Here is a 115343-nt window from a genome sequence, read left to right as displayed (position 1 = left end):
CAAGAGGAATTCGAAGCCGCGCAGACTCGCTGCCATCTTCTGCCGGCTGCCGGAAACGAGCGCACCGGCGACGTGTCCCGCGAGCGACTCCTGCACGTAGAGCGCGGCGTCGCGAAACCAGGAGTCGGTCCGTTCGATCAAGGTCGGCGCGAGACGATTGGGTAACAGCGTGCTGCCGACAATACTCGCGCAGACGATGCCCAGCGTGATTTCCTCGGTGCGTGCCACGGCCACGTCGAAGATGCTGAGCGGATTCGACAACGCGGGCAAGGCGATGACGGACAGCGAATAGCTCGCGAGCAGAAACACATAACTGCGCGCGGCCCGCGTCGAGATGGAAATGTAGACGAACACGGCGGTCCACAGCGCGATCAACGCGCTCAACAGATACGGCGTCTCCGCGAACGGCGGCACGAGCGCAATGGATGCGAGCGCGCCGAGCACCGTGCCGAACACGCGATACAGCGCTTTCGAGCGCGTCGCGCCGACGAACGGGTTCGAGACGATATAGACCGATGCCAGCGCCCAGTACGGTCTGGGCAACGAGAAGTAAAAGGCGATGTAAAGCGCGAGCATGCCCGCGAAGAAGGTCTTCAGCGAAAAAATCCAGTCACGCAGTGAGGGGAAATTCATCGCGGGAAGGCGCCTGGGGTATCGGTCTCGCGCCGTGCAGCGCGGGTGGGTTTGTCGGGGCCTGCAAACTCACCGGTATCGTACCCTGTGGCGTTGCGAACGCCCAGACAGAATCAAACTGCCTGAGCGTTCGATCGGAGCGGCGCGCGCTTTTGACTAATTTCGGCGAGCCTTTAGCGGATCCTTGGCCGGTCCTCTTTGGCTCACTGTCTTTAGCCAACCGTCTTTAGGCAACCGTCTTTACCCAACCGTTATCGCGCCTCGGCGGCCCACGCCACGGCGTCGGCGCCAGCCGGAATGCGCAAGGGCGACGCCGGGTCGGTGGCGGCGCGCCATACGGCCTCGGCCACGTCTTCAGACTGCGTGGTGGGCGACGAGGTATCCTGCACGCCCGCCATCACTTTGGCGGCGAGTTCCGCGTAAGCCTCGTGATCGAATCCAAGCATGTGGGCCCGTGCGTTCTCGCCAAAGCGGGTGTCGGGTGCGCGGCCCGGCAACACGATGCGCACGCGCACGCCGAACGGCTCCATTTCCTGCGCCAGCGATTCGCTAAACGCGTTGACGGCGGCCTTGCTCGCGCGATACGCGGCGAGCAACGGCAGCGGCTTGAAGGTCACGCTCGACGTCACGTTCACGACCACCCCCGCCCTGCGCTGGCGGAACTGCGGCAGCACCGCCTGGGTCAACGCGATCGTGCCGAAGGTGTTAGTCTCGAACAGACCGCGCACCGTCGCGAGCGGCGCGGCTTCCACCGGCGCTGCCGCGCCAAAGCCCGCGTTGTTGACGAGCACGTCGATCGGCCCGGCGGCTTCCACTGCGTTGCGGATGCTGGCCTCGTCCGTGACGTCGAGCGCCAGTACACGCAGACGCTCGGACTGCGGCAACACGTCGGCGCGCGGCGTGCGCATCGTGGCAATGACCTGCCAGTCACGCGCGAGGAAGTAACGGGCGATCTCGAGGCCAAAGCCGGACGAGCAGCCGGTGATCAGTACGGTTTTCATGGGGACTCCTTGGTGAAGGTTGAGGTATGCCCCTACGATAGACCGCTACAGCCGCACTCGCTACAATCAATGATCCGAATTTCATTTGCAGGAGTCCGGCGATGACCGATCCCCTGGCCGAAGTCGTCATGCTGCTGCAGCCGGCCGCGCGGTTCTCCAAGCTGATTCTCGGCGCCGGCCCGTGGCGCATCCGCAGCCCGGATGTGTGCGAGCCGTTCTACTGCGCCGTTCTCGAAGGCGGCTGTCACCTTGCCATTGACGGAGACGAGCCAATGGAACTCGTCTCCGGCGATTTCGTGCTGATGCCCGCGTTTCACGGCGTGACCATGTCCAGCCTCGTGCCGCCACCGTCGGGCGAGCAGTCCGCGGCGCCCATTGCGCTCGGCAACAACGAATTCTGCCTGGGCCACCCGGGCAACCCGGTCGACGTGCGCATGCTGGCCGGTCATTGCAGCTTCGCTTCACCCGACGCCTCCCTGCTGGTCTCGTTGTTGCCGCGGCTCGTGCGGGTGCGCGGCGAGCAGCGGCTGGCCACGCTCGTGCAACTGGTGCGGGACGAGTCGCGCGAGCAACGGCCCGCGCGCGAGGTGGTGCTGTCACGTCTGCTGGAAGTGCTGCTGATCGAGGCGCTGCGTTCGAACGTGGAGACGGATGCGTCGCCGGGGCTGGTGCGTGGGCTAACCGACGCGCGCCTCGCAGCGGCGATTCGCGGCATGCACGCACATCCGACGCGTGCGTGGACCGTTGCCGATCTGGCGAAGGAAGCCGCCTTGTCACGCTCGACGTTTTTCGAGCGCTTCAACCGCGCGGTGGGTGTGGCGCCCATGGAATATCTGCTGACCTGGCGCATGGCCCTCGCCAAGAACCTGTTGCGCCGGAACGAAGGCCGCGTCGCCGAGGTGGCGCAGCGCGTGGGCTACAGCTCCGCCAGCACCTTCAGCGTCGCCTTTACACGGCACGTCGGGCAGCCGCCTTCACAATATGCGCGCGAGGCGCAAATGGTGGCTGAAGACGTCTGAGGAATGCGGGGTTCAGCGCGGCGCGCGGGCGTTCGCGCAATCTCGCACACGTATGCAATAAATCGGCGCCTCACGTGGTATACGCCCATGAGGACCGGCTAATTTTTCTGGAGACCCTGCCACGACGAGGTGACCCGAAGACTTGCTAGATCGGTTCAAGCAGCGCGATTACGCCGCCCGAGCAACCGAACTGGCATGAGACAGACACCGATGAAACGCCTGATCCACCGAGCGATTTACCACCCGCTCATCGCGCTCACCCTTTTCTGTGTGGTCGACGTGATGCACAACGTCGACTACAGTCCGGCCGCTGCGTTGCTCGTTCTCACAGTGCGATCCGTATCACGCGTGCTGAGTCTGCTGGACAGAGCGTAGTGCAATGCCTCGGCAACGCATCACGATGCAGCACCTTACGGGGGTCATTCAACTGTCATCTCGAGCGCGTTGCTTTGGTCAGCAAACATGCTGGCTCATTGCTTTTGTGGCACCGGAAATTTCCATGCGCCATCGAACACCGACGGGCCAGGACCATATATCCGCGCAATCACGTTATACGGCCCCTCCGGTGCGGGCAGCCAGTTCGACTCCTTGTCTGCGGCCGGCGGTTGATGCTGGACATAGATGTCGAGCGAGCCATCGGCGTTGTATTGGAGTCCTTTGGTTCGGTCACCAATGGAGTAGCGATTGATGGGATTCGCCACCAACTGCCGTGCGGGCAGGTTGTACATGGTCATGGACCAGAAAAACTTCGCGGGCGGCAGGTCCTGCTTGTCGAAGTGAATGACATAAGGTTGAGAACCCAACAACTGTGCGTGGTCCGCGTTGAGACGCGTGCCGACGTACACCGCTTCTTCTTTCGTATTGCCGTAGATGCCCATCGCAGCCGCGACCGCGCGTTTCATGTAGTCGTCATGCAGATTTTCGCGGGTTCCAAACAGATCATAGGAACTCGTCGTGTGCTTCTGTGTATCGGCAAGCGCGGCTTTGCCGTCCGCGACGCCTGCCTCGATGGCCTGCCGCATCTCGGGCGGCAGCGCTGACGGGTCGAACGGTTTGCCGGGCGCAATGCCGATCTTCGCGAAGCGCTGCATCAAGTCGGCTTCGGAGGGCGCCGTTGGCTGCGCGAACTGCAGCAGGAAATTCAGGTAGACGATGAAGTCGATCGACGTCGCCTTCGTTGCATCCCACTTCGGGAAGTCGATCTTCGGCACCGGCGGCGGCGCCTGCGTGTGCTCGAACGCTGACAGTGGCGCAAGGTGGTACTGCTTCTGGATGGCCTGCACGTCCTTGACGTCACTGGGCCCGTTCAACGCGGTACGTCCCAGGGTCAGGATGAGTTCGGTCTCCGAGCGGAACACCTTGTCGATACCCTTTGGCGTTTCGCCGTGCCAGTGGGGGCCCACGAACAGATAGTGTCCGCCTTCGTTGCCGGTGGTCCGCGAGCCGACGTAGGCGAAGTTGTACGTGAAGAGGTCGACGCACTGGAACACGAAATAACGCTGCCTGGGGACCACGGGAACAGAGAGCACCCAGGGTTCGCGCCTCAGGTCGAGCCAGCCCCATGAATAAGGCGTGTCGTTGTTGGGCGTGACGATGTCCTTGTTCTCGGGCCCAAACGGCTGCGAGTAATTACGCAGCTTGCCGAAGCCACCCACGTAACGCACGCTGTTGGGATCGACGGCCTGCTCATACATGGTCTTGTAGTTGAACAGCATGGGATACGCGTAGATGAACGCATCCTTCGCGATAGCGCGTGCTTCTTCGGGTGATGCCGCCGCTGTCTGCGCATGCGAGTACGGCATGACAGCAAGCGCGAAACAGAGCGCGCCAACCCCTGGCAATCTGCGAAGCGTCATCATGAGCCATCCCTTAGGCAGTGCATCTCGTGAAAAGTACGAGCGTGCCAATTCTAATGTGCAGCCCCACGCAACGAAATTGCATAGTTCGCATTGACGGATTGCGTGAGACGCATGCATGGTAGAAGATCTTCATGGTAGAAGATCACGTGTCGTCACCCAAGTTCTAAATCACTTAAAGGACCACGATGAAACTGACCGCGATGCCCGCAGCGATGTTGTTCGCCGCCGGAGTTGCCACCGCTCAAACGCAACCGTCGAACGCGTCACCCGTACCGGTGACGGTCGACAATTTCGTCCGGGCGGAGTCGGATACCTACATCGCTTCGCTGGCAAAGCAAGGCGGCCTCGGCAAACTGCTGCACCGCAGAGTGCCTGCCTCCATCGATCATCAAACCGTGATCCGCCTGAATCGCGACACGCTCTACACCTCCGGCGTGTTTGATCTCGACGCCGGGCCGGTGACCATTACCATGCCCGACGCCGGCAAGCGTTTCATGTCGATGCAGGTCATCAACGAGGATCATTACGTGCCGAACGTGTTCTACGGTGCAGGCACACACGTCCTCACGCGGGAAAACGTCGGCACCCGCTATGTGGTGGTCGGGATTCGAACGCTCGTCGATCCTGGCAGTCCCGAGGATATCGAACAGGTCCACAAACTACAGGACGCCATTACCGTGAGTCAGAACGGGCCGGGGACGCTCGAGCTGCCGCATTGGGATCCCGCGAGCCTGAAGAAGGTGCGCGACGCGCTGCTGGTGCTTGCATCCACGATTCCCGATTTCAAGCGTTCCTTCGGCACGAAGGAAGAAGTCGACCCGGTACGGCACCTGCTCGGCGCCGCTGCCGCGTGGGGCGGCAACCCTGACAAGGACGCCACGTACCTGAATTTCACGCCGGCCCACAACGATGGCAAGACGGTTTATAAACTCGTGGTCAAGGACGTGCCGGTGGATGCCTTCTGGTCGGTGAGTGTCTACAACGCCAAGGGCTACTACGAGAAGAACGCTTCGAACGCCTACTCCATCAATGATCTCACCGCGAAGAAAAGCGCTGACGGTTCGGTCGTGATCCAGTTCGGCGGCTGCGATAACCACGTCGACAACTGCCTGCCCATCGTCGAAGGCTGGAACTACACCGTGCGGCTTTATCGGCCGCGTGCCGAGATTCTGAGCGGTGCGTGGACATTCCCGGAAGCCGTGCCGTCGCATTGAACAACAAGGTCATGCGGGCGTAGATGCCACGCGGGAGGTCCGTTGCACGATGTCCGATCACAGCGGCAGTGAATCCGTCACGATGCCTGCCCGAACGGGGGAGTCGTCCGCCTTGCGTCAGGTCGTTGCATCGAGGTTCTTTCTCGGCGCGACGCTGGCGATGTTTCTGTCGGGTCTGGGTACGTCGGCGGCGGCGCCGCAGATCGTCCTCTTTCTCGTGAAGGAACTGGGTGCGTCGCTGCCGCTCGCCGGGTTCTATTACCTGACGAGCCTCGCAGCGCCCGTGGCCGGCTATTTCGTTGGCCGCTATTCGGATCGCACCGGCAATCGCCTCGGCCTGTTCCGCCTGTGCGCGCTGGCGGGATTTTTCGGCTGGGCAGCTCTCGCGCTTTCCACCGCAGTCTGGATGCCCTTCGTCATCGCCATCGTGTTGCTGGCCGTCTCCGGTGCGACGGCCTCGCAGATCTTCGCGGCCGTCCACGATGAACTCGTCAAGCATCCTGGCAGCGCCAATGAAAGCGTGGTTGCCATCATCCGCATGGCGCTGACCGCCGGGTGGATCGTCGGGCCGGTGCTCGGCGCGTGGGTCGCGGCTGCTTATGGTCTGCGCCCCCTGCTCTGGATGACCGCCATCTGCATCCTGCTACAGATCGCTCCGCTCGGCACGCTGAACCCTGGCGTCAGCGTCAAAGCGAAGACCGCGAATGCGCCCGACCGTCACGCCAGCCTGCGCGCCATGTTGCCGCTCCTCAGCCTCACCGGCCTCTTCGTACTGGTCTACGCCGGCGAGCCGATTAAATTCGGATTCCTGCTCATTTATATGCAGGAACAACTCAAGCTGAGTCCGGCGGTGCGGGGTGCAGTGATCGGCATACAGCCCTTCATCGAACTGCTCATCATGCCGTTCAGCATCGGACTCGGCCGCAGGTTCGGCAACCTGTGGCTGATGTGCTTCGCGGCCGCGCTCGAGGTGTGCGCCAATCTCTGCTTCGCGCTGTGGCCGTCCGCTGCGGGCATGTTCGCCGGGCAGATCCTCATGGGTGGCGTGTGGGGCATCTTCATGGTGCTGGGCATCATCGTCGCGCAACGTCTGCTGCCCAGCGCGGTCGCCACGGCGTCCGCCATTTTCATGAGTTCGACGGCGGCGGCCTCGGCGCTTGGCGGCGTGACCGGCGGCCTGGGCGTTGCGTGGCTGGGGCTGCCCGATGTCTTTCTGTTGCCGGCGGTGTTTGGAGGCATCGCGGGGATCGGATTGGTGTGGATGGCGCGCGCTAAAACCGCGGCCTGATTCATCGCGGTCCCGATCGTTCAGGCGTGCGTGAAAACGCTTTCACCCACGCGACCAGGCAAAATTTTCCGGACCTGCATGCTCGCTCATCGCCAAGATCCGCCGGCATATAGTTTTCGCCTGGGTTATACCCGGAAAGATTATGTTGCGCCCTTCAGGACGTGCTAAAAAGAGTCGATATCCCGGAAGCGCGACTGGAAGTCCGGTCCGGAGATTGGAGAATCCCACGCGGCCTGTCGCACGGAATGCCGAGGTGAAAACATGGAAAAAAAAGTGCTCGTCGCGGCCGTTGCCGCGTTGGTGTCTTCGGTAGGCGCGCTGCATTCGGGACCCGCCCGTGCCGCTGATGCTGGCTCGGTCTACGAAGACTCGACCGTCGACGCCTCGCTCGATCCCGGCGAAGAACGCGTCTCCTCGGACGCCGACAACAAGGTCCAGCTGAAAGATCTGCGCTACGCCTATTTCATCGGCTACAACGCTCGCGCCAGGGAAGACTCGAAATCCTATTCGACCTTGACCGACGAGGTAAAACATCCGCAGAAGCAATTCACCGCGCCGGCCATGCCTGCAGCGCCGAAGCCGGTTGCCGAGCGTGCGCCGGAGCGGGTCGCAGTCACGCGGCAAGTGGTCCAGCAAACGGCGACGTCAAGGCATGTCGCCGCGCCGGTCACCTTGGCGAAGCAGATGCCCGCGCCCGTCGCCGCGCCGAAGCGCGAGGCTGTCACGCGAGCCGCATCGTCCCGCCAGATCGTCGCGCGAGCCGAGCCGGCTCCGGTGAAGCACGTCGCCGCTCCAGCCGCGCCTCTGCCAGCGAAGCGCGTCTACGCGCAGGCCGAACCTCAGCCGGTCAGACGGGCTGCTGCGCCGGTTGCACCCACGACGTCCCTGAAGCAGGTGTCGGTGCAGGTGGCTTCGCCCAAACGGGTCGACGTGCCGCCGCTGCCGCCCAGGCAACTGGCTGCTACTCACGCGACGCCACTCAAGCTGGCGGGCGTGGAATCCGAGCCGCCCATCCTGATTCCGACGCAGGCCGTCACCGCCCTGCCGGAAGACAAACCGGCGCGCGACGACGCCGCGCAAGTGGCGCAGAACCGCGAGACGCAGCACGCGCAGCGAGCCACGGCACGGTATCGGCAGACCGACGACGACGCGCAATACGCTTCGGACGACGAAGACACAGGCTCGGCCCAAGCGACGCAAGCGGCACCGAGCCGTCCATCCCGGCAGTATCAGAACCCGCCGGCCCAGGCGTACGCGCCAGCGCCGGTCTATAACCAGGCGTCCACGGAATCCGATGAACCGAGGGGCTACGCTGGCCGGCAATACGCGCCACCCCCGCCTCCTCCGCCTGGCACCGTGCAGGGCAACCCGTACGCGCCCGCTCAATATCAGGCGGCTTACGGACAAGCGGGCTACGTCCCAAGACCGCCAGCTCAGGCGGCGGCACAGCAGGTCGTGATCGTGGCCCGCCCACCCGCTTATCCGGCTTACAACGAGATGTACACGCCGCCTGAATTGCGGCGCTCGTATCGCTCGGGTTACACCAACCCGCCGCAGCCAGCCACGTATCAAGGTTGGGAGTAGCGGTTCGCAGATGCATGCGCCGCCGGGCGCGCGGGATGCGCGTCCGGCGGCAAACAAGCCTGGCAACCAGACCCGGCAACACGGCCTGGCAACTAAGCCTGCCACCCTCCGCCCAGCGCCTTATACAGTGTGATCAGATTCGTCAGCTCCGCGAAGCGGTCGTTGACCAGTTGCTGTCGCGCGGTGTAAAGCGTGCGCTCGGCGTCGAGCAGCACGAGGAAGCTATCCGTGCCGTTGCGATAACGCGCCTGCGCCAGTTCATCGTAGTGCTCTGAAGCCGACACATACTCGCGATCCGCCTGCACCTGATCCACGTAGGTGGCGCGGCCGGCCAGCGCATTCGCCACTTCCTTGAAGGCGGTCTGGATGGCCTTTTCGTAATTGGCGACGTCGATCTGCGCCTGGATCTTCGCGACATCGAGCGCGGCCTGGTTGTTGCCGTAGTCGAAGATAGGCAAGGTTACGGTCGGCGCAAACGTCCAGGCGCCCGTTCCCGCCTTGAACAGACTGCTCAGCGAAGTGCTCGACGTTCCCACCGCGGTCGTCAACTGAATGGACGGGAAAAACGCCGCACGCGCCGCGCCGATCTTCGCGTTGTCGCCCTTCAACGTGTGTTCCGCCTCGACGATGTCCGGGCGCCGCGTCAACAGGTCGGACGGCAGGCCCTCACTGAGCGGGGGCAATTGCGCGGCGTCCAGCGAGCCGCTGTTGAGCAGCCCATCGGGCACCGGACAGCCGATCACCGCCTCCAGGTTGTTGAGGTCCTGCGCGACGGCGCGCTGATCTGCATTCAGGCTGGAACGCACGCTCGCATAAACCGACTCGGCCTGGCGCACGTCCTGCATCGACGCGTTGCCGATCCGCTCGCTTTGCACATTCATTTCGTACGTCTGACGATCGGCCTCCGCGGTCTGTGTCGCGACCTCCAGCAGCGATTGATCGGCGAGCCACTGGAAGTAGTCGGTTGCAACGGTCGCAATCAGACTGATGCGTGTGCTGGTGCGCGAGGCATCCGTGGCGAGATATTGCTCGAGCGCCTGATGCTTGAGGCTGCGCAGCCGTCCAAAGAAGTCGATTTCCCACGACGTTTCGCCCAGCGTCACGCTGCTGATCTTGTCGGTGACGCCGGCCTCGCGATAATTGTCCACGGAACCGACGGCATCGACGGTTGGCAGCAGCGCGGAACGGGCGATGCGGTATTGCGCCTCGTACTGCGCGACATTCAACGCGGCAACGCGCATGTCGCGATTGTTCTCCAGCGCGAGACCGATCAGCTTTTGCAGTGCAGGGTCCTTGAAAAAGCTGTGCCAGTCCACCTCTGCCGCGCGAGGCGCGGCCGGAGTCGACGTATCCGCGCTCTCGCCTGGCGTGACGCCCGCGTGGGCACCGGCCGCGCCGGACCAGTTCGACGCCACCGGCAGCGCCGGGCGTTGATACGCCGGCTCCAGCGTACAGCCGCACAGGCCGAGCGCGCCCAGCGTGCTGAACGCGGTGACAGCGCTCAAAAGGAGGTGTCGTTTCATCACTCGGTCTCCGCCGGGTTCAGGTTGCTGGAGTGCGGCCCGCGGCGCTTGAACACCTTGTGCACGACGATGAAAAAGAGCGGCACGTAAAAGACCGCCAGCAGCGTGGCGCCGAGCATGCCGCCCGCCACGGCCGTGCCGATGGCGCGCCGGCTCTCGGCGCCGGCGCCGTCGCTGAACACCAGCGGCAGCACACCGAACACGAACGCGATGGACGTCATCAGGATCGGCTTGACGCGCAGGCGCGCCGCTTCGAGCGCGGCATCCATCAGGTCATGGCCCTGCTCGTGCACTTCCTTCGCAAACTCGATGATCAGGATGGCGTTTTTGGTGGCGAGCCCGATCGTGGTCAAGAGACCCACCTTGAAGTAGATGTCGTTCGGCATGCCGCGCAGTGTCACGGCCAGCGCCGCACCCAATGCGCCGAGCGGCACCACCAGCAGCACGGCGAACGGCATGCTCCAGCTTTCATAGAGACCGGCCAGGCAGAGGAACACGATCACAATGGAAATGCCATACAGGTAGAGCGATTGCGAATTGGACAACACTTCCTGATACGACTGGTTGGTCCATTCCACCGCGAAGCCCTTCGGCAGTTGCGTTGCGATGTGCTCGATCGCCTTCATCGCTTCGCCGGTGCTCACGCCTTGCCCGGTCTGCGCGGTCATCTCCATTGAGAGCATGTGGTTGTAGCGCTCGATCTGCGGCGAACCGAAGGTCCAGCGCGTGGTGGAGAAAGCGGAGAACGGCACCATCATCGCGTCGTAGTTGGTGGCGGGCGTGGCTCCGTTAGCCGGTGTGCTCGCCCGCACGTACCACTGACCGATGTCGGACGGCATCATCCGGTAGCTGGCGTCGGCCTGCACATAGACGCGCTGGATACGTCCCGTGTCGATATAGTTGTTGACGTAGGCCGAGCCGAACGCGGTCTGCATCGTGTCGTTGATATCCGCAATCGACAGGCCAAGCGCGCTCGCTTTCTCGCGATCAATGTCGATGTGAAATTGCGGCGTGTCTTCCATGCCCGCCGGATGCGTCATCGCCAGCGCGTGGTTTTTCGCGGCAAACGCCATCAGCATGTTGCGCGCCTGTAGCAGACGTTCATGTCCGAGGCCCGCGCGGTCCTCGATTTCGAAATCGAGGCCGCTCTGGTTGCCGAGACTCGGAATGGCCGGCATGTTCACCGCGAACACCTGCGCATCACGCATCGACGCAAAGTGCGCGTTCGCGCGGCTCAGTATGGCGCCGATCTGCTCGTCCGCCTGGGTGCGCTGAGTCCAGTCCTTCAGGTCGATGAACAGCATGGCGGTGTTTTGCCCCTGACCGTTGAAGCTGAAACCGTCGATGGCCAGCACCGAATTCGCCGCCGGCTCGTGATGCAGGAAGTAATCTTCGGCTTGCGCCACCGCCTGATCGGTGACGTGCAATGGCGTGCCCACCGGCGTGGACACCAGCACGACGAACGCGCCCTGGTCTTCGTCCGGCAGATATGCGGTGGGCAGAATCGTCATCAGCCACACCAGCGCCGCGACGATCACGGCGAAGAGCGCGAGAAACAGCCAGGGCCGCGCGAGAAACACGGCCAGCCAGCCGCGATAGCGCGCAATGGCATGTTCGATGAAACGCGCCACACGTCCCGTGTGCGCCGCGTCGTCGTTGCGTGCGGGATTCAGCACGGTCGCGCACAACGCGGGCGTGAGGGTCAATGCGAGCAGCAGCGAGAGCACCATCGCCGCGACGATGGTGACAGAGAACTGCCGGTAGATGCCGCCCGTTACGCCGGAGAAAAACGCCATTGGAATGAACACGGCGGTCAGCACCGTGGTGATGCCCACCAGCGCGCCGGTGATCTGCTTCATGGCCTTGCGCGTGGCGTCGCGCGGGCTCAGCCCTTCCTCGCGCATCACGCGGTCGACGTTTTCGACCACCACGATCGCGTCGTCCACCAGCAGACCGATCGCGAGCACCACGGCGAACATCGACAGCACGTTCAGCGACATACCCGCCACCGACAACACGACGCACGTGCCGAGCAGCGCGATCGGAATCACGACGGCCGGTATCAAGGTGGTGCGCACGCTGCGCAGAAACAGCAGCATCACCAGGAACACGAGTACCACGGATTCGATCAGCGTCTTCATGACGTCCGCGATCGAAATCTTCACGAACGGCGTGGTGTCGAACGGGTAGGTCACTTCGACGTCGGCGGGCAACTGCGCTTTCAGTTCTTCCACGCGCGCCCGCACGGCCGTCGCCACGGCCATTGCATTGGCACCCGTGGAGAGCGTCACGGCGAGTGCGGCGGCCGGCTTGCCACCCATGCGCGCGGAGATATCGTAGGTATCCCCGCCCACTTCGACGCGCGCCACGTCCTTCAGCAAGACCTTTGCGCCGTTGCTGTTGACGCGCAACAGAATGTCGCCGAACTGATCTGGCGTTCGCATCAGACTCGATGCGGTAATCGTTGCATTGATGGCCTGCGACGAGGTGGCCGGAGAGCCGCCCAGTTCGCCCACCGAGGTTTCGATGTTCTGGTTGCCGATGGCCGTCGTGACGTCACTGGCCGTCAAACCGAAGCTGTGCAGCTTGACCGGATTCAGCCAGATGCGCATGGCGTGCTGCGGCGAAAACAGGTTGATGCCGCCCACGCCGTTGATTTCGTTGATGGGGTCCTGAAGCTGGCTCGCCAGCAGATTGCCGAGTTCGATCGAATTCAGCTTGCCGCTACGCGATGAGAGCGACACCACCATCAGAAAGCTGCTGCTCGATTTCATCACGAGCACGCCCTGCTGCTCGACTGCGAGCGGCAGCAGGGCAGACACCTGGCTCACCTTGTTCTGCGCCTGCATCTGCGCGATGTCGGCATTTGCGCCGGGGTCGAGCACCAGCGTGATGGTCGCCTGTCCGGCATTGCTGCTGGTGGACGACATGTACAGCAGATGGTCGATGCCGCTCAGACTCTGCTCGATCACCTGCGTGACCGTGGACGCCACCGTGTCCGCCGAAGCGCCCGGATAGGTCGCGACGATCTGGATGGTAGGCGGCGCCACCGACGGATACTGCTCGATCGGCATGGAGCGCAGCGCCAGCAAGCCCGCAATCATGATGACGAACGCGATGACCCAGGCCAGCACCGGCCGGTCAATGAAGTAACGTGCCATGATGTCCCCGCTTATCCGTGCACGGCCGCACTGCTGGCCGCGGAAGCGCTGGACGTGTGCGTGTCGGTCACCTTCACCGCCGCGCCCTCCTGCAACTGGCTCGCGCCGCTGATCACGACGCGGTCGCCGGTCTTCAAACCCTGCGAGATGATCCAGCGGTCGCCGAACGCGGTTTCTGCTTTCACGGTGGCCGAGTGCGCCTTGTTGTCGGCACCCGCCAGCCACACGGTGGCCTGCCCATCCGGTGTGCGCGTCACGGCCAGTTGCGGCACCAGCATGGCTTCGTCATCCACGCCCTCGTCGAGTTCAGCGCGCACGAACATGCCCGGCAACAACTCATGCTCGGGATTGGGCACCACCACGCGTAACGTGACCGAGCCGGTGGTCTGATCGACGGTGATGTCCGAGAAGGCCAGCGTGCCGGGTTGCGCGTAATCGGAGCCATCTTCCATCACGAGATGCACCGAGGCGCCCTGATTGCCGACATGCTTCAGATGCCCCGCGTTGTATTCCCTTCGGAGTCTTAACCAGTCCACACTGGGCCGGGTGACGTCGAGATACATGCGATCAATGGTTTGCACGGTAGAGAGCGCCGTGGTCTGATCCGCGGTGACGAGCGCCCCCGCCGTGACACTGGATACACCAATGCGGCCCGCGATGGGGCTCGTGATACGCGTATAGCCCAGGTTGATGCGTGCGGTTTCGAGCAACGCGCGGTCGGTCAGCACGTCGGCCTCGTCTTCGTGCACGGCCGCGACGGCGTCGTCATAGTCCTGCTTGCTGACCGCCTTGATGTTGACCAGCTCTGCGTAACGGCCCGACTTGGCTTTGGCATCGGACAGCGTGGCCTCGGCCTTGGCGAGCACGCCGCGCGCCTGATCGTAAGCGGCCTGATACGGCGCCGCGTCGATCTGGTAAAGCGGCTGGCCCGCCGCCACGTCCGCACCTTCGACGAACAAACGCTTCTGCACGATGCCGGAAATCTGCGGCCGCACGTCGGCGACGTCGAACGCCGAGAGACGTCCCGAGAGTTCGGTGCGCTCGACGATTTTTTGCGGCGCCATCACCTGTACGCCAATTTCGGTCGGCGCGCTGCCGTCACCTGCATCACCGGCCTGGTGACGCGTGCATCCGGCAACGAGCATCAACAGCAAAAGCATGGTGCCGAGTCGGAAGTCTCCGCGCCCCGCAGCACGCCTGTTTGTATTCACCCACTGGGAAAGTGCCATGTTCTCTGCTTGTTATTCACTTCTGCCTGAATGAAGAACGGCCTGATGCAGCGCGATTGCGCCTCGATCCGTTCGCTGCTTTGTTGCTTCGCCTACCGCCTGTTCATAGGCGCAGTGGTCGCTGCGCCTCATCTGCTTTCAACTGCGCTTACGCGCACATTACGGGGCGTGTCTGCGCTTTCGCGTATGCCGTGCGCATGATCCATACATAGCACGGAACTGTGTTATGCACGGTAATGGCATCGGGCTATATCGCCCTTTTCATAGGGCTGAGACATTATCAGCCTCTACTATTTTATGCAAGGTAGCGAAAAAAATTGTGGGCCGTCTAACGGGTTTGTCCGGTCTCGGCCGTGACGACTGATGGGTTGGGCGTTGTGATGGGTGCGGGGTTGGGTGTCGTTGCAGGCGCAGTGAAAGCGTCGGGGTATTCGTGCCGAAACCAGTCTTTCACCTGTTCGTGATTCAACGAAAAGAATTCGCGCGAGCGCGGGATCAACACGAAGCCGAAAGCCAGTAGACAGGTGGCGAGACCGAAGCAGGCGTAGACCTTGTCAACCGCCCAGTGCGTGAGCGCCACGCCTGCCAGCATCGGCCCGAGAATGCTGGCGATCTGCGTGGTCATCATGCTGGCCGCGAGAATGCGCACGCGGAAATTCTGCGGGATCGCCAGTGAGCGATGCGTCGCCCCGACGAGGCCCATCGAAGCGTTGGCGAATCCCACGCACATCAGCGCCAAAACCAGCGCGACGGGTGCGTGAACCCAGCCCGACGCGGCCAGAGCGAGCCCCTCGCACATCGCCGCGCCGACCCGCACGTTGAAGCGGCCGAAGCGGCTGACCAGCGCGTCGGAACCGCGAAAGCTGCCGAGCAGCAACCCGATCGACAGGGCCGCTTCGCAACCGCCCAGCCAGACACCCGACAGCCCGAGCGACTGCACCTTGAGCGGAATCAGCATGCCGACGGCCGGCCCCTGAAATATCCACACGAGGAAATTCACCAGCGTCCAGCCGCGCTCCAGCGGCACGATCCACTTGGCGTGAAGCCCGGCGCGCAGATCGGCCCACCAGCGCGCCAATCCGTCATGCGATTCGCGACGCTGATCTTCATGCTGAAAGCCGTCTGGAAGCCGCGCGGTGACGAAGGCGGCTACGCCGAGCAGCACGCCATTCACCCAGAACGTGGCGGCGATGCCGCCTAGCGCCAGGGTTGCGCCGGCCAGTGCGGGGCCGAGTGCGCGGCCCGCTGCCTGGGTCGATTTACGAAGCCGGAGGGCTTGCGCCAGACGATTCGCAGGCACGAGTTCGGCCGAGATGGTGGCGCTGGCAGGGTTGATGAAAGCTTTCGCGACCACGGTGATCACGCCAATGCAGGTAATCAGCCCGAACCGGTAGTCGGACAGCGAAGCGAGCGTCGCGAGCGCAAAGGCAACGATCATCGAAGCGCACAAACCCCACACGATCTGTGGCCGCTTCGCGTAGCGATCCCCCAATGGCGAAAGCAGCGGCATGGCGACAATCGTCGTAACGGCCATGCCGATGCTGTACAGCGCGAGATCATGGGCGCCGCCGCGATGCACGATCCACCACGGTAGCGTGATGTAGCCGACCATCTCAGCCAGGATCCTCAGCAGATCGCTGACGAGCAGATGAGCAAGTGGGACGCCGAGCGCATTTGTGCGAGTTTTGATGCCCCGAAACACCGTCTTCCCCCATTTGAGTTCGCTGATGCTACCGCAACATTTTCCTTACCGTTTAGACGAACGGTTCGAGGTAATGTTGACGACACCGCGATCGGTGTGAAACCATCGCGGCATCATTCGGTTTCGGCTCGTTCCCTCACTCAAGGTGTCGCGATCATGCAGCTATCGAACTATCTGTTTTTCACCACGACCTGCGAGCAGGCGCTTGCGTTCTACACCCAGTGTGGCTTGGGAAAAGTGGTTGAAGTGCTGCGCTATGGCGAACTCGACGCGCCGCTCGGGAATGAAGCCATGCGCGGCAAGATCATGCACTCCCGATTCGAAGGGCCCGGCGTGCTGTTTTTCGCCTCGGATAACGACGACGCCGAACCCATGCGCGGGTCCGCACACATCGTGATGACCGACAGCCGCGAGCAGACCGAGCAGTTATTCACGCGGCTTAGTCAGGGCGCAACGGTTACTACGTCGCTGGCCATTCAGCCCTGGGGCAGTTATTTCGGTAAGCTAACCGATCAGTTTGGCGTGCAGTGGATGATCAACTGCGCGTTGTGAACCAACGCCACCGCAGCGTCACGGTTTAAGCTTACGCGCGCTCCGCCATATCCAGCAGGTCGTCGAGAACCGGCGTGAGCAGACGCACGCGCGCAGCATTGCCCTGTTCGATGGCCAGCGAGAGAAAGCCGGTGACCCACAGGCATGCGTAGAAACCGGTCGCGCGCCGGCGCTCCCCTTGCGGCGCCCAACACTGCAGAAGCGCTGTGGCATAGGCGCTGCCACGCGCGCCTACTTCCGTGCCGAGGTGCGCGAGTGTCGAACCGAGGACGAGCAGTGGATCGCCATAGCAGACGGTATCGAAGTCGATCAGGCCGCTCAGTTCTCCGCCGTCCACCAGCACGTTCTTGATGGTCAGGTCGTCGAGAAAGCAGACCGGCAGCAGCGTGTCGAAATAGTCTTCGAGCGACGCACGCACGAGGCCGAGTCGCGCGCGATATCGCTCCAGCGGCGTGGCATCCATGCGTGCAAGCGTCGCGATGTGAAAGGCGGCTGGCGCCGGGTCGCCAAAGATTTCGGTCCAGCGCGCGTGAGGTGCCGGCGCACCGATTGCCGCCCAACCGAAGCCGCCATTCACGACAGGCGGCAGGCGTCGCGCCACCCGACACTGGAACGTCACCATGATTTCCGCAAGCCGTTGCGCCTCTCTGGCCGAGAGCGAGCCAAGCACGTAGAAGAGATCGCGCCCTGGCAGCCAGTCGAGCACGACAACATCGCCATGCTCGCGCAGCGTGCCCTGCGCGAGCACGGTCTGCACCGGCAGGCCGAGACCACGCAATGCGGCGAGATTCGCACGCGTATGCAGGAACGTGTGGGCATCCAGGCTGACGCGCACCGCGAGCGAGCGACCGTCACCCATCTGCGCGCGGTACACCGCATTGCCGCTATGAGTGAACAGTTGACGTTCGAGCCGCAGCGGCCGTTCCCCAAGCAGGCTGAACATGCATTGCGCGACCGCTTCGGCGTCGTCGTTGCCGCGCTGCACCGCCATCGCTTCACCCCTTAGGCCTCTTTTAGCGGCGGATTACAGCATGGGGAGATTGGGCGCGACAATGGAACGATTGTTGGTCTATGTTTCGCTGTAACGGGAAAGGCGATGTGAGCAGCCTTTGTCCGGCACGGCCGTCATGGAACGTAACTGCGGGAAATATTATGGAAGTAATGAAGCGGTGCCGTCCCACCATCTGGATGTGTAGAAGGCTGTGACGCCCTCACTGCTAGCCGTGGTCACGCGTGGCGGCGTGTGGCAACATCGGGGCGTCGTTGGGTCAGGTTACGCCTCCACACTTCGGGAGAACGCATGTTTGATCACGTGAAATTCGGTGTCAGCGATTATGCGGCGAGTAAGGCTTTCTTCCTCAAGGCACTCGGCCCGCTTGGCGTAGTCGTTGTCTCGGAGGGCGTGCCTGCGTATGGCGTTGAACTGAGCGCCAACGATGAGGTGTCGCTATGCCTGTACCAGACCACCGAGAAGCCAGCGCATCTTCATCTGGCATTCAAGGCCGACCGTCGCGAGCAGGTCGACGCGTTCCATCAAGCGGCGCTCGAGGCGGGCGGCAAAGACAACGGTGCGCCGGGTTTGCGCCCGCACTATCACGCGAACTACTATGCCGCTTTTGTCATCGGTCCAGACGGACACAATATCGAAGTGGTTTGCCATCAGCCCGAGGTATGACGTTGGGCCCATTTCTCCAGCACGCGGACTAGTGGCTGTCCGTTGCCGCTCGCGTTGTGATACAGCAAAACGGGCCGCGACAGGCGTTCACGCATTCGGTTCGGCGTCCCACGGAATCGAAGCTCGACGTGGTCATGTCCGTAGACGCAACGCCGAATGAGCGGTTAAAGACATCGGCTACGCTTTCTTTTGGCGTGGATTTGCTGCCATAGACGAAGATGGCATCCGGATGTTCGCGCTCGAACGCGATGCGTTGCCGTAATGCCTGTTCGGCCGCATCCTGATCCGAATGAGCTTGTGCGCGTTGCGCCTGATCGCGCGCCGTGGCGGCATCGAGCAGTTCGTGTTCAGGCGCGATGGTGCGCGATGCCACATTGCAACTGAGCACGACCGACGAACACGACGGCTGCGCATTCACGTCCGAGACCAGAGGCACGGAAGCGGCTTCACTGCTGGCGGACGCAGCCGCATCTTCGGTCTGCCCGAAACACGCCCCGGCTGCCCCAAGCATGAGCGACGCGGCGAGCCACGCGACCACGGCATCGTATTTGATTTGCTTTAAGGAAAACGACATCCACACGTCCTCTTACGGGTCATTGATGATTCGGCGATTCTTCGCGCGTGCCGCCCTCCCAAACGCGCGGCATGCATGCCTCACATGATGTGATCGGCAAAGCGCTCAATCGTTCAATGACTCCTCCGAGGCTGCGTTACATCCTCCTTACGTGATGCACACGTAGCGCATGATTTACCGCCAATCACTGCAGCACGACAGTACGGTTGCCGTTGATAAACACGCGCCGCTCGATAAAAAACTTCACGGCCCGCGCGAGCGCGAGGCATTCCACATCGCGCCCCGTGGCCAGCAGCTTTTCGGGGCTGCTGGCGTGATTCACACGCTCCACTACCTGCTCGATGATCGGCCCTTCGTCCAGGTCGTCGGTGACGAAGTGCGCGGTGGCGCCAATCAGTTTGACGCCGCGCGCGTGCGCCTGGTGATAAGGCTTCGCGCCCTTGAAGCCCGGCAGGAACGAGTGGTGAATGTTGATGGCGCGACCGGCGAGGCGCTCGCTCAATCCGGCGGAGAGCACCTGCATGTAACGCGCGAGCACCACGAGTTCGGCGCCGGTCTGCTCGACCAGTGCGAGAATTCGGGCTTCCTGCTGCGGTTTGGTATCGGCGGTAAGCGGCAAGTGGTGGAACGGGATACTGTTGGCAGCAGCAAGCGGTTCGAGGTCGGGATGATTCGACGCCACCCCTACGATATCCATCTGCAGTTCGTTCATGCGCCAGCGAAACAGCAGATCGGCCAGACAGTGATCGAGTTTCGACACCATCAGCAAAACCTTCGGCTTCATCGCCGTATCGTGAATCGCCCACTCCATTTCGAAGCGCGCGGCAATTGCCGTGAACTCATCGCGTAGAAATGCGACATTCAGTTGCTGGGGCGCTTCCGCGTGAAAGATGCAGCGCACGAAAAAACGCGCCGTGGTGTCGTCGTCGAACACATCGAACTCGTCGATATAGCAACCGCGTTCGTCGAGAAAACGCACTAGCGCTGCCACCTGTCCGCGCGCGCTCGGACAACTGACGGTCAAGGCGAATCGCGTGGGCCGCCTCGCGTCTAATGCAACGGGCTCGGACATGTCGTTCCTCGATGAAGGGTGATGGCGAAGCATCATTTCATCGCGCCCAAAAGGTTTCAGCTAGAAGGATTGCGACATCGCACTGGAACGGGGCAGCCATTCCAGTGCGATGCGCTCAGCCTTTGGTTGATTCAGCGTCTTAGTAACGGTGGTAGTAGCCCCCGCCTTCCGGTACGACGATGCATCCGCTCAAGGCGGTACCCAGGCACACAGCCATCAGCGTCAGCGCGAGAATTCGTTTCATGATTGCCTCACTTGTCAGTAGTGAGTGCACTATATTTGGCGCGCACATTACCGGTGTGTTTGTGTGTAACCAGACGTGTGATTTGAAACAGGTGGCGGCGCGGTTTGCTGCAAAAGCGTGCTCGCGACGAATCCACTCCATGACGTGCGGGCACTGCTCGCCATTAGCACGTTCACGCCAAGCTGACGGCAACTCCCGACAACTCGCCGCTTGTGACGCACGTGCGCGCAAAGGCACTTTGCGTCAAAAATCCGCTGTGTTAGTTTTCTTTCAAAAGGCTTTTGCAGAGCTGTCACCAGGCGGCCGCCCCTGATTGCAACTCCGGAACAGGACAACGCGGATGAAACCCTATCTCGACTGGCTGCGCGGACTTCGCAGCTCACCCACGCGCGCGCTGGCGTGCGCGACGGCCTCCCTCATGACGGCGGGTGTTTGCGCGGAGCCCACGTGTCCGGGTTTCGTGGAAACCCATTCGGGCAGCACGTTCAACCTGGCGGCCCTGATCCATGACAAAGGCTCTCCCGCAGCGGCGCTCGACGACGCGCGCCGCGCGGTCTCGCGAGTGAACGCGGGCGGCGGCTGCGGCATTTTCAAGGACCCGGCCGCCTGTGAGGAAACCCTCGCGGTCGCGAAGCTCGCCATCGACGCACTGGAAGCGTGCACCGGCACCCGCTCGCTGAGCGGGTCGGCGCGCAAGGATCCCTTCTAGAAGTTGCTGAAGAAGCCGCGCGCCGCCACCATGCAGAACGGCGCGACGATGTCGCCGTGGTAGGCCTGCAGCACGGCGGAAAAGCCGTTATCCGTTGCGCCCGCCTGCACGGCCTGCGCGGCGACCGCCGCTTCGGCCTGCGCGAAGCCTGTCTTCACCGCGGCAAACGGATCGTTCACGCCCGGTGCCGAATCCACGTCGAGAATATTCGTCAGACCCGGCGCAACGTGGGCGTTTTGCCAGTACGCCTGCTCGATCGCCGCGTTGAAGAAGAACACCGTCGGATCGAGGTGGCCGCCGCATAGCAGCACCGGCGCACGCGGCACCCAGTTCCGCAGATCATTGCGCCTGAAGGCCTGGCGCAGCGGCTGCATGGGGCTGGCGGCGGGCGCCATCGCAGCGGTCGGCGACGGATACGCGCCATCTGGATGAACGAGCTGGTCTTCAAGCATGGCGAGACGATAAGTATTACGAACCAGATTCGCAGTGCCGAAGCCCAACGCGAACAGCGGCGTCAATTGTGGCGGCGCGAGCGGCGGCGCGATGGGCGGCGTCAGCGCAGCGAATTGCGGGGCGGGCGGCACGCTGCTGAAGAGCTGCGTCGCAGGCAGTTTGCCTTCTGCGAACAGCGTGTCCATGGGGACGACACTCGGCAGCAGACTCTCGATGCCAGGCGCGTAAGCCGGCTCGAAAAAATCGCCCGGCTGGTGATAGATGTTGCCATACGCGTGCTGATAGCTGGTGGTCACGAGTACCGTAAAGATCGTCGAACCGAGATCCACTTCGCCCTGCACGAGGGCGTCGGCCATCGCGCCTAACGCGTACGGCCCCGAGCCTGGCGCGGACGCCGTGACCGCAATGCCGGCTGCCTGCAGTGCGCGATGCGTAGCAAGCGCCACATAGCCGCCTTGCGAATACCCGGTGACGAACAGCTTGCCGTTCTCGCGCGTCTTGTTGCCGGGGTCGGGAAGGTCCATCACGAAGCGAGCCGCGCGCCATGAGTCGATCACGTCGGCGGATTGCTGGTCGCCATTCAGATAGGGGTGATACGGCAACGGCGAACCCGCGTAGCCCGCATAGTTGGTGGCCACCACGATGTAGCCTTGCGCGGCGTAGATCGCCGCCACGCCGATGCCTTCGCCCGCGCCGTCGGCGTTGGCTGGATCCGTCTGGGTGATATCCGCGATGTTGTAATTGCGGTAAGTGGTCGTGCCGTGGGCATACAGCATGAGCGGACGCGGACCCGTGCAGGACGCGCCACCGCCGGGAATCATCAGGGCCGCACTGGAGATGGTGGGTTCGCCCGCGCCCCCTATAGTCAGATAGCGGAACGTTTTGATCTCCAGGTTGCAGCGCGGCGTGCCGGCAATCTGCAGCAATTGCTGCCCTGTCGCACTGCTGTTCAGCAGTTTCGTGAAGTCACTTGCGCTCAGGCGCAGGCTCGTCTTTTGCTCGATCAACTGGCCGCGGAACAGACAGCTCAACCCGCTGCAGATCGAACCGGCCTGCACCAGCGCGCTGGAACCCGCCAGCAATAAAGTCAGGAGTACACAGCACGCGTTTCGTCTCGCTCCTCGCATCTCACCCTCCGTCTTCTCGATGTTTTTAAAAACCGGTGCCGCCTTACAGAAGAGTGAAAATGAGTATAGGTAAACGCTTTCGCCGACTGCTACCCGTTGTGAAAACTATTTTCGACGCAGCGCGCCCCATGTCCGCGCGGCGTTTTATGGGTGTGATTAATGCAACACCAGTGACTACATTTTGTAATTCAGCGCCGCAAACACATTCAGTTCGGTGCGCTGCTGCGTGATGGGGCTGGCCCCCGCATACCGTTCGAGCTTACCGACGGTGCACGCAACCGAGGCTGTCCAGTGCGGCGTGAAGTCATAGCTCGTATAGGCATTCAGGTGCACGTCACGGACTCCTGACGAAGTCTGGAAGGACGGCAGTCCCGACGCAGCGCTTTGTTGTGCCGACACGCCGAACAGCGTGCGTGTATAGACCGAGTTTGCCCAGGTCACACCGGGCCCGACCGACACCAGCCATTTGGACGTCACCGGCAGGTTGGCCGCCAGGTCCGCGCTGACCAGCAGCCCCTGGCCGGTGCCGGCAATGTCCTGAAGTGCCGCGACCGAGCCCATCAGGAATGAATAAGAGTAGTCACCGAACAGCTTCAGCTTCGGCCCCGCATGCACGTTACCCAGACCGCGCAGGCGCGGGTCGTCCGACTCGTTGCGCGACTGGAAATCGAACGAGATCGCCGTGCCCACATGGTAGGTATCGCTCTTCAACCAGTTCACGCCGAGCACATCCAGACCTTGCGAGAAGAAGCGGTCGTCGTCGTAAGAGATGTCGAGCGAGGGCAGCGGCAGCACGCTGAGGGTACGCGCGCCCGGATATTTGGGCGAGATCATCACGCCGGGTCCAATGGATATTTTCCAGGCCGAGTCGCCAGCGCCAGACGGCGCAGCGACGCCAGCGCTGCTGGACGTCGTGGTGGAAGGCGGATTGGCCGCTTCATCAGCCAGTGCATTGTCAAACCAGCCAGCGCACAGCGCCAGGGCCGCCACGCGGGGAGCAATAGAACGGATCATCAGGATTCTCAAGGAGGGCTACGACAGGCGAAAGGAAGGGTTGTGGCAGCGTTCAGTGACCGAGCGCTGCGATCTGGCGCAGTCTGCGGGCGAGCGCCTTCGAGACGACCGGCATCGCGCCCTCGCCTGCCTGATGGGCGGCGTCGCTTTCGCGCAGGAACATCACGATCTCGCGCGCGACGATTTCGCGCTCGTTGTCAGACGTGATCATGTGATACGAGTCGTCGAGGAAAATGGTCCGCAAAAAACGCGCACCGATATGCGCATCGACAAAACGCGCATTCAACGGACTCGCCGTTTCATCGTCGATTGCGTGGATGATCAAGGTGTCCGCGTTGATGGACGGCAACTGCTGGCGCACTCTGGCGGAGAGACGGCTGGCTTCATGCAGCGCAGGCAGCGAGATCGTCGACGGCCCGACTTCGCTGATGGCATCTTTCTGCATCGCGCGCGCGATCTTGGCGCGCAACGCCTCGTTCCTCAAACCATAAGGCTCGCCTTCACGGTAGCGCCAGCGATGACGCATCGGCGTGTAGTAGGCCCAGCCCAGCAGAAAGCGGTACCAGGGGATGGCCCAGCCGTCGTAATCGAGCGTCACCGAAAGCAGGATCAACGCGCGTGCGGCCGGACGTTCGGCGGCGAGCGCGATGGCGAGCACCGCGCCGATGGACAGCCCGCAGATCGACACCGTGGCGTATTTCGCTTGCAGCTCGTCGAATGCGCGCACGGCCGAGGCGAGCCACGCCTCCATGCGCTGCTCCTTGCTGCCGGCGCTGTAGCCGTCCAGCGTGGGCGCGACTGCCGTGTAGCCCTCCCGCTGCAACGCGCGCCCCAGAAAACGCATTTCGAGCGGGGAACTCGACAGTCCGTGCAGTAGCAGCACCGCATGCTGCCCGGCTTCATACGTGAATGCTTTCACCGGATTCATGCGGGATTTTCGACGCGGAATACGAGGAAATCACCCGCATGCGTGGTGAAGCGCTCAGCGATGCACGCAAAGGCTTTATACGAAGCGCCGTGGCCGATGCGCACGCGCTGGCTGCCCGCGTGCGTGGTGGTCGAGAGCCGCAGTGTGTCCTCTGGATGCACGCTGTCAAAGCGCACGCCTGGCGCAATGCCCGACGCCTGTTGCGCCGCGCTGGCCGTGTCGGCGCTGCCCGCTTGCCGCTCGAACGCCTTGATCAGGATGATGTCGTCGTGATAGTGCGGCAGGTGCCGCAGCAGACGATGCGTTTCATCGGCGGCACGGCTCGCGAGCGCACGCTCGTTGTCGAGCCGCAGCAGCATTTCATAGCGCGACTGCGCCACGCTGGCAATGAACTCCGCGCGAAACTGCGCGCGCCGCAACCGCTCCACCAGCACGATGATGATGAGCGTAATCAGCGGGTACGAAACGGCCAACGTGAGGTCGGACCGATCGAGCACGGCAATCTGCTGATACGGCGGCACGAACAGGTAGTCGGCAAGGCCGAGCCCCAGCATCATCGCGACGATGGCCCGTGTCATGCCAAAGAAGTACTCCACCAGCACGGCCGCGATCAGAAAAGCGGTGCCCGGCATGATGGGGCCGAGCAACGGATGAAGCGTCATCCGGACAGCACCTGCGACAGCCACCGCAAAGGCGGTATAAAGCCAGGGCGCGGCTCCTCGCGGCGCCCACCGGCCTGCGTTCCTTATTTTCATATCCCTTCGCAAACTGTTGCTACATCCGGCAGTTGCCAGAAACTCGCGGCGATTGTATCCCCTCTAGATTACGGTTTATTACAGGCACGGCCGCCGCATTTCAACGGACCTCCGTCACGCCAGACCAGCCTGGCAGGTAACGCGCCTCCGCCGTATGCGCCAGCGCGTTTGCCGCGTCGAGCGCTTTCGAGAAGTTCTTAGCGAGCTTGCTTTGCGATATGCGGGGACGCAGAAAATCTGCCCAGAGAAATTCGCTGAACGGCGTCGCGTCTTTTGCAAAGCCGCCGGTTCTGCGCAGTTCGCCAGCCAGACTTCTATAGGGGTCGTCCGCGAGACCCGTGACCACCTTGGGCAGATGCGCGTAGTCGTACCGCGAGCCGTCGGCGCCGAATGGATGGACCCACTGGTTGTGCTCCATCATGCGCCAGAAAATCGTGCTGTCCAGCCACGACAGGTCCTTGAGCATCATCACCTTGACCTCTTTGACACCTTCTTCGAAGAGCGCCAGACCCAGATGATGATGATCGACGATGTAGTAGCGCTGCTCCGGGCCGAGCACAGCAGGGAACGAATGCGCGTCGATCTCCGCGGCGCGCGCCTTCTTGCCGAGGGTCTTCCAGTGCTCGCGTTTCTGGATCACCTCGCGATAGCCCACGGTCATCTGCGTGGGACGCAAGTCGGCCAGTGCGGCCGGCACCAGATGGACGTCAGAATTTGGAACCATGATGTGTCTCGCGAGAATGATAGGCGGGCAACGACGCGTGGTGCCGCGATCTTACCTTCGGTTCCTTTCAATAGGATCGCTGTTTTGTTGAGGCAGATCAGAGGGCGAGCGAGCGTGTGCCCTAGCGCTGACCCACGCGGCTTTCAGCGGGCCGCGCCGTCGAGCTACGCAGGATCAGATCCGTCGGCAGCGTAATACGATCGGAGGGCAGTTCGATGCCGGCAATGCGGGCGAGCAGAATGTTGACCGCCGATCTGCCCATCTGCTGCAACGGCTGACGGATGGTCGTGAGCGGGGGATAAACCTGCGCGGCCATCGGCACATCGTCGAAGCCGATCACCGACACGTCGTCCGGCACACGCAAGCCCAGTTCGTGCGCGGCGGCGATGGCGCCGAAGGCGCTCAGATCGTTGGCGGCAAAAATCGCCGTGGGCGGCCGCTTCAACTTCAACAGATGCGATGCGGCCTTGAAGCCCATGGCCTGACTAAACCGTCCCGCCGCCGTCAAACTCGCTTCGAGCCGCAAGCCGTGCTGCCGCATGGCGTCGTTGAAACCACGCGCTCTGTCCTGGGCGGCCGTCAAGCGCTCGTCCCCGCTGATAAAAGCAATTCGCGTGTGACCCAGTTCGACCAGATGCGCAACCGCCAGCCGCGCGCCCTCGTAATTGTCCGAGGCAACTGACGGATATTGCGGGAACACGCCACGCTGATCGACCACCACCACCGGAATGTCCGCTTCGCTGAGCGCTTTCAGATGCGGCGCATCGTCGTGCGGAAGAATGGCCACCAGACCGTCCGAGAATTGCTGCAGCAGCGTCAAGACGTTGTGCTGGGTGTCATGTTCGTCGTCGAACATGGGATACACCAGCATCTCGTAGCCCGCCTTGCGTGCCGATCGCCCCGCGCCGACGATCAGCTCCGTGACGAACTGATCCTGCCGCACCGGCGTGAGTAGACCGACGATGTGGGTGCTCCCGCCCGACAGTTTCTGCGCGGTACGGTTGGCGACGTAACCGATCTCCGACGCAATGCGCAAAACCTTGTCGCGCGTTTGCTCCGACACCCCGTGACGGTTGTTGATGGCGCGCGACGCGCTCATCTGCGAAATGCCGGCCAGTTCAGCGAGCCGAGCCAACGTGGGGGTTTGTCGTGCCATGAGAACGCATTAACTTAGTAGGATCAACCAGTCATCACATCTTGCTGTTGCATTGCAGCGTAGCGGATCAAATTGCGCACCGCACTACCGGCGCGGCTCGGGTAAATACGCATTACATCGCGGAGGGTCGCTCAATATGATTGTTACATAACGTTAGCGGTAACGCTACAAAACGTTTTATAACTACAGTGGAAAGATATGAACGGAATCGTTTCGGTCTTCAACTGCCGCCGGACCCTCGCCGTGGCCTGCGCAGCACTGTTTGCAGGGCTCGGCACGCTGGCGCCGGTGAGCATTGCCGCTGCGCAAACGAAGACGCTCACTGAATGGGATTCGCAGACGGTCGGCGCAGGGCCGAAGATCATCGACGCAGCGGCCGCGCGCTTCGAAAAAGCGAATCCGGGTTATCACGTCGAGTCGTCGCACGTTCTCAACGATGCCTACAAGACCAAGCTGAAAATCGCCTTCGGAGCCAACCAGCCGCCGTGCGTTTTCTCGAGCTGGGGAGGCGGTCCTCTGCGCGAGTATGTGAAGTCCAATCAGGTGGTGGACCTCACGCCCTATCTGCAGCAAAACCCCGATTTCCAGAGCCGCTTTCTGACCACAGCCTGGCCAGCAGCCACCTTCCAGAACAAGGTTTGGGCCATTCCCGCTGAGAACACCTCGGTTGCGGTCGTCTTCTACAACAAGGAAATCTTCGACAAGTACAAGCTGACGCCGCCCAAGACGTGGGACGACCTGCTTCACGTGATCAGCGTACTGAAGGCCAACAACATCGCGCCGTTTGCGCTGGCCAACAAGAACAAATGGACCGGCTCCATGTACTACATGTACCTGGTCGACCGCATAGGCGGCTCGGATGTGGTGCGCCGCGCGGTGATGCGTGCGCCGGGCGGCAGTTTCGACGATCCCGCCTTCGTGGAAGCGGGCACGCGCGTGCAGGAACTGGTCAAGGCAGGCGCGTTCGCGCAAGGCTTCAACGGCCTCGACTACGACATTGGCGCATCGCGGCGGCTGCTCTATTCCGGGCGCGCTGCAATGGAGCTGATCGGAAGCTGGGAGGCGTCCACGGTCAAGGCGGAGAACCCCGGCTTCTACTCGAAGCTCGACTACTTTCCGTTCCCTACCGTACCGGGCGGCAAAGGCAATCCCAACGATGTGATCGGCACCGTGGGCGACAACTTCTACAGTATTTCGAAGGCGTGCCCGGATCCGAACGCCGCATTCAAGTTGATTCAGGCGATGACGGACGATCAGTCGATGAAAGAACGCGTCGCGGATACGCGCATTCCGCCGGTCAAGAATCTGGAAGTGACCGATCCAATGCTGAAGCGTTTTCTCAAGACCGTCTCCGACGCGCCCGCCGTGCAACTCTGGTACGACCAGGAATTGCCGCCGGCGCTCGGCGAATTGCACAAGAACACCACCCAGGCTTTATTCGGACTGACGATGACGCCGCAAGAAGCCGCGCAGCAAATGGAAGCCGAAGCAAAGAAGGACCTCAACTGATTGTTTTAAGTTTCGCATCGCATTCCTGTTTGAGCAGCACACGTCCGGCGCAAGGCCGGCGTGTGCATCGCGACTTCGACTGACGGAGGAAGATGTGAGTACCGTAAAGCTTCCCATGACGCCCACGCCCAAGCGGGCGCGTCTGGGAAGACCCTCTGCGGTGGTGTCGGCGACCTTCCTCGCGCCCGCCATCGCGTTGCTGTGCCTCTTTCTCCTGTACCCCCTGATCTCCAGTTTTCGCCTGTCGACGCTCGACTGGAATGGACTCGGCGCGACGGAGCGGTTCATCGGCGTGCAGAACTGGATTCATCTCGCACACGATCCCGTGTTTTTCAAGGCGGTCAGCAACAACCTGATACTCGCGGTGTTTTCCGTGCTGATCCAAATGCCGATCGCACTCACGCTTGCCGTGATGCTCGACAAGGCTGGCCGCGGATCACGCACGCTGAAAATCCTGTATTTCCTGCCGCTTCTGATGTCGAGCGTGGCGATCGGCGTGGTGTTCAAGAACGTGTACGACCCGAACTTCGGTCCGCTCAACGCCGCGTTGAACGCGCTCGGGCTCGGCAATCTGGCGCAGGACTGGCTGGGCGATGGGCGCTTCGCGCTGGGCGCGACACTGGCGGTCATCTGCTGGCAGAACATCCCCTTCTACATGATTCTGTTTCTGGCCGGGCTGTCCTCGCTCTCGCCCGAACTCCGTGAGGCAGCGCGCCTCGACGGCGCATCGCCATTGCGGGTGTTCTGGCACATCGAATTGCCGCATCTGCAAGGCACCTTGCGCACGGGTGTCCTGCTCGCCGTGATTGGCTCATTGCGCTATTTCGATCTGATCTTCGTGATGACGGGCGGCGGCCCCGATGGCGCGTCCGAACTCATGGCGACGTATATGTACCGCACAGTCTTCAGTTCGTTCCAGCTCGGCTATGGCAGCACCATCGCCTCGGCGATGTTCCTGATCGTGCTGGCCGTTGCAACCGTGACGCTCAAGTTGACACGCCGGTTCGAGACACAGATATGAAAGCGATACCCAACCTTCACGTGGAATCTGAAGCATCGTTTCGAGCTCCCAGGTTTTCCATCTCGCGGGCAATGGTGCTGACGCTCGGTCTCGGCTGGCTGGCGGTCACCACCCTGCCGTTCCTGTTCGTGGTCGTCACCAGCCTGAAATCGCAGCAGGATACGTATTCCGGCTCCGCGTGGTCGCTGCCCTCGTCGCTCGATCTGAGCAACTATGCAGCGGTTCTGAACAGCGGCTTCTGGGTGTATCTGCGCAACAGCCTGTTCGTGGTGGGCACCTCGACCCTGCTGATTCTGCTGGCCGGATCGATGGCCGCGTATGTGTTCGCGCGCCTGAGTTCTCGCGTCAACCGCTCGATTTTCTCGATCGTGGTGGCCGCGATGATCGTGCCGCTGCACGTCACGCTCGTGCCGGTTTATCTGATGACGCGCACCGCCGGACTCTACGACACACCGTTTGCGTTGATCGGGCCATATGTCGCATCGAGCCTGCCGGTGTCGATCTTCATCCTCACCGAGTTCATGCGGCAGATTCCGCGCGAACTGGAAGAAGCCGCGCTGCTCGACGGTTGCGGACCGTATGCGATTTTCTGGCGTATCTTCGTTCCGCTTTCGGGACCGGGACTCGCCACGGTTGCCATCTACAACGCCATTGCCCTGTGGAACGAGTTCATCTTCGCTTACGTGCTTACGTCGACGCCCGGCAATCGCACGTTGCCGCTCGCCGTGTGGGACTTCCAAGGCCAATACGCATCGAATATTCCCGCGACGCTAGCGGTGGTGACGCTCACCTCACTGCCGCTGATCATCGCCTACGCCTTCGGCCAGGAACGCATCATCAAAGGGATGATGGTGGGCTCCGTGAAAGGCTGACATTCGGTGCAGTTGTTCGCCACTCATATCCCAGGCTGAGATGTTTTCCATCGCCCCACTGCTGGGCACCTGTTCACTCGTTCGAGGCAACGCCCTATGACTTCAGCATCACAACACAAGCTGCGCGTCGCGGTGGTTGGCTGCGGCTATATCAGCGACATCTATCTGACCAACCTCGTGAAATTCGCCGCCGTCGAAGTCTGTGCGGTCGCCGATCTGGATATGGAGCGCGCGCGGGCATCGGCACAGCGGCACGGCGTGGCGCGGGTCGTGACCACCGACGCCGTGTATGACGACGCGGGCATCGACCTGATCCTCAATCTCACGCAGCCGGCCCAGCATGCAGAGGTGGCGCGCCGCGCACTGCAATCCGGCAAGCACGTCTACAACGAAAAGCCGCTCACGCTCGACCTCGGCGAAGCACGCGGCCTGCTCGAAACGGCCCGCTCCGCCGGCCTGAAAATCTGCTGCGCACCGGATACGGTGCTTGGTGCAGGCATCCAGACGTGCCGCCAGTTGATCGACAGCGGCGCCATTGGCGAGCCCATCGCCGCGACTGCGTTCATGACCAACCACGGCCATGAACGCTGGCATCCTGACCCGGCCTTCTATTACCAGCCAGGCGCCGGCCCGATGTTCGACATGGGACCGTATTACCTGAGCGCGCTCGTCAATCTGATTGGGCCGATTGATTCTGTGTCGGCATTTGCGCGCGCGAGTTTTCCTGAACGCGTGATTGGCAGCAAGCCGAAACGCGGTGAACGGATTCAGGTGAATACGCCGACCCACGTGGCTGGTCAGATGCAGTTCGATAACGGCGCCATCGGCACGATTGTCACGAGCTTCGATATCTGGGGCGCCAAACTGCCCTTCATCGAAGTGCATGGCACCGAAGGCAGTCTGAGCGTGCCGGATCCCAACACGTTCGGTGGACCCGTGAGCCTGAAGGTTCGCGACGGCGACTGGACCGACGTGCCGCTCTCGCATCCTTATCACGAGAACACCCGTGGTCTTGGCATCGCCGACCTGGCGCAGGCGCTCCAGAGCGGTGCACAACCGCGCACGGATGGCGAGATCGGTTATCACGTGCTGGAGGTCATGCACGGCTTTCTCGCCGCGGCGACTCGACGTCAGACCGTTTCGATCGAAAGCACCTTCCAACGGCCCGCACCGATGTCGGAGCAGCCCCTGACGATGAACAGCGAGGGAATCACCCATGCCTGAAAACAACCACGCATCACGCCGCTCGGCATTGATGGTCTGGGGCGGTTGGGACGGCCACGAGCCGCGCCTCACCACTGAACGCTTCGCGGGACTGCTCGAACAGCAAGGATTCGCGGTGGAAGTTCACGACGACCTCGACGTGTACCTCGATCGCGAGCGTCTCGCGAAGCAAAGTCTCATTGTGAACTGCTTCACGATGGGCCAACTGGACAAAACCCACAGCGCGAACCTGCTCGCAGCCGTTCGTGATGGTGTCGGCTTTGGCGGCTGGCACGGCGGCGCCGGCGATGCCTTCCGCGCGAATCCAGACTATCAGTTCATGGTGGGCGGTCAATGGGTGGCGCATCCGGGCAACATCGTGGACTACACCGTGCAGATCACCGCACCGGATGACCCCGTGGTTGCCGGACTTTCGAACTTCGCGATGCATTCCGAGCAGTACTTCATGCATTTCGATCCGAGCAACGAGGTGCTCGCGACCACCTGTTTCGACGGGCCGTATGTGCGGGAACACGAACCCCAGGTTACGGGCGTCGTCATGCCGGTGGCGTGGAAACGCACGTGGGGTAAAGGCAGGGTGTTCTATTCATCGCTCGGTCACGTGAATACGGATTTCGAAGTGCCGGAGGCGCGTGAAATCATGTTGCGTGGGTTGCTTTGGGCTGCGCGCTAAAAGCGGAATGCGAAGTAAGCGCGTTACGGTTTGCACATTCCTTTTAATCGTGACGCGCGTTCGCACAACGCGTAGGCCATTCGACTCCTGCAGATCTGTTGTCGCGCTTTACATCCCGCGATTCCCATCACGCGTACTACTTGAATCGTGAAGACACTCTAACGTGCTTTAGTGGTCCAGGTCACAGATCGTCCTGAGAGCCGGAATAATAATCTGCTCTCCTGAACGGTGCGATTTCCGTACTGGTTTAACGCCGGGGGAATCAATGGATCATGAGAGCCGTTATGCGCAGCTCGACGCATTACGTGGAGTCGCTGCTTTAACAGTTGTTTTTTCTCATTTCACCTTGCTCACGCCGTTACTCGGCCTGCGCCATACTCCGCTAAGGTTGATCTGCGGAGGTCATGAAGCTGTCATCCTTTTCTTCGTGCTAAGCGGTTTCGTGCTCACCTTGCAACTTGCGCGAGCACGAAGTCCCAGCTTTGGTGAATTTATCGTGCGGCGAATCTGCCGCATCTATCTTCCCTATCTAGGTGCGGTGTGTCTCGCCTATGCATTGTATGTCCTCGTCTTTGCAGGCAGCGTAAATTGGGCGGGCGAGTGGTTCAACGCGAGTTGGCCGACAACGCTGAATAACGCTGACCTGGTCAAACATATACTGTTCGTTCCGCCTTTTCAGTCCGATCGACTCGACCCCGTCGTCTGGTCGCTCGTCTATGAAATGCGAATTTCCCTTGTCTTCATGCCAGTCGCGTTCCTCGCGACCAATTATCCAACCCGCTGGTCGATTCTCGCTGCGGGTGCGGGGTCGATAGCCGTCTGCGCGCTTGCGATACACCGCAATCATCCGGTCATACAGGCGAGCGTCGCAACCGAATGGCTGCCTACGGTGCACTATCTCTTCATGTTCGTAGCGGGCGCTGCATTAGCCGTGCGTCGCAACGAGATTTCCGCCGTTTTAGGGGGAATGGCTGTAAGCACTCGCATGGCACTGGTTGCGAGTTCGCTTGCCTTATACGTTGCAGCACGCCCAATTTCGTTTCTGGTGCACGGCGTACTCAGCGACTATCTGTTCGACTGGTTAGTGTTGAGTGCGGTGTGCGGAATCATTGCCTGCGCGATCGGCATCGCGCCGTTTGCAAACGTTCTGCTTACGAAGCCACTAACGTTTATCGGCAGAATCTCATACAGTCTCTATCTGTTGCACGCGATTGTGCTGCTAGGCGTGGTTCATGTTTTTGGTCGCTTCGGGCCGGTCGTGTCGCTGACCATTGCTGCACTGATGATCGTGCCAGTGAGTTACCTCAGCTACGTTTGTCTTGAGCAACCCGGCATTCGCCTCGGGTGAGCACTCGCGCGAAAGCTGTCAGCCTGGCAGTCATTGCATGCATGGCCTGACACGTCCGCCAAAGTGATAGGGCTTGCGGCTTTGACGCTCGGTGTCGTTTTCATGAGTCCGGGTGTGCGGCCACAGGCGGGAGCGCTAAAGCAACCTATCGACGCGTGGGGCGACTCGCTAACCTCCGGGACGCTCGGCATCGGCGGTCTGCCAGGCACCTGGCCCTATCAGTTATCAACACTGCTCGACGGTCGGCAAGTGCGGAATTTCGGCGTATCGGGGCAGACATCGGATTCCATCGCCGCTCGACAGGGAGCGGTCCAACCGCACCTGGCCGTAACGGGCAACCAGTTACCTGCGGCGGGTCCGATTCCCGTCACGATCACCAACGGTGTACCCATTCCCGGCGCGGGAACCGGCGAGGTTCACGGAACGCTTGACGGCACGTCTGGAAAGCTTGCTTATACGCCCGACTACCACCATGTTTTCATCCGCGATTCTGAAGGTGCCCCGATCCATGTCCCACCGGACAGCCCCTTTTTAGTCGATGACTACAGCGGCGATATCAATGTGATCTGGGCCGGACGCAATGACATCAACACCTTGCAGACCGGTTCGACCATCAGCAACATCGCGCGCATGGCCGCGCACGTCAAGCGCGGACGCTACATCATTCTGTCGATTCTGAATGGCGCTGGCGAGGGGAGTGGCACTGAGAAGTACGACAGGGTCATTTCTCTCAATCAGCAACTCGCCGAACGGTTTCCAGACAACTTCATCGACATCAGGACGGTTCTGGTGGATGACGCCAACGATACCGCTACCGACCAGATGGATCGCGCTGCCGATATCGTACCAACCTCGTTACGCGTAGATACCCAGCATCTTTCGGCAGGCGGTTATCGAATCGTTGCACAGCACGTTGCAACGTTTATCCAGAATCACGGCTGGTAGTGCCTGATTCACGGCTGGTAGTGCCTGATGACGCCCGACTTTGCGACCACCCCAACCCTGCATTCCCGCAAAACGCAGATCGTTCCCGCCATCCCCGTTTTGACGATCCGCATAAGATGACAGGTCCCGGATCGAACAGGTCGGCCTGATTCTTCACATCGCGAGGGTGGCAGCCATGACAGCGCAGAGTCTGACGTTTCTTCTGAACAGGAATCTGGATTTCCCCGTCACCCATGAACCGTGGACGAGCCTGCTTGCCAGGGCCGGTATGAACGCCGAGGTGACCACGGACATTCCCAGGATGAACCAGATGATTGCGGACGGCAGCCCGGATATGGCCTATGTGCCTGGCGCCGGCTTCTGCGTCATGATGAAAAAAGGCAATCCGCACTATCGCGGCCTTGTCATCGCCACATCGAAGTTTACCGGCCAGCCCGCTCAACGCACACTGCTCGTCGTTCGTCAGGATGACCAGGCAAATAGCTTTGACGACCTGGAAGGATCAACCTATGCCTATCTGAACCGATCCTGCTCTTCGAGCTTTTTCCCGCCAGCGATCATGCTGCATGAGAGAGGCAAGAAGCTTGAAACCTTCTTCGACCTCAAGCAGGTGGCCGGATGGCAGGACCGGGTGGATGCCGTCGTCGCGAAGTCGGTTCGCGCAACGATGATTCTGGAAGACGTCTGGAAGATGACGCCGCAGAACGCGCAGACCACCAAAGTCATCGGCCAGTACGACAGTTGCGTCCCGGCGGTTCTGGTGGTGCGCAAGGATCTCCATGCCGACATCGTGGCAACCTTCAAGGATCATCTCTTGAGCTACATACCGGACTGGAACAACGTCTATGGCGCGTTTCGTCCGTTTTACTTTGCCGATATCCAGACCTTTTACCATCAGCTTTGCCAGTTGCCTGACGACGAGGTCTGACTCAAAGCGCTCAGGATGAAAACGCCGCCTGATAGACTTTCGGCGTCACCCCTGTCTGCTGCTTGAAGACTCGCGTGAAGTGCGGCTGGTCGGCGAAACCCATGCGCGCGCTCACCTCGGCAATGGCGCGGCCGCTGCGCAGCAAGGGCATGGCGCTGCGCACGCGCTCCTGCTGCTGGAAGGCATGCGGGCTCAAGCCTGCTTCGCGCACGAAGGCACGCAGCAACACGAACGGCGTCGTACCAAACTCGCTCGCTAAGGTCGACAACGTTGGATGCGCGTCCAGTTCGTCGCGCAGACGGGACTTCACCGCGCGCACCAGAGCCGGCTCGCTGCGTACCACCGGTAATGCGGCTACGTTAACCGCGTGCCGCGTGTGCAGCCCGATAACCGCCGCGGCCAGCGTTTCGCTGCGCTTGAAGCGGTCCTCGTTCACCTCGGAACACCAGTTCACGCCGTAGAGCTGCCTTGATAGTGCGGCGTCGGTGACGAACGGACCCGCCACATCGAATCGCTCGCGGCGCGCAATGCCAAGTGTCTCGCAGTAGTCGGCGAGCGCGGCCGGCTGCACATGGGCCACGCGCATTTTCCATTGCCCATCGCCGGCGGCTGAACCGGCATGCACGGTGTCCGCGTTGATGACAATCACGTCGCCACGGCGACACACGCGTCGCTGGTCTTGCGCTTCCACCGCCAGCGCCCCGCCCGTGATCACCGCGAGGCAATGCGTGTCGTGCGCGTGCGGCGGATAGCGATGTCCGACGAAACTGCCTTTCAGCATGACGGCGTCCATGACGTCCGGCGCGTGCCATAGCTTGATGGACCTCGTCGCTCCAGTGAGATTCATGGTGAGGCGGCTCATGCGTGTAACGGAATCCAGTCATATTGCCATAGCTGCGGTTCGGGCATGCGTGGGGCCTCGGCGAACTGCATCCATTTCTTTCGCGGCCGCATCGTGGCGCCCTCACGCTCTCATGCGAACAAGGCGAAGCTGCCCACCAGTTTGCCCACCTTTTTCCGCGGACCCACGAGTCCAATTGCCAGGTACTGGAGAGAATCGCCTGGCAACGCGCGCACTGCCTGTAGAAAGGCGTCGTAGTCGACGGTGGCCTGGCCTTGCACCGGGAAGTCGACCACGTCGCAGAACGGCACGGATTTCCGGCGGAGCGCGCTCAACTGGTCAGCGGTCGCTTTAAGCACCGGAATGCCAATGGGGATCAAACCAGGGTGTGCCGTACCGTCCTGTTCCTGCAACGGCGCGCCGACGAGCGGCGCGTGACGCTGCCCCAGCGTAAACGCCACGACCGCGGCCGCGTTCGCGGCTTTGCCTGGCGCCAGTGTTTCATCCACGACGATGACGCAGCGCACCGGGTCGGTAAGCGTTTCATTGGCGGGGGCGTCGCCTGATTCGTTCTGCAACAACACAGCATTTCTCCGAAAATGAACGGTAGAGAAATGCTAAGGATCTGCGGGCCAAAAGTATTGAACGATCTTGCAGCGTGCCAGCGCTGCAGCGGCCCCTCCCGCCCCGCCGCCCATGCCAATCCGCGCCCCAATTCCCAGGCTCGCGCCTTGCTGGCATGGCTGTCACGAATCATCACTGATCGAGGAGTACGCAATGAGCGAACAACAAGGCTTAAAGCGGGTGCTGTTCGTCGGCCAGGAGCCTGAGACCGTCGACTTCTCAGACCCAGCGTTACCGCCCGGAATGGACGCAGCGAAAATCCATGCCGGCATTTCGACGGGCATGGAGCAAATGAAGGCGCAGGGTTGGCACGCCGATCTCTGTCTGGTGAAACCGGATGACAGCGCGCGTGTCGCGCTCGAGCGTCAGCTAACAAACACGCCCTACGATTGTGTCGTGATTGGTGGCGGCATCCGCATTCCGCCGAACAGCCTGCTGCTCTTCGAGACGCTCCTCAATACCATTCACCGCCACGCACCCGACGCATCCATCGCCTTCAATACGCGCCCTGAAGATACCGCGGAGGCCGCGGCGCGCTGGCTCGGCAATCAATGACAGCGCGTTGTTCACACCGACGAAAGCAACCACTTCGGACTACGGAACAACCGCTATTGCGTCTGTATCTGCGCAACCGCTGCATTCGCATCGCCATCCGGCACGATCACCAGGTAACGGCGCTTGACTGCCTCGGTGCTATCTGGCGAAACGATTTGCCGGATCTGCCCAATGGTATCGACGATAGCCGATCCCGCTGGATTGGTCACGAAATGGGCGAGCGCGTCGATGGCGCCGCTGCCGTCCGCTGCATCACTCAATCCGAGCGTGTAATGCTGTTTCGGTTTGAGCCCGGTGACGGCCGCCTGGAGCACCTGCACCACGCCCTGGTCGAACAGCACGACGGTCGTCGCGGGTCCCGCGCCTTTATCCGCGCCCACCGTCGACAAGGTCAGGTGCGCGGCCTGTCCCGAGAGGCCGAGCGGTTGCAGGTTCTGGGTCGAGTCATCGCCTGACGTCACCGCATTTGGCACATAGGCAATCGCCTGGGGCGCCTGGCCGATCGGGACATTCGCGACCACCTGATTGGTCGAGGTGTCGATGGCCGTCATGGTGTCGGCGTTTTCGAGCCCGACGTAAATGCGCGATCCATCGCCCGATGGCCAGACACCGTGCGGCATGTCGCCCACGGGGATGGTCGCGACCAGCTGGAAGTTGTCGGTCCGATAGACCTTGACCGCGTTGAGACCGCCCACCGTGATATAGGCGAAGGTGCCGTTGGCGTTCGTCGCAAAGTTGACGTGGTTGGTAATCGGTCCGGTCTCCAGTGTCGTGATGAGCGAGAACGGCGGGTGCGCGTCGAACACCTGGGTCTTGCCGGTGTCCTTCAGCGTGAACCAGACCTGCTTGCCGTCAGGCGTCGCGGCAATGTTGGGACAGAAAGGGCTCGCCTGCGTCACCCGGCCCACCATCTTGTGCGTTGCGACCGCAACGACATCCACTTCCGGATTGAACGACGAACAGATATAGCCGTACTTGCCGTTCGGCGAGAAGATCGTCATGCCGGGGCCGGCCATCGTAGTGATGCGCAGTTTCTCCGCGTAAGTTTTCGCGTCGAGCACGTCGACGTAGTTCTCCCCGCGTACCGTTACCCACACTTCGCGACCATCAGGGGTATAGAAGGCCTCATGCGGCGACCTGCCTACATAACTAGTGTGCTTCACCGTATTGGTTTGCGTGTCGATGAAGGTCACGGAGTTCGACCCAATCGCGACCACGGCGAGCGTATGGTGATCCGGCGAGAACCCCATGCCATGCACCAGTACCTGGCCCTTGTAGAGCGGACTGAAATTCGTCGGCGACGGATCGCCAAGCCGGATCACGCCAAGCAATCTGTTCTCGCTCGGATCGATCACGGAAACCGTGTTCGAAAACTGTTCGGCGGCGTAGACGCGATCGTGGTTGCTCACCGGCACGTCCGGCTGCGACGCAGCGCCCGGCGCCTGGCCTGCATCAGCCAGCGGAATGGCAAGGGCCGTCGCGGCGGCGGCGATCAGCGTAGCGAAAGTGCGCGTCATGGCGAAGCCTCCAGGCAAAGCATAAGAAGAAAATGCGCGGGAAAGATGGCTTACTTGTCCTGCTTGGGCATGGGCATCTGCATCTGCATTTCATTGCGCTGGCCGGACGCATCGCTGCCTTGCGGCATCTGCGTCGGTGCTGGGGCGGACGGGGGCGGCGGCTGCCCGATGGCAACGCTCATCGCGGTGATTTCCTGCTGCTGGTCGACGATGATTTCCTGGGCGATCCGGCGCAGCTGTTCGTTATGGCCGTAGCGCAGTTCCGCTTGCGCCATGTCGATGGCACCCTGATGATGCGGCTGCATCATCGCAACGAAATCCCGGTCGACGTCGCCGGTTGGCTGCACGCTCATGTGATTCATCATCGTCGTCATGGCCTTGTTGTTGTCGGCCATGAACGACGCTTCATGCGGATCGGGCGCGACGCTCTGGGCGCACGCCGGAGAGGCTGTCCATCCAACGCCTGCCACGATGGATAGCGTTGCGCAGATCAATTGCACGTGAAAGGGAACTGCAAAGGAGCGCTCGTTATTGTTCATTTTTGACTTTCCGATGCCACGAAAAAGGCCGCGCTTGCCAGATGCGAAGCCGCCATTCGTATAGAGAATGCCGGCTTCGCGCCTCTGCTATTGCGTCGAATTGTGTACCGTAAGTCGTCTTTGCATTTTTTGCAAAGGAATCTTTGCTGAGTCCCCCGGTCTGCAAGCACGCACGTTGCCCGCAGACCTGCGTTTGCGTTCGAGCTTGCAGGCTTATTTCTCGACCACCCCGAGCAGCGCCTGCTTGCCGTCCACATACTTGTAGAGCGAAATCACGCCATGCCGCAGGTCGCCCTTCGCATCGAACTGGGTTCGGCCAAGCACGCCCTCATGGTCGGTTGCGGGTATCGCGGCGAGGATTTTCGCGGCATCGGTGGATTGCGCACGCTTCATCGCATCGACGATCACGCCCACCGCATCGTAGGCAAACGGTGAATTCAGAACCGGCGCGTAGCCAAAGCGCTTCTGATAGCGCTCGACGAACGCCGGGCCGCCGGCCATCTTCAGCAAGGGCGCGCCGGCAATCGAGCAGATCACGTCATCGGCTGCGTCGCCGGCCAGTTTGGCGAGGTCGTCGGCACACAGGCCGTCACCGGCCAGCACTTTCGCCGTAATGCCCAACTGCTTCGCCTGCTTGGCGAACGGGCCGCCCGTGCCATCGAGTCCGCCATACATGATCGCGTCCGGCTTTTCGCCTTTGATCTTGGTGAGAATCGCGCGGAAATCGACGGCTTTGTCGGTGCTCGCATCGTGCGACAGCACGGTGATGCCGTCCGCTTTCGCCTGCTTTTCGAATTCGCTGGCCAGGCCCTGACCATATGCGGTCGAGTCGTCGACGATCGCGATCGTCTTGACCTTCAGCGTTTTCGCCGCGTAGTCGGCAAGCGTCGGGCCTTGCTGCGCGTCGGTCGCCACGACCCGATAGGCAGTCTTGAAGCCTTGCTGCGTGTACGCCGGATTGGTGGCGGACGGCGACACCTGCACGATGCCTGCGTCGCTGTAGATCTTCGACGCCGGAATGGTCGAGCCGGACTGCATGTGGCCGACCACGGCTACCACCTTGTCGTCCACCAGTTTCTGCGCGACCTGGGTGGCCTGACGCGGATCGCCGGCGTCGTCCTGCGCGTCGAACACCAGCGTCACCTTTTGACCGCCGATCACGAGGCCCGTCTGGTTGATCTCCTCGATGGCGAGGCGCGCGCCGTTCTCGGTGTCCTTGCCGAGATACGAAGCCGGTCCCGTCACGGGCGCGGCCTCGCCGATCTTCACCATTTCGTCGGCCCGGGCGACGCTCCCGGCGGCCGCGGCCAACGTGCCCAGAATGCCGACTGTCGCCATGCGGCGACCCAAGGCTGTGCTTTTGCTCATGCTTCACCCGAAAAGTTGTGGTTGGCCGGAACGAACGGCAGCCGCCGTCCACCGTCGGCACACCGCGTCGCCTTGCAAGACGCCCGGTGTGCCTGCTGCCTTCGTCCGAGGGTTCGCACCCAAAGCGCGCTTTCGTTCGTTAGCAGGCTTGAATTTAGGTAGCCACAATCGGTTCGGATTGCATCGATCTGCCGGAAAATAGAAGAATTGCGGCAAGCCCGCATGGCGCTGGTTTACCCATGCGCCGCCGTATAATTCACCGCACTGACTCTGGAGTTCGCCCATGCGTGTTGCCGACGATGCCAACCGTGCAAGCCGTTCCGCGCAGCAACTGGTCGAACGGCTGGATGCGTCGCCACGCACGGTTCAGGTTCGCCCGGGCCGTTCGGGCGCGGAACTGAGCGTCGGCATTCTGCTGTGGCCGCGCTTTCCCATGCTCTCGCTCGGCGGGCTGTGCGACGCACTGCGTCACGCGGCGGACCGCGGCGATCAGAGCCGCCAGTTGCGCTGCCTGTGGACCATCGTGGGGGCGCAGGGCGAATCCATCGAAGCGAGTTGCGGCATCCCGGTGCAGGCGCAATCCACCTTTCCGGACGTCGCGCAATTCGACTATCTGGTGGTGATCGGCGGCCTGCTGCCGTATCTCGACCATGTGGACCGGCGCTACTGGGACTATCTGAAACAGGCCGCCGCCAGCGGCATTCCGCTGGTCGGCATCTGCACCGGCAGCTTCGTGCTGGCGCGCGCGGGGCTGATGGACAACCACGTGGCCTGCGTGCACAGCTTCCACCTCGACGATTACCGCCGCATGTTCCCCACCCTGCGCGTGGCGACGCACGCCGACTATCTGATCGACGGCGCACGTATCACCTGCGCGGGCGGCATTTCCGTGGTGGAAATGGCCACCCGCCTGATCAGTCTGCACTGCGGGCCTGACCGTGCGTCGAAGGTGATCCATCAGATGACTGTGAGCCGCCAGGGCGGCTCGTCTTTCGTCGAGCGGCGCGCGGCGCTCGGCTACCTCTCGGTCGAAGACGCCGCAGTGCGCCACGCGGTGTTATTGATGGAAGAAAACTTCGAGGCGCCGCTCAATATCGCGGTCATTGCGAAGATGATCGGCACCAGCGTGCGCAATCTCGAACGCTCGTTCATGGCGGAGATGAACGCCTCGCCCAACGAGTTTTACCGGCGCATGCGCTTGCGATATGCGCGCTGGATGCTCGTCAATACCAGCCGCAAGATCACCGACATCGGCTACGAATGCGGTTTCGCAGACGCCGCGCATTTCATCCGCGTGTTTCGCGAGGCGTATGGCGTGACGCCCGGCAAGTTGCGCGCGCCGCGCAGCACGAGCGCTGCCGCCTGAAACCTGCGGTCGACCGCGTGGCGGGCGTCACGTTTGGCCCGCACCTGTCGCGATTCTTCTACTTTGCGGCAGATCGATGCAATCCACCGTACCGGCGACGCCGTACATTGGATGCAACGGGCCGGGGACGTATCCACGCCAGCCGGCCGTCCTTATCACCCGAAACCAGGCGAGCACGGCAGTATGCGGATATTGATTCTCGGGGCAGGCGTGATTGGTCTGTCGAGTGCGTATTACCTGAGCCGGGCCGGACACGAAGTCACGGTTGCGGACCGGCATGCGCAAGTCGCGAGCGAAACCAGCGGCGGCAACGGCGGCCAGTTGTCGTATAGCTACGTCGCGCCGCTCGCCGGGCCCGGCGTGGTGTCGAAGCTGCCGCGCTGGCTCACGCGCCGCGATTCGCCGGTGCGCTTTCGCCCGCAGCTGAGCCTCGAGCAGTGGCGCTGGTGTTTCAGTTTTCTCTCGGCATGCACGCGCCAACAGAGCGAACTCACCATCCGTCAATTGCTGCCGCTGGCGTTTTTGAGCCGCACGCTGCTGCACGAACTGATCGCCGCCGAACCCTCACTCGACTTCGACTTCACCCGCTCCGGCAAGCTCGTGCTGCATCGTGACCCGGACGCCATGCAAAGCGCAGTCGGCCTGCTCGACTTCCAGCGTTCGCTCGGCTGCGACCAGCAGGCCTTGAGCGCCGACGCCTGTATCGAACTGGAACCCACCCTCGCACATCTGCGGCCTTTGCTCGCTGGTGGAATCCACACGGCGAGCGAGGACACCGCCGATTGCCAACGCTTCTGCAAGGGCCTCGAAACGGTGCTGCGTGCGCGCGGCGTGCAGTTTCTGCTGGGCACGAGAATCGATGCCCTCAAACCGGATTCGAGCGGCCGTATCGAAGCCTGGAGCGGCGGCGCGCCGCTCGCGTCGGAGCACATCGTGGTTGCCTCTGGCGCGGCGACGGCCGAGTTGCTCAAGCCGGCGAGCATTCACGTGCCGGTCTATCCGCTCAAGGGGTACAGCCTGACCTTCGATCTGCAGGCGCACACGCCCGCGCCACACCTCAGCGTGACCGACTTCAGCCGCAAGGTGGTGTACGCGCGGCTGGGCGAGCGCCTGCGGGTGGCGGGCATTGCCGATATCGACGGCTATTCGCTGGTCCCTGATCCAACCCGGCTGGCGATGCTGCGCGCAGAAGCGGCGGCTCTCTATCCGGAGGCCGTCCATTCCTGCCCGGCGCGCGAATGGATCGGCTTGCGCCCCGCGACGCCGCGCGGTGCGCCGATTGTCGGACGGACGCGTTATCGCAACCTGTGGCTCAACGTCGGTCACGGCGCGCTCGGCTTCACGCTGGCGGCCGGCTCGGCGGCCCTGCTGACGCAGTGGCTCACCCGCAGCGAGGGTCACCGTGATAGCGGCGACGCCCTGGCCGACCGATTGCGCAGCACCTTTGCGCCATCGCGCTGAAGCCACGTGGCCACAAGGGCAACCCGCACCGTGACGAACTCACCCCACCCTACGACCGACCTCGCATGACAGACAAGGCCAACATCGTCGTGATCGGCACCGGCGGCACGATTGCCGGCCAGGGCAAAGCCGCCAGCAACACGTCCGCCTATCTCTGTTCGGTGCTCGGCATCGACGACATTCTCGCGACCATTCCCCATGCGTCCCTGCCCGCGAATCTGCGCGCCGAGCAATTGCTGCAAACCGGTTCGGAGAATTTCGGCAACGCGCATCTGCTCGCCATCGGTCAGCGCGTGTCCACGCTGCTCATGGAGGACGACGTCGACGGCATCGTGATCGCGCATGGCACCGACACCATCGAAGAGACCGCATACTTTCTCCATCTCACGCTCAAGAGCGCCAAGCCAGTGGTGCTGGTTGGCGCAATGCGTCCACCCTCGGCGATGAGTTCCGACGCGGCGCTCAATCTCTACGATGCGATTGCGGTGGCAGCACACCCTGGGTCGGTCGGCATGGGGACGCTGGTTGTCATCAACGACGAGATTCACACCGCGCGCGACGTCGTGAAAAGCAGCAGCTTCAAGATCGAAGCATTCAGTTCTCCGTACGGTCCGCTCGGCTATGTGATAGAAGGCCGCCCGCGCTACTACCGCCATCCAGCGCGCGCCCACACGCTGGCAACGCCGTGGACGGTAGAACGCATCAACTCCCTGCCGCAGGTGGACATCATCTATGCGTACGGTGCGCTGGAACCAGCACTAGTCGATGCACTGGCCGCCCGTGCGCAAGGCCTGATCTTTGCGGGCACCGGCAATGGCAATGTCGCGGCGCATCTGATCGAGCCGCTGCGCGAGGCGGCGCGGCGCGGCGTTCACGTGGTGCGCGCCTCGCGCACCGGCAGCGGTATCGTCCTGCGAAACGGCGCGCAACCCGACGACACCTACGGCTGGCTCGCCGTCGACGATCAGGTGCCCTCCAAAGCCCGCATCCTGCTGATGCTGGCGCTCACGCAAGCGCGCGACTGGCCGTCGTTGCAAGCTGCCTTTGAGCGCTACTGAGTTTGCTGCTGAGTGTGTTACTGAGCGTGCTGCTGCGGGCGCACGAGCCCGCAAACGGCCGCCCGATCAGGCGCGAAAATTCTTCACCTTATGGCTGGCATGCGTCGCGCCGCTACCCGGCGAGCGCACGCCACGCCGCGCGCCGCGGGCATCGCCGGCATATTCGGCCATCTGCCACGCCAGCAGACCCGGCAGAAAGATCAGCAGATCGCGAATGCGCCGGGCGCCCGCCAGCGCGAGACAGATAGCAGGATCGAGACCGAGCGCCCCACCGATCAGAATGAAGCCGCCCTCCTGTACGCCCAGACCACCCGGCACAAAAAACGCGGCACTGCTGATGGCCTGAATCAGCGACTCGATCACCACGGCTTCGGTGAAACTCACCGGCGCGCCGAGAAAATTCAGCGCGAGCCAGATTTCCAGCGCGGTCAATACGCATTGCAGCGGTTGCCAGAAGAACAGATAGCACAGCACCACGCCGCGGCGGCGCCAGATCAGTTTGATCGAACGGTCGATCTGCGCCGACTGACCCACGAGCGCCGCCAGCTTGCCGCTGGTCGCGTGATTCAGCACACGGGTGATGCGTTCGAACGGGCTCGCGTGCTGCACCAGCGAAAACAGCACCAGTAACGGCGTGAGCACCACGATGCCCCAGGCCAGATCGGCGGCGAGGCGCAGCGTGCCCGACGCGGCATGAACGAACAGGAAGCCGATGCCGACCATCGTGAACATCAACTGGCTGATCAGCGTGAGCTGCATATCCACCACGAGACTGGCGGCGGCGGTCGACCCGCGCAGCCCGCGCCGCCGCATGAGGCGGAACGACACGACTTCTCCGCCAATGCGCGCCACCGGCAGCATGCTGTTCACCGATTCGCGGATCCACACCAGCTGCAACATGCCGAGGATGCCGGGCCGGTTTGCACCGCGAATCAAGGTCTGCCAGTCGCGTGCGTTGGCGAGCATCGGCAGCACGTGCGCGAGCCCCGCCAGCACGAGTCCAACGCCGGCGGCACGCATCAGCGCGAGCACGGCGCCGGGGTTGTCGTGGACGACCAGCCACAGCGACGCGATCAAGCCGAGCAGCGCGGCAACACGGCCCAGATGCTTCATCACACTATTTGTCCTGAACCGGCGACAGCCGACCATCGGCGCCTACCGTAAAACTGAAGCCTCGCCAGATCACGCGCGTCGAGAAGAAACTCGCCACGAAGATCAGGAACGACACGATATCCCACAGCGGCAGCACCCACAGATCGCTGTAGTCCTGCCGCAGTGCGTGATCCGACTGCATCATCAAGGCGAGACGCGCAAGCACCGCCGCGCCCACCAGCGGCCATGCCCATGCAGCCCCTCCTGAAAGCGCCGCAGCGAGCAACGCAAACGCGAGCGGATGCATCAACGACGAGCCGAGATGACCCAACGGGTTGATGGTGCGAATGGTACGGCTCCAGCGTAATTCATGCGCGACCAGTTTGGCCACGCTCGACTCGACACAGGCATGCGAGACCGTGAACGGCGGAATGACCACCTTCTCGCCGATCATGCGCACCGCTTCGCCAATGGCGTGATCTTCCGCCAGATGATGCACGAATTGCGCAAAGCCGCCGATCCGCTCGAGTGTCTCGCGCCGCATGGCAATGGTCTGCCCAAAGCACGGCCGCGCCATGCCGAGCGCGAGGCCCGTCACGACACCCGGCAGGAACTGGTAGTTGGTCGCCTTCGCGGAGAGCCGCGGCCAAAATCCCGGATCGGGCTGTCCACGATACACGCATGTGACGAGGCCCACGCCAGGCTTCTGCAATTCGCCGATCACGTTGCGCAGGTAGCGCCGGTCCACGCTGACGTCACTGTCCGCGAACACCAGCACATCGTGCCGCGCTTCGGGCAGCATGTTGAGGATGTTGCTCATCTTGCGGTTGGGCCCGTATAACCGCGCATCGGCCACGACCGTGATGTGCGCCTCGGGATGCAACAGACGCAGTTGTTCGACGGTTTGCAACGCCGGATCTTCCGAGTCGTGCACGCCAAACAGGAATTGCAATGGACCGGGATAGTCCTGCACGCAGAAGCTCGTCAGGTTGGCGAGCAGGGTTTGTTCGTCGCCATGCAGCGGCTTCACGATGGTGACCGGCGGAAAGCTGCTGGGCTCCGAGGTGGCGCGCGCGAAGAACCGCCCGATCAACGCGCCGGCGAGCACCGTATAGGCGACGCCGAGCGCGGCCCCCGTACCGCACAGGTACGCGAGCGCGACGAGAATGAGATGCTCCCCCTGCAGCCGTCCCTCAAAGGCAATCAGGCCGCTGGCAAGAAGGAGACCGATCAGACACACGAGCCACGCGAGCGCCTTCATTGCCGCGTCAGGCTTCGTGCGTGCGCAGGAAGCGGAAGAACTCCACGCCTTCGCGCAGACGCCGCTTCATCATGTCCCAGCTCATCAGCATTTCGCGCACGATCTCCCAGATCTTCGACGGGCGGAAATAGAAGCGCTTATAGAAGCTCTCGACGTGGTGATAAATCTCCTCGCGCGACAGATGCGGATAACCAATCGCCGCCAGTTGCACGCCCTCTTTGCTGACCAGGTTGATGACCTTGTTCTCTTCCATCCAGCCGTTCTCGACCGCCTGTTTGTAGAGCGTGGTGCCCGGATACGGCGCCGCCAGCGACACCTGGATGGTGTGCGGGTTGATTTCCTTGGCGTACTCGATGGTCTTTTCGATGGTTTCCTGCGTCTCGCCCGGCAGCCCCAGAATGAACGTGCCGTGAATCTTGATGCCGAGCTTGCGGCAGTCTTCACTGAAACGGCGCGCGATGTCAGTACGCAAACCCTTCTTGATGTTCAGCAGGATCTGGTCGTCGCCCGACTCGTAGCCCACCAGCAGCAGACGCAGACCGTTTTCCTTCATGATCTTCAGCGTCGCGTACGGCACGTTCGCCTTCGCATTGCAGGACCATGTCACGCCGAGCTTGCCGAGACCGCGTGCGATCTCTTCGACGCGCGGCTTGAAATCGGTGAAGGTGTCGTCGTCGAACATGATCTCCTGCACTTCAGGCATGTTGTCGCGAATCCACTTCACTTCTCTCAGCACGTTTTCCACGGAGCGCGTGCGATAGCGATGACCACCCACCGTCTGCGGCCACAGGCAGAAGGTGCATTTCGAGCGGCAACCGCGGCCCGTATAGATCGACACATACGGATGCTTCAGATAACCGATGAAGTAGTTGTCGATCTTCAGATCGCGCTTGTACACGGGCGCGACGAACGGCAACTGGTCCATGTCTTCGAGAATGGGACGCGCGGCGTTGTGTTCGATCGACCCGTCTGCTGCGCGGTAGCTCAACCCCTGAATCTGCTCGAACGGCGTGCCTGCTGCCACTTCCTGGCAGGTGAAGTCGAATTCCTCGCGGCAGACGAAATCAATCGCTTCACTGGCGGTCAGCGAGTTGTGCGGATCGACCGCCACCTTCGCGCCCACCATGCCGATCAGCACCGAAGGCGCGCGCTTCTTCAGGTCCTCTGCGAACATCGCGTCAGTAGGAAACGAGGGCGTGCTGGTGTGGATGATGACGAGTTCATATTCCTGCGCGATCGCGAGCGTCGCTTCGACGGAAAGCCCATCGGCAGGAGCATCCACCACACGGCTGTCGGGCACCATTGCCGCCGGCTGCGCAAGCCACGTCGGATACCAGAACGAGCGGATTTCACGCTTCGCCTGATAGCGCGAACCCGCGCCGCCGTCGAAGCCATCGTACGAAGGGGCCTGCAAAAACAGCGTTTTCATCAATGCTCCGTCCATTTTTTTGTAAGTAGTGACCGAAACAACATCAGGCCGCCTCCGCTAAGCGGTTGCCCATTCAATCTGCCTGCGACTCAAGCGAAGATGCAGAACCACCAGCGCCCGCACCGGACACACAGCGGAAACCCGCGTCGTCCGGGAGGGCGTGTCGGTGATGGTGGCATGCTCGTGTGACAGTGCCGAGAGGAACGCGACGCGTGCGATCTGCTTGACGACCAGCACGGTAGCGATGATGGTGAGCGCCGCCGCGACACGAAACGGCAACGAGACGAACACGGCCTCGGAAACGCCGAACAGGGCGACCGACAGGAGGGCCATTGTTTGTATCGCCGCCGCGGTCAGGGACGCAATCAGGAGGTAGGCACGCAACATCGCGATCAGGGCGGGTGTCATGGCGCATCTCGTCGATACACGCAGGAAGATATCGAAGGCGCTTTCATTTTCCTTGTGGCGATCGCTGAGCGAATGCATGTGATGGAGTTCACGTCGCGTCCGGGGACATGCAGGGACTCTTGCGGCTGGATGATAGCGAGCCGAACCTGATGAGAACCTTAAGCAGCGAGGCCTATTTTCTTTCAGTGTCCTAACATTATTTACCCTGGCTCATTTCCTCCCAACGCTGCCCAACGCCGCCCATGCGTTTGACTGACATTTCGCTTTCATTCGCTCGAATCACTGCGCGCAAGAGCGCCGCACGCACGGCGCCACCCATCAACGATTTGTAAGCTTGCGCAACGGGTTTATCCCGTCTTTAGCGCCTCAAGAATTGAAAGCAAATGCCGATAAATAACTGGTCTCCGAATGGGATAACCCTTTTGCGACTGATAAACCCAAAATAACGAAGAGAAAATCGAACAATGAAGAACCATCCGAGAAGCGCGGTCGTCTTGACATTCTCCGCTGTGGCAATGGCCGGAGCACTGTCCGGCTGTGTGCAGTTCACGCCGGTGAAAGACATTGCTAAAGACAAGCCCGGTTATCTTGCTGCCAACTTCACGATCGAATCCTTACCTTCGTCGGTGAGGGAAAAGCTTCCGCCGGAGGGATCGCATCCGTTGCCCTTCAAGGTCCTGTCCATTTCGGGTTCGGTCTCCGGACATATTGGCGCGAACAACACCTCGAGCAATTTCACTACGACCTTCGTCAACACCAAAGATACGGGTCTCGTGCAACAACTGCACGAGGTATCGTCCAATGGCATCCCGAGTGCCGCCACCTTTAGTCTCTCGTACCTCAACCTGTATTCGCTGAAGCAGGAAACCACCTCGTATTTCACGCCGATCGCTCCGCAGCCCAACATCGCGCACGACATCGACCAAAACCCGTTCAACATCGTCAAGCCGGAAGAAAACAGTACGTTCAGCACCACCGTGTCGTTGGGCTACCCTGCGCAACTGGTGAACTTTCGCGTCATCGTGGCGACCTGTCACACGGGACGGTATTACTCCGCATCGCGCGTGAACGCCGGGCTGTCCGGCAACGCTATCGACCTGGATTGCGAGGAAACCAAAGACGGCATCCTGCAGGACACGACGCGCCGCACCTATCTGAGCGAATACGGCATTTACGTGGTGCGTTCGGTGGCGACGGCGGCGGCGAAGCTGGAATGGCAATACATCCAGTTCGACAAGGACGGTCAACGCACGGAAAAGAGTTCCGGCGCGCCGGCCGTGGACAAACCTGCGTGAGCGAACTCTGGCTATACTGTCGCCACAAAAAGGTATAGACCCGTCCGCGTAGGTGAAAAGATGAAAGCGAAGTTGAAGGCTGCGAGTGCAGCAGTGCTGATCGCAGCCCTGTTGGCCGGTTGTGGCGATATGGCCGCCAAGAAAACCACGGGAGAGCCCGCGAACTACGGCACGTATCCCAACGATTACAAGGCGTTGATCGATACGTACCGCAAGACCACGCTCAATGATCCGTCGAGCACCGTGGTGCAGTATTTGAATGAACCCTCCACAGGCTGGACGCGCGTGGCAAGCGGTCCTGTGTTTGGCTACCGCGTGTGCCTGATCGTCAATGGCAAAAACAGCTACAACGGCCAGGTGGGCAACCTGCTCACGGAAGTATTCATCCGTAACGATGCCGTGGTGAGTTACCGTGCCGCGGATCATTCGAGCAGCGCCTATGACGCCGGCGTGCAGAGCGCATGCGAAGCGGTCAGCGCGAAATAACGCGCGTGTCCGCCACGCAGCCTGTCAACGCTCACGCCGATTGCACGCATCGCACGCATTGCACACACTGCACCGCGTGAGCACGAATCTCTCTGGAACAGCCCGCCATTTCATGCGGGCTTTTTTTTTCGCGCAGCCGTTAGCGGCATACTAGCCGGCTCACCGTTGGATCAAAGGCTTCTTTTGACCACCGGCTCGATCTTCTTCACAGGCAACCCTGAGTCGCGGTAATCTTGCGGCGCCACAATTTCCTGACATCACCAATGAAATCAAACAAGTCTTTTCTGGCTGTTGCGTTGACTTCTACCCTGCTGGCCACGGCCGGCGGCGCGGCGCAGGCAGCCGATGCCCCGCCGGTTGCCCCCGTGCGCCCGGTGACGGATACCTACTTCGGCACTTCGGTGGTAGACAACTACCGCTACATGGAAAACCTCAAGGACCCGGAAGTTCAGAGCTGGATGAAGGGCCAGGCGGCATACACGCGCAAGGTGCTCGATGCGATTCCGGGCCGCGCGGCGCTGGCGCAGAGCATCGAATCGTTGATGGGCAACGACCTGCACCGCGGCGACTTTACGGTGCGCGGCGAGCGCATTTTTTATCAGGTGCTGGAACCGGGCGCAAACCTGCCGAAGCTCGCGTATCGTGACGGCGTGAACGGCGTGGAGCATGTGCTCGTCGATCCGGCGAAGCTCGCGAAAGATAGCGCGCATCACGTCGCGCTCGACTGGTACTCGCCTTCCTGGGACGGCCGCTATGTCGCCTATGGCGTTTCTGAAGGCGGCTCGGAAAAGAGCGTGCTGCATGTGACCGATCTGCAGACCGGCAGCGACCTTGCCGAGACGATCGACCGCACGAGCGACTGCGTCGTCTCGTGGCGTAACGACAACCGCTCGTTCTTCTACCTGCGCTATCCGAAAGCGGGCCCCGACACGCCGCTGTCGAAGACCGAATACAACGCGGTGACCTTCCTCCATACGCTCGGCCAGAACACCAGCGGCGATGGCGATGAAGCCGTGTTCGGCCGCGGCGTGTCGGCGAAGCTCGACGTGGCCGAAGGCCAGGGCACGTATGTATTGCTCGCGCCGGATTCGCCGTACGCCGTGGCGGTGGTGAATCACAACATGGACAACAACCCGAACATCTTCTACGTGGCGCGTCTCGACCAGATTCATGGTGCGGATACGCCGTGGCAGAAGATCGCGAGCACGGAAGACGGCGTGACCGACGTGCAATTGCGCGGCGACCGGCTCTATCTGCTGTCCGAGAAAGGTGCTTCACGCTTCCAGATTCTCTCCATGCCGGCGGCGCATCCGGATCTCGCGAAGGCCGATGTGGTCGTGCCGCAAGGCGAGAACGTGATCGATACGTTCGCGCTCGGCAGCGATGCAATGTATGTAGGTGAACGCGCGGGGGCGAGCTTCCAGTTGAAGCGCATTTCGTTCGACGGCAAGGACACGCAGGATATCGCGTTGCCGTTTGGCGGCACGGTGGCGGGTCTGCGCACCGATCCGCGTCAGCCCGGCGCCATGTTCAGCCTGCAAGGCTGGGTCAAGGCGCCGCGTGAGTTCGCCTACGACCCCAAGACCAATGCGGCCACGGATACCGGCCTCGTGCCGCCGTCGAAGACGGAGTCTGATGCCTACGAGGCGCACGACGAGTTTGCCACCAGCTACGACGGCACGCGCGTGCCGGTGTCGATCATCGCGCAGAAGGGCGTGAAGCGTGACGGCTCGCATCCGACCATCGTGTTCGGCTACGGCAGTTATGGCCTCTCGATGGACCCGGTGTACCGTCCGCAATGGCAGGCCTGGCTCGCGCATGGCGGCATCGTCGCCGTGTCGCATATGCGCGGCGGCGGCGAGTATGGTGACGCATGGCACCGCGCCGGTCAGAAGCAGTGGAAGATCAATACGATGCTCGACTTCAACGCGAGCGCCCAGTACATGATCGACCAGCACTACACGCAGTCGAAGTTCCTCGCGGCGAATAGCGCGAGCGCGGGCGGCATCGTGATGGGCGGCGCCATGGAGATCAACCCGGCACTGTTCCATGTGGTGATGGACGACGTGGGTTTGTCCGATGCACTGCGTTTCGAAACGGAACCGAATGGACCGCCGAACGTGCCGGAAATGGGTTCAGCCTCGGATGAAGCCGGCTTTCACGGCCTCTACGCAATGAGCGCCTATGCCCACGTGCACGACGGCACGCCGTATCCGGCCGTCATCTTCACGACGGGCGCCAACGATCCGCGCGTCTCGCCGTGGCATATGCTGAAGATGGCGGCACGCATGCAGGCCGCGAGCAGCAGCGGCCGGCCGGTGTTGCTGCGCATCGACTACGACGCGGGGCATGGCATGGGTTCGAGCGTTTCGCAGCGCGCCAACCAGCTTGCTGACGAATGGTCGTTTGCGTTGTGGCAGATGGGCATTTCGGGCTTCCAGCCGAAGCACTGAGCGCGTAAGCGGCCGGGCGTCAGCGTTGCAATTGCAGCGCCTGGCCGCATGAAAAACGCACTGTGTGCCAGCACGGCGGCGCGCCCGCCGCCGGGCCGATGGCTCGATTTGCTAGACCTTCAAAGGGCCGCCAAACCGGTAAGCGCAAAGGTTGACGCCGGTGGGCGTCGCCTTCGTGCTGACGAGTTCGAATGAACACGGCGGCGTTCCCTCCGCAAAAAAACGCTTCCCGGTTCCCAGCAACACGGGATAGACGATCAGCAGGATTTCATCCACCAGACCTTGTTCGAGCAGCATCGAGGTCAGCGTGGAGCTTCCCCACAGAATCAGGCCAGGCCCTTCCAGCGCCTTGATGCGGCGCACGCCTTCCACGAGGTCCGGACCGAGCCATTCATACGGACCCCACGCGAGACTGTCGGGACGGCGCGTCGCGACATGTTTGGTGGCCGCATTCAGTCGATCCGCCATCGGATTGGCCGGTGCCGTTGGCCAGAATGCCGACCAGAGGTCGTAAGTGCGGCGGCCAAGCAGCAGGTCAAAGCGCTCGCCATGTTCGGCCAGCAGTGCATCGCGGCCAACCGGCGTGCGATACGGTACGGTCCAGTCCGCGTAGGGAAAGCCGTCTTCACCGGAGGCCTGGATCACGCCGTCCAGCGAAATGTGCTCCATGATTCTGAGTGTTCGCATTGCGTCTCCCTGATTGTGGTGGTGCGCATCATGCAGCCATGACTCGCCCCTGCCCTGCGTTCCAGGCACCCAGCCGATTCACCTGGACGCATTAGTATATGAAACTATGGATGAAAGGCCAGCACGCGAACCCTGCTTCACGGGAAGCACGACGCCCCCTCCTTCAACGCATTGACGAGAGACTGGACCCATGCCCGACAACCTGTCAGATGGTGCACTTCGACGAATGGCGTCAATCGTGGCACTGGTGGTGGCGCTGGGACTGGTCGTCATCAAGGTCTGGGCGTGGCTGGCAACGGGCTCGATCTCCCTGCTGACTTCCGCGGCTGATGGACTGGTCGACGTCGTCGCGTCCACCGTGACCTTTGCCGGCGTGCGCTATGCCGCGCGCCCTGCCGACCAGGGACACCGCTACGGGCATGGCAAGGCCGAGGCGGTCGCGGCCTTCGTGCAGGCATTGCTGCTCGCCGCCGCAGCGATTGGTCTCGGGGTCGAGTCGGTCCAGCGTCTCATCGTGCCGCAAGCGTTGAGCCAGACGGGATTCGGCATCTGGGTGATCGTTGGCAGCACGCTTGCCGCAGCCGGGCTCGTGACGATGCAAACCCTGGTGGTGAAGCGCACGGGCTCGACCGCCATTGCAGCAGACCGGGCCCACTACGTGACCGACGTGGCGGTAAACCTGGCCGTGCTGATTGCCCTGCTGCTCGAACGCTTTCTCGGCTGGGGACGCGCCGACGCCATCGGCGCGCTGGCCATCTCCGCCTACATGCTATGGAACGCGCGCGGTATGGCGGCTGACGCGTTGTTCCAGCTGCTCGATCGCGAACTGGATCTCGACGAGCGGGCGCGTGTCGAAGCAGCCCTGCTCCGCTGCGAGGGCGTGCAGGCTGTGCACGATCTCCGCACGCGCAACGGCGGCGATCGCGTCTTCGTTGAATTCCATGTCGAGGTGGATGGAGCGCTCACGGTTGCGGCGGGCCATGCGATTGCCGATCGTGCGGAAAAGACCGTGCAAGGTCTGTTCGACGCCGCCGACGTGACCGCGCATCTGGAACCTGCGGGCATTGATGACGAGCGTCTCGACGACCTCGTCAGCAAGCAGCCTTGATGTTGCCGTGCCCCTTTGCAGTGCAAACCATATCCCTTTTACGCGCCTTCTCACGATAGCCCCGTGTTCGCAGCGCGCGATCCGAATGCGCCTGCCTTTTGTCCGATATTCATCTGGTCGCCGCGAATATCGTGGACTACGCTTTCTCCTGCCACGCGACCTTCAGGCGTGGCTGACCCACGAAGTCACCATTGCGCGGACTTTCGTGCACACCTTCGGCACGTATCCGCCAACACCAGGCGAAACATAGCGGCCTGGTCAAGCGTTGCGCCAACAGATTGCGCTGGCCAACGTCGAGTCTTTCTCGCATCCCGCGCGGGAACCGACCGCCGCAGCGACGGCCCCTGTTTCTCTTTTCGCTCGTTCCCGCAAGCGGCGCTGCCCCGTATCGTCGCAGCGAATTTCTAGATTCAGTTACTTCAACTGCGCGTTTCGTCTCGCGAAGCTTCAGCGCTTGCGCGGCGTGCTGTTGCGCGCTCGATTGAACGGAAAGGAGATGACCATGAAGATCAAGCAATGCAAGCAACTCCGGCAATTCGGAGTGTTGTCGGCAATCACCGTTGCCCTGCTCTCACTGAGTGATGCCGCGCTCGCCGGTGATCCTGGCGGGCCCGGCGGCCCTGGCCGCCTGTGCTCCAACGCGACGCTCAGAGGCGCGTATGGTTTTACCGGTCACGGAGAAATTCTCGGTTTGATCGGCCCGGATAACAAGGTTCATACGTTCGCGTCCTCGGTGATTCTCGATGACGTTGCGCTCGTGACGTTCGACGGTGCGGGCAAATTTACGCGCACCGACTTCGGCATGATAGGCGGTGTGCCGAAAGGTGGGCAGACCACCTTCAACCCGTATCAGAGCGGTACGTATACGGTGAATTCCGATTGCACCGGCACCATGCAGATCGTTTATTCCGCTGGCGGACCGACGCCGGCCGGTGTGCAGACCGACCTCGAAATCGTGGTCGTTGCCGATGGCACGCTCATCGAATCCGTTGCTTCCCGAGGCATCACCGCTTCGGGCACGACACCGGACGGCGTGGTGTGTCCACCGTATTGCGAGCAGGCCGCGCAAGAACGCTTCGAAGGAAAGAAAATCCTGGTGTACGGCTTCCGTTAGTTTTGTGTGGCGCTCCGGCGTTTTTACGCGTCTCCAGATATCGCCCCTCTCCCCCATCCAGGTGATTGGATTGGCCAGGAAATGAGCGCACTATCTTCACTCTGGTTTGACGGGCCTCGCTCCACGTTCATCGCAGCGGGCCCGTTCGTTCTTTCCAGCATGATCTTGCTGGACTTCGCGGAGGAGACGCTCCATGCCCGAGTTGAATCTGATCATTCCTGCCGTTCTGGACCGCGCGCTCAAAGATGAAATGACAAAGACGGGGCTGAATGCGTCGTCCATCGTCGCATCAGCGCTGGCGGAATATTTGCACACGCCGTTGCACACGCTCTTCCAGGTGTCCACTTCCGGCGCATTGGTCGAAGGGGTGTACACGGGCGCCGTCTCGTCCGACGTCATCCTCGAGCACGGTGATTTCGGTCTGGGTACTTTCGAGAATCTCGACGGCGAAATGGTCGTGCTCGACGGTCATATTTACCGCGCTCGCGGCGACGGAACCGTAACAGAAGCGCCCGCCGATGCGCGCGCGCCGTTCGCGGTCGTGACACGCTTTGCCCCCGACGTCGACCTCCAGATTGCACCGGCTGATTCATACGACGCCGTGATGCAACGCTGCGATGAGCATCGACGCTCGAACAATATTTTCTACGCGGTGCGTCTCGATGGTCAGTTCCATCAGGTCCGCATGCGCGCAGTGAGTCCGCCTGCCAGCGGTGCGCGCCTGATCGACGCTGCAAAGACGCAGTCCGAGTTCGAACTCAGCGAAGTGCGCGGCACGCTCGTCGGCCTGTGGTCGCCGGGCTTTTCGAGCGCGTTCAGCATTGCCGGCTATCACTTTCATTTCCTGTCCGAAGACCGCGCGCATGGCGGCCATCTGCTCGGATGCTCTACCGCTGCTTTGCGCCTGCGTATCGAAGCGCTCACGGATTTTCATCTCGCGTTGCCCGAAAACGAATCGTTCCTCAAGGCGGATCTGAGCAAGAACTCCGCGGGTGAACTCGCTTACGCCGAACAGGCTCATTAGGAGTAGCTTCATGTCTAACGAAACTGACAACGCGCAGCGCATCGGCGCCGACCTGGTCGTGCAGACGCTCGAAAGCCAGGGCGTCGAATACGTGTTCGGCATTCCTGGCGCAAAGATCGACGCGGTGTTCAACACGCTCGTCGACTCGAAGATCAAGACCGTCGTGTGCCGCCATGAACAGAACGCCGCGTTCATTGCCGGCGGCATTGGCCGCATGACAGGCAAAGCCGGCGTGTGCATCGCGACCTCGGGGCCCGGCGTCTCGAACCTGGTCACCGGGCTCGCCACCGCGAACTCCGAAGGCGATCCGGTTGTCGCCCTGGGCGGCGCGGTTGCCACGGGTGAGGCGCTCAAACATCTGCACCAGACGATGGATTCGGTGTCGATCTGCAAACCGGTCACCAAATACAGCGCCTCGGTGGGCGCGCCGCAAGCGGTTGCGGAAGTGCTCAGCAACGCCTTTCGCGCGGCCGAGTCGGGTCGTCCCGGCGCCGCCTTCGTCAGCTTGCCGCGCGACGTCATGGCGGCGCCCGCGGAGGGCAAGTTGCTGGTTGCCCCTGCATTCGCGGGTCAAGGGCCTGCCGACAGCGGCGCGCTCGCGGAAGCCGCCCGCCTGATCAACGCAGCGCAAACGCCGGTGGTGCTGCTCGGCCTGCTGGCAAGCAAACCGGCCAATGCCGACGCCGTGCGCGAGTTGATCGCCGCGAATCACTTGCCCGTGGTCGGGACATTCCAGGCCGCTGGAGCAATTGCCGCGCACTTGCTGGAAGATTTCGGCGGCCGCGTGGGTCAACTGGCCAATCAGCCTGCGGACCGCCTACTCGATGCCGCGGACCTGGTGATTACGGTGGGCTACGATCCGGTGGAATATTGGCCCACGCTGTGGAACAAGAACCGCGACCGCTTGATCGTTCACGTCGACACACTGCCCGCCGATCTCGATTCCTGGTATTGCCCAACCGTCGAATTGACCGGCGATATCGCGCAGAGTCTCACGGCCTTGAATGCGCTCGTCAAGCGCACGCAGCAATCGTCGGTGTCGACGACGATCCTGCGTTCCATCAAGGAAGAGCGTGCACGCCTCGATGAGGAAGCGGGCCGACTCAATGGCACACCGGTTCATCCGCTCAGGATCGTGCATGAACTGCAGAAACTGCTCGAACCCGATGTCACGCTCTGCCTCGACATGGGATCGTTTCATCTGTGGTTTGCGCGCCATCTGTATAGCTTCCGGTCGCGTCAGGTGTTGATCACGAATGGCCAGCAAACGCTCGGCGTTGCCTTGCCGTGGGCAATAGCCGCGACCCTCGTGCGGCCCACGGAAAAAGTCATTTCGATTTCCGGCGATGGCGGCTTCCTGTTCTCGAGCATGGAACTCGAAACGGCGGTGCGGCTGAAATCGAACCTCGTGCATCTGGTGATGATCGACGGCGAGTACAACATGGTCGCAGTGCAGGAGATCGCCAAATATGGCCGCCCGTCGGGCATCGAACTGGGACCGGTGGACACCGTGAAGTATGCCGAGGCCTTCGGCGCGGTTGGTCTCATGATCCGTACCGCTGATGAAATTGCTCCGGTGATGAAGCGGGCGCTCGAAATACCCGGGCCTGTGGTGGTGGGCGTGCACGTGGACTACCGGGACAATCACAAGCTCTTCGAAATGGTCCACGACAACGCGTTCCACTGAGACGGATTTGCACTGATCGCGACGCAGACAGCACGGCGCCCCACGTTCCGATGGAGCGCCGTTGCCAACGCGCCGCCTATTTCGCCTCGTCGAACGCCGTGCTGCGCGTCAGCGTCTCCCAGGTGTCGAACTCGCGAGCCAGTGCGGCAAGCTGTTTGCGCGCGAGTTCAAGTGCGTCGGCTCCAAGCAGCAGATGCAGTGGCGGTTGCGGCGCCTTCAGTGCCTCGATGATGGCGAGCGCGCCTTTCACCGGATCGTTCTGCTGCTTGCCGTCCGAGGCCAGCAGGGCATCGCGCTGCTGACCCAGGGTTGACGCAAACTCGGCGAGCCGCACGCTGGATTGCTGCATCGAGCGGCCGCGAAAATCCGTCCTGAAGGCGCCCGGTTCGACCACTGTCACGCCGATACCGAACGACGCCATTTCCTTGGCAAGCGTTTCCGAAAGCCCTTCCACTGCATACTTGCTGGCGTGATAGTAGCCGACGTTCGGAAAGGTGGTCAGTCCTCCTATTGAACTGACATTGACGATGTGTCCGCTGGCGCGCTGGCGCATACCCGGCAGCACGGCCTGCATCATGGCGATGATGCCGTGAATGTTGGTATCGAACTGCGCGCGGATCGCTGCATCTTCGCCCTCCTCGATGGCGCCGATATAACCGTAGCCCGCATTGTTCACCAGCACGTCGATCTGGCCGAAACGCTCGTGCGCCGCCTTGACCGCTGCGCCGACCTGCCGGACATCCGTAACATCGAGGCCCACCGCGAGCGCTCGCTCGCCGTAGCGCTCCGTCAAATCGCGCACCGTATCCGGCTGGCGCGCCGTGACGACCGCGCGATAACCGTGTTCCAGAACCTGCTCGGCCAGCGCGCGGCCCAACCCCGACGAACTTCCCGTAATCATCCACACTGCGTTGTCATCAAGCATCGCTGCTCCCTTTCATGTTCGACGTTCGCGTGACGGCACCGGCGTCGGCCGGTGCCTTGACCAGAAGAAAGCATAGATGCGACTATTCATTCAATCATCCCGGACAATTCGCATGGGTCATGCAATCAGATAAAACGATGTCGCGTGGCGTGCTCGATGACCTTGCGGCCTTCGCGGCAGTCGCACGCACCCGAAGCTTCTCGCGTGCCGCCGCGGAATTGAACGTGTCCAATTCCATGCTGAGCTACACGATCAAGCGTCTGGAGAGCCGCCTTGGCTATCCGCTGCTGCGCCGCACCAGCCGCAGCGTGGCGCCCACCGCGGAAGGACACACCCTGCTGTTGGCGCTGGAACCCGCGCTGGATGCGATCGACGGCGTGCTGTCCGAGCTTGGCCGAACGCGTGATTGCATTTCCGGTACGGTGCGTATCACCGCGACACGACAAGGCTATGAGGCCGTCATCCGGCCCGTGCTGAACGACTTTTGCGCCACCTATCCGGAAGCAACCGTCGAAGTGATCGTCGACTACGCGTTCCAGGACATCGTGTCCGGCCGCTTCGACGCCGGTATCCGTCTCGGCGAGAAGCTCGAACAGGACATGGTGGCGCTGCCGGTCGGCGCGCCGCTCAGGATGGCGGTGGTCGCGTCGCCCGCGTACTTCTCCACGCATGGCACGCCGGCAGCGCCTGAAGACCTTCAGCAACACCGCTGCATCAACTACCGGATGGAAAGCGCGGGCAGCCTGTATGCATGGGAGTTCGAGAACGGCGATCGAAAACTGAAAGTGGCGCCGCCGGGACCGCTCACCTTCAACGAGCCGGAGCTGATGCTGCAAGCCGCCGTCGACGACCTCGGCGTGGCGTATGTGCTCGAACACGAGGCCGCGCCTCATATTGAAAGCGGACGGCTGATGCGGGTACTGGACGCATGGTGCGCGCCGTTTGCCGGCTTCTTCCTCTATTACCCGTCACGCAAGCAGGTTTCGCCGGTGCTGGCGGCGTTGGTGAAGCGCCTGCGCGCCTAGCCGCGCGAATTTGTCGAACCGTGGTTGGTGATTGCCCGTATCCAGGCTACCGTTATGAGCGGGCCGTTGTTCACGAGGAGAACTGATCCGTGCCGAATATCCTTGAAAACGTCGAACACGTCGTGGTCGTGATGTTCGAAAACCGTTCGCTCGACACGATGCTTGGCTGGCTCTATCCCGCAGGGAGCACGCCCTCCACCGTGCTTCCCGCCGGGAGTTCTGCGCAATTCGACGGCGTTCAGGCGAGCATGTCGAATCCTTCGAAAACGGGCGCGGCAGTTCCGGTGACAACGGCGGCGGCGAGCAGCACGGTGCCCAATCCCGATCCGCAAGAGACCTTCGACAACGTCACGCAGCAAATCCTCGGGCCGGCCTCCGCCATAGGCGGTTCGCCACCCACGCCGATGCAGGGCTTCGTGATCAACTACCAGACCACGACGGCCACCGACGCAACCCAGGTCATGCAATGCCACAGCACGGCGCAATTACCCGTGCTGACCACTTTGGCGCGCTCGTACGCGGTGTCCGACGCGTGGTTCGCCTCCGTGCCGAGTCAGACGTGGCCCAACCGCGCATTCGTGCATACCGGCACGTCGAACGGGCATGTGAACAACGGCAATCCACCCGACCCGCTGAAGTGGGACATGCCCACCATCTTCAATGTGCTCGTCTCGATCGGCGCCAGCTGGTCGGTCTACAGTGACACGATATTGACACCGTCGCTCACACGCACGATGCTCCCCAAGCTGTGGGATGTCACGCTTTCGTCGCATTTCAAGGGCTTTCCCGCGTTCGTCGATGCCTGCGCGAACGATGCGCTGCCGCAATACTCGTTTATCGAACCGAGCTTCCTCGTCGACCCCACCGACCAGCACCCGCCGCACGACGTTCTCGCCGGCGACGCGTTTCTTCATGCCATCTGGACTGCGGTAAGCACTTCGCCTGGCTGGAAGGAAACCTTGCTCATCATCACCTTCGACGAGCACGGCGGCTGTTTCGATCATGTCTTGCCGCCGGCTGGCGCAATCCCGCCCGACGACGCCAGCACGCCGGGAGACGAAGCGTTTGGATTCGACCGCTTTGGCGTGCGGGTGCCGATGGTGGTGGTATCGCCCTATATCGCGCCCGGCACGGTGTTCCGCTCACCCACGGCGGTGCCGTACGACCACACGTCCATTCTCGCTACCTTGCGCGACTGGCTCGATATTCCCGCGTCGAAAATGCTGCCGAGCAAACGGATCGCCGCCGCGCCGACCCTCGAACAGGTGCTGACCTTGAGCGCGGCGCGCGAGGATATACCGGGCATCGAGAGTCCTTTGGCGAATTTCGTGCAGCCGGCGCCGAGCGAACCGCTCAACGATCTGCAGAAGAGTCTCGTGTCAGGCACCGCGCGCCGCTTCGGACTCGATCCCGCGGCGACTGTCGCGCCGATGACCACCCGGCAGCACGCAGTGGACTTCTTCAAGCGCAGGACGTCGCAGGCGAATTCTTAATGGGCCGATGGCTCACTGAACAGATCGAGCGTCTCTGCGTGGACCATTGCGGCCTGTTTCGCCGTCTTCGGTCCCCAGCGCGCGTCTTCGAGAATCAGCAGCCGTTCCTTGCGATCGAGACCGCCGGCAAAACCCGTCAGTTCGCCTGACGATCCGATCACGCGGTGACACGGCGCCACGATCGAAATGGGATTACGCCCGTTCGCGGCGCCGACGGCACGCACCGCCTTGGGGCTGCCGATCGACACCGCGATCTCGCCATACGTACGCGTTTCACCGTACGGTATCTGGAGCAGCGCGTGCCAGACCTTCTTCTGGAACGTGGTGCCGCGAAAGTCGAGCGGGATGTCGAACTCGCTACGCTTGCCCGCGAAATACTCTCCCAGCTGACTTTCCAACGTGAGCAACGTCGGATCGTTCGTCGCCTCGTGCAACGCGCCAAGACGGACCCGGCCAGGCCGGTCGTTCTCCCAGAGGATCGCGACCAGCGCCGCGAAACTGCTCACCAGCGTCAGCTTGCCAACGGGTGACGCAATGGTCTTATAGAAAAACGGTGAGGATGGATGCGGCTCCATATCTGACTCTCAAGGTTGACTAACAGCGACGTTCACCATCTGCGCCCGGCTTCAGATCATTTCAAGGGCAAGGGCAATGCCCTGACCGCCGCCAATACACAGGGTCACGATGCCGCGTTTCAAACCATCGCGGCGCATGGAGTGGATCAGCCGCGTGACGAGCACCGCGCCGGTCGCGCCGATTGGGTGACCATGTGCAATCGCACCGCCCTCCACGTTGATGATGTCTTGCGGCAGTCCCAACCTGGCGGCGACCGCCAGCGGCACAGCGGCAAACGCTTCGTTGATCTCGATGCGCTCCACGTCGCTCAACTGCCAGCCCGCACGCTCCAGCGCAATGGGGACCGCCGGCACCGGGCCCAGTCCGAAGAGGCCAGGTTCGACGGCAGCGATACCGTATGCAACGAGGCGTGCCGCTGGCTCGATACCCTGCTTTTCCGCGTAGTCGCGCCCTGCCACCAGCATGGCTGCCGCCCCGCTGTTGAGCCCCGGCGAATTGCCCGCGGTAATCGAACCTTCGGGACGAAACGCGGGGCGCAGCTTCGCCAGCACCTCGACGGTCGTATCCGGGCGCGGCTGCTCATCGCGCGCGAACTCGACCGTGCCTTTGCGTCCCGGTACCTGCACCGCGACCAGCTCTGCGCCGAACACACCACGTTCCTGCGCCGCCGCGAAGCGCTGTTGCGAGCGCGCGGCCCACTCGTCGAGCATGCCGCGCGACAATCCCGCGTTCGTCACGAGGTCCTCGGTATGCCAGCCGGAATGACGGTCCGAAAATGCATCGTCGAGGCCGTCACGCAACACGCTGTCGAGCATCTCCGTGTGGCCCATGCGCTTGCCCCACCGGCCGCTTTCGAGCAGATACGGCGCACGGTCCATGTTTTCCATGCCGCCCGCCACCGCGACGTCGCCGAGTCCGAGTGCAATTTCCTGTGCGGCGGTCACGATGGCCTGAGCGCCCGAACCGCAAACACGGTTCACGGTCAGCGCCGGCACGGACACGGGAACCCCGCCATGTATCGCGGCCTGCCGGGCAGGATTCATCTTGTTGCCCGCCTGAATGACGTTACCCATCACCACCGACGACAACGCGCCGGCATCCAGCCCGCTTCGCCGTAGCGTCTCCTGCACCACGAGCGCGCCGAGTTGCACGGCAGGGACGTCCTTCAATGATCCACCGAACGCACCAATCGGCGTTCTCACGGGACAGGCAATCACGACTTCACGTGCGTTCATCACAGCTCCTGTTCGAGGTCGGCGTCGGCCGAAAAAATCTGACTAAATCATGCCCTTTCAAAGATTATAAGCGTAATCCATATAGCTCGCTGAGCGCCTCGCGGGCAGTACCTTCGTCTAATTGTGGCGTGGGGAAGTGTCGTGTCACACTGCCTCATCGATGTCGAGCAGACGGCCGCGTGATGTTTCGACGGCAGCCCGTGCACAACGTTGCCTCCGGTGGAGAGTGAAATGGAAACTCAAAGCAATGTATGGGAGCAGACCGTGAAGGTTCTTGCGCGGGTCTCGTCGACAGACAAGTGTTGCGATGCGCCCGACGTGCTTCGGGACGACAGCATTCTTCATGACAAATGGCGCAAGCGTGCCGTCGAATGCGGCATACCGCCGTCCGCCTATGTGTCGATTCTCGAACGCACCTCCCGGTCCGTGGTGTGGATCTGCTGGTGTGATGCGACCACAGGAAGATACGGCGAACAGTGCTGGAAATTGCGCAGCTCGAGGAGCCGGTCGGTTTGCGCGTTGAGCGGCGCGACCATTCATCGTGGCGATCCCATTTACAAGCCGTATGCACGAGGCCGCAGCCCCGGCAATGTGTGTCACGTCATCCTGGCGGAAGCACTGGAAAAACTGGAGCAAGGCTTGGCCGCGCGAAACACTTCGGACAACGATGAAGTGCCTTGCGTGCGTGACGTGCAGCAATCCAGAATTCACGCGCAGCCGCGTGAGTTGCATGCATGATTTGCACGCATGGATTGCGCGCATGATCGCAGCAATGTCGTCATCAATATGAGTCGGCGGTATCGTATGAATCCCCACAAGCGGTCACGCAGCGTCGTTGAAGTGCTCGAAGCCATCAAGGCGAGCTTGCTGCCGCTGCCCGACCTTCTCGTAGAAAGCCTGTCGTTGCGTCACCATATTGCGCTCGAAATGATGCGCCTCGGAATGGGTTCGAGCGAGCATCTGCATACGCTGATGAAAGTAGTCGCGTTGGCGGGGGTTCTTGCCGACGATGGATACGGCCAGCTCTCCCAGGAAGACCGGCTCGCCGCTCAGGACGCAGCACAAGCCGCCCTGTTGCATGGTCAGGAACTGGGCAAATGGTTTCTTGCAGCGGACGGGTTCGACATCATCGCGAAGATGGTGTCGCTCCACGACGAGCAACTTCGTATCGCGCCTTTCGCGGCTGTGTTCACAGCCGGCAAACAGATCGATCAGTCCATACCGCCGCAAACGGGCGCGTATTTGACGTGGTGAATTTGACGTGGTGAATGCGCGGGGAGCGCGGGTTGCAGAGCCGCGCAAGGTCTCGCGTTGATTTCAAAGCGGCGCACCAAGGCGCCGCATAACGCGGCCCTCCTTGGTGACGCCCCCTGTTTGACCCGAAACGTCAGGCGGTTTTCAGCGCGTTAAGGTGCGCCATGCCGATATCACCCACCAGCTTCGCCTGAATCGGCTCGATGGCCGTATTCGCCGCAATCGCACCAAAATCCAGCCCCACGGTCACGCGATTCGGACGCTGGCCTGCCGGTTTCGCCACCAGGTCGACGATTACCTTCGCAATATCATGCGGGTCGGGCGCACCTTCCGAAGCAAACAGACCCCCCAGGAATTCCTCGAAGCCCGCCTGCAATTTCGAAAGATCGCCATAGCTCTCCGCGCGGGCCGGATCGGCCGGCTTCTGGATCGCCGTATACAACTTGGTCGGATAAGGACCGGGCTGCACCAGCACCACATCAATGCCCTGTTGCGACAGCTCGTAACGATAGCCCTCGGTCACCGCTTCCACCGCGTGCTTGGTCGCGCCATACAGTGCGAAGAACGGCAGCGTTACGCGGCCGAGAATCGAGCCGATGTTGATGATGAGCCCGCTCTTCGCCTGGTGCATGCTCGGCAGCGCCGCACGCGTCACGCGCTGGATGCCGAACACGTTCACATCGAACATCGCACGAGTCTGTTCCGGCGTGAAGGTTTCCTGAATGCCGCCCGCCGCGATGCCGGCGTTGTTGATCAGCACGTCGAGCTTGCCGTCCGTCTTTGCGAAGAGCGCCTTGAAGGCGGCGTCGACGCTTGCATCGTCCGTGACATCGAGTTCAAGCGTTTCGATGCCTTTGGCGTTGAGCGCCTGCGCGGCTTCGCGATGACGGCCGTTCACGTCGCGCATCGTCGCAAATACGCGGTGACCGGCGGCGGCCAGCGTCTGCGCAATGTCGTTACCAAAACCGTTCGAGGTGCCGGTGATGAGGATCGTCTTGGACATCCTGGTTCCTTTGAAATGACCGATGCGTTTGAAGTAAGACGGCGACGAAGCGACGCGAAAGCGACCTCGCAGTCGTTGTCGTGAGGTTCAGCGCCGGAATCCGCTGTGCAATGAAACGTAAGTCGGGGTGCAGCCCGAAACGATGATCTTCGACGCGTACGCGCCTGATCGTGAGCGTCGCGCGAGGATCAGCCTCCCGCGAGGTCGTCATCACGAGTACATCACACCGGCATGAGCGCCACAATTGGACGAAGGTATCGCTTCGCAGTCAGCGTGAAGTGGTGGCTCGTCACGAGGGCATGCGTTATCTATGCCCTCGTGACCCTCTCCGCTTAACCCAAAACGTCAGGCGGTTTTCAACGCGTTGAGATGTGCCATGCCGATATCACCCACCAGCTTCGCCTGAATCGGCTCGATGGCCGTATTCGCCGCAATCGCACCAAAATCCAGCCCCACGGTCACGCGATTCGGACGCTGGCCGGCCGGCTTCGCCACCACGTCGACGATTGCCTTCGCAACATCATGCGGGTCGGGCGCGCCTTCTGAAGCAAACAGACCACCGAGGAATTCCTCGAACCCCGCCTGCAACTTCGTCAGGTCACCATAGCTCTCCGCGCGGGCCGGATCGGCCGGCTTCTGGATCGCCGTGTACAGCTTCGTCGGATAGGGGCCGGGCTGCACCAGCACCACGTCAATGCCCTGCTGCGACAGCTCGTAACGATAGCCCTCGGTCACCGCTTCCACCGCGTGCTTGGTGGCGCCATACAGTGCGAAAAACGGCAGCGTTACGCGGCCGAGAATCGAGCCGATGTTGATGATGAGCCCGCTCTTCGCCCGGTGCATGCTCGGCAGCGCCGCACGCGTCACGCGCTGGATGCCGAACACGTTCACATCGAACATCGCGCGGGTCTGTTCCGGCGTGAAGGTTTCCTGAATACCGCCTGCTGCGATGCCGGCGTTGTTGATCAGCACGTCGAGCTTGCCGCCCGTCTTTGCGAAGAGCGCCTTGAAGGCGGCGTCGACACTCGCATCGTCCGTGACATCGAGTTCGAGCGTTTCGATGCCCTTGGCGTTGAGCGCCTGCGCAGCTTCGCGATGACGGCCGTTCACGTCGCGCATGGTGGCGAATACGCGGTGACCGGCAGCGGCCAGCGTCTGCGCAATGTCGTTACCAAAACCGTTCGAGGTGCCGGTGATGAGGATCGTCCTGGACATCATGTTTCCTTTAAAAAGAAGCTTACAAGTGTGTGGAACCTGCTGGATATTCCGCTATGAGCCTCGTTACCGATCCTGCGCAGAAGTCGCTATATGCCTTGCCAGCGCTTTTTCTGTAACGAACGTTACGGAATATAGGCGGCCCGATTTCTGGCGTCAAGGATTTTTTTAACGTACACTACAGATATCGGTTTTGGCGAGGTGAGGTAGGTGATGTTGCGAGGACGTCCAAGGGAGTTCGACCGGGAAAAAGCGTTGACTGAGGCCATGCTGCTGTTCTGGCGCAAGGGCTTTCACGCCACCTCGCTGCGTGACCTGGGTGAGGCGCTGGACATTCGCATGCCGAGCCTCTATGCCGCCTTCGGCAGCAAGGAAGCGCTCTACGTCGAGGCGGTGGATCTCTACATGCGGGTCACACGAACCCTGCTATGGCAGCACCTCGAGAATGGCGAACCGGCGCGCGCGGCCATCCGGGCACTTTTACTGGCAACGGCAAAAGAGTTGACCAATGACGAAGCGCATCCGGGTGGCTGCATGGTGACGTTTGCCACGACCGATGAAGACATGCCCGCCGACGTCGTCACGGCGATCCGGCAGGCGCGCGAGGCCTGGCTCGACATCATTCGCGAGCGGCTTCAAGTCGCCATGAAGGAAGGCGAGCTGCCAGACTCGACAGATGTGAACGGCCTGAGCCGCTTCTACTTTTCAATGGTGCAGAGCATTGGCATTCAGGCGCATGACGGTGTGCCTTACCCCGAACTCGAGACGATCGTCGACATTGCGATGTCGGCCTGGCCTGGGTCGCCTGCTACAAGCGCGGCCCCAAAAAAGAGCCGTGCGGCGTAACACGTCACACTGACCTTCGCGTGATCCTGCACGCTGCCCGCGGGGCACGAAGCCCCTCGGAAGCTCACGAAACCTGGTCTCGTGTTTACCCTCATCGTGTGCATCTACACATGATAGAAAGCCTCCGACACCGGCACAGCGCGCCCGCTTTTGTCCCATCACCAGCGGCAGGAAATCGACGCTAACCCAAGTGCGCAGCGCGTGCCTGCGTGATAACCTGCCATTCGGTACACGACACTTTGCTGCATGCCGCGCTGCCGCTTTCGTGCCCGAGGCCGATGATGGCCACCGCATCCGTCAACGAGTTTGCGCGAGATTGCAGCAATGGACAGCAACCTCGAAGTCCTGACGCAGGATAGCGACCACGTCTTTTTTCGCGCGTGGCGCGTGCTCGCTGACGGCAGCAAAACGTCAGTGCTCGCCATGCGTCCCAACGGCGACACGCCAACGGCCGCCAGTCTCAAACGGATGTCACACGAATTCTCCCTGCGCGACAGGCTCGATCGCGCATGGGCTGTCCTGCCGCTCGAACTCACATGGCAGGACGACCGCACCACGCTCCTCTTCGAGGATTCCGGCGGTGAGCCGCTCGAACGGCAACTCGGCACACCCTTCAAACTCGATCATTTCCTGCAACTGGCCATCGAGATTGCCGCCACGCTCGGCAAGCTTCATCAGTGTGGCCTGGTTCACAAGGACCTCAAACCAGCGCATATTCTCGTCAACGCCATCGCCGGTACGGTCCGTTTGCGCGGCTTTGGCCTCGCCACCTCCAACCCGCGCGAACGTCAGCCCATCGCGCCGCCGGAAACGATAGACGGCACCCTGGCGTATATGGCGCCCGAGCAGACGGGTCACATGAACCGCTCGATCGACGCACGCAGCGATCTCTATTCGCTCGGCGTGGTCTTTTACCAGATGCTCACGGGTGTGCTGCCGTTTTCCGCAGCCGAGCCGATGGAATGGGTACATTGCCACATCGCACGCAGCCCCACGCTGCCCGAGCGGCACGTAGACGTGCCGTTGCAGATTTCGCGCATCGTCCTCAAGCTGCTCGCCAAAACGGCCGAGGAGCGCTATCAGACCGCGGCCGGTCTCGAACATGATCTACGCCGCTGTCTGATCGGGCCCGACGCGCCCTTCGATATCGATCCCTTCCCGCCCGGCGCGCGCGACATCCCCGACAAGTTGCTGATTCCCGAGAAGCTCTACGGCAGAGAGACCGATATACGCGCCCTTCTCGCCGCGTTCGATAGTATGGTATCCGAAGGAATGCCAGAGCTGATCCTGGTGTCGGGCTATTCCGGCATCGGCAAATCGTCGGTCGTGAATGAACTGCACAAGGTGCTCGTGCCGCTGCGTGGGCTCTTTGCGTCGGGCAAATTCGACGAATTCAAACGCAACATTCCCTATGCCACCGTCGCCCAGGCGTTTCAGAGCCTGATATCGCAACTGCTCGGCAAAAGCGACGAGGAGATGCAGGGCTGGCGCGACGCGCTTCAGGATGCGGTCGGCCAGCATGGCCAGTTGATGACGGCGCTCGTCCCCAATCTCACCGCCGTCATCGGCGAACAACCGCCGCCACCCGAGATTCCCGCGCAAGATCAGCAGACGCGCTTTCAGATGGTGTTACGGCATTTCGTCAGTGTGTTTGCGCGCCGCGAACATCCGCTCACTCTCTTTCTCGATGACTTGCAATGGCTCGACGCCGCCACACTGGATCTGATCGAGCATCTCATCACGCACCCCGACGTGCGTTACCTGCTGATCGTGGGCGCGTATCGTGACAACGAGGTGGGCCACGGTCACCCGTTGACGAAGCGGCTCGCGCGTTTGCGCAGTGTGAGTCAGCGCGTGAGGGAGATCGAACTCGCGCCACTGCGTGAGCCCGATGTGGCGCGGCTCATTTCCGATACCCTGCACCTGCGGCCGAGCACGGTGGCGCCGCTGGCCGCGCTGGTGTTTGAAAAAACCGCCGGCAATCCCTTCTTTTCGATCCAGTTTCTGATCGCCCTGGCCGAACAGGGCCTGCTGACGTTCGACGCGAACGCGTCGAGCTGGCGCTGGGACCTGGCGAGCATCCGCAATCAGGGCTTCACCGACAACGTCGCGGATCTGATGGCGACCAAGCTCGGCAGATTGCCGGCCGCGACACAAAGCGTGCTGGGCGAACTGGCCTGCCTCGGTGGCGCGGTGTCCGCTGCCAGTCTCGCGCTTGCGCAGGCGCAGCCCGAAGCCGCCTGCCATGCCGCGCTTTCGGTTGCGGTGCAATCGGGCATGCTGCTGCAAGCCAACGGCGCCTATACGTTTCTGCACGACCGCATCCGTGAAGCGGCTTACGCGCTCATTCCCGAAGAAGCCCGCGCGTCCACCCATCTGACGATAGGCCGGGCACTGTCGGCCCGCGCTTCGCTCGATATGCTGCGCGAAAACATCTTCGAGATCGTCAACCAGTTTGGCCGCGGCGCGTCATTGATTACCGACCAGTCCGAGCGGGAACACGTTGCCGCGCTTGAACTGATTGCGGGCAATCGTGCCAAGGCATCGGCGGCTTACGACGCAGCCGCGCGTTATTACGCCACCGGCCGCGAGCTGCTGTCCGACACCGCATGGGACACCTGCTATCAACTGGTCTTCGATCTCGAACTCAATGGCGCCGAAAGCCTGTACCTTAAGGGCGACATGGCGCAGGCCGAGGCACGCCTCGCGAACCTCGCGCAGCGCGCGCGCAACCTCGTCGACGCCGCTGCGGTGGCCTGCGTGCGCATCAATCTCTATACCACCCTCGATCAGAGCGACGACGCAGTCCGCGCCGGCCTCGAATATCTGCAACGGATCGAGGGCAACTGGCCGGCTCGACCGAGCGCCGACGACGTCGCCAAAGCGTACGACGTGGTGTGGCAACAGATCGCCCGGGCGCCTATTGAAAGCCTGCTCGATTTGCCGCTGATGCAAAGCGCCGAACGCAGCGCGACGATGGACGTGCTGACGGTGCTCACCTCGCCCGCGTTATTCACGAATCTGAACCTGTTCCGGCTGATCGTCGGCCGCATGGCGACTCTCAGTTTCGAACACGGCAACAGTCACGGTTCGTCGCTCGCCTATGCATGGTTGGGCAGTATTCTCGGCTCGTACTTCAACGACTACCACGTGGGCATCCGCTTCGGCACGTTAGGGCTGAATCTCGTCGAGCAACGCGGGCTCGATCGGTTTCGCGCTCGCGTGTATCTGGTGTTCGCCGTGCATGTCGCGAACTGGTCGCGTCCGCTCGACGTATCCATCGATTTCCTGCGGCGATCATTCGACGTCGCCGTCACGACGGGCGACCTGTCGTATGCGACCTACTCTTGCGCCGACGTGATTGCGAACCGTATCGCCTCGGGCGACGCGCTCGAAGAGGTCGAGCAGGAGGCCGAGCGCAACCTCGAATTTGCCCGCAAGGCGCGCTTCGGTCTCGTGGTCGACGTGATTCACGCGCAGCGGGCATTGATCCGCGTGCTGCGCGGTTCGACCCGCGACATGCACAGCTTCGACGACGCGGAATTCAGCGAGAGCGTCTTCGAACAGCGCGTGAAGGGGCAAGCGCAACTTGCGCTACCCGCATGCTATTACTGGATTCGCCGCCTGCAGGCGAGCGTCTTCGCGGGCGATACGCCCGCCGCGATTCGTGCCATCGCGAGAATCCGGCCGGTCCTGTGGACCACGCAAACGCAGATCGAACACGCCGAATATCACTTCTATGGCGCGCTGGCGTGGGCCATGCGTGCCGATTCGCTCGCGAGGGGACGGCACGCCGCTTGCCTCGAGCGCCTGATCGCCCATCATGCGCAACTCGAGAACTGGGCCGCTCACGCGCCGAAGACGTTCGTAAGCCGCGCGATGCTCGCCGCGGCTGAAATCGCGCGCATACAGGGACACGAACTCGACGCGCTGCACCGCTACGAGGAAGCGATTTCGCTCGCACGGATCGACGGCGTCATTTACATCGAAGCGCTGGCGCATGAACGTGCGTCGGCGTTCTGCACGACGTGCAATCTGCCTTCCATGGCGAACGCCCACCTGCGCAGCGCGCGGCAGTGTTATCTGCGTTGGGGTGCGGCGGGCAAGGCGCGCCAGTTGGGCGAAGTCAACGCGCAATTGCTCGACGAGTCGCATCTCTCCAGACTGACCGGCACGATCCAGACGCCGGTCGAGCATCTCGATCTGGCGACGGTCCTGAAGGTTTCGCAGGACGTGTCGCGCGAAATGATGCCCGACCGGCTGATCGACGTGCTGTTGCGTACGGCGATGGAGCATGCGGGCGCGGGGCGCGGCGTGCTGATCCTCACGCAGGGACGGGAGCAACGCATTGCCGCCGAGGTGGCCCTCGACAACGGCACACTCTGCGTGCGCCGCAGCGACCGTCCTGTGACAGCGGCGGAATTGCCGTTGACGGTGGTGCATACAGTGGCACGGTCGCAGGAAACCCTGATCGTACGCGACGCGATGAACGAACCCGCGCTGGCGGACGACCCCTATGTGCAGCAGAAAGCAAGTCGCTCGATGCTGTGCCTGCCCATGATCAATCAAGGCAAGCTCACGGGCGTGCTCTACCTGGAAAACAATCTCGTACCGGACGTGTTCACGCCGGCACGCATATCGGTGTTGCGTTTCGTCGCTTCGCAGGCGGCCGTCGCGCTGGATAACGCGCGGCTCTATCTGGATCTCGCGGAACGTGAGGCGAAAATCCGCAAACTGGTCGACGCGAATCTCGTCGGTATTACGTTCTGGAAAATCGAAGGGTCGATTGTCGAGGCCAACGATGCCTTTCTGCAAATCGTAGGCTATAGCCGCGAAGACCTGCATGCGGGCGCGCTAAGCTGGAAATCGCTGACCTCGCTCGAGTATCGCGAGCGCATGAACAACCTGTGGCTGTGGGATCTGCGGGCAACCGGACAAATTGGCCCCTACGAGAAAGAATATATTCGCAAGGACGGCAGCCGCGTGCCGGTGCTGGTCGCTTCCGCCGGCACCAACGACACTTCCGAAGAAGGCATTTCCTTCGTACTCGACCTCACCGAACGCCGACGCGGCGAGGAAGCGCTCCGTACCATGCGCATGGGACTGGAGCACGCCAACCGGGTCGCGACGATGGGCCAGCTCACCGCTTCGATCGCCCATGAAGTCAAGCAGCCGATGACGGGCATCCTCAACAACGCGTACGTTGCATTGAGGTGGCTCGATCACGAAGTACCCGACCTGCCCAAGCTGCGGCAGACGATCGAGCGCATCGTCAGGGACGGCCGCCGCGCGAGCGACGTCATCGACAGAACGAGCGCGCTCGTCAACAAGATCACGCCCGCGAAGGCGCAACTGGACATCAACGAAGTGATTCGCGGTGTGGTGCAGTTCATCCGGGCGGAAACGATCCGGCAGTCGGTCCAGGTGTCGCTCGATCTCGCTGACCGTCTGCCAACCGTGTATGGCGACCGCGTGCAACTGCAGCAGCTCATTCTGAATCTCTCCGTGAATGCGATCGAGGCGATGTCCACGGTACAGGACCGCGCGCGCGTCTTGCGCATCGCCTCCCGCGCGGATGAGGCAAACACCGTCCACGTGGTCGTGCAGGACACCGGGCCGGGCATCGACCCCGCTCAGGTCGAATCCGCTTTCGATGCGTTTTATACGACCAAGGCGAGCGGTATGGGCATGGGGCTCGCCATCTGTCGTTCCATCGTGGATGCGCATCGCGGCCGCCTGTGGATCTGCACGAATACCTCGAACGAGCCGAGTGTGTCCCGTGACTTTTGCGGCGCGGCCTTCTGCTGCACCTTGCCCGTGCACGCCCATGACGACGATCTGCGCTCCATGCCAAACGCGGATTTGACCGCGCCCCGATGACGCGCCTGGTCCACGAAAAGCACGCAAAATAAGGGCTGAACTGCGTCGTCCACGCCTGCGCCACGCATTGTGGCGACTAGATGAATTGTTATTTCACGATCCAACGATAGAAAAACGGACGATCGCGCCTAAATTACGAGGTGTTAGCAGCGCGTGCGTTATCCGAATGACAACGTCCCCTGCAGATCGACATGCCTGATTTTCTGATTGGAGATTGAAAATGAACGTGCCCGTTTCCGAGGAACAGATCCATGCACTTGCGTTTTACCTTTGGGAAATAGATGGAAGCCCGGAAGGACGCGCCCAGGAATACTGGGAAAAAGCACGCACGCAGCTAGCCACTGTCGGCATGCTGCCCGGTTTGCAACTGGCCACCGTGCCGGTTTGAACACACTATGCGGCAAGCGCGCCGGACAGGCCGTCATGCGTCTCCCAAGACCTTGACGGCTGACTCGTCGAAGCGGGCCGCGTGCTGGGATAGCGCGCTCACAAAGGCTTCCGAAAACTGACTGATGGTGCGCAGCTTAGGCCGAAGCAGTGAAACCGGCCTCACCGGCAACTGCAGCAACTGAAACGATTCAATGCCGCGCGACCGGTAGGCCGACGCCGTCAAACTATCTATCAGCGCGATAGCCCCCGTATTCAGCACGATCTCGCAGGCAAGCATGGATGTGGAGACCGTGCAGACGACATTGCGGTCCACGCCGTGCGTGTTCAGGATTTCTTTCACGGTCGTGCTCGTGTTCATCGAATCGACGATCACCACCGGTCTGCCGCGCAAGTCCCCCAGGCTCACGTTGTCTTTGCCAGCAAACACGTCATCCTGCCTGACGGCGCAGACAATTCTCGAACTGAGCAGCCGCGTGTCGTCCACCTGCCGCATCTCGCGGAACGGATAGCAGATGCCCAGATCGATCTGCTGCGACTCGGCCAGTTCCATGATGCGCCAGGAGTTCTCGACCTTGATCTCCACCTGGATGGTAGGGTGAGTCTGTCTAAAGGTGCCGAGCGTGGCCGGCAATAATGCCTGTGCCAACGCGGGCACTGCGCACACCACCAGATTGCCGGCCACGCCAGATCGCAGCCTCATGGCGAGCGCATTTAACGACATCAGACCTGCCCGGGTGCGCTCCACTTCTTCAGCAAGCAGCAGCGCTTCCATTGTGGGCACCAGTTTTCTGCCTTCCTTCTGGAAGAGTCGTACACCTAAGTTATCTTCGAGCAACCGCAACTGTTTTGTAACCGCAGGTTGAGAGATGTGCAGCGCCTGCGCCGCGTCGGTCAAGGTTCGTGCCCTCAACACGTGAAACAGCAGTTCGGCATGGTGATAGTTCAAGTCTGCTGCCCGAGCCACAGATCCTCCTTCCTATAACCAGATGTTATGTATTCGTGCATCAGATTATATTGGTTCGTCCCTTACTAGCGGGTTTTACTACTAGCATGAATAAATGCTCGCAGAGGCGGCAACGAACATGCACCGAGACATCCCCTGTCATGTCGGAACCTCGCGCGAAGTGGCAGATCGCGACTACCACGCACTTCACGAAGATTTCGCCAGCCTTTGCGATTTTGGCGGACGGTTGCTTGGCAGCGAGAGTGAACAGAAAGCGGTCACATGGGCCCACGACAAACTGAGCGAGATTGGCGGTCAGGTTTCGTGCTATCGCCTCGAAGTTCCAGTCTGGTGCACGACGCGCTCCCGACTCACGTTCGTGAGCAACGGTGAGTCATTCGAGTGTCAACCCATGCTGCGCACGGTGCCCACGCCTGCGGAGGGCTTGACCGGCACGGTCCTCGATCTCGGACGGGGCCGCGCGGAGGACTACGCGAACATCGGCGATGCCGCCATCGGCAAAATTCTGCTGGTGGAGCATGAATATCCCTTTTCGCCGACGCATGTTCATCGCCGCGAGAAAATCCGGCTCGCGATCCGCCACGGTGCGAAGGCGGTGCTCATGCTGAATCCAACGGGCGACGGTGGCCTGCTTTCCGGCGCCTCGCAAACGCTGGAGGGCTTCGATCCCATCCCCTGCGGCTATATCTCGAACGCCTGCGCAGCGCGCCTTCGTGCGCAAAGGTCTGACGAAACCGTGGTGCGCATTTTTCTCGACGGTCTCGCGAGCATCGTTCACGCCGGCATTCCATCGCTGATCATTGGCGACCCCGCTCTTCCCCGTATTCTGCTGAGTGCGCATATCGACGGGCATCCGCTGGGCGAAAGTGCGCTGGACAATGCCACGGGCGTTGCCGTAGCACTCGCGGCCACCCGGCGGCTCGCGCCGCAGTTCCGGACAGCCCGCTACGCGTTGCAAACCATTCTGTTTACCGCGGAGGAGTGGGCGCTGTTCGGTTCCGCGCACTATCTCGCGCAACTGACCGAGGACGAGTGTCGCAACATCAAACTGAATGTTAATCTGGACATCGTTGCCGGCTCGCCGAACCTCACGGCGCTGATCAGCGGGTTTCCGCATCTGCGGAGGCTGGTCGAAACCGCTTGCGCCGAGTCCAGCATCGAGGTGAGCACGTATCTGCCGCTGGTTGCGAATTCCGATCACTACAACTTTGCGCGCTCTGGAATACCGGCGTTCCGGCTGCTGGCGGGCTTTGACGAGCCCCATTCGCGGGTCCGGCATATTCTGTCGGGAAGCGACCGGCGCGACCAGGTGGACCCCGCCGAACTGGAGCGTGCCCTCGAGTTTGTGTGCAGCGTGATCGCTTGTGCAACGCGTGAGAGCGAATCGTTTGCGAGGCTTGCATGAGTCCCGCGACGCAGTGCATGAACACGCCCCCTGTCCACGCAGGATCTACGTCAATGGATGGTTTCAACCGGTCCTCAGCGAATCGCCCCGCGCCACGTTCAGCGGCCGTGAGTGAGACATCGTCATTCAGGATCGTGTTCGCGGCAGCGGTTGGCAATGCGCTCGAGTGGTATGACCTGACCATCTACGGATTTCTGGCCTTGCCGATTGCGCGGGTGTTTTTTCCTGCCCACGACGCGTTTATTTCGTTGCTGCTCACGTTGGGCACGCTCGGCGCGTCGTATTTGATGCGCCCCATCGGCGCAATTTGTCTGGGTGCCTACGCAGACCGGCACGGCCGTAAGGCAGGGATGCTGTTGACGAGCATCCTCATGGGAATCGGCGCGTTACTGATCGCCGTGGCGCCCACGTATGCTGTCGCAGGGCCTTTCGCATCGCTCATCGTCGTCTGCGCGAAGTTCCTGCAGGGATTTTCCGCCGGCGGCGAGTACGGCGCCTCGGTGAGCTTTCTCGTCGAACATGCAAAAGAGAACCGGCGCGGCCTGTTTGCGAGTTTCCAGATCGTTGGCGTCGGTCTCGCCGCCATGCTGGCATCACTCGTCTCGGTTGCCCTGAGTCACTTTTTCACGGACAGCGAGATCGTCGCCTGGGCATGGCGCATTCCGTTTATCGTCGGCCTGCTCATCTTGCCGCTTGGCTGGTTTATCCGCAGCAAGGTGGAAGAAACGCCGGCGTTTCATGCCGCAGTAGCGCAGGCGGAACTCGCGAACCCCATGCGATCGCTGCTGGGGCACGACAAAATGCGCGTGGTCTCGGCAATCGGGCTCTACTGCCTCGCTGCATCCACCAACTATCTGCTCGGCGTTTACCTGCCAACCTACGCGGTGCGGGAGCTGGGGGTGCCGGCCAGCTCCGCATTCGTGGGCACACTGGCTTTCGCCCTTGTTCAGGTGTTGCTGGCGCCCGTAATCGGCGCGCTTTCCGACAAGCTGGGCCGTCAAGGCGTGATCGCAACCGGTATCGCACTCGTGACTATTTCAGTGCTGCCGCTGTTTCAGATCCTGCTGCATTACAGAAGCCCCAACGCGCTGGTTGCGTGCGTGGCATGTCTCGGCATCTTCGTCACGATCTTTCAGGGCCCGGTGCCCGCCTTTCTCTCCGAACTCTTTCCCACACCAACCCGCACCACCGGCCTTGCTGCCATTCACAACCTGAACTTCACGATCTTCGGCGGCTTCGCTCCACTGCTGATGACATCGCTCATCGGTGCGACCTCGGACCGTCTGGTGCCCGCCTACTATGTGCTCGTCACCGCCGCGTGTGCGGCGTGCGGTCTCTGGAGCCTCCTCAGGCAACATAGTAACAACGCTACCCGTCCCGTATCCCACGGCCGGTGTTCAGATTGAAAAGGAGACCTGACATGCTGCATATCGTCATCAGTTCCTATACCCCACGCTCTGCTGAACTGGACGCACGGATGCCGGAGCATCTGGCCTTTCTCGAGACGTACCATCGCGCGGGGTGCTTTCTGCTATCCGGCAGCAAGTCGACCTGCGATGGCGGCATCGTCATTGCGCAGACCCGCACCCGTGAGGAGCTGGTCGAAATCATGGAGCGTGACCCGTTGCGCAGGCTCGGTCTGCTTGATTATGAAATCATGGGCTTCGCACCCAACCGCCGGGCACTGGCGCTCACTGAAGAGCTGTTTTTGTCTAAGGGAAAGATGGCGCAGGTGCTGGAGCACGCCTAGTCTCGCGCGCTTTCCCTCTACATGCGGATGACATCGGCCACCCTCTTCTTGCGATCCTTGAACTGATAAATGGTGATTGCCGCATCCTTGAGGTCACCGTGTGCGTCGAAGGCGATCTTGCCGATCACGCCGTCGTATTGCGTGCTGGGCATCGCGGCGAGCACCTTGAGCCGGTCGGTGGAATCGACGCGCTTCATGGCGTCGTAGATCACATACACGGCGTCGTAGGCGAACGGCGCGTAGGCGTCGATCGGCACCTTGAAGCGCGCCGTGTAGCGCTGCTCGAAGGCCTGTCCCTTCGGCATCCTGGACAACGCAAGGCCCGCCTCGGAACACACCAGGTTGTCGATTGCGTCACCCGCGAGGTCTGCCATCTTTGCCGTGCAGGCGCCGTCACCGGCGAGAATGCGGGCCGTCACACCCAGACTGGCCGCCTGCTTCACCAACGGACCCGCCGTCGCGTCCGAACCGCCGTACATGATGACGTCGGGCTGCAGGCCTTTGAGCGTCGTGAGAATGGCGCGGAAATCGGTTTCCTTGTCGGTGGTGGCTTCACGCGCGATGATCGTTCCGCCATTGACGGTCACCGCCTTGGCGAATTCATCCGCGAGGCCCTGTCCATAGGCGGTGGAATCGTCGATCACGGCGATCTTGCGGGCGTGCAATGGGCCGAGCGCGTAACGCGCAAGCGCGGGACCCTGCAACGCATCGGTCGCCACGACGCGATACGTGGTCCTGTATCCCTGCTGCGTATAAGCGGGATTGGTGGAGCCCTGAGAAATCTGCACGACCTGGGCGTCGTTATAGATGCGCGACGCCGGGATCGACACGCCTGAGTTGATATCGCCGACCACCGCCACCACACCATCGTCCACCAGTTTTTGCGCGACCTGCGTGCCGATGCGAGGATCAGCGGCATCATCCTGGGAATCCAGTTTCAGCTCCACTGGCTTTCCGTCAATTAACGGATGCTGGCTGTTGATTTCATCAATGGCGAGCCGCGCCGCGTTTTCGCTGTCTTTGCCCATGTTCGCGAGTTGACCGGTCATCGGCGCGGCGTGGCCCACCAGCACCACCACGGACGGGTCCGCTGCATGAGTGGCGGCATGCGCGGCCATGACGGCTGCACAGGCCACCCAACGCACAATGGAATTCATTTGCCGCCTCGTTCCGCCAAGGATGTCAGTCATGCTCTACAAGGAGGATGCCCTGGAAGCCGGACCATCAGTCCGACATTCCAAACATACCTTATACGGTCATTGCATGTGCGCTGGCGTGCAGCAACGCTTCGACAGTACGGCCAATGGCGAGAATGGATGCGTCGGCGAGCGCCGGTCCGCAGAGGGAAATGCCCACAGGAAGCTCGTCGTCCTGATGGCAAGGCAGCGTGAGCGCGCATCCGTCCATGAAATTGACGATGCCTGGATTGCGCAGCACTTTCGCGTCGAGCGCGAAGAATGCTTCTTCGTTATGTTCGATCGCCGCAAGTTCAGGGGGCAGGATGGCAACGGTCGGCATCAGCCACGCGTCGAATTTGGCCAGCCGGGTCCGCGCTGCGCTAATGAAGCGCTTACGCGCCGCCAGCAAGTCGATGTAGTCGGCAGCACTGCGCCCCTCACCCGCACGCAAACGCTTCAATACACGCGGATCGTAGCTCGCCGCGTTGCGTGCGACGTGTTCGCGATGCCACGCCCACGCCTGCGTCGCCGTGATGCTCGCGAGCGGAAAGCGTCCCTCGGTTTCGTACAACTCCGGGAACGCAAAGCGTTCGACCAACGCCCCCGCGCGCCGCAGCATGTTGATGGTGCGGTTGAATGCGTTGCTGACGGTATCGTCCAGATCGTCGGCCACGTAGTCTGATGTAATGCCGAAGCGCAAGCCGGAAAGCGGCCGTGCCGTGGAGCCGAGCGTATGACCTGAGATGACACCGTCGACGAGCGCGCAGCAATCGACGCTGCGCGCGATGGGGCCGATCGAGTCGAACGAGGTGGAAAGCGGCACCACGCCATCGAGCGAAACACGGCGTGCCGTTGGCTTGAACCCGACCAGCCCGCAAAACGCAGCGGGAATGCGCACCGAACCGCCAGTATCCGTGCCGAGCGCGGCCGCGACGTGACCCAGCGCGACGGAGGTCGCGGCGCCCGAACTCGAGCCGCCGGCCAATCTGTGTCGATGCACAGAATTTAACGGCGTGCCGAAATGCGGATTCAGTCCGAGGCCAGAAAGCGCGAACTCGCTCATGTTGGTCCGTCCCACCAGCACGGCACCGGCATCGCGCAAGCGTGCCACGGCAACGGCGTCGCGCACCGCGGGCGGTACGTCTCTCAACACATTCGAGCCGGCAGTGGTGACCTGCCCTTTGACATCGAACAGATCCTTGATGGACACCGGCACGCCAGCCAGGGCGGACGGCACGTAGCCACGGGCGCGCAGCGCGTCGCTGGCGGCAGCGGCTTCGCGCGTGGCGGCGCGGTCGATATGCGTGTAGGTCGCGCCGCCGTGATCCAGATGATCGTCGATAGCCGCGAGCCGGTCGTCGAGCAGCTCGACGGTCGACATGGTCCGCGCGGCCAGCGCATGGCCCAGCTCATGGATGGTGCACATCTTTCGACTACTCCAGCTGAGTGCCGCAACATGCTCATCGCCGCATCGTTTCATTGGTCTACCGTTTCACCAATCAGGACTGCAGCGTATTATCAGTGCCCATTTTGAAGTTTTGATGGCCGCATTTCGCCTGTCCAACAATATAAAGTTGTTATGGGCTAGAACATTTTTTTATCACGTATTGATTCCGCGCTTGCCAGGCTATAAGGTTACTGGATGCTCCCATCCGGATGATGAATGAACCTGCGGTTTCTCGAGACGTTCGTGTGGCTTGCCCGGCTACGCAGCTTTCGCCTGACGGCGGAGCGGCTACACGCAACGCAGGCAGCCATTTCAAGCCGCATTTCTGCGCTCGAACAGGAGCTGGGCGTACGGCTTTTCGAGCGCGGTCCCAAGGAAGTCACGCTGACGCAAGACGGCACGAAAGCGCTGCCGTTTGCCGAGCAGATTCTGAAACTCAACCAGGCCATGCTCGCAAGCGTGAGTGACCGCTCGAAGGTATCGGGCCTGGTGCGAATCGGCGCTATCGAATCGGTGCTCCATACCTGGTTGCCCGAATTGCTCACACGCATTCGCGAAGAGTATCCGAATCTCGCAATCGAACTAACGGGCGAAACGTCGTCTTATTTGACGACACAGCTTTTGAACGGCCAGGTTGATGTGTCTTTCCAGATGACGCGCGTCGGCGGGTCGGACATGGTCAACCTCGCGCTCGGCAGTCTGCCCATGCGCTGGATGGCCAGTCCAAATCTCAATCTGGCCGCGCAGACGCTGACCGAAGCCGAACTGGCCGCGTTTCCCATCGTGAGCTTCGCACGCCATTCGCCGCCGCATGAATTCCTCGAACGGTTATTCGACGCCAGCGGCGAAGTCGAAGTCCAGATCAATTGTTTGACCTCGGTTGCGGCGATGGTCCGCATCGTTGCCAATGGTTTTGGCGTGGCTGTGCTGCCTCCGGCGCTGGCCTTGCGCGAACTCGACGAAGGCCAGCTTCAATTGCTGCAGGTCACGCACCGCATTCCCTCGTTGCCGTTGTTCGCGGCGTACCGGCGCAGCGTCGAGAGCCTGATTCCAGAGTCGATCTCGCGGCTCGCTCTCAACGTGATGCTCGAATTCAGTCTCAAACACGGTCCGGAAATCGCCTTGCTTCCGCCGACAGATCCGGAAATCATCCACGAATGAAGCCACCTGATCTGCCTGACAGCGATGCGTCCACGCTCTCCGTTGTGGCTGAGCCGCTCGATGCAGCGCGTTGCGAGCCCTATGGCTGGATGCTCGCGAATCCGCTGCGCGTCGAAGCCGGATCACCCGCTTTCACGAGCGCCGCGACGGATTTCTTTCGCGTGCATCTGTTCGACGCGGGCGCGTCTGGCGAAACGGAAATACTTTGGGTGACCTATCGGGACACGAATGCACGAATCGAATCGCTGGAGCTGCATCGCCTGACACAGCAGGCCGTCGTGCCCTTGAGCGCACCTGTCGTGCAGATTGTCGCCACGTCGAACGAGAACGGCTTGCCCGATCTATCCACGCTGCGTGCGTTTGTCATCCCTTTAGGCGCCGGCCTGTGCATGCGCGCGGCGGTCTGGCACGCAACCCGTGTCACCTCCGGCGAATCGCTCTGCCTCATGCTCACGCGTGCCTCTACCACGCTCGACCTGATCGACCATCTGAAAACCGGCGCACCAGCGCTAGAGAGCGTCATTCGCTCCATCCAGACGCACACGCTCGCCGTGCCCATGTGATGCGCGTGCCTGCGTTTTACCCGCTAGAAGCAGACCTCCTTACTTCACGATATACTGTATAAACATACAGTATTTATACAGCCGCCTCTACAAGCCCGGGCGCCGCCCGGTTCAGCGCAAAATCAAGGTCATGGTTTTTCAGCAAGAACTCTTCGAGCCAACGCCGACTCAGGTTACGCAAGACGATGACGGCGGTATCTGCTATCTGCCCGCGTGTTTAGGGGCGGCGCATGCGCAGCAATGGTTCGACGTGCTGCTGAAGGACGCGGGTTGGGGAGCGTACCGCCGCAAGATGTACGACCGCGAAGTCGCGGTGCCGCGGCTGATCACGGGTTACGCCGACGATGCACCGTCACTGCCCGAGCCGTTAGCTGAAGCGTTCGCGCTGGTGCGCGAGCGGGTTAATGCGCCGTTCAACCATGTCGGACTCAACCTGTATCGCGACGAAAAAGATAGCGTGGCGCTGCATGGTGACAAGGTCGACAAGCTGGTACAGGGCGAGCCCATCGCCATTCTCTCTCTAGGCGAGACGCGCCGTATGTCCATTCGGGCGCGCCACGAACCGGTGCGCGTCCGGCATATCGACCTCGAAGCGGGCAGCGTGCTGATCATGAGCTACGAGTCGCAACTCACGCACGAGCATGGCATACCCAAGCTGACGCGCCCCTGCGGGCCGCGCATCAGTCTTGCGTTCCGGTGCGTGGCAAACCCGACGGCGCGCACGCCGAATTGAAGAGCGACGTATAAGTCTGACGCTTGGCCTATGCCCGGCACCGTGTCCCTCTAAGCGCACGAGCACGCACGAATCCGACCGAAATCACCCTTGGCCGACACCACGCGTCGGCGCCGGGCCACCAAGCGCAAGACGGCGGCGTTCCTGCAGCACGCCGTGAATCTGCGACACCACGGCCGCGCCCTCTCCCACGCCTGCCGCCACACGCTTGGTCGAACCCGAACGCACGTCGCCGATGGCAAACACGCCAGGCACGCTCGTCTCCAGGGTTCGGTCCGTATCGTCGAGGCGCCGGTGCGCACGCGAGCCCGTGAGGACGAAGCCCTTTTCATCCGTCGTCACGTTGCAGCCTGTGAGCCAGTCTGTATTCGGCACGGCACCCGTGAAGAGGAACAGATGCTTCACCGCGAACGACACGCTTTCGCCCGGCCTTTTGCAGTCGATCCTCGTGAGGCCCGCCTCGTCGCCACTGAGTGAGGTAATTTCAGTCTGCACATGCAGCGTGACATTGGGCAAGCGCGCAATCCGGTCGATCAGATAGCGCGACATGCTGGCTTCGAGGCCAGGCGCGCGAATCAGCAGATGCACATGCTTCGCGTGAGACGCCAGAAACACGACACCCTGGCCCGCAGAATTGCCGCCGCCGACGATCACCACATCGAGGCCCTTGCACAGTTTCGCTTCGATCGGCGAGGTGCCGTAGAACACACCACGCCCGATGAAGCGCTCCAGCCCGTCGATATCCGGCTTTCTGTACGCCGCGCCCGATGCAATGACCACCGCATGCGCCGTAATCGAGCGGTGATCTTCCAGCTCGACTTCGATCGGCGTGCGATCGCAATGCAGCACCTCGGCCTTCGACGGAATGCTGATATGGACACCGAACTTTTGCGCCTGGATGAACGCACGCCCCGTTAGCGCCTGCCCGGAAACACCGGTAGGAAATCCGAGGTAGTTCTCGATCCGCGCGCTTGCGCTCGCCTGTCCGCCCGGCCCTCGGCTATCGAAGATGGCCACGGAAAGGCCTTCGGAAGCGGCATAGACGGCGGCTGCAAGGCCCGCCGGACCCGCGCCTACGATCACCAGATCGTAGATATGGCTCGCGTCGAATTCGGGCAACCAGCCCAGATGGGCCGCCACGTGATTCTCGTCGGGCGCCCGCAACACGGTGCCATCCGGGCAGACCATGATGGGGAAATCCGCCTTCGACGCCGAAATGCGTTCCAGCAGTTTCACGGTTTGCGGATCGTCCCGCGCGTCGATCACCGTATGCGGGTAGGCATTTCTGCGCAGCAGCCGTTGCAGCGCGATCATGCGCGCGTCCGCCGTGTCGCCAACCAGCACGGGGCCGCTGCCGTTTTCGATCAAGGCAGCGCGCCGGATGATCAGCGCCCGCATGATTTTTTCGCCGATCTCCGCTTCCGTGACCAGCAGATTGCGCAGATCCACAGATGCGATGACGATACCCTCGGTGTCCTCGATGGCTTGACCGTCACCAAGGCACGGGTGACCAAACAACTGCGCAATCTCGCCGAGGAAGTGCCCCGCATGCTGATCGACGACGCGATGCACACGCCCAATCGCATCCCTTCGCGACACCCGCACCAGACCACTGAGGATGACGATCAGGCCAGGGCTCGGATGCCCCATTTTGAACAACATCTCTCCCGCCTTCCATGCGGTCACGGACCCGAACGAACGGGTGCGCTCCACTTCGCGCGGCGAGAGCGACGGCAGCATCTGATGAAGCCGGCTGGAGAGCGGTGAAAACGCGGCGTCGGCTTCGATGGCCTCGATTTCCGCTGCGCTGTGCTGCGAGATCACATTGGATGCGTCGATCAAATAGCGCCTCGACAGAGACTCCACCTCTTCCAGCATGATCGTGGGATCGGTGCAGGGTGGCGACCGATCATCTGGGCTGTCCTGACTAGTCATGGTTTTCCCGTCAAACGAGCGAAAACGAAAGACACGACAGAGCTTAACGCTGAAAAGATGTCGTAGCAAACAAGCACCAAAGCGAGGCATGCGGGTTCAGTCACGTTGAACTGAACCCGCCGGCCCGTCAGGAAAAATCGGCCTGATCGAGGTACAACTGGGCCATTGCGGAGAAGCGCACGCCCTGCAGATTGGCGCGCGTCACGATGAGCGAGTCTTCGAAGTACGGAATGATGAGCGGCGTTTCATCGGCGAGCAGCCGCTCGATTTGACCCGCCACCTGCTTCTGTTGCGCGACGTCCAGCGTCGCCATGTAGCTCGTCACCAGCTTGTCGTATTGCGGATTCGAGAAGTGCGCTGCATTCCACGCGCCGCCGCTCATCAACGGGCCGCGCAAAAACGAGTCGGGCACGCCGCGGTGACCGTAGTCCGTCATGCCCATCGGCGAATCGAGCCAGTCCGATTTGCCGGGCGTCCCGGCACCGTAGTAGGCCTCCTGGGATTCGACGTTCAACGAGAGATCCACGCCAATCGAGCGCGCGGCATTCTGCACGACCACGGCGAGGTCGGCCATCTCGAGGAAAGACTCGGTGGTCAGCTTCGCAGAAAAGCCATTCGCGACACCCGCTGCCGCGAGACGCGCCTTTGCTCCGTTGATGTCCTGCGCTTTCTGCGCAAGCGTGGGATCGAACGCGGGAAACACCGGCGCGAACGGATGATCGTTCGCGACGACACCACGTCCCATCAGCAGCCCGCGCACCATTGCGTTGCGATCGAGACTCAGCGCAAGCGCTTGCCTCACCCGTTTGTCCTTGAAGACGCCTTGATCCGTGCGCATATGGATTTGCCGATGCGTACTCGAGCGCGTGCCGGCGACCTTGAATTCCGGATTATTCAGCAAGGCGAGGCCACCGTGCACCGTAAAGCGCGTGAGCACATCCACTTCACGTCCCTGCATGGCCAGCAGTTGTCCCTGCTGGTCGCCGTAGAACTTGAATTCCACGCGCGGCGCACGCGCCTTGGGCCCCCAGTAGTCCTCGTTGCGCACGAACGAGGCGCCGACCCGCGGCTGAAAATGTTCTAGCCGGTACGGGCCGGTGCCGATGAAGGACTGTTCGTAGGCGCCTTTGAAATCCGCTGGCAGGATCACTGCGTTGACGGTGTCCGACGAGACGTACCAGGGGAACGAACCATTCGGTGCGTCCAGATGAAACTCCACCGTTGCTTCGTCGCGTGCCTGGGTGCCGCCCTTCGACAACACGCCCTTGAAGGTCGAACTGGCCGCCGATCCAGTCTGCGGGTCGGTCAGGCGGTCGAAGGTCGCGACGACGTCCTGGGCAGTCAACGGCTTGCCATTCTGGAACCGCACGCCATGCCGCAGCTTGAACGTCCAGATGGTGCCCGCCGTGTTTGGCGTCCACGACAGCGCGAGCGCGGGCTGCAAGGAGACCGTCGCGCTGTTGGCGTTCACCAGATACTCACCGCTCTGGTTGAGCAGCGCGGGGCTGGCGACGTCGAAAGCGGTGAGTGGATTGATCGCACCCGAGGGCATGGGATGGCCCACGCGGATGGCAGTGCTCGCAGCGCCAGAAGAGGCCGCAGCACGCGCGGTGAGGCTCCTGAACAGCGAGGCGCCGCTGAGCGTCCACAAGCCGAGCACACTGCCGACGCGCAGCAGTTCGCGACGCGACAGCCGCCCCGAGAGGAATTCATCGACGGCATGGTTCTGGATCTCGTTGCCGTTGCTGCGAATGGTGCGGAAGAAGTTGTTCTTGTTGGTCATGGAAGATCGTAGCGTTTTTCTCGGAAGTGTTTAGCGTGCTCGACGACCAGGCTTAAATAGAGCGCCTCAGCCGTGGCTCATACATTGCATTGGCTTGAAGGGCTTCGTTAAGCCCGCGCCGCAAAACTGTTGGACGGACGCACGAGGCCAAGCTTGTCGCGCAGCGTGCCCGGCCGGTAGCTCGACTGCGCAAGGCCGCGTCGTTGCAGTTCCGGGACCACGCTCTGCGCGAAATCGGCCAGGTCTTCGGGTAGCACCGGGAACATCAGATTGAAACCGTCACACACGCCGGCCTTGAACCAGCTCTCCATGAAATCGGCGATTTCAACGGCCGTGCCGGCCACCACCGGTGCTGCTCCGGACGTGGAGAGTTGCCGCGCCACCTCGCGAATGGTCATGTTCTGCGCCTTGAACGCCTTCAGTCGTGCGAGATTGCTGCGCTGCCCGTTGTAACTGTCCTCGTCCGGCAAATCGGGCAATGGTCCGTCAATGGGAAGCGTCGAGAGATCGACCTGACACCAGCTCGATACGAGATCGACGCCCATGCGTTCCGGCACCAGTGACTCCATCAGTGCACGCTTTTCCTGCGCTTCGGCCGCCGACGCCGCAAGAACCGGCTGGATGCCCGGCAACACCTTCAGACTGTCTGGCGAGCGCCCATAGCGCGCGAGACGTTCGTTGAGTTCCTTGCGATACGCCACACCCTCTTCGATGCTGCGACACATCGAAAAATGCAGGTCGGCGTGGGCGGCGGCGAGATTTTTGCCGTCGTTCGAAGAACCGGCCTGCACCAGAACCGGATAGCCTTGCGGCGCACGTGGCACGTTCAAAGGACCGCGCACCTCGAAATGCTTACCCTGGTGGTCGATTCTGTGCACCTTCGTGGTATCCGCAAACAATCCGCTCTCACGGTCGAGCAGCACGGCCTCGTCTTCCCAACTGTCCCACAGCGCCTTGACCACTTCCAGATACTCGGTGGCACGCTCATAGCGATGCGCGTGCTCGAGCGTGCTGTCCCGGCCGAAGTTCATCGCTTCTTCGTTCATGCCGGACGTCACGACGTTCCAGGCCACGCGTCCGTTGCTCAGGTGATCGAGCGAGGCGAACATGCGCGCGACGTTGTACGGCTCGCTAAACGACGCCGACAGCGTGCTGATGAGCCCCACATTGGACGTGACCGCGGACAGCGCCGCCAGCACCGTGATGGGTTCGAGCCGCGCGTTCGCATAGTGGGCCACGTTGCTCTCGAACGTGTCCCACATGGCGACGTGGTCGGCGATGAACAGCGCGTCGAGACACGCGCTTTCCGCTAAAGCAGCAAGATCGCGATAGTAAGGGAGACCGAAAATCTCGCGGCCCGGCGCGCGAGGTGCCGCCACGACATCCGATGATCGCCCTGCGGGTTAAAGAAAAACGCGCCCAGAATCATCTGCTCTCGCCCCATACCTGCTCCATGCTCTGTAATTGACACGCCCTCGTTACGCGCGACATACCGCGCGCGACACGTGCGAGGACAGTAAGGTTCGACGTGATTTTAGGGGCAACGAAGAAATCGCGCAGAACACGCGACAGACCCTGCCAGGACTGTTACGCGCGTTCCTCTTTGAGCATCCACCATGCGCACGCGGCACTGGTCAGTGCCAGCAGGGTCGAGCACGCAATGACGACGCGAAACGAAGCCACGAACGACGACTCCGCCGCATGCTGGATAACAGGACTCGCGTATTGCGCGGCCGCGAGCAGCGGCTTCAGGCGGTCGGTTTCGGCTCGCGCGGCATCAGTGAGATTGAGCGTATGAAGCATCGTGTCCAGGTGATGTGCAAACGAGAGCGACAGGATCAGCCCAAACAGTGCAACGGCTAAAAGCCCCGCAACACGCGACACCGCATTGTTGATTCCCGACGCGATGCCAAGCTGGTCCGCCGGTGCCGAACTCATGACGGTCGTGGTCAAGGGCGACACGCAGACGGACATGCCCAGGCCCAATATCAGCATCGGCACGAAAAACGTCGACCAGTAGCTGCCATTCAGTCCTGGCATGGCAATGCCGATCAGACCGGCCGCGACGATGCAGGAGCCCACCGCGAGAGACCGGCGCGCGCCAAAGCGGGCAAGCAGCCCGCCTGTCCACGGCGAAAGAACGAACAGCGTGAGAATCATCGGTGCAAGTGCGGCACCGGCCTGCGAAGCCGTGTAGTGATGAATCTGGATCAGATTCATCGGCAGGAAATACATGGCGCCCCACAGCGCGGCGTAGAGAAACAGCGTAATCGCGTTCACCGCGACAAAGACCGGCGACTGCAATAACGCGGCGGGGAAAAGCGGGGTTGCTGCGCGCCGTTCGCTGAATCTGAAGATCAAGAAGAACACGATTGCGACGACTGCAGCGGGCACCATGTAAAGCGTTCGGCTTTGCGCGCTCATCAACGCATACGTCAGCGCAGCGAGTACCACGGCCATGCTCACGGCACCAGTCCAGTTGAGCGACTGGCGATTCGCGCTGTTCTGGTTCGCTTTGAGTCGCCACGCGAAATACACGGCGAGCGCCGCCATTGGCAGATTGATCAGAAACGCGGCACGCCATGACAGATGGTCGATCAGCCAGCCGCCCAGAAAGGGCCCCACTGCCCCCATCATCGCGGTCACACCAGACCAGATGCCGATTGCACGGCCGCGCTCGGCAGGTGCATACGCCGAAGTGATCAAGGCGAGGCTGCCGGGAATCAGCAACGCTGCGGCAAGCCCCTGCAATGCCCGGGCGAGCACGAGGCTAAGCAGCGAGTCCGTCACGCCGCACAAAACGGACGACACGCCAAAGAGCCCACTGCCCCACATGAAAATGCGTTTCTGGCCGTACGTGTCGCCCAGTTTTCCGCCCACCAGCAGAAACGCGGACAGCGTAAGCGCATAGGCTTCGACCACCCACTGCACTTCGCCCGCGGTGGCCCCGAACGCCCGTTGCAGTGTCGTGGTGGCCACGTTCACCACCGTGCCGTCGATAAAGGCCATGCCCGAACCGAGAATGGCTGCGATAAGCGCGTACGTGCCTGGATGACGGAAGAAATCGCGCGAGCTTTGGTGCGGTTCGTGCGATTGATGCGATTGGTGCGTGTTCACAGGAAACCGACCCGGTTGCATAACGGCGAGATTGAAACCTGCCGCGCCGGGCCGCCTGAAGAGACGCTCATGGCCTCCTTGCATCCAGCGCATCCATACGTCCGACGACGAGCACCGTCAAGACAGCGAGACCGAAGATAGCCGCGCCCGTCCACATGGATGCGTGCAGATTGACGTGGTCGACGACCACACCGCCGATCAGCGATCCCAATGTGATGGAGAGCTGAAACACTGACGTGTTCATCGACTGCGCCGCCTCGGGGGCATGCTGCGTCGAATTGTACAGCCAAAGCTGCGTGCCGACCGGCGCCATCCCCCATGACAGGGCCCAACATAGCAGACTGACGATGGCGATAACGAAGTGATGGGGAAACGCAGCAATCGCGATGAGCGAGCCGAGAAACAGCACGACGTTAGCGTAGACCGTTTTGTGCAGATCACGCCCCGCAAGCTCTCCCGCAACGAAGTTGCCCACCACGGCCAGCACGCCGTAGCCGAGCAGCACCGCGCTGATCGTGTTGGCGTCGAAGCCGGCGAGTTGCTCGAGATACGGCGACACGAAGGTGTACCCGCAGAATTGCCCGGACACGATGAAGATGATGGCGAGGTAGATTGCGACGACTTTTTTCGACTTCAGCAACGCAAGGAAATCACGCGCGGTGACGCCTTTCTGCATGTCGATCCTGGGCAAGGCGAACACCTGCACCGCAAATACGACGATGGCCAATGCGCTCGCCGCCATGAAGGCAATGCGCCAGTTGTAGTGCGCGGCAATGTACGAAGCGGCGGGAATGCTGACCACCGAGGCAATCGAAATACCCGCGAAAACCAGCGACGATGCCTTGTTGACCTTGTCCGCGGGCACCAGCCGCGAAGCGGCGGTGATCGACACCGACCAGAAGCCACCCACGCCGATGCCGATGATCATGCGCGCGATCAGCAGCGTCGAGAAATGCGTGGCGAGCGACGACATCACACCGGAGACGATCACCAGCGCCGAGAAACCGAGCAACACCACGCGACGATCGAGCCGTCCCACCAGCAGCACGGTTGCCGGTGCGGCGAGAAAGCCGAGGGCCGCTGCTACGGTAACGGTAAGCCCCGCCGTTCCTTCTGAAACGCCCAGCCCCTTGATGATGCCCGGCAGCAAACCAATGGGAAGAAACTCGGTCACGACGAGCGTGAAGGCGCCGAGCGCAATCGCGAATACGCCCTTCCAGCACGGTGTAATCGCCTCATCGATGCACGGCTGTGCAGCGGACGACGTCGACATGAAGTACCCTCTTTAGCCGTTGATCCGGCTTCACGATGCGGTGAACGGGCTCGCGCTCACACCTCATCGCGAACACGGCAAGCACGTTGATTACGCCATGTCTTTCGATGATGCGCAATTAGACGAAGGTGTCGCCTGGGGATCGTTGTACAGGCCTTCTGGTAAAACGTTTGGCGCGCTAGAGTCCGCCGTCGCCCACCATATGAATCAACTCGGCGAGAGATTCCGCTTCCATCTTGCGCATCACCTGGCCGCGATGCGCCTTGACGGTGATCTCGCTGATCCCCAGTTCCACGCCGATTTCGCGGTTCAGAAAACCTTCGGTGATGAGCGACAACACCTCGCGCTCACGAGGTGTTAGTTCTCCATATCGTTTGCGTATCTCCTGCCTGCGGCGTTCCCTGCGTACCAGCGTTTCGCTGCGCTCGATCGCGGCGTGGATCGCTTCGAGCAACGCATCGTCGTCGAACGGCTTGGTCAGGAACTCGACCGCGCCGGCCTTCATGGCCTGCACGATGGTGGGCGCATCTTCGCGCCCGGTGATGAAAATGATCGGCATGGCCGGCCGGTCGACGGCGAGCGATTTCTGCAATTCGAGCCCGGTGACGCCTGGCAACGCGATATCGAGCAGCATGCAACTCGGTCCCGACTCGTGCTTGTGCTCGAGAAACGAACTCGCGCTGACAAAGCTCTTCACTTCGAAACCTTCGTGACCCAGCAGCAGTTCGATGGACTCCCGCACGGAGACGTCGTCGTCGACGACGAAAACCGTCGGGGGTGTTACCTTGGCGCGTGACAGCATCGACTGTCGACTATCTGCGCACAGCGTGTTCATGAACTCCTCCAGATCGTCGAGTACCGCGTTTCGCTAGTGCTGCTGCACCGCAATGCCCAATGCTTCAGAGAGATCCACATCGCTAAAGGGTTTGTAGAGACACGTTACCGCGCCGCTGTCCTGCAACTGGGTGCGCGCGAGACCATTGTGATTCGCCGTGATGAAAATAATGGGGATGTGCATGCCTCGCGCTCTCAGTTCGGAGGCGAGGTCCAGCCCGCTCATGCCCGGCATCATCACATCCAGAATCAGGCAACTCGTCTGCTCACCGCAGCCCGACGCAAGAAATGCTTCCGCCGACTCAAACGCGCGCGCCTCGAACCCCAACTCCCGCACGAGATCCGGAAGGGACTCACGCACCGATTCATCGTCATCGACCACGGACACCAGTAACCGTGTTTTCATCGTGCATTTCTCACACGAAGCACCGGAGATGCGAAGAACCGCCGGTGAAACGCAAAAAATGCTGCAAAGCAGCGGCCCATGAAATACTTTTTATTCAGCACCAACCGCGAAAATAGCCCTCGGCGGCAGGAGTGTCTATTAGCCTAAAGTGTTGGTTCTCGCCCAACGAGACGGCACTAATCCTGGGGATCGTCGGCGTCGGCGGATCCCCGGCATGGAATCGAGAAGCCGAAGGTGGCGCCGCCTGCCGCGTTCTTCGCTCCCCACAGGGAACCGCCATGTGCCTCGACGATCCAGCGGCTCACGGAAAGTCCGATCCCCATGCCGTCTTTCTTGGTGGTAAAGAACTCCTCGAACAACCGGTCCGCCACTGACGCGTCGAAGCCCACCCCGGTGTCTTCCACGGTGAGGTGCGCGCAATCCTCGCGATAGGCAATGGTCACCGCCACATGACGAGGCCGCCCCTGGGTGGCCTGAACCGCGTCAATGGCGTTTCGAATCAGATTCAGAATGACCTGCTGCAACTGGATCCGGTCGCCCATCAAAAGCGGCAGTGCAGGATCGTAGCGCTCATCCAGCGTGATCCGATTTCTGCGAAGTTCGCCCTCCACCAGCTCCACCACCTCGCGCGCCGCGAGACCGAGATCCCACCAGCTTGCGTTGATTTCTTTCTGGCTGAACAGATTCCTCAGCCGGGAAATGACATCTGCCGCGCGCTTGCCGTCGCGCACCGTGCGCCGCGCCGTTTCGATCGCGCCGGCAATATTCGGCGGATCGCTGTTGAGCATGCGCAGACAGGTATTGGCATTCGTGACGATGCCGGCCAGCGGCTGGTTGACCTCGTGCGCAATCGACGCGGTCAGGGCGCCGAGGCTGCTCGCGCGCGCGGCTTGCGCGAGTTCGCTGCGGGCCTTGGCCAGCGCCTCGGAGGCGAGATGCCGTTCGGTGATGTCCTGAATCGTGCCCACGTATTCCACTTCGCCCGTCAGGGCCGCGGTCGCATACGCGAGGTAGTGCAGGTGCTTGACCGCGCCGTCCGGCGTCACGATGCGAATCTGTTCCTCGAATTTGCCCGGCGTCGCGGCGCCCTCCTTGATCTTGTCGAAGAAAAAGGGCGGCTCTTCTGGATGAATCCTCATCTTGACCATTGACTGCGTCACCGGCGTGCCAGGCTCGAAGCCGAACATGCTGTAGAGCGTGGCGCTCCAGGTCATGCGGTCCGAGCCGACGCGCCACGAAAACGTGCCGAGGCCGGCGAGGCGCTGTGCTTCCGCCAGCAGCGCCTCGCTGCGCCGCACGCCTTCTTCGGCCAGCTTGCGGTCGTGAATGTCGGTACTGGTGACGTACCAGCGTTTGATCAGACCGAGTTCGTCCTGCATGGCGTTGGCCTGTAACCAGAACCATCGGTATTCGCCGTCGCCGCGCCGGAAGCGCACTTCGAAACCACGGTCGTCGTGGTCGTCGGTGGAAATCAGCGTGCGCCAGTACTGCGTGGCACGCCGGAAATCATCGGGATGCAGCGCCGCCGTCCATCCCCAGCCGTCGCTCTGGCTGGATGAGAGCGACGTGTAGGCGTACCACTGATCGTTGAAGAAATCGGCGTGACCATCCGGCAGGCTCGACCAGATGAGCATGGGGATGGTGTTGATGATGAGACTGAGCCGCCTGTCGCTGGCGGACCATCGTTCTTCGGCACGCTTGCGGTCCTCGATGTCGGTCGCCACGCCATACCAGCGCACCACCTCACCGAACTGATCGGAAAACGGCTCGACGCGCACCAGGAACCAGCGGTAGACACCGTCGTAACGGCGGATTCTCACCTCGGCTTCGCTTGGCCGGCCAGACGCCATCGACTCGCGCCACTTGTCCATCCGGTGCCGCAGATCCTTCGGATGAATCGCGCGTTGCCACCCCATGCCGCGCGACTCCGCCGCGGGCAGTCCGGTATATTCCCGGTGCACCTTGTTGAGGTACTCGCAGGTGCCATCCGGAAAGCTGCTCCACGCCATGATGGGCACCAGATCGAACAGCTCTTTCAGGCGCCAGTCGGGCATGCCGGACACGAGCTTGCGGCGCGGAAAGCGGCGCACCAGATCTTCCAGCGCGCCACTCTGATCGGCCGGCAACGGCTCGGCCAGTTCGAGCTTGCTGCCCATGCGGGCCGCGAGCTGCTCCAGGGCCGGCAAGGCGATCTGCTTGCGATCGTAGGTCTGCTCGCCCAGATCGCGGACCACCTTTCGCGCGGCCACATTCAGCACCAGTTGTTCCGCGGGACTCGGGAAATCGCCGCGCGACGCGCCCGCGACGAACACGCCGGACATGCGCCCGGACGTAAAGCGAAACTGAAACGTCTCGCGGGAAAACAGTCGCTCCGGCACGCCTTCGCCGTGCGGCTCGGCATTCGCTGCGAGCGACCGGTGCAGCGATTCCTGCAGCTCGTCACTTTCGTACAGATCGTCACCGGCCGGGGCCCGTTCGATCACTTCCATGATGGCATTGCGTGAATCGTCCTGGGCCCGCAGACCGACGAAGTCGAGACGCAGCGTGGCAATCAGTTCGCGAAAGAGCACTTCCAGCACGTCTCGGGTCGTTTCGTCCTGCGACGCGGCGGGCTTGAACAGCAGATCGAGAATGGGGTCGAGCGCCGCTACGGGACTCGAATGCGGGCTGAAATGCAGACTGGAATGCGGGCTCGTGAGCGAGCTGTTATGTGGACTGCGTTCGAGGTTGCGTTCGAGGCTACGTTCGATGCCGATGCGCGGGTCTGCGCCGATGAGCTGCCTCGCCATCGTTGCGTGCGAATCCGGTGCATCCGCGTGCGTGCCCTGCCGCGCTGCCTGCGTCAGGCTGTTCACGCCAATGTCTTCACGCCGCGTCATAGTTCGCTCCAGCAGCAAAAACGTCTAAATCACCGCTGACCCACCATCCAGTATCGGTCACTCGATGGCGCGCGAAACGAATTTCGTCACCAGGTAGTTATCAATCGCCTCCGAACCGCCTTCGGATCCGTAGCCACTGTCCTTGATTCCGCCATAGGGTGTTTCGGGCAGACCCAACCCCAGATGATTGATGGAGATCATGCCGGTTTCGAGTTCCGAGGACAGCTTGCTTGCCGTCACATCGGAGCGCGTAAAAACGTATGACGCCAGCCCACAGGGAAGCCGGTTGCTCTCTTCGATCACTTCGTCGATCGTATCGAACACGCTCAACAACGCCACCGGTCCGAACGGATCCTCGTTCATGATGCGCATCTCCGACGTGACGTTGGAGAGCACGGTTGGCGCGAGAAAATGGCCTCGCTCGCCAATTCGCTGACCGCCGAGTTCAACGGTGGCACCCCGCTCCACCGCATCGGCGATGAGGTCCTGCACCGTTTGCAAACGCTCTGCGCTGACGAGCGGTCCCATTGTCGTCTCCGCGCGGTTGCCGCTGCCCACGCGAATACGGTTCACCTCGGCGATGAACCGCTCCTTGAATAGATCGTAGATATCCGACTGGATCAGAAACCGCGTGGGCGACGCGCACATCTGCCCGCTATTGCGATATTTGGCGAACGCGAGGAGTTTGGCCGCGGAGGCGATCTCGGCGTCTGCGAATACGATGGCAGGCGCATGTCCGCCGAGTTCCATCGTGCAGCGCTTCATGTGAATGCCGGCAAGCGCCGCGATGCCTTTCCCGGTTACGATCGGACCGGTGAACGAAACACCGCGAATCACAGGATGGGCAATCAGATACTCCGAGACCTCGGTGAGATCGCCATAAACAAAATTGAGCACGCCGGGAGGCACGCCGGCATCGTGAAAGATGTCGGCGAGCGCAGAGGTCGTTGCGGGCGTTTCCTCGGCCAGCTTCATGACGATCGAACAGCCAGCCGCAAGCGCCGGACCGATCTTGCGGATGGCCTGTGAAACGGGAAAGTTCGGCGGTATGAAGGCAGCAACAGGGCCCATCGGTTCACGCAAGGCGACCTGCGTGATGCCAGGGGCGCGCGATGGGATCAGGCGGCCGTACGCGCGCCGCCCTTCTTCGGCGAACCAGTCCAGCAGATCCGCTGACAGTTCGACTTCCATCGCCGCTTCCCGCAGCGGCTTGCCCTGCTCGCGCGTCATGAGCGCTGCGATTTGCGGCGCGCGTTCGCGCAGCAGATCCGCAGCAGCACGAATGATTTTGCTTCGATTGAAAGCGGAGCGCCTGCGCCACGCGCCGAAGCCCGTGCGGCTCGCGGCCACGGCGGCAGCAAGATCGGCCTTGCTGGCATGGACCAGCCGGCCAATGATCTGCCCACTCAGCGGATCGTAGATATCGCTGTGTTTATCCCCGGTCGCCTCGACCCACGTGCCGTCGATGAACAGCCTCGCGTGCATGCCCACGTCTGACTTCAGATAGTGCTCGTCAACACGCGTGCGCGATACGTGTGCCATTTCGTCCATCGCTATGACTACTCTTTCATGTCGCATCAGTTGTCAGCCAACTCGCTGTTCCGTAGCACGCCGCTTTCACGACAGTCGCCATTCCTGGCGCACGCGCTCATCCCTCGATGAACGAACTGGACGCCCAGGCTTGCGCGACGATCGGCGCGCGCATCTCAAGGATTCCCACTGGTCACCTCCGCAGCGGAGTGAGCCCTGGCTGAGTTGACAACTGAGTTGGCAAGATCGTGGTGACGGGGATTCGGTCGGATGAGAAGGCTCACAACACCTCCGCTCGCGAAGACCGGCATGGTGCATGCCGTGTGTGTATGGATTTCAATCATAATCCATACTGATAGTTCATGCAAAAAACGCGGTGGACGGGCAAGCCACCACGAGAGGCATCTAATATGTTAGCAGCGCGACTCCATCGCAGCCTATGCCAGGTTGGGGATACCCATAACCAAAGCTTATACGTGGCGTGGGCAGACGCGCTCAGTGATACGCTCAGTCACATGCTCAGTGATGCGCTTGGCGCAGGCGCCTGGTCACGCGTCTAATGCCGGTGCGGGCCTATTCCGCGACGAAATTCATCGGCCCCAGAAAGTCCAGCTTGCCCACGTCGACGCCATCCTTGCGCAAGATTGCATACGCCATTCCGATGTGAAAATACACATTGGGAATCACGATCTGCAACAGGTAGTCTTGCCCTTCGATGATCTTGCCGGGCACCCACGAAACCTTGACGCGCTGCTCCTGCGCGTGGGCGTATTGGTCGGACGTGACGCTCTGGGTGAACGCCACCGTCCTGCGGATACGGTCGCGTACTTCGTCGATGGTGCGCTCGTTATCCTCGAAGCGCGGCGGCTTCTGGCCTGACAGCCACGCGGCGCCTGCCTTGAGGTAGTCCGAAGCGCTCTGGATCTGGTAGATGAACGGCGCCATGTCCGGGGCGAGGCGGCTATTCATCAGTACGCCGACGTCGAACTTTTTTTGTTCAGCATAAAGGGACGCTTTGTCGAGCATCGTTTCCACGGTGAGAAACGCCCGCGAGCACTGCAAAATTGCCTCGTAATACATAGGATTTCCTTTCTGCGAGAAACATCTGACGATACCCTTCACTACTCGAAGCGTCCAGCCGCGTTCGCATTGCGCTAATGCACCTGCACTCAAGCCAGTGATCAACCCAGTGCTTCGAGAATCGTCGCGATGCCTTGACCACCACCAATGCACTGCGTGGCCAGCGCGATTTTCTTGCCTTCGCGTGCCATGATCTGCGCGGCCTTCGCGGTAATGCGTGCGCCGGATGCGCCGAGTGGATGCCCCAATGCGAGTGCGCCACCGTCGATATTAACCTTCGAGGGATCGAAGTGAAGCTCGCGCATGCAAGCGAGCGCCTGACTGCTGAAGGCCTCGTTGATTTCGATGACATCGATGTCATCCACTGTGAGACCTGCGCGGCTCAACGCCTTGCGTGTGGCGGGAACCGGGCCCATGCCCATGATCTCCGGCTCAACGCCCGCAACCGCCGACGCGCGAATCCGGGCCGTGACGGCCAGGTTATGGGTCTGCGCGAATTGTTCCGACGTGACGAGCAGCGCCACGGCGCCATCCGTCAGCGGCGAGGCGGTACCCGCCGTCACCGTGCCGTCCGCCCCGAAGGCCGGCTTTAGCGAGGCAAGGACTTCGAGTGTCGTCTGTGGACGGATACAGCCGTCACGGTCTACCACGGTGCCATCCGGCAGCGAAACGGGCGTCAGCTCTTCCGCAAGACGCCCCGCCGCGAATGCGTTCGACGCCTTCATGTGCGACGTATAAGCAAAACGCTCCTGGTCTTCACGTGAGACGTTGAAGCGCTGCGCGACATTTTCGGCTGTGACACCCATCGTCGTATAAGCGTGAATCGGGTTTTCCGCGTCGGGTCGCTCGAGCGTCGCGAAGCGAGGGTTGGGCACGAAATTAAGCCCCCCTTGCGGCACCATCGACATGCTCTCGACGCCTGCCACCACGAAAGCCTCGCCCGCGCCAATCGCAATCTGGCCGGCTGCGATGTGTATGCCGTACATAGACGAACCGCAGAACCGGTTGATCGTCGCCCCCGCCGTTTCGATGGGCAAACCGGCCAGCAGCGCGGCGATTCGCGCGACGTTGTTTCCCTGCGGCCCCTCCGGATACGCGCACCCCATAAGCACGTCTTCGACCAGCGCGGGATCGAGTCCGGTTCGACGCATCAGCGCTGCAATGGCCGTGGCGGCGAGATCATCGGGACGTACGTCTTTCAACGCACCCTTGCGTGCGAATGTGAATGGCGTCCTGACATATCCGGCAATAACTGCGTTCATGGTCCAACCCTTCCTTGACGATGTTTGCCTGATGTGGAGTATATCCATAATCTTTACGGCCGGTTCACATGGTGGCAATTCACCGCTTCAGCAATGGTGTTTTAGTGCTCGTGGCATCAAACACTGTGTTCGAGTTCGCGCACCGGCGCGGCCAGCCAGGCTGCATCGCTCGCCAGTTGGGCACCGAGGTAATCCTTTGCGAAGTTGATCCACGTGCTGACTTTGGCGTCGAGAAACGAGCGCGACGGATACACCGCGGACACTTCCAGATGATCCGTCGTATAAGCAGGAAGCACCCGCACCAGGATGCCCGCTCTCAACAAGGGAACGGCCGTGTAGGTGGGCAGGATTCCTATCCCGGCGCCCTGCACCACGGCACAGGTGAGCGCTTCCGGAACATTGACACGCAACGGCGGGCAATCGAGGACCGCGCCGAGCATGCCGTCTTCCCCCGGCAAGCTCCACGGCTCCGGCTCCCCCGTCGATCTCAGCAGTTGCAGGCAGGCATGCCGCGTCAGATCGGAAAACCGGCGCGGTACCCCGCGAGATTCCAGATACGACGGCGCCGCGCACAGAACGCTGTGAACCTTGCCGATATGCTGCGAAATCAGGCTCGAATCGGGCAAGCGTGGAGCCAGCGTAATGGCCACGTCGCAACCCGTGTCGAAGAAGCGCGGCAGGCTCTGCGAAAGAAACAGGTCGATACTGACGGAGGGAAACGTGGCCTGATAGGCTGCAATGGCCTCACTCATGTACCTCAGCCCGAATCCGCTCAAGGCATGGATCTTCAAGGTGCCACACGGCGAAGACTGCGCGCTGCGTGCTTCGTTTTCAGCTTCCTCGATTTCAGCCAGGATGCGGTTGCAGTGCGCCAGATAGCGCTCGCCGGCTTCGGTGAGCGCGACCCTGCGGGTCGTTCGATGCAGCAGCCGCGTGCGCAGGCGGCATTCGAGTTCCGTCACGGCTCGCGACACATGCGCAGTGCCGACATCCAGGCGACCCGATGCAGACGTGTAGCTCTCCAGTTCCGCCACGTGCTTGAAGATACGCATCATTTGAAGCACATCCATGGTGTCGCTCCTTTGCATCAAGATCCTTTGCATCACGACGTCGCAGACCTTGTATCTCCCCGCGATATTACCGAAACGCAAGAAATCGTGCGTTTATACGTAGTCATACTAAGTACCTGATACCAAAGTATGACGTGCGCTCTCGCGGGATACCGCAAAGCGAGGAGGGACGCGGCCGCATCACCCAATACCATCGAACAATAGCCGTGCGGCCCCGGCTTTGATCTAATGCCTGCGCAGCAGCCTTCGCCTTCTGCCCAGGCCGCTCGATGGCGGGCGCCACCTGCGAGCCGCGTGGCTCTGCGCCGGATCAGTCATATAAGGATGGCCCTCATGGATCGCCGCCTTCTCATTCTCGCGTTGGGCATGTTCGCCATCGGCACCGACAGCTTCGTCGTTGCCGGCGTGTTGCCGGAAATATCGCGTAGTTTCCACACCAGTATCGGCGCGACGGGCCAGCTCACCACCGTCTACGCGCTCGCCTACGCGTTTGCCTCGCCGGTCGCTGCCGCCGTGTTCGCGCATGTCGAGCGCAAGCGCTTGATGCTGTGCGGCCTCGGCCTGTTCATCATCGCCAATCTCGCCACGGCGTGGGCGCCGAGCCTCGCAGCCGCGCTTGCGGCCCGTGCGCTCGCGGGTTTTGGTGCGGCCATGTATGCGCCGACGGCAACGGGGTCGGGCGCGAGCATCGTCTCGCCGGAACAGCGCGGCTTCGCGCTCTCGGTGGTGGCCGCGGGCCTCACCGCCTCCACCGCGTTGGGTGCGCCCATCGGCACGATCATCGGAGGACTCGGCGACTGGCGCTACACGATGATCTTCGTCTCGTCGATCAGCGCGCTCTCTGCGCTCGGCATCATCACGCTGCTCACGCAAATTCCGGCACCGCCCGCGATCTCGCTCAAGCAGCGGCTCGCCCCCATGCGCGATCATCGCGTCGGACTCACGCTCCTCACCACGTTTTTCTTTCTGTGCGGCAATTTTGCGGTCTACACCTATCTTGCCGTGATCTTCGATCGCGCGACACACGGCAGCCCCGTGATTCTCGGCGCGCTGCTGGTGTTGTGGGGCACGTCGGGCACGATCATGAATCTCACCGCCGGGCGTCTGATCGACCGGATCGGCACGCGCAAGATTCTCATCGGCATGCTGGCGGTGCTGATCGTCGTCATGAGCACGCTCTCGTGGACCAGCGCCACCCTGCCCACTGCGATCATCGCCATTGCGCTTTTCGGCGCGGCAAGCTGGGGCCAGCTCGCGGCCCAGCAGCACAGGCTGGTCACCTTGATGCCGGCGGCGGCGACCATCGTGCTCGGCCTCAACACCTCGGCCATCTACACCGGTGTCGCACTGGCGGGCCTGCTTGGCGCCGTTACCGTGCATTGGGTAGGCGCGCATCAGATCGGCTGGGTCAGCCTGTTACTCTATGTGGGAGCGCTCATTACTGCCGAGGCTGCGCAGCGATCCATCGTCAACGGTGGCGCGCGCATCGCGGTCGACTTTCCTTGAACCAGTTATCCGTGCCCGACATCGCAACCATCGAACTGCCTTTCCTGCCGCCATTCGACTGGCACGCCATGCTCAACTTTTTCGGCAGCCGCTCGTCGGCGGGCGTCGAAGCGGTCGAGGACGGCGTCTACCGCCGCGCCATAGAGTGGCAAAACGATAGCGGAACCATGCAGGTCCATTTGCACCCACGCCGGGCGTGTCTGGTGGTCACGCTCGAAGGCGCGGTTGCGCGTCACGCCGATGCGCTCGTCGAGCCGCTCTCGCGCATGTTCGATACGGCGACGGACCCGCACGACATCCATCGTTGCTTTTCGGCGGATCCGTGGCTCGCGCCCCTGGTCGAAGCGGCGCCCGGCCTGCGTGTGCCCGGGGCCTGGTCGGCGTTCGAGCTCGTGATTCGCACGGTGGTCGGACAGCAGGTCAGCGTGAAGGCGGCATCCACGGTGACGGGCCGGATCGTGGAGCGAGCAGGCAAGCGAATCGAGGATCATCCGCATGAAGGCACCGCGTGGCGCTTCCCGACGCCTGCCGCGCTGGCCGCCGCCGATCTCACCGGCATCGGCATGCCAAACAAACGGATCGCGACGCTGCAAACGGTAGCCGCGGCGGTCGCGAGCGGCGCACTGCCGCTGGATGATCGCCATGCCGACAACGCCACGATTCGCGCGGCGCTGCTCGCGTTGCCGGGCATCGGGCCGTGGACGGTCGAATATGTTGCGATGCGCGCATTGCGCGATCCAGATGCCTGGCCTGCTTCCGATCTCGTGCTCATGAACGCGATCCTCAAACACGATCCTGAGCTAAAACGCCCTGGCCAGCAGAAAGCGCGAACCGAGACATGGCGGCCGTGGCGAGCCTACGCCGCCATCCATCTTTGGCACGGTTTTGCCGCGCTGTCCGGCCGGGTGGGTGGCGGCTGACCTGGTTCGCCACGAATGCGTCCATAAATGCGCCCATAACGTCCAGCCGCGTTCAAGGCACGCGGCGCTCGCCACCTTTCCTTAATCCTTCGTCACGCTTCGACGCGGCTGACGCCTTCCGGTCGACGGGTTTTCAGGTCCCGTCACGCCTCCTCTAAACCGAGGCGGAATGCTTTTGGTAAGCACCTATAATCCACATACGGGACCGGGATTCCCTCCGACACGTCCAGATGCGTCCCTCTTTGAACGCTGCTTTCACACTCCCATTGCGCGACGGCCGATCAACGCGCACAGTCTGTGTGGATTATTATGTTTCTCTAGATCAATCTTTGCCCGGGAGAGCAAACTATGGGATATTCCCAAGCAGATAAGGCCGAGACCCATCAGCGCATCGTGGATGTCGCCTCTCGGCGTTTTCGTGAACTGGGCCTGGAAGGCATCAGCGTTGCCGACGTCATGAATGAAGCCGGGCTGACCGTGGGCGGTTTTTACAAGCACTTCGCGTCGCGTGATGATCTGGTGGTCGAAGCGGTGGCGGCTGCGTCCGAACAGATGGATCATTCCGCATTCACCGCGCAAAACACGCTGAAAAAAAGCATTCAGACTTACCTGTCCGAAGCACACCGGGATGAAGTCGATACGGGATGTCCGCTGGCGTTGCTCGTCAACGATATCGCGCGCACCACCGACGAGGCGCGCGAGGCTTACACCCAACGCCTGGAGAAAAGTCTCAGCCTGCTCGAAAGCCAGATGCCCAAAGGCACTGAAGGTAATCTCCGCGCCAAGGCCCTACTCATTTATAGCGCTTACATTGGTGCAATCGGTTTGTCGCGGGCCGTGCCGGATCCGAAGCTCTCGCGTCAAATCCTGAACGCCGTATCAGCGGAACTGATCGCTCTGTTCCCGGCTAAAAAGCCGCAAACTGCCGCTGCCTAGCGGACGTGTATCTACACTAAAAATTTGCGCGGCCTGTTGTGTATCTACACATAAACACGGCATGCGCATGAAGCTCATCTAAGGCTTGCCTGCAAAACTCTGGCGGGCCTCATATGATGCTCACGTCACAGACATTGCATGCTGATCGCGCAACGCGATGCATGGACTTTTACCCCTTTAAACAAGCACTTTTCCATTGCAACGCGCGGCGCCCGAGCCTCGCGCGTGCGCGCTGGCCTGCCCCGCTATCACGACAATTCTGATAAGTGTTTATAATCCAGAATAGTTCGACCACACTGAAACACCCACTCAAACAATCAATCAACGACGAGGCAACGCGACGCGTGACGAGCGCAACGTCGTTATCGTTGAAGGAATGGCATGGATCGGCTTCATGCAATGCAGACGTTCGTCAAGGTGGTCGAGATGAACAGTTTTTCTCGGGCTGCGGACGCACTCGGTATGCCAAGGGCCTCTGCCACGATCACCATCAAGAACCTCGAAGCGCATCTCAAGGTCAATCTGATGCAGCGGACCACGCGCCGTCTGAATCTCACGCCCGAAGGCGCGCAATATTACGAACGTTGCGTGCGCATTCTCTCGGACATCAAGGAAACCGAAGATGCGCTGGCCAGCACGGGGCGAGGCCCACAAGGTCCACTGCGGGTCGACATGCCGGGTTCGATTGGTCGCCTGATCATTGCGCCGCGCATCATGGAATTCAAGGAGCGGTATCCCGACATCAACCTGTCCATGCGATTCGTCGACGGACCATTGAATCCCGCGCAGTCCGCGGTAGATTGCGTGATCTGCTCGGGCTACCGTCACGAGCCGGGTTACGTGCGCAGATCGCTCGGCGAAGCGAGCATGCTCACCGCTGCCAGTCCGGTCTATCTTGAACGCAACGGAATGCCGACGGAACTCGACGAATTGCAGCGTCACTACGCGGTTCACTATCACTCCAGCGTCACGGACCGAACGGTGACGCACACCTTCGTGATCGACGCCGCGCCACGAGAAGTCAAAATGCAAAGCTCGTTGACGCTGAGTGATCTCGAAGCGTACGTGGCGTGCGGGCTGGCCGGCGCGGGCATCATTCAGGCACCCAGCTTCCTGTTGCGGCGGCATCTCGCCGAAGGGCGGCTCGTGGAAATCTTCCCGCAATGGAAGCCCTTGCCGGTCCCGGTGTCGGTTCAGTACGCACCGGACAGGCACTTCGTCGGCAGGGTCCGCGTGTTTGTCGAGTGGGCGGCGGAACTCTTCAAAGAGTGTTGTGGCATGCATGCCGAACCGAAAACCGAGCGTGACTACAGCAGCGCGCATCCGTTTAACGAACTGATCGCTTCCCTGTAACACCCGATGCAGGGCCACGTTGTGCCATGCGGCAACACGATGAGTTCACATACAATGCTCAGAAAATAACTCATCGGGACGAACTCGTGGATCGACTGGAAGCAATGGAGATTCTGCTGACTGCCGTCGATGCAGGAAGCCTGTCAGCCGCCGCCCGGGAACTGAAAATCCCCGTCAGCACGTTGACCCGCAAGGTCACGGATCTCGAAGAACTGCTGGGCACTCGCCTGCTGATACGCACGACGCGCAAGCTCACGCTCACGGACGCGGGCACGTCGTATGTCGCCGCGGCGCGCCGCATTCTCGATCTGGTTCGCGAGCAGGAGCATGAGGCAACCGGCGAATTCACGGCCGCGCGAGGCGAACTGGTCGTGACGGCGCCGGTGCAGCTTGGACGGCTTCACGTTTTGCCGGTCATCAGCCAGTTTCTCGCTCAGTACCCCGAAATCACCGTTCGTCTGTTGCTGTCCGACCGCAATATCGATCTGATCGACTCGCATGCCGATCTTGCCGTGCGCATTGGAGAACTGGCGGACAGCAACATGATCGCCACGCGCGTGGGAACGCTACGCCCCATTCTTTGCGCCAGTCCAACGTTCCTGGATCAGCATGGCTTGCCGCAAGCACCGGACGAACTCATCCGATACTCGTGCGTGGTGTTCAATAGCCCGTATTTGTCGCCGTGGCGTTTTCGCCTTCCGTCCACGGACAAGGTGCTGACCCTCGAAGTCGCCCCACGGCTCGAGGTCACGACACCCGATGCCGCCGTGAGCGCCGCCGTGGCCGACGTAGGGATTACGCTCGTGTTCGAGCACGACGCCGACGAGGCGTTGCGAAACGAGCAGCTACAGATCGTGCTGCCGCAGTTTGAAGTGGGCCCGGTTCCCGTGCACCTGGTTCACGTGTCGCGTAGCCTCATGGCGATCAAGCTGCGCCATTTCATCGACTTCGCGGCGCCCAGACTCAGGGAGTCGTTGTCGCGATTCGGCAAGCAGACTCGACGTCACGCCTGACGGGTACGCCTTGATCGCGATGCCGTTGCCTGAGAAAAATCGAACTGGGCAGCGTCGTCGCGCACGGTTATTTAGAATTTAAATAACAATCCAAGCATGGCCGGCCTCGTCACCACGCCGGCCTTCTTCTTCATCCTCCCCAGTCTCATTCGCCGCGCTCTGAGCAAGGCCGAAGCAAGACCCGAAGCGATACCTTGGTCCAATTGTGCCGGCCGATGAGGTATGGCGTAATTCCCGTCATCTGCTTCAATGGCCAGGCTCGACCCGGGGGACCTTCGCGCGCCGCCATTGTCGTGGCGTTTTGCTGTCTCGTCCCGTAGCGACGCCGCCCCATCAAATCTGTTCTCAAGATTTTTTTGTCGAGTTGCACCATCCCGGTCCTCGTGACGGTTGGCGATTCGGTCAACATCACGCGCGAACGCGACAGGTTGGTCAAACAAAGACTGAGCAATACGTTGACCGTTTTACTGCCTGATCTATTAAATGAGGATTGCTATGAATGATCGTCTTGACCCAGCGGGGGCGGCCGTCGTGACCCCCAAAAGCTCGGCAAATCCTGGCAACAGGCGTTGGGTCGGCAAAGCTATCGCCGTGGCCGTTATCGTCGCGGTCGCCGTAGCGGCATATCGCCTGCACACTTCAGGCTCGGCGGTGGCAGCCGCACCGCCGCCGCCACCCGTTGCCGTCAGCGCGCCATTGCAGCGCGAGATAGAAAGCCGGATCGGTTTCCTCGGACAATTCTCAGCGGTCAATCGTGTCGAGTTGCGCGCCCAGGTGGGCGGCACGCTTACCCAGATCAATTTCAAGGACGGCGACATCGTTCATAAAGGCGATCTGCTCTTCGAGATCGACCCCGAGCCCTATCAGATCAAGTTGAGCGAAGCCACGGCCGAACTCGAATCCGCGAATGCGCGCGTGGCGCTGGCCACACGCGAGCTGGCGCGCGCGCAGGAATTGCAGCGCTCCGAAGCGGGCACTGTTGAAAACGTCGATCAGAAAGTCGCCGAACAGCATGCGGCACAGGCCGCAGTGGACAATGCCAACGCGCTGGTTCGCGATGCAAAATTCGACCTCGGCCGTTGCACGATCCGCGCACCGTTTACCGGCCGCATGGGCACACACCTCGTATCCATCGGCAATCTGGTGTCCGGCAGCCGCGCCGGCAGCAGCCCGACCACGCTGCTCGCGACCATCGTTTCGCTCGATCCGATCTACCTCGACTTCGACATGAGCGAAAACGACTACGCGACCTTCCAGCAAGTGCGCAGCAGTCAGCATGGTCCGCTGGCCGATACTGTCAATATTTCTCCAACCGGTGATAACGGCTTCTCTCGTCAAGGTATCCTGAACTTCGTCGACAACTCCCTGGACCGCTCCAGCGGCACCATTCACGCACGCGCGACGATCCCCAATAGCGATTTCTCACTCACACCTGGTGGTTTTGCGCGCGTGCGGCTGGCCGTCTCCACGCCCCACCCCGCGTTGCTCGTTCCCGATGCCGCCGTGATGGCGGATCAAACGGACCACATGGTCTACGTGCTGGGCAAGGACGACGTGGCGACGCCAAGGAAAGTGGAAGTGGGTGATCTGCGCGACGGCCTGCGGGTCATCACGTCGGGGCTGATGCCGGGCGAAAAGGTGATCATCGACGGTCTGCCCACCGTCAGACCGGGCTCGAAGGTTGCGCCCCACGACGGCGCGATTCAGCCGCTGGCCGATCAGGCCACCGAAGGAGCGAAGTCATGAAGCTGACGCACTTCTTCATCGAGCACCCTCGTTTCGCAGCGGTGCTCAACATATTTGCAGTGCTGATCGGGCTCGTGACGATGGTCTCGCTGCCCATTGCCCAATACCCCAACATCGTTCCGACGACGATCCAGATCTCGACGTCATATCCCGGCGCGTCCGCGGATACGATTGCGCGCACCGTCGCCACGCCGCTCGAGCAGTCCGTGAACGGCGTGGAAAACATGGACTACATCACGAGCCAGTCCACCAGCAACGGTCAGTTGACGATCACGGTCATCTTCAAGGTCGGCACTGATCCAGACGCCGCGCTGCTGCTCACGCGCAGCCGCGTGGAAGACACGTTGTCGCGTCTGCCGGTCGACGTTCAGTTGCAGGGCGTCCAGGTCAAGAAGACGATTCAGGCGCTGCTTCTCGGCGTGCACGTCTATTCGCCGGACGGCTCGCGCAGCCCTGAGTATCTGTCGAATTACATGCTGAAGATTCGCGACCAGATCGCGCGCCTGCCGGGTGTGTCCGATTTCCAGATGTTCGGCGAACGCCAGTACGCCATGCGCATCTGGATCGATCCCGACAAAGCCGCTTCGTACAACATTGCCGCTGCCGACATTCTGGCCGCGCTGCGTGCGCAAAATTCTCCGGTCACGGCGGGCGTACTGAACCAGCCGCCAATTTCCAGCAAGGGGGCTTATCAGATCAACGTCGAGGCACTCGGCCGGCTCACGACGCCTGAACAGTTTGCGAGCATCATCGTCAAGTCCGATCCACAGGGACGCGTGACGCGCATCCGCGACATTGGCCGCGTCGAACTGGGCTCGGTCGATTATGGTTCCAAGGCCTACGCTGACCGCTATCCGTCCGCGCCGTGGTTCGTGATTGCCACGCCGGATGCGAACGTGGTTCAGGTCGAGCACGCAGTCTGGGACAAGATGGCCGAGCTGAAGAAGAGCTTCCCGACCGGTGTGGACTACATCAAGATCTACGATCCGACCACCTTTGTCGGCCAGTCTATCGAGGAAGTGATCAAGACCATCGTCATTGCCATTCTGCTGGTGGTGGGCGTGGTCTATCTGTTCCTGCAGAACTGGCGTGCGACCATCATCCCGGTGGTGGCGATTCCGGTGTCCCTGCTCGGCACGTTCACCATCCTCGCGCTCTTTCATGCGTCGATCAATAACCTTTCCTTGTTCGGGCTGGTGCTGGCCGTGGGGATCGTGGTGGATGACGCCATCGTGGTGGTGGAAAACGTCGAGCGCAACATGGCGCTTGGCATGTCGCCACGCGAGGCCGCGCACCAGACCATGAACGAGGTGTCGGCGGCACTGCTCGCCATTGCGCTCACGCTGTGCGCCGTATTTGGTCCTGCGGCGCTGATGTCCGGTATCTCCGGGCTCTTCTTCAAGCAGTTCGCTATCACCATTGCAGCATCCACGGTGATTTCGTGCTTCGTCTCGCTCACGCTGAGCCCTGCCCTGTGCGCGGTGCTGCTCAAGCCGCACGAAATGGAGAAGACCCATGAGGCCGCATCGTCCACGCTCGGACGTTTGCATCATGCCGTCTTCGGCCGTTTCAACGCCTCGTTCGAGTGGCTTTCCAACCGGTATGGGACGATCACCGGGCGTCTGGTTCGCAAGACCACGGTGATGTTGATTGTCTACGCCGGACTGATCGCGGCGACGGCTTTTCAGATGTCGAGAATGCCGACTGGCTTCATCCCGGATCAGGACATCGGCTATCAGGCGATCATCGCGTTGTTGCCGCCGGGTTCGAGCCTGGAACGGACCGACCAGGTGGTGCGTGAAGTCAACGATATCGCCCTGAAAACCAAGGGTATCGACCACACGTCGCCGGTGACGGGTTACGACGTGACGACCACCACGATTGCGCCGAACGTCGGCACGATTTTCACCGGGCTGCCGTCGCTGTATGGCGAGCACATCAAGGGTGTGAATGCGGCCACGATGCTGGTGACGCTGCGCAAACGCCTCGCCGGTGTCAAGGACGCCATCGTCATCGTAGTCAACCCACCACCGGTTCAGGGTCTGGGCGCGGCGGGCGGCTTCAAGCTGATGCTGGAAGACCGCGCCGGTCTCGGCCCGCAGGCGCTCGCGCAGGCGGCCAATGCGCTGGTCGCGGCGGCCAACAAGGACCGGATGTTCGGCGGCGTGTTTACCCTCTATAACGCGGGTGCGCCGTCGGTCTACGCGGATATCGACCGTCTGAAGGCCGAGAAAGTGGGGCTCACGCCCACTGATGTGTTCAACACGATGGAGCTGTATCTGGGCTCGCAGTATGTGAACGACTTCAATTACCTCAACCGTGCGTATCAGGTGCGGGTGCAGGGTGACGAGGCGTTCCGTCAATCGCCGGAGGACCTGGGACGGCTCAAGGCGCGTAACGCTACCGGCGACATGGTGCCGATCGGTACGGTGGCCACCTTCAAATACCAGACCATGCCCTACCGTATTCCGCGATACAACCTGTATCCGGCGGCTGAAGTGATGGGTGCAGCAGCGCCGGATGTCTCGTCGGGTCAGGCAATGGACCGCATGGAGCAACTCGCCAATCAGGTGCTGCCTAACGGCATTTCGTTTGAATGGACGGATCTCGCGCACCAGCAGAAAGAGCAGACCATGTCCCCGCTGGTGATTTTCGCGGCCTCTGCGCTGTTCGTGTTCCTCGTGCTCGCGGCACAGTACGAAAGCTGGAAGACGCCGCTCGCCATCGTGCTGATCGTGCCGATGTGTCTGCTCGCCGCCGCGATTGGCCTGAATCTACGCGGGATGCCGATCGACATCCTCGCGCAGATCGGCTTCATCGTGCTTGTGGGGCTCGCAGCGAAGAACGCCATTCTGATCGTCGAGTTTGCCAAGCAGCGCCAGGACGAGGACGGCGTGGGGCCCGAGGACGCCGCCACGCATGCCGCACACGTCCGCTTGCGGCCGATTCTGATGACGTCGTTTGCGTTCATTGCGGGGGTAGCGCCGCTTGCGATCGCCAGCGGTGCAGGTTCCGAAATGCGTCAGTCACTCGGCACCACCGTGTTCTTCGGCATGATCGGCGTGACCGTGTTCGGCCTGGCATTCACGCCCGCGTTCTATGCATTCGTTCGCAACCTGGGGGCCCGAGAGACGTCCGCCGTACCTCAGCGGCTCAGCAGCGGTGGAGAAGCGAAATGAAGCGACCCGTGTCGAAAACAGCAAAGTCGATCATTGGCGGCCTGATTGTAAGTGCGGCCCTCGCGGGCTGCGCCGTGGGTCCCGACTACGTTGCGCCGAAAACCACCCTGGTGCCGTTTCATAACACCGACGCCGTCGCCAGCCGGCAGACCACGCTGCCCGCGCCGAAGCTGGATAGCTGGTGGACCGGCTTCAACGATCCGATGCTCGAGAAAGTGGTACAGCGTGCGCTGGATCAGAACCTGGATTTGCAGGCGTCCATTGCACGGGTGAGTCAGGCACGTGCCGCGGCCCAGGCCGCCGGCGCTGCGTTGTTGCCCACCGTCGATGCCGGCGCGTCCTATACGGCCGAACATCAGAGCACACAGAGTCCGCTCGGTTCGCTGGCGAGTGCATTCCCGAACTACAGCCGCGATCAGAAGGAATACATCGTGGGCGCAACGGCGAGCTGGGAAATCGACGTAGCAGGTGGATTGCGACGCGCGCATTCGGCAGCGCTCGATGAGGAACAGGCCGCCGAAGCTGCGAGGCTCGGCACGCGCGTCACGGTTGCCGCGGATGCCGCCGATGCCTACCTGCAAATCCGCGGATTGCAGGCGCAACTCGATGTCACCCAGGACCAGATCGACACCGACGCCCATCTGCTCGCGCTGGTAGAGGCACGCGTGAAAGCGGGTGCGGCGACGGCGCGTGAAGTGGCCCAGGCCGAAGCGTTGCTGCGCGAGGCGCGCGCCAGCATTCCGGCGTTGCGGGTCGCCCTCGAGGCGCAGTTGAACCGCCTCGACGTGCTGATGGGCGCACAACCCGGCACCTACGCCGCGGAGCTTGGCACCAATGCCGGCGCGATTCCCGACATTCCCGCCATCGGCACCGGCGACCAGCCCGTCGACGTGCTGCGCCGCCGCCCCGATATCATCGCCGCCGAACGTCATCTTGCCGCGACCAATGAGGAAATTGGCGTGGCGATCGCCGACTACTACCCGAAGATTTCGCTTTCCGGTGCGCTGGGTTTCGACAGCATCACGAGCAACCACTTCCTGAGCGCGAAATCGTTCCAGCCAGTGGGCACCGGGGCGCTGCAATGGCGGCTGTTCGATTTCGGCAAGGTGGATGCCGAGGTCAAAGAGGCGCGCGGGGCGAATGCCGAAGCGCTCGCGCAATACCGTGAAGCTGCGTTGAAAGCGACCGAGGATGTCGAGGACGCCTTTGTTACGCTCGCACAGACGGAACTGCGCGCGCAGGAGCTGCAACAGGAAGTCGTCGCGCTGACCAAGGCGCGTGATCTCTCTGAGAAGGCGTACCGTGCCGGCTCGATTACGTTGACCGATGTGCTGGATGCCGACCGCCAGTTGCTCTCGTCGCGCGACGATCTGGATGCAACCCGTGCCGATGCCGCACGCGCGGCGGTGCGTACGTTCCGTGCCTTGGGTGGGGGATGGGATGCGCCGCAGCAGGTCGCGCAGGCCAACTGACTGTGTGAATCGCCGCCGTCGCGCGTAATTCGTGCGACGACGCGCTGCATTGAATGCTGGTTTGCTTCAGGGACCTCGACTAGCGGGTCGAGGTCGTTCTTCGTGGACCTAGCTGAAACGCTGGCTCACCAGCGCAGGCGGCAGAGGATGTTTCGCGGCGGAAAACGCCGAAGTGGCCGGCGTGTTCACGCCAGTGGAAACCGTTGACCAAGCCTTCATCTGTTCAATGGGGTCCGCGCTCTCCACCACATCGTATCCGGCGCTGGTCAAGCGGTATTCAGCCGGCGTGGTGCACTCGGTCACGAGCCCCATATCCTTTAGCAGCGCCAGGTGAAGTCTGACTTCGGGCCAGCTCGGGCCGCCCTTCGCTCCTACCCCCGTTTCATTCGTTCCCACCCCACGCTCGATATCCTTGCAGCATTGCGTTGGGTTCACGTTGTCTTGCATGAACGTCAGTATCGTCTTGAGAAGCTCGTTATTCCTGCGCATGTTGACCTCCAGAAAAGGTTGCCCTGCTTGATATAACAATACCAGTCCTGGACGAACGCTGCTTGAAACTGGCGACGAAACGCGCTGCGCCTGGGGAAAATACTAGATTATGAGCATGCGCCTGAAAGAAATGAGCCACGAACGTCGCCCGCATTCGACTTACCCATTTTATGGGGAGCTGTTTCCTGGCTTCTTCAGTAGCATGATGCAACTGACTTCCCTATAGTTTGTTCACAGAAACGCCAACGCCTGTAAGCGCGCTGCGAACCGCACGCACAGGAGCCAGCGCCCGAGCGATACCTTCGTGCAATTGTGGCCGGTGACGGGTTGTGGCGTAATCGGATAACCCCCCTCGGTGCCGGTGGCAGTACTCAAAACCAGGAGTCACTCATGTCTATCGCAGGTCAATTCCGCAAGCTTCACGACAACTCGACGCCGCTTCGACTGCCCAACGTCTGGGATGCCGGTAGCGCACGACTCTTCGAGGCGGCCGGCGCCCAGGCCATTGCTACGACCAGCGCCGGTTTTTCATGGGCGCTCGGTTATCCGGACGGTCGCGCGTTGCCGTTCAGTGAAACCGTGGGCAGCGTGCGACGCATCGCGAGAGTGTTGAAAGTGCCGCTTTCGGTGGACATCGAACACGGCTACGCCGACGATCCGAAGACGGTAGCGAACCATGTCATGCAGTTGATCGACCTCGGCATCGCAGGCATCAACATCGAAGACGGCCCGGACGCGCCTACCGTGTTGGCGGCGAAAATCTCCGCTATCCGCGATGCGGTGTCGAAATCCGGCGTCGATCTGTTCATCAACGCCCGCAGCGATGTGTTCCTTGCCAGCCTGGTAGAAAAGGCCAGGCAGGTCGATGAGTCGATTGCGCGCGGCCAGATCTACGCGGACGCCGGTGCCGACGGTCTGTTTGTGCCTGCACTCGCGCAACCCGCTGACATCGAAAAAGTAGCGGCCGCCATCCGGCTGCCCTTGAACGTCATGGCGCTGCCGGGTCTCGCCGACGCGGCGACGCTGGGCAAACTCGGCGTGCGGCGGCTGAGTGCAGGCGGAGGCATCACGCAGGTCGTTTTGGGCAAGGCGAAAACACTGGCTCAACAGTTCCTCGCAGACGGCCGCTCGGATACGCTTGATGACAATCCGCTGCCGTACGGAGAGATTCAGCAACTGTTCGCCAGGCTGCCGGCGAAATGAGCGACGCCGTTGCACGGCGATGGTGTGAAAGACCCAGCTTGTGCACGATCCAGGCGCCAGAGAGTTCTTCGCGTAGCGGTACGCCAATGTTCGATGACACGAAGACTTTCTGGTTTGTAGTGTGACGCTTCACACGTGTAAAGGAAAAATGATGTCCAAGTCTGTTTCTGCTGCTGCCTCGGGCACGTTCGCCATTGGTGGCGACCTCGTCGTCAACCGGCTCGG

The 115343-nt window shown here is 61.7% G+C and carries 96 protein-coding genes (2 of these 96 running past the window's edge); 49 read left to right on the top strand and 47 right to left on the bottom strand.

What is annotated here, in order from left to right:
- Both D0B32_RS05460 and D0B32_RS05455 read right to left on the bottom strand, forming a co-directional pair.
- Window positions 1-633, bottom strand: partial view of an FUSC family protein gene (locus tag D0B32_RS05460; protein WP_117332626.1) — the start only. The gene continues 1413 nt to the left of window position 1, outside the view; the window shows 633 of its 2046 coding nt (coding positions 1-633); its start codon is at window positions 631-633; its stop codon lies beyond the left edge, outside the window.
- A 251-nt stretch (window positions 634-884) separates the two neighbouring features.
- Window positions 885-1634 carry an SDR family oxidoreductase gene (locus D0B32_RS05455; RefSeq protein WP_117332625.1) on the bottom strand — a complete coding sequence of 250 codons (750 nt, stop codon included), beginning with the start codon at window positions 1632-1634 and terminating at the stop codon, window positions 885-887.
- 101 nt (window positions 1635-1735) lie between these two features.
- On the opposite strand from D0B32_RS05455, the gene D0B32_RS05450 reads away from it, so the two are divergent.
- On the top strand, window positions 1736-2653 hold the full coding sequence (locus D0B32_RS05450; RefSeq protein WP_117332624.1) for an AraC family transcriptional regulator: 918 nt from the start codon (window positions 1736-1738) through the stop codon (window positions 2651-2653).
- Window positions 2654-3123: 470 nt separating this feature from the next.
- Here D0B32_RS05450 and D0B32_RS05445 read toward each other — a convergent pair whose 3' ends face one another.
- Window positions 3124-4512 carry a DUF1254 domain-containing protein gene (locus D0B32_RS05445; protein ID WP_117332623.1) on the bottom strand — a complete coding sequence of 463 codons (1389 nt, stop codon included), beginning with the start codon at window positions 4510-4512 and terminating at the stop codon, window positions 3124-3126.
- A gap of 185 nt (window positions 4513-4697) precedes the next feature.
- On the opposite strand from D0B32_RS05445, the gene D0B32_RS05440 reads away from it, so the two are divergent.
- The 3 genes from D0B32_RS05440 to D0B32_RS05430 all read left to right on the top strand — a co-directional run bounded on the left by D0B32_RS05440 (window position 4698) and on the right by D0B32_RS05430 (window position 8598).
- The gene (locus D0B32_RS05440; RefSeq protein ID WP_117332622.1) at window positions 4698-5726 is read left to right on the top strand and encodes a DUF1254 domain-containing protein; all 1029 of its coding nucleotides are present in this window, start codon (window positions 4698-4700) and stop codon (window positions 5724-5726) included.
- A 49-nt stretch (window positions 5727-5775) separates the two neighbouring features.
- Window positions 5776-7014, top strand: a complete 1239-nt coding sequence (locus D0B32_RS05435; protein WP_117332621.1) for an MFS transporter — start codon at window positions 5776-5778, stop codon at window positions 7012-7014.
- A 261-nt stretch (window positions 7015-7275) separates the two neighbouring features.
- Entirely contained in the window at window positions 7276-8598 is a 1323-nt protein-coding gene (locus D0B32_RS05430) for a hypothetical protein (protein ID WP_117332620.1), read from the top strand.
- A gap of 92 nt (window positions 8599-8690) precedes the next feature.
- On the opposite strand, the gene D0B32_RS05425 is transcribed toward D0B32_RS05430, so the two are convergent.
- From D0B32_RS05425 to D0B32_RS05410, 4 genes are all read right to left on the bottom strand, one after another.
- Window positions 8691-10121 (bottom strand): efflux transporter outer membrane subunit, encoded by a 1431-nt coding sequence (locus D0B32_RS05425; protein WP_117332619.1) that lies wholly within the window; start codon window positions 10119-10121, stop codon window positions 8691-8693.
- Window positions 10121-13282: an efflux RND transporter permease subunit gene (locus tag D0B32_RS05420; protein WP_117332618.1), complete on the bottom strand. Its 3162-nt coding sequence runs from the start codon at window positions 13280-13282 to the stop codon at window positions 10121-10123. Before D0B32_RS05420 ends, D0B32_RS05425 begins: the two co-directional genes overlap by 1 nt.
- An 11-nt stretch (window positions 13283-13293) precedes the next feature.
- On the bottom strand, window positions 13294-14442 hold the full coding sequence (locus D0B32_RS05415) for an efflux RND transporter periplasmic adaptor subunit (protein ID WP_259294883.1): 1149 nt from the start codon (window positions 14440-14442) through the stop codon (window positions 13294-13296).
- A gap of 397 nt (window positions 14443-14839) precedes the next feature.
- The gene (locus D0B32_RS05410) at window positions 14840-16123 is read right to left on the bottom strand and encodes an MFS transporter (RefSeq protein ID WP_117332616.1); all 1284 of its coding nucleotides are present in this window, start codon (window positions 16121-16123) and stop codon (window positions 14840-14842) included.
- A 36-nt stretch (window positions 16124-16159) separates the two neighbouring features.
- Between D0B32_RS05410 and D0B32_RS05405 the strand changes: the two genes are divergently transcribed.
- On the top strand, window positions 16160-16765 hold the full coding sequence (locus D0B32_RS05405; RefSeq protein WP_259294882.1) for a VOC family protein: 606 nt from the start codon (window positions 16160-16162) through the stop codon (window positions 16763-16765).
- Between the two features lie 31 nt (window positions 16766-16796).
- Here the strand turns inward: D0B32_RS05405 and D0B32_RS05400 are convergent, their stop codons facing one another.
- Window positions 16797-17756: a phosphotransferase family protein gene (locus D0B32_RS05400; RefSeq protein WP_117332614.1), complete on the bottom strand. Its 960-nt coding sequence runs from the start codon at window positions 17754-17756 to the stop codon at window positions 16797-16799.
- A gap of 309 nt (window positions 17757-18065) precedes the next feature.
- On the opposite strand from D0B32_RS05400, the gene D0B32_RS05395 reads away from it, so the two are divergent.
- On the top strand, window positions 18066-18440 hold the full coding sequence (locus D0B32_RS05395; RefSeq protein ID WP_117332613.1) for a VOC family protein: 375 nt from the start codon (window positions 18066-18068) through the stop codon (window positions 18438-18440).
- Window positions 18441-18468: 28 nt separating this feature from the next.
- On the opposite strand, the gene D0B32_RS05390 is transcribed toward D0B32_RS05395, so the two are convergent.
- On the bottom strand, window positions 18469-19014 hold the full coding sequence (locus D0B32_RS05390; protein WP_117332612.1) for a hypothetical protein: 546 nt from the start codon (window positions 19012-19014) through the stop codon (window positions 18469-18471).
- Window positions 19015-19198: 184 nt separating this feature from the next.
- A complete protein-coding gene (gene purU / locus D0B32_RS05385; RefSeq protein WP_117332611.1) occupies window positions 19199-20086 on the bottom strand; it encodes a formyltetrahydrofolate deformylase in 888 nt (295 codons plus the stop codon).
- 584 nt (window positions 20087-20670) lie between these two features.
- Here purU and D0B32_RS05380 point away from each other — a divergent pair.
- Window positions 20671-21039 (top strand): hypothetical protein, encoded by a 369-nt coding sequence (locus tag D0B32_RS05380; protein WP_259294881.1) that lies wholly within the window; start codon window positions 20671-20673, stop codon window positions 21037-21039.
- Here D0B32_RS05380 and D0B32_RS05375 read toward each other — a convergent pair.
- The 6 genes from D0B32_RS05375 to D0B32_RS05350 form a co-directional block, all read right to left on the bottom strand.
- Window positions 21036-22619, bottom strand: coding sequence for a S9 family peptidase (locus D0B32_RS05375; RefSeq protein WP_117332610.1), 1584 nt, complete (start codon window positions 22617-22619; stop codon window positions 21036-21038). The genes D0B32_RS05380 and D0B32_RS05375 overlap by 4 nt on opposite strands.
- 174 nt (window positions 22620-22793) lie before the next feature.
- Entirely contained in the window at window positions 22794-23633 is an 840-nt protein-coding gene (locus D0B32_RS05370) for a MipA/OmpV family protein (protein ID WP_117332609.1), read from the bottom strand.
- Between the two features lie 52 nt (window positions 23634-23685).
- Window positions 23686-24561 carry a carboxylesterase gene (locus D0B32_RS05365; RefSeq protein WP_117332608.1) on the bottom strand — a complete coding sequence of 292 codons (876 nt, stop codon included), beginning with the start codon at window positions 24559-24561 and terminating at the stop codon, window positions 23686-23688.
- Window positions 24558-25316 carry a DUF4118 domain-containing protein gene (locus tag D0B32_RS05360; protein WP_117332607.1) on the bottom strand — a complete coding sequence of 253 codons (759 nt, stop codon included), beginning with the start codon at window positions 25314-25316 and terminating at the stop codon, window positions 24558-24560. Before D0B32_RS05360 ends, D0B32_RS05365 begins: the two co-directional genes overlap by 4 nt.
- A gap of 100 nt (window positions 25317-25416) precedes the next feature.
- Complete coding sequence (locus tag D0B32_RS05355) at window positions 25417-26040, bottom strand: ParB-like protein (RefSeq protein ID WP_117332606.1); 624 nt, start codon at window positions 26038-26040, stop codon at window positions 25417-25419.
- A gap of 121 nt (window positions 26041-26161) precedes the next feature.
- Window positions 26162-27196: a LacI family DNA-binding transcriptional regulator gene (locus D0B32_RS05350; protein WP_117332605.1), complete on the bottom strand. Its 1035-nt coding sequence runs from the start codon at window positions 27194-27196 to the stop codon at window positions 26162-26164.
- Between the two features lie 198 nt (window positions 27197-27394).
- Here D0B32_RS05350 and D0B32_RS05345 point away from each other — a divergent pair, with 198 nt between their 5' ends.
- The 8 genes from D0B32_RS05345 (at window position 27395) to D0B32_RS05310 (ending at window position 35716) form a co-directional block, all read left to right on the top strand.
- Window positions 27395-28705 carry an extracellular solute-binding protein gene (locus D0B32_RS05345; protein WP_117332604.1) on the top strand — a complete coding sequence of 437 codons (1311 nt, stop codon included), beginning with the start codon at window positions 27395-27397 and terminating at the stop codon, window positions 28703-28705.
- 94 nt (window positions 28706-28799) lie between these two features.
- Complete coding sequence (locus tag D0B32_RS05340) at window positions 28800-29726, top strand: carbohydrate ABC transporter permease (RefSeq protein ID WP_259294880.1); 927 nt, start codon at window positions 28800-28802, stop codon at window positions 29724-29726.
- 71 nt (window positions 29727-29797) lie between these two features.
- Window positions 29798-30598, top strand: a complete 801-nt coding sequence (locus D0B32_RS05335) for a carbohydrate ABC transporter permease (protein WP_117332602.1) — start codon at window positions 29798-29800, stop codon at window positions 30596-30598.
- 96 nt (window positions 30599-30694) lie between these two features.
- Window positions 30695-31822: a Gfo/Idh/MocA family protein gene (locus tag D0B32_RS05330; RefSeq protein WP_117332601.1), complete on the top strand. Its 1128-nt coding sequence runs from the start codon at window positions 30695-30697 to the stop codon at window positions 31820-31822.
- A complete protein-coding gene (locus D0B32_RS05325; protein ID WP_220444901.1) occupies window positions 31815-32495 on the top strand; it encodes a ThuA domain-containing protein in 681 nt (226 codons plus the stop codon). The genes D0B32_RS05330 and D0B32_RS05325 overlap by 8 nt, the downstream gene beginning before the upstream one ends.
- Window positions 32496-32760: 265 nt before the next feature.
- Window positions 32761-33843: an acyltransferase gene (locus D0B32_RS05320; protein WP_117332600.1), complete on the top strand. Its 1083-nt coding sequence runs from the start codon at window positions 32761-32763 to the stop codon at window positions 33841-33843.
- 102 nt (window positions 33844-33945) lie between these two features.
- Window positions 33946-34788: a hypothetical protein gene (locus D0B32_RS05315; RefSeq protein ID WP_147329497.1), complete on the top strand. Its 843-nt coding sequence runs from the start codon at window positions 33946-33948 to the stop codon at window positions 34786-34788.
- A gap of 175 nt (window positions 34789-34963) precedes the next feature.
- Entirely contained in the window at window positions 34964-35716 is a 753-nt protein-coding gene (locus tag D0B32_RS05310) for a phosphate/phosphite/phosphonate ABC transporter substrate-binding protein (RefSeq protein WP_117332598.1), read from the top strand.
- Between the two features lie 10 nt (window positions 35717-35726).
- Here the strand turns inward: D0B32_RS05310 and D0B32_RS05305 are convergent, their stop codons facing one another.
- Complete coding sequence (locus D0B32_RS05305) at window positions 35727-36563, bottom strand: AraC family transcriptional regulator (protein ID WP_117333468.1); 837 nt, start codon at window positions 36561-36563, stop codon at window positions 35727-35729.
- 125 nt (window positions 36564-36688) lie between these two features.
- Window positions 36689-37141 carry a DUF2000 domain-containing protein gene (locus D0B32_RS05300; protein ID WP_117332597.1) on the bottom strand — a complete coding sequence of 151 codons (453 nt, stop codon included), beginning with the start codon at window positions 37139-37141 and terminating at the stop codon, window positions 36689-36691.
- Between the two features lie 193 nt (window positions 37142-37334).
- Here D0B32_RS05300 and D0B32_RS05295 point away from each other — a divergent pair, with 193 nt between their 5' ends.
- Window positions 37335-37736, top strand: coding sequence for a hypothetical protein (locus D0B32_RS05295; protein WP_117332596.1), 402 nt, complete (start codon window positions 37335-37337; stop codon window positions 37734-37736).
- 53 nt (window positions 37737-37789) lie between these two features.
- On the opposite strand, the gene D0B32_RS05290 is transcribed toward D0B32_RS05295, so the two are convergent.
- The 3 genes from D0B32_RS05290 to D0B32_RS05280 form a co-directional block, all read right to left on the bottom strand.
- Window positions 37790-39253 (bottom strand): YncE family protein, encoded by a 1464-nt coding sequence (locus D0B32_RS05290; protein WP_117332595.1) that lies wholly within the window; start codon window positions 39251-39253, stop codon window positions 37790-37792.
- A gap of 50 nt (window positions 39254-39303) precedes the next feature.
- On the bottom strand, window positions 39304-39792 hold the full coding sequence (locus tag D0B32_RS05285; protein WP_117332594.1) for a DUF305 domain-containing protein: 489 nt from the start codon (window positions 39790-39792) through the stop codon (window positions 39304-39306).
- Between the two features lie 213 nt (window positions 39793-40005).
- On the bottom strand, window positions 40006-41130 hold the full coding sequence (locus D0B32_RS05280) for a branched-chain amino acid ABC transporter substrate-binding protein (RefSeq protein WP_117332593.1): 1125 nt from the start codon (window positions 41128-41130) through the stop codon (window positions 40006-40008).
- Between the two features lie 313 nt (window positions 41131-41443).
- Between D0B32_RS05280 and D0B32_RS05275 the strand changes: the two genes are divergently transcribed.
- The 3 genes from D0B32_RS05275 (at window position 41444) to D0B32_RS05265 (ending at window position 45045) form a co-directional block, all read left to right on the top strand.
- On the top strand, window positions 41444-42526 hold the full coding sequence (locus D0B32_RS05275) for a GlxA family transcriptional regulator (protein WP_117332592.1): 1083 nt from the start codon (window positions 41444-41446) through the stop codon (window positions 42524-42526).
- Between the two features lie 183 nt (window positions 42527-42709).
- On the top strand, window positions 42710-43987 hold the full coding sequence (locus D0B32_RS05270) for a D-amino acid dehydrogenase (protein ID WP_117332591.1): 1278 nt from the start codon (window positions 42710-42712) through the stop codon (window positions 43985-43987).
- Window positions 43988-44052: 65 nt separating this feature from the next.
- Complete coding sequence (locus D0B32_RS05265; RefSeq protein ID WP_117332590.1) at window positions 44053-45045, top strand: asparaginase; 993 nt, start codon at window positions 44053-44055, stop codon at window positions 45043-45045.
- A gap of 66 nt (window positions 45046-45111) precedes the next feature.
- Here D0B32_RS05265 and D0B32_RS05260 read toward each other — a convergent pair whose 3' ends face one another.
- From D0B32_RS05260 to D0B32_RS05245, 4 genes are read right to left on the bottom strand one after another with little or no spacing between them, the layout of a single operon-like run.
- A complete protein-coding gene (locus tag D0B32_RS05260; RefSeq protein WP_404935519.1) occupies window positions 45112-46161 on the bottom strand; it encodes a lysylphosphatidylglycerol synthase domain-containing protein in 1050 nt (349 codons plus the stop codon).
- Between the two features lies 1 nt (window position 46162).
- Window positions 46163-47398 carry a bacteriohopanetetrol glucosamine biosynthesis glycosyltransferase HpnI gene (gene hpnI, locus D0B32_RS05255; protein ID WP_117332588.1) on the bottom strand — a complete coding sequence of 412 codons (1236 nt, stop codon included), beginning with the start codon at window positions 47396-47398 and terminating at the stop codon, window positions 46163-46165.
- Window positions 47399-47405: 7 nt separating this feature from the next.
- Window positions 47406-48827, bottom strand: a complete 1422-nt coding sequence (hpnJ, locus tag D0B32_RS05250; RefSeq protein WP_117332587.1) for a hopanoid biosynthesis associated radical SAM protein HpnJ — start codon at window positions 48825-48827, stop codon at window positions 47406-47408.
- A gap of 57 nt (window positions 48828-48884) precedes the next feature.
- Window positions 48885-49235, bottom strand: coding sequence for a hypothetical protein (locus D0B32_RS05245; RefSeq protein ID WP_147329496.1), 351 nt, complete (start codon window positions 49233-49235; stop codon window positions 48885-48887).
- A gap of 494 nt (window positions 49236-49729) precedes the next feature.
- Between D0B32_RS05245 and D0B32_RS05240 the strand changes: the two genes are divergently transcribed.
- From D0B32_RS05240 to D0B32_RS05230, 3 genes are all read left to right on the top strand, one after another.
- On the top strand, window positions 49730-50530 hold the full coding sequence (locus D0B32_RS05240) for a hypothetical protein (RefSeq protein ID WP_147329495.1): 801 nt from the start codon (window positions 49730-49732) through the stop codon (window positions 50528-50530).
- A gap of 60 nt (window positions 50531-50590) precedes the next feature.
- Window positions 50591-51016, top strand: coding sequence for a hypothetical protein (locus tag D0B32_RS05235; protein WP_117332584.1), 426 nt, complete (start codon window positions 50591-50593; stop codon window positions 51014-51016).
- Window positions 51017-51279: 263 nt separating this feature from the next.
- The gene (locus tag D0B32_RS05230; RefSeq protein WP_117332583.1) at window positions 51280-53469 is read left to right on the top strand and encodes a prolyl oligopeptidase family serine peptidase; all 2190 of its coding nucleotides are present in this window, start codon (window positions 51280-51282) and stop codon (window positions 53467-53469) included.
- Between the two features lie 111 nt (window positions 53470-53580).
- Here the strand turns inward: D0B32_RS05230 and D0B32_RS05225 are convergent, their stop codons facing one another.
- Entirely contained in the window at window positions 53581-54156 is a 576-nt protein-coding gene (locus D0B32_RS05225; protein WP_117332582.1) for a dihydrofolate reductase family protein, read from the bottom strand.
- Window positions 54157-54382: 226 nt separating this feature from the next.
- Here D0B32_RS05225 and D0B32_RS05220 point away from each other — a divergent pair, with 226 nt between their 5' ends.
- From D0B32_RS05220 to alsS, 4 genes are all read left to right on the top strand, one after another.
- On the top strand, window positions 54383-55264 hold the full coding sequence (locus D0B32_RS05220; RefSeq protein WP_117332581.1) for a cation diffusion facilitator family transporter: 882 nt from the start codon (window positions 54383-54385) through the stop codon (window positions 55262-55264).
- Window positions 55265-55766: 502 nt separating this feature from the next.
- The gene (locus tag D0B32_RS05215) at window positions 55767-56378 is read left to right on the top strand and encodes a hypothetical protein (protein ID WP_117332580.1); all 612 of its coding nucleotides are present in this window, start codon (window positions 55767-55769) and stop codon (window positions 56376-56378) included.
- 193 nt (window positions 56379-56571) lie between these two features.
- Window positions 56572-57402 carry an acetolactate decarboxylase gene (gene budA, locus D0B32_RS05210; RefSeq protein ID WP_117332579.1) on the top strand — a complete coding sequence of 277 codons (831 nt, stop codon included), beginning with the start codon at window positions 56572-56574 and terminating at the stop codon, window positions 57400-57402.
- 10 nt (window positions 57403-57412) lie between these two features.
- The gene (gene alsS, locus D0B32_RS05205) at window positions 57413-59089 is read left to right on the top strand and encodes an acetolactate synthase AlsS (RefSeq protein ID WP_117332578.1); all 1677 of its coding nucleotides are present in this window, start codon (window positions 57413-57415) and stop codon (window positions 59087-59089) included.
- Between the two features lie 76 nt (window positions 59090-59165).
- On the opposite strand, the gene D0B32_RS05200 is transcribed toward alsS, so the two are convergent.
- Window positions 59166-60014 carry an oxidoreductase gene (locus tag D0B32_RS05200; RefSeq protein WP_117332577.1) on the bottom strand — a complete coding sequence of 283 codons (849 nt, stop codon included), beginning with the start codon at window positions 60012-60014 and terminating at the stop codon, window positions 59166-59168.
- Window positions 60015-60133: 119 nt separating this feature from the next.
- Between D0B32_RS05200 and D0B32_RS05195 the strand changes: the two genes are divergently transcribed.
- Together D0B32_RS05195 and D0B32_RS05190 are read left to right on the top strand one after the other, a co-directional pair.
- Window positions 60134-61039, top strand: coding sequence for a LysR family transcriptional regulator (locus tag D0B32_RS05195; RefSeq protein WP_259294879.1), 906 nt, complete (start codon window positions 60134-60136; stop codon window positions 61037-61039).
- Window positions 61040-61128: 89 nt separating this feature from the next.
- On the top strand, window positions 61129-62532 hold the full coding sequence (locus D0B32_RS05190; protein ID WP_117332575.1) for an alkaline phosphatase family protein: 1404 nt from the start codon (window positions 61129-61131) through the stop codon (window positions 62530-62532).
- Here the strand turns inward: D0B32_RS05190 and D0B32_RS05185 are convergent.
- The gene (locus D0B32_RS05185; RefSeq protein ID WP_117332574.1) at window positions 62529-63107 is read right to left on the bottom strand and encodes a methylated-DNA--[protein]-cysteine S-methyltransferase; all 579 of its coding nucleotides are present in this window, start codon (window positions 63105-63107) and stop codon (window positions 62529-62531) included. The genes D0B32_RS05190 and D0B32_RS05185 overlap by 4 nt on opposite strands.
- 51 nt (window positions 63108-63158) lie before the next feature.
- Window positions 63159-64343, bottom strand: coding sequence for a thiolase family protein (locus D0B32_RS05180; protein ID WP_117332573.1), 1185 nt, complete (start codon window positions 64341-64343; stop codon window positions 63159-63161).
- 231 nt (window positions 64344-64574) lie between these two features.
- Between D0B32_RS05180 and D0B32_RS05175 the strand changes: the two genes are divergently transcribed.
- Both D0B32_RS05175 and D0B32_RS05170 read left to right on the top strand, forming a co-directional pair.
- A complete protein-coding gene (locus D0B32_RS05175; protein WP_117332572.1) occupies window positions 64575-65081 on the top strand; it encodes a DUF3331 domain-containing protein in 507 nt (168 codons plus the stop codon).
- Between the two features lie 66 nt (window positions 65082-65147).
- Window positions 65148-65597, top strand: coding sequence for a hypothetical protein (locus D0B32_RS05170; RefSeq protein ID WP_147329494.1), 450 nt, complete (start codon window positions 65148-65150; stop codon window positions 65595-65597).
- 133 nt (window positions 65598-65730) lie between these two features.
- Here D0B32_RS05170 and D0B32_RS05165 read toward each other — a convergent pair whose 3' ends face one another.
- Window positions 65731-66600: an SDR family oxidoreductase gene (locus D0B32_RS05165; protein ID WP_117332570.1), complete on the bottom strand. Its 870-nt coding sequence runs from the start codon at window positions 66598-66600 to the stop codon at window positions 65731-65733.
- Between the two features lie 345 nt (window positions 66601-66945).
- On the bottom strand, window positions 66946-67815 hold the full coding sequence (locus D0B32_RS05160; RefSeq protein WP_117332569.1) for an SDR family oxidoreductase: 870 nt from the start codon (window positions 67813-67815) through the stop codon (window positions 66946-66948).
- A 255-nt stretch (window positions 67816-68070) separates the two neighbouring features.
- Here D0B32_RS05160 and D0B32_RS05155 point away from each other — a divergent pair, with 255 nt between their 5' ends.
- The 3 genes from D0B32_RS05155 (at window position 68071) to D0B32_RS05145 (ending at window position 74929) form a co-directional block, all read left to right on the top strand.
- Window positions 68071-68661: a TetR/AcrR family transcriptional regulator gene (locus D0B32_RS05155; protein ID WP_181969719.1), complete on the top strand. Its 591-nt coding sequence runs from the start codon at window positions 68071-68073 to the stop codon at window positions 68659-68661.
- Window positions 68662-68985: 324 nt separating this feature from the next.
- A complete protein-coding gene (locus tag D0B32_RS05150) occupies window positions 68986-74541 on the top strand; it encodes an ATP-binding sensor histidine kinase (protein ID WP_117332567.1) in 5556 nt (1851 codons plus the stop codon).
- 220 nt (window positions 74542-74761) lie between these two features.
- Window positions 74762-74929: a DUF2934 domain-containing protein gene (locus tag D0B32_RS05145; protein WP_117332566.1), complete on the top strand. Its 168-nt coding sequence runs from the start codon at window positions 74762-74764 to the stop codon at window positions 74927-74929.
- Between the two features lie 33 nt (window positions 74930-74962).
- Here D0B32_RS05145 and D0B32_RS05140 read toward each other — a convergent pair whose 3' ends face one another.
- On the bottom strand, window positions 74963-75877 hold the full coding sequence (locus D0B32_RS05140) for a LysR family transcriptional regulator (RefSeq protein WP_181969718.1): 915 nt from the start codon (window positions 75875-75877) through the stop codon (window positions 74963-74965).
- 136 nt (window positions 75878-76013) lie between these two features.
- On the opposite strand from D0B32_RS05140, the gene D0B32_RS05135 reads away from it, so the two are divergent.
- The 3 genes from D0B32_RS05135 (at window position 76014) to D0B32_RS05125 (ending at window position 79050) form a co-directional block, all read left to right on the top strand.
- Window positions 76014-77300, top strand: coding sequence for a M28 family peptidase (locus D0B32_RS05135; RefSeq protein WP_181969717.1), 1287 nt, complete (start codon window positions 76014-76016; stop codon window positions 77298-77300).
- A 107-nt stretch (window positions 77301-77407) separates the two neighbouring features.
- Window positions 77408-78706 (top strand): MFS transporter, encoded by a 1299-nt coding sequence (locus D0B32_RS05130; protein WP_181969716.1) that lies wholly within the window; start codon window positions 77408-77410, stop codon window positions 78704-78706.
- A 14-nt stretch (window positions 78707-78720) separates the two neighbouring features.
- Window positions 78721-79050: a YciI family protein gene (locus D0B32_RS05125; protein ID WP_117332562.1), complete on the top strand. Its 330-nt coding sequence runs from the start codon at window positions 78721-78723 to the stop codon at window positions 79048-79050.
- 17 nt (window positions 79051-79067) lie between these two features.
- On the opposite strand, the gene D0B32_RS05120 is transcribed toward D0B32_RS05125, so the two are convergent.
- Together D0B32_RS05120 and D0B32_RS05115 are read right to left on the bottom strand one after the other, a co-directional pair.
- Window positions 79068-80207 (bottom strand): branched-chain amino acid ABC transporter substrate-binding protein, encoded by a 1140-nt coding sequence (locus D0B32_RS05120; protein ID WP_404935518.1) that lies wholly within the window; start codon window positions 80205-80207, stop codon window positions 79068-79070.
- A 91-nt stretch (window positions 80208-80298) separates the two neighbouring features.
- Window positions 80299-81654, bottom strand: coding sequence for an amidase (locus tag D0B32_RS05115; protein WP_117332560.1), 1356 nt, complete (start codon window positions 81652-81654; stop codon window positions 80299-80301).
- Between the two features lie 237 nt (window positions 81655-81891).
- On the opposite strand from D0B32_RS05115, the gene D0B32_RS05110 reads away from it, so the two are divergent.
- From D0B32_RS05110 to D0B32_RS05100, 3 genes are all read left to right on the top strand, one after another.
- Window positions 81892-82836 carry a LysR family transcriptional regulator gene (locus D0B32_RS05110; protein WP_117332559.1) on the top strand — a complete coding sequence of 315 codons (945 nt, stop codon included), beginning with the start codon at window positions 81892-81894 and terminating at the stop codon, window positions 82834-82836.
- A complete protein-coding gene (locus D0B32_RS05105) occupies window positions 82833-83399 on the top strand; it encodes an ureidoglycolate lyase (RefSeq protein WP_181969715.1) in 567 nt (188 codons plus the stop codon). Before D0B32_RS05110 ends, D0B32_RS05105 begins: the two co-directional genes overlap by 4 nt.
- 130 nt (window positions 83400-83529) lie before the next feature.
- Window positions 83530-84132 carry an alpha-ketoglutarate-dependent dioxygenase AlkB gene (locus D0B32_RS05100; RefSeq protein WP_117332558.1) on the top strand — a complete coding sequence of 201 codons (603 nt, stop codon included), beginning with the start codon at window positions 83530-83532 and terminating at the stop codon, window positions 84130-84132.
- A gap of 84 nt (window positions 84133-84216) precedes the next feature.
- Here the strand turns inward: D0B32_RS05100 and D0B32_RS05095 are convergent, their stop codons facing one another.
- From D0B32_RS05095 to D0B32_RS05040, 12 genes are all read right to left on the bottom strand, one after another.
- The gene (locus D0B32_RS05095; RefSeq protein ID WP_117332557.1) at window positions 84217-86010 is read right to left on the bottom strand and encodes an FAD-dependent oxidoreductase; all 1794 of its coding nucleotides are present in this window, start codon (window positions 86008-86010) and stop codon (window positions 84217-84219) included.
- A gap of 184 nt (window positions 86011-86194) precedes the next feature.
- The gene (locus D0B32_RS05090; protein ID WP_117332556.1) at window positions 86195-87850 is read right to left on the bottom strand and encodes an ABC transporter substrate-binding protein; all 1656 of its coding nucleotides are present in this window, start codon (window positions 87848-87850) and stop codon (window positions 86195-86197) included.
- A gap of 107 nt (window positions 87851-87957) precedes the next feature.
- Window positions 87958-89229: an LLM class flavin-dependent oxidoreductase gene (locus tag D0B32_RS05085; protein WP_220444900.1), complete on the bottom strand. Its 1272-nt coding sequence runs from the start codon at window positions 89227-89229 to the stop codon at window positions 87958-87960.
- Window positions 89230-89437: 208 nt separating this feature from the next.
- Window positions 89438-90967, bottom strand: coding sequence for an MFS transporter (locus D0B32_RS05080; protein WP_181969714.1), 1530 nt, complete (start codon window positions 90965-90967; stop codon window positions 89438-89440).
- Window positions 90968-91034: 67 nt separating this feature from the next.
- A complete protein-coding gene (locus D0B32_RS05075; protein ID WP_117332554.1) occupies window positions 91035-92240 on the bottom strand; it encodes an MFS transporter in 1206 nt (401 codons plus the stop codon).
- A gap of 178 nt (window positions 92241-92418) precedes the next feature.
- Window positions 92419-93075, bottom strand: a complete 657-nt coding sequence (locus D0B32_RS05070; protein ID WP_220444899.1) for a response regulator transcription factor — start codon at window positions 93073-93075, stop codon at window positions 92419-92421.
- Window positions 93076-93108: 33 nt separating this feature from the next.
- Window positions 93109-93480: a response regulator transcription factor gene (locus D0B32_RS05065; protein ID WP_117332553.1), complete on the bottom strand. Its 372-nt coding sequence runs from the start codon at window positions 93478-93480 to the stop codon at window positions 93109-93111.
- Between the two features lie 176 nt (window positions 93481-93656).
- On the bottom strand, window positions 93657-96359 hold the full coding sequence (locus D0B32_RS05060; protein ID WP_117332552.1) for a PAS domain-containing protein: 2703 nt from the start codon (window positions 96357-96359) through the stop codon (window positions 93657-93659).
- A 57-nt stretch (window positions 96360-96416) separates the two neighbouring features.
- Complete coding sequence (locus D0B32_RS05055; RefSeq protein ID WP_117333465.1) at window positions 96417-97844, bottom strand: NAD-dependent succinate-semialdehyde dehydrogenase; 1428 nt, start codon at window positions 97842-97844, stop codon at window positions 96417-96419.
- 618 nt (window positions 97845-98462) lie between these two features.
- On the bottom strand, window positions 98463-98969 hold the full coding sequence (locus D0B32_RS05050) for a DUF1993 family protein (RefSeq protein WP_117332551.1): 507 nt from the start codon (window positions 98967-98969) through the stop codon (window positions 98463-98465).
- A 101-nt stretch (window positions 98970-99070) separates the two neighbouring features.
- A complete protein-coding gene (locus D0B32_RS05045; RefSeq protein WP_117332550.1) occupies window positions 99071-100231 on the bottom strand; it encodes a thiolase family protein in 1161 nt (386 codons plus the stop codon).
- 116 nt (window positions 100232-100347) lie between these two features.
- Window positions 100348-101301, bottom strand: coding sequence for a LysR family transcriptional regulator (locus D0B32_RS05040; RefSeq protein ID WP_117332549.1), 954 nt, complete (start codon window positions 101299-101301; stop codon window positions 100348-100350).
- A 333-nt stretch (window positions 101302-101634) separates the two neighbouring features.
- Here D0B32_RS05040 and D0B32_RS05035 point away from each other — a divergent pair, with 333 nt between their 5' ends.
- From D0B32_RS05035 to D0B32_RS04995, 8 genes are all read left to right on the top strand, one after another.
- Window positions 101635-102807, top strand: coding sequence for an MFS transporter (locus tag D0B32_RS05035; protein ID WP_117332548.1), 1173 nt, complete (start codon window positions 101635-101637; stop codon window positions 102805-102807).
- Window positions 102804-103727 (top strand): DNA-3-methyladenine glycosylase, encoded by a 924-nt coding sequence (locus D0B32_RS05030; RefSeq protein WP_259294877.1) that lies wholly within the window; start codon window positions 102804-102806, stop codon window positions 103725-103727. Before D0B32_RS05035 ends, D0B32_RS05030 begins: the two co-directional genes overlap by 4 nt.
- Window positions 103728-104075: 348 nt before the next feature.
- Window positions 104076-104663, top strand: coding sequence for a TetR/AcrR family transcriptional regulator (locus D0B32_RS05025; RefSeq protein WP_117332547.1), 588 nt, complete (start codon window positions 104076-104078; stop codon window positions 104661-104663).
- Between the two features lie 381 nt (window positions 104664-105044).
- Complete coding sequence (locus D0B32_RS05020; RefSeq protein WP_117332546.1) at window positions 105045-106016, top strand: LysR family transcriptional regulator; 972 nt, start codon at window positions 105045-105047, stop codon at window positions 106014-106016.
- An 86-nt stretch (window positions 106017-106102) separates the two neighbouring features.
- Window positions 106103-107029: a LysR family transcriptional regulator gene (locus D0B32_RS05015; RefSeq protein ID WP_117332545.1), complete on the top strand. Its 927-nt coding sequence runs from the start codon at window positions 106103-106105 to the stop codon at window positions 107027-107029.
- A gap of 495 nt (window positions 107030-107524) precedes the next feature.
- On the top strand, window positions 107525-108775 hold the full coding sequence (locus D0B32_RS05005) for an efflux RND transporter periplasmic adaptor subunit (RefSeq protein WP_117332543.1): 1251 nt from the start codon (window positions 107525-107527) through the stop codon (window positions 108773-108775).
- The gene (locus D0B32_RS05000) at window positions 108772-111954 is read left to right on the top strand and encodes an efflux RND transporter permease subunit (protein WP_117332542.1); all 3183 of its coding nucleotides are present in this window, start codon (window positions 108772-108774) and stop codon (window positions 111952-111954) included. The genes D0B32_RS05005 and D0B32_RS05000 overlap by 4 nt, the downstream gene beginning before the upstream one ends.
- Window positions 111951-113426, top strand: a complete 1476-nt coding sequence (locus D0B32_RS04995) for an efflux transporter outer membrane subunit (protein ID WP_117332541.1) — start codon at window positions 111951-111953, stop codon at window positions 113424-113426. The genes D0B32_RS05000 and D0B32_RS04995 overlap by 4 nt, the downstream gene beginning before the upstream one ends.
- A gap of 108 nt (window positions 113427-113534) precedes the next feature.
- On the opposite strand, the gene D0B32_RS04990 is transcribed toward D0B32_RS04995, so the two are convergent.
- On the bottom strand, window positions 113535-113915 hold the full coding sequence (locus D0B32_RS04990) for a hypothetical protein (protein WP_259294876.1): 381 nt from the start codon (window positions 113913-113915) through the stop codon (window positions 113535-113537).
- A gap of 390 nt (window positions 113916-114305) precedes the next feature.
- Between D0B32_RS04990 and D0B32_RS04985 the strand changes: the two genes are divergently transcribed.
- On the top strand, window positions 114306-115118 hold the full coding sequence (locus tag D0B32_RS04985) for an isocitrate lyase/phosphoenolpyruvate mutase family protein (protein ID WP_117332540.1): 813 nt from the start codon (window positions 114306-114308) through the stop codon (window positions 115116-115118).
- A 151-nt stretch (window positions 115119-115269) separates the two neighbouring features.
- Window positions 115270-115343: the start of an aldo/keto reductase gene (locus D0B32_RS04980; protein ID WP_117332539.1), read on the top strand. 805 nt of this gene lie beyond the right edge of the window; only the first 74 of its 879 coding nucleotides appear in the window; the start codon lies at window positions 115270-115272; its stop codon lies beyond the right edge, outside the window.

This window comes from Paraburkholderia sp. DHOC27 (assembly GCF_003429005.1).
Classification (GTDB): domain Bacteria; phylum Pseudomonadota; class Gammaproteobacteria; order Burkholderiales; family Burkholderiaceae; genus Paraburkholderia.
The sequence above is the reverse complement of the archived record's forward strand: the minus strand, read 5'-3'. Positions and strand labels throughout refer to the sequence as shown.

What these genes read in the sequence shown, in the direction of transcription:
- D0B32_RS05065 (WP_117332553.1), bottom strand. Translation starts at nt 93,480, where the DNA reads ATGAAAACACGGTTACTGGTGTCCGTGGTCGATGACGATGAATCGGTG.
- D0B32_RS05325 (WP_220444901.1), top strand. Translation starts at nt 31,815, where the DNA reads ATGCCTGAAAACAACCACGCATCACGCCGCTCGGCATTGATGGTCTGG.
- D0B32_RS05060 (WP_117332552.1), bottom strand. Translation starts at nt 96,359, where the DNA reads ATGACGCGGCGTGAAGACATTGGCGTGAACAGCCTGACGCAGGCAGCG.
- D0B32_RS05020 (WP_117332546.1), top strand. Translation starts at nt 105,045, where the DNA reads ATGGATCGGCTTCATGCAATGCAGACGTTCGTCAAGGTGGTCGAGATG.
- D0B32_RS05050 (WP_117332551.1), bottom strand. Translation starts at nt 98,969, where the DNA reads ATGTATTACGAGGCAATTTTGCAGTGCTCGCGGGCGTTTCTCACCGTG.
- D0B32_RS05040 (WP_117332549.1), bottom strand. Translation starts at nt 101,301, where the DNA reads ATGGATGTGCTTCAAATGATGCGTATCTTCAAGCACGTGGCGGAACTG.
- D0B32_RS05275 (WP_117332592.1), top strand. Translation starts at nt 41,444, where the DNA reads ATGCGTGTTGCCGACGATGCCAACCGTGCAAGCCGTTCCGCGCAGCAA.
- D0B32_RS05230 (WP_117332583.1), top strand. Translation starts at nt 51,280, where the DNA reads ATGAAATCAAACAAGTCTTTTCTGGCTGTTGCGTTGACTTCTACCCTG.
- D0B32_RS05320 (WP_117332600.1), top strand. Translation starts at nt 32,761, where the DNA reads ATGGATCATGAGAGCCGTTATGCGCAGCTCGACGCATTACGTGGAGTC.
- D0B32_RS05100 (WP_117332558.1), top strand. Translation starts at nt 83,530, where the DNA reads ATGGTTTTTCAGCAAGAACTCTTCGAGCCAACGCCGACTCAGGTTACG.
- alsS (WP_117332578.1), top strand. Translation starts at nt 57,413, where the DNA reads ATGTCTAACGAAACTGACAACGCGCAGCGCATCGGCGCCGACCTGGTC.
- D0B32_RS05095 (WP_117332557.1), bottom strand. Translation starts at nt 86,010, where the DNA reads ATGCTGGAAGAGGTGGAGTCTCTGTCGAGGCGCTATTTGATCGACGCA.
- D0B32_RS05220 (WP_117332581.1), top strand. Translation starts at nt 54,383, where the DNA reads ATGGCGTCAATCGTGGCACTGGTGGTGGCGCTGGGACTGGTCGTCATC.
- D0B32_RS05225 (WP_117332582.1), bottom strand. Translation starts at nt 54,156, where the DNA reads ATGCGAACACTCAGAATCATGGAGCACATTTCGCTGGACGGCGTGATC.
- D0B32_RS05175 (WP_117332572.1), top strand. Translation starts at nt 64,575, where the DNA reads ATGGAAACTCAAAGCAATGTATGGGAGCAGACCGTGAAGGTTCTTGCG.
- budA (WP_117332579.1), top strand. Translation starts at nt 56,572, where the DNA reads ATGCCCGAGTTGAATCTGATCATTCCTGCCGTTCTGGACCGCGCGCTC.
- D0B32_RS05310 (WP_117332598.1), top strand. Translation starts at nt 34,964, where the DNA reads ATGACAGCGCAGAGTCTGACGTTTCTTCTGAACAGGAATCTGGATTTC.
- D0B32_RS05455 (WP_117332625.1), bottom strand. Translation starts at nt 1,634, where the DNA reads ATGAAAACCGTACTGATCACCGGCTGCTCGTCCGGCTTTGGCCTCGAG.
- D0B32_RS05120 (WP_404935518.1), bottom strand. Translation starts at nt 80,207, where the DNA reads ATGAATTCCATTGTGCGTTGGGTGGCCTGTGCAGCCGTCATGGCCGCG.
- D0B32_RS05350 (WP_117332605.1), bottom strand. Translation starts at nt 27,196, where the DNA reads ATGGCACGACAAACCCCCACGTTGGCTCGGCTCGCTGAACTGGCCGGC.
- D0B32_RS05365 (WP_117332608.1), bottom strand. Translation starts at nt 24,561, where the DNA reads ATGAATCCGGTGAAAGCATTCACGTATGAAGCCGGGCAGCATGCGGTG.
- D0B32_RS05090 (WP_117332556.1), bottom strand. Translation starts at nt 87,850, where the DNA reads ATGACCAACAAGAACAACTTCTTCCGCACCATTCGCAGCAACGGCAAC.
- D0B32_RS05110 (WP_117332559.1), top strand. Translation starts at nt 81,892, where the DNA reads ATGAACCTGCGGTTTCTCGAGACGTTCGTGTGGCTTGCCCGGCTACGC.
- D0B32_RS05390 (WP_117332612.1), bottom strand. Translation starts at nt 19,014, where the DNA reads ATGTCGTTTTCCTTAAAGCAAATCAAATACGATGCCGTGGTCGCGTGG.
- D0B32_RS05335 (WP_117332602.1), top strand. Translation starts at nt 29,798, where the DNA reads ATGGTGCTGACGCTCGGTCTCGGCTGGCTGGCGGTCACCACCCTGCCG.
- D0B32_RS05425 (WP_117332619.1), bottom strand. Translation starts at nt 10,121, where the DNA reads ATGAAACGACACCTCCTTTTGAGCGCTGTCACCGCGTTCAGCACGCTG.
- D0B32_RS05125 (WP_117332562.1), top strand. Translation starts at nt 78,721, where the DNA reads ATGCTGCATATCGTCATCAGTTCCTATACCCCACGCTCTGCTGAACTG.
- D0B32_RS05265 (WP_117332590.1), top strand. Translation starts at nt 44,053, where the DNA reads ATGACAGACAAGGCCAACATCGTCGTGATCGGCACCGGCGGCACGATT.
- D0B32_RS05420 (WP_117332618.1), bottom strand. Translation starts at nt 13,282, where the DNA reads ATGGCACGTTACTTCATTGACCGGCCGGTGCTGGCCTGGGTCATCGCG.
- D0B32_RS05450 (WP_117332624.1), top strand. Translation starts at nt 1,736, where the DNA reads ATGACCGATCCCCTGGCCGAAGTCGTCATGCTGCTGCAGCCGGCCGCG.
- D0B32_RS05270 (WP_117332591.1), top strand. Translation starts at nt 42,710, where the DNA reads ATGCGGATATTGATTCTCGGGGCAGGCGTGATTGGTCTGTCGAGTGCG.
- D0B32_RS04990 (WP_259294876.1), bottom strand. Translation starts at nt 113,915, where the DNA reads ATGCGCAGGAATAACGAGCTTCTCAAGACGATACTGACGTTCATGCAA.
- D0B32_RS05405 (WP_259294882.1), top strand. Translation starts at nt 16,160, where the DNA reads ATGAGCAAGTGGGACGCCGAGCGCATTTGTGCGAGTTTTGATGCCCCG.
- D0B32_RS05135 (WP_181969717.1), top strand. Translation starts at nt 76,014, where the DNA reads ATGCACCGAGACATCCCCTGTCATGTCGGAACCTCGCGCGAAGTGGCA.
- D0B32_RS05215 (WP_117332580.1), top strand. Translation starts at nt 55,767, where the DNA reads ATGAAGATCAAGCAATGCAAGCAACTCCGGCAATTCGGAGTGTTGTCG.
- D0B32_RS05285 (WP_117332594.1), bottom strand. Translation starts at nt 39,792, where the DNA reads ATGAACAATAACGAGCGCTCCTTTGCAGTTCCCTTTCACGTGCAATTG.
- D0B32_RS05185 (WP_117332574.1), bottom strand. Translation starts at nt 63,107, where the DNA reads ATGGAGCCGCATCCATCCTCACCGTTTTTCTATAAGACCATTGCGTCA.
- D0B32_RS05355 (WP_117332606.1), bottom strand. Translation starts at nt 26,040, where the DNA reads ATGGTTCCAAATTCTGACGTCCATCTGGTGCCGGCCGCACTGGCCGAC.
- D0B32_RS05195 (WP_259294879.1), top strand. Translation starts at nt 60,134, where the DNA reads ATGCAATCAGATAAAACGATGTCGCGTGGCGTGCTCGATGACCTTGCG.
- D0B32_RS05400 (WP_117332614.1), bottom strand. Translation starts at nt 17,756, where the DNA reads ATGGCGGTGCAGCGCGGCAACGACGACGCCGAAGCGGTCGCGCAATGC.
- D0B32_RS05235 (WP_117332584.1), top strand. Translation starts at nt 50,591, where the DNA reads ATGAAAGCGAAGTTGAAGGCTGCGAGTGCAGCAGTGCTGATCGCAGCC.
- D0B32_RS05315 (WP_147329497.1), top strand. Translation starts at nt 33,946, where the DNA reads ATGAGTCCGGGTGTGCGGCCACAGGCGGGAGCGCTAAAGCAACCTATC.
- D0B32_RS05295 (WP_117332596.1), top strand. Translation starts at nt 37,335, where the DNA reads ATGAGCGAACAACAAGGCTTAAAGCGGGTGCTGTTCGTCGGCCAGGAG.
- D0B32_RS05445 (WP_117332623.1), bottom strand. Translation starts at nt 4,512, where the DNA reads ATGATGACGCTTCGCAGATTGCCAGGGGTTGGCGCGCTCTGTTTCGCG.
- D0B32_RS05415 (WP_259294883.1), bottom strand. Translation starts at nt 14,442, where the DNA reads ATGCTTTTGCTGTTGATGCTCGTTGCCGGATGCACGCGTCACCAGGCC.
- D0B32_RS05000 (WP_117332542.1), top strand. Translation starts at nt 108,772, where the DNA reads ATGAAGCTGACGCACTTCTTCATCGAGCACCCTCGTTTCGCAGCGGTG.
- D0B32_RS05280 (WP_117332593.1), bottom strand. Translation starts at nt 41,130, where the DNA reads ATGGCGACAGTCGGCATTCTGGGCACGTTGGCCGCGGCCGCCGGGAGC.
- D0B32_RS05150 (WP_117332567.1), top strand. Translation starts at nt 68,986, where the DNA reads ATGGACAGCAACCTCGAAGTCCTGACGCAGGATAGCGACCACGTCTTT.
- purU (WP_117332611.1), bottom strand. Translation starts at nt 20,086, where the DNA reads ATGTCCGAGCCCGTTGCATTAGACGCGAGGCGGCCCACGCGATTCGCC.
- D0B32_RS05370 (WP_117332609.1), bottom strand. Translation starts at nt 23,633, where the DNA reads ATGATCCGTTCTATTGCTCCCCGCGTGGCGGCCCTGGCGCTGTGCGCT.
- D0B32_RS05430 (WP_117332620.1), top strand. Translation starts at nt 7,276, where the DNA reads ATGGAAAAAAAAGTGCTCGTCGCGGCCGTTGCCGCGTTGGTGTCTTCG.
- D0B32_RS05345 (WP_117332604.1), top strand. Translation starts at nt 27,395, where the DNA reads ATGAACGGAATCGTTTCGGTCTTCAACTGCCGCCGGACCCTCGCCGTG.
- D0B32_RS05035 (WP_117332548.1), top strand. Translation starts at nt 101,635, where the DNA reads ATGGATCGCCGCCTTCTCATTCTCGCGTTGGGCATGTTCGCCATCGGC.
- hpnI (WP_117332588.1), bottom strand. Translation starts at nt 47,398, where the DNA reads ATGAAGGCGCTCGCGTGGCTCGTGTGTCTGATCGGTCTCCTTCTTGCC.
- D0B32_RS05305 (WP_117333468.1), bottom strand. Translation starts at nt 36,563, where the DNA reads ATGAATCTCACTGGAGCGACGAGGTCCATCAAGCTATGGCACGCGCCG.
- D0B32_RS05395 (WP_117332613.1), top strand. Translation starts at nt 18,066, where the DNA reads ATGTTTGATCACGTGAAATTCGGTGTCAGCGATTATGCGGCGAGTAAG.
- D0B32_RS05075 (WP_117332554.1), bottom strand. Translation starts at nt 92,240, where the DNA reads ATGTCGACGTCGTCCGCTGCACAGCCGTGCATCGATGAGGCGATTACA.
- D0B32_RS05440 (WP_117332622.1), top strand. Translation starts at nt 4,698, where the DNA reads ATGAAACTGACCGCGATGCCCGCAGCGATGTTGTTCGCCGCCGGAGTT.
- D0B32_RS05025 (WP_117332547.1), top strand. Translation starts at nt 104,076, where the DNA reads ATGGGATATTCCCAAGCAGATAAGGCCGAGACCCATCAGCGCATCGTG.
- D0B32_RS05170 (WP_147329494.1), top strand. Translation starts at nt 65,148, where the DNA reads ATGAATCCCCACAAGCGGTCACGCAGCGTCGTTGAAGTGCTCGAAGCC.
- D0B32_RS05290 (WP_117332595.1), bottom strand. Translation starts at nt 39,253, where the DNA reads ATGACGCGCACTTTCGCTACGCTGATCGCCGCCGCCGCGACGGCCCTT.
- D0B32_RS05245 (WP_147329496.1), bottom strand. Translation starts at nt 49,235, where the DNA reads ATGACACCCGCCCTGATCGCGATGTTGCGTGCCTACCTCCTGATTGCG.
- D0B32_RS05375 (WP_117332610.1), bottom strand. Translation starts at nt 22,619, where the DNA reads ATGCGAGGAGCGAGACGAAACGCGTGCTGTGTACTCCTGACTTTATTG.
- D0B32_RS04995 (WP_117332541.1), top strand. Translation starts at nt 111,951, where the DNA reads ATGAAGCGACCCGTGTCGAAAACAGCAAAGTCGATCATTGGCGGCCTG.
- D0B32_RS05180 (WP_117332573.1), bottom strand. Translation starts at nt 64,343, where the DNA reads ATGAACGCACGTGAAGTCGTGATTGCCTGTCCCGTGAGAACGCCGATT.
- D0B32_RS05115 (WP_117332560.1), bottom strand. Translation starts at nt 81,654, where the DNA reads ATGTGCACCATCCATGAGCTGGGCCATGCGCTGGCCGCGCGGACCATG.
- D0B32_RS05055 (WP_117333465.1), bottom strand. Translation starts at nt 97,844, where the DNA reads ATGCACGCGAGGCTGTTCATCGACGGCACGTGGGTCGAGGCGACCGGG.
- D0B32_RS05145 (WP_117332566.1), top strand. Translation starts at nt 74,762, where the DNA reads ATGAACGTGCCCGTTTCCGAGGAACAGATCCATGCACTTGCGTTTTAC.
- D0B32_RS05005 (WP_117332543.1), top strand. Translation starts at nt 107,525, where the DNA reads ATGAATGATCGTCTTGACCCAGCGGGGGCGGCCGTCGTGACCCCCAAA.
- D0B32_RS05045 (WP_117332550.1), bottom strand. Translation starts at nt 100,231, where the DNA reads ATGAACGCAGTTATTGCCGGATATGTCAGGACGCCATTCACATTCGCA.
- hpnJ (WP_117332587.1), bottom strand. Translation starts at nt 48,827, where the DNA reads ATGAAAACGCTGTTTTTGCAGGCCCCTTCGTACGATGGCTTCGACGGC.
- D0B32_RS05360 (WP_117332607.1), bottom strand. Translation starts at nt 25,316, where the DNA reads ATGAAAATAAGGAACGCAGGCCGGTGGGCGCCGCGAGGAGCCGCGCCC.
- D0B32_RS05165 (WP_117332570.1), bottom strand. Translation starts at nt 66,600, where the DNA reads ATGTCCAAGACGATCCTCATCACCGGCACCTCGAACGGTTTTGGTAAC.
- D0B32_RS05200 (WP_117332577.1), bottom strand. Translation starts at nt 60,014, where the DNA reads ATGCTTGATGACAACGCAGTGTGGATGATTACGGGAAGTTCGTCGGGG.
- D0B32_RS05330 (WP_117332601.1), top strand. Translation starts at nt 30,695, where the DNA reads ATGACTTCAGCATCACAACACAAGCTGCGCGTCGCGGTGGTTGGCTGC.
- D0B32_RS05380 (WP_259294881.1), top strand. Translation starts at nt 20,671, where the DNA reads ATGAAACCCTATCTCGACTGGCTGCGCGGACTTCGCAGCTCACCCACG.
- D0B32_RS05410 (WP_117332616.1), bottom strand. Translation starts at nt 16,123, where the DNA reads ATGGTCGGCTACATCACGCTACCGTGGTGGATCGTGCATCGCGGCGGC.
- D0B32_RS05070 (WP_220444899.1), bottom strand. Translation starts at nt 93,075, where the DNA reads ATGAACACGCTGTGCGCAGATAGTCGACAGTCGATGCTGTCACGCGCC.
- D0B32_RS05160 (WP_117332569.1), bottom strand. Translation starts at nt 67,815, where the DNA reads ATGTCCAGGACGATCCTCATCACCGGCACCTCGAACGGTTTTGGTAAC.
- D0B32_RS05105 (WP_181969715.1), top strand. Translation starts at nt 82,833, where the DNA reads ATGAAGCCACCTGATCTGCCTGACAGCGATGCGTCCACGCTCTCCGTT.
- D0B32_RS04985 (WP_117332540.1), top strand. Translation starts at nt 114,306, where the DNA reads ATGTCTATCGCAGGTCAATTCCGCAAGCTTCACGACAACTCGACGCCG.
- D0B32_RS05435 (WP_117332621.1), top strand. Translation starts at nt 5,776, where the DNA reads ATGTCCGATCACAGCGGCAGTGAATCCGTCACGATGCCTGCCCGAACG.